The 115,343-nt window shown below is 71.2% G+C and carries 93 protein-coding genes, 1 pseudogene and 2 riboswitches (2 of these 96 running past the window's edge); of the genes and pseudogenes, 30 read left to right on the forward strand and 64 right to left on the reverse strand.

The features are described from left to right. On the reverse strand, window positions 1-2,197 hold the 5' portion of the coding sequence (locus tag DN051_RS11050) for a polynucleotide kinase-phosphatase (RefSeq protein ID WP_053760812.1). The gene continues 347 nt to the left of window position 1, outside the view; the window shows 2,197 of its 2,544 coding nt (coding positions 1-2,197); the start codon lies at window positions 2,195-2,197; the stop codon falls past the left edge of the window. Then, window positions 2,194-3,696 (reverse strand): 3' terminal RNA ribose 2'-O-methyltransferase Hen1, encoded by a 1,503-nt coding sequence (locus DN051_RS11055; protein WP_162624905.1) that lies wholly within the window; start codon window positions 3,694-3,696, stop codon window positions 2,194-2,196. The genes DN051_RS11050 and DN051_RS11055 overlap by 4 nt, the downstream gene beginning before the upstream one ends. A gap of 176 nt (window positions 3,697-3,872) precedes the next feature. Between DN051_RS11055 and DN051_RS11060 the strand changes: the two genes are divergently transcribed. Further along, window positions 3,873-4,787 (forward strand): DUF4232 domain-containing protein, encoded by a 915-nt coding sequence (locus DN051_RS11060; protein WP_112438614.1) that lies wholly within the window; start codon window positions 3,873-3,875, stop codon window positions 4,785-4,787. Window positions 4,788-4,802: 15 nt separating this feature from the next. Then, entirely contained in the window at window positions 4,803-5,282 is a 480-nt protein-coding gene (locus DN051_RS11065) for a hypothetical protein (protein ID WP_053760809.1), read from the forward strand. 33 nt (window positions 5,283-5,315) lie between these two features. On the opposite strand, the gene DN051_RS11070 is transcribed toward DN051_RS11065, so the two are convergent. Next, window positions 5,316-6,239: an LLM class F420-dependent oxidoreductase gene (locus DN051_RS11070; RefSeq protein WP_112442220.1), complete on the reverse strand. Its 924-nt coding sequence runs from the start codon at window positions 6,237-6,239 to the stop codon at window positions 5,316-5,318. Window positions 6,240-6,534: 295 nt separating this feature from the next. Here DN051_RS11070 and DN051_RS11075 point away from each other — a divergent pair, with 295 nt between their 5' ends. Beyond that, complete coding sequence (locus DN051_RS11075; RefSeq protein WP_112438615.1) at window positions 6,535-6,720, forward strand: hypothetical protein; 186 nt, start codon at window positions 6,535-6,537, stop codon at window positions 6,718-6,720. 46 nt (window positions 6,721-6,766) lie between these two features. On the opposite strand, the gene DN051_RS11080 is transcribed toward DN051_RS11075, so the two are convergent. The 5 genes from DN051_RS11080 to DN051_RS11100 form a co-directional block, all read right to left on the reverse strand. Further along, window positions 6,767-7,237 (reverse strand): DUF6099 family protein, encoded by a 471-nt coding sequence (locus DN051_RS11080; RefSeq protein ID WP_112438616.1) that lies wholly within the window; start codon window positions 7,235-7,237, stop codon window positions 6,767-6,769. A gap of 196 nt (window positions 7,238-7,433) precedes the next feature. After that, window positions 7,434-7,769 carry a nucleotide pyrophosphohydrolase gene (locus DN051_RS11085; RefSeq protein ID WP_053760806.1) on the reverse strand — a complete coding sequence of 112 codons (336 nt, stop codon included), beginning with the start codon at window positions 7,767-7,769 and terminating at the stop codon, window positions 7,434-7,436. After that, window positions 7,766-8,938, reverse strand: a complete 1,173-nt coding sequence (locus DN051_RS11090; protein WP_246040996.1) for an AAA family ATPase — start codon at window positions 8,936-8,938, stop codon at window positions 7,766-7,768. Before DN051_RS11090 ends, DN051_RS11085 begins: the two co-directional genes overlap by 4 nt. A 238-nt stretch (window positions 8,939-9,176) precedes the next feature. Beyond that, a complete protein-coding gene (locus tag DN051_RS11095; RefSeq protein WP_053760805.1) occupies window positions 9,177-9,566 on the reverse strand; it encodes a cell division protein SepF in 390 nt (129 codons plus the stop codon). Window positions 9,567-9,745: 179 nt separating this feature from the next. Further along, on the reverse strand, window positions 9,746-10,261 hold the full coding sequence (locus DN051_RS11100) for a YceI family protein (protein WP_112438617.1): 516 nt from the start codon (window positions 10,259-10,261) through the stop codon (window positions 9,746-9,748). A gap of 111 nt (window positions 10,262-10,372) precedes the next feature. Here DN051_RS11100 and DN051_RS11105 point away from each other — a divergent pair, with 111 nt between their 5' ends. After that, entirely contained in the window at window positions 10,373-10,876 is a 504-nt protein-coding gene (locus tag DN051_RS11105) for a MarR family winged helix-turn-helix transcriptional regulator (RefSeq protein ID WP_053760803.1), read from the forward strand. Between the two features lie 376 nt (window positions 10,877-11,252). On the opposite strand, the gene DN051_RS11110 is transcribed toward DN051_RS11105, so the two are convergent. The 4 genes from DN051_RS11110 to DN051_RS11125 all read right to left on the reverse strand — a co-directional run bounded on the left by DN051_RS11110 (window position 11,253) and on the right by DN051_RS11125 (window position 14,646). Next, window positions 11,253-11,744 (reverse strand): MarR family winged helix-turn-helix transcriptional regulator, encoded by a 492-nt coding sequence (locus tag DN051_RS11110; protein WP_162624906.1) that lies wholly within the window; start codon window positions 11,742-11,744, stop codon window positions 11,253-11,255. 148 nt (window positions 11,745-11,892) lie between these two features. Continuing rightward, a complete protein-coding gene (metF, locus tag DN051_RS11115; RefSeq protein WP_112438619.1) occupies window positions 11,893-12,771 on the reverse strand; it encodes a methylenetetrahydrofolate reductase [NAD(P)H] in 879 nt (292 codons plus the stop codon). Between the two features lie 22 nt (window positions 12,772-12,793). Continuing rightward, a complete protein-coding gene (locus tag DN051_RS11120) occupies window positions 12,794-13,774 on the reverse strand; it encodes a carbohydrate kinase family protein (RefSeq protein WP_112438620.1) in 981 nt (326 codons plus the stop codon). Window positions 13,775-14,004: 230 nt separating this feature from the next. Then, entirely contained in the window at window positions 14,005-14,646 is a 642-nt protein-coding gene (locus DN051_RS11125; protein ID WP_234388904.1) for a hypothetical protein, read from the reverse strand. Between the two features lie 193 nt (window positions 14,647-14,839). Between DN051_RS11125 and DN051_RS11130 the strand changes: the two genes are divergently transcribed. The 4 genes from DN051_RS11130 to DN051_RS11145 all read left to right on the forward strand — a co-directional run bounded on the left by DN051_RS11130 (window position 14,840) and on the right by DN051_RS11145 (window position 20,931). After that, window positions 14,840-15,253: a VOC family protein gene (locus DN051_RS11130; protein WP_053760799.1), complete on the forward strand. Its 414-nt coding sequence runs from the start codon at window positions 14,840-14,842 to the stop codon at window positions 15,251-15,253. A gap of 143 nt (window positions 15,254-15,396) precedes the next feature. Then, window positions 15,397-15,628: riboswitch (cobalamin riboswitch) on the forward strand. Between the two features lie 165 nt (window positions 15,629-15,793). Further along, a complete protein-coding gene (gene metE / locus DN051_RS11135; RefSeq protein WP_112438621.1) occupies window positions 15,794-18,112 on the forward strand; it encodes a 5-methyltetrahydropteroyltriglutamate--homocysteine S-methyltransferase in 2,319 nt (772 codons plus the stop codon). A gap of 327 nt (window positions 18,113-18,439) precedes the next feature. Then, a complete protein-coding gene (locus DN051_RS11140; protein ID WP_246040998.1) occupies window positions 18,440-19,774 on the forward strand; it encodes a PP2C family protein-serine/threonine phosphatase in 1,335 nt (444 codons plus the stop codon). A gap of 26 nt (window positions 19,775-19,800) precedes the next feature. Beyond that, entirely contained in the window at window positions 19,801-20,931 is a 1,131-nt protein-coding gene (locus tag DN051_RS11145; protein WP_112438623.1) for an MASE1 domain-containing protein, read from the forward strand. Window positions 20,932-20,979: 48 nt separating this feature from the next. Here DN051_RS11145 and DN051_RS11150 read toward each other — a convergent pair whose 3' ends face one another. Both DN051_RS11150 and DN051_RS11155 read right to left on the reverse strand, forming a co-directional pair. Further along, on the reverse strand, window positions 20,980-22,320 hold the full coding sequence (locus DN051_RS11150; protein WP_112438624.1) for a class I SAM-dependent RNA methyltransferase: 1,341 nt from the start codon (window positions 22,318-22,320) through the stop codon (window positions 20,980-20,982). Window positions 22,321-22,431: 111 nt separating this feature from the next. After that, entirely contained in the window at window positions 22,432-24,480 is a 2,049-nt protein-coding gene (locus tag DN051_RS11155; protein WP_112438625.1) for an APC family permease, read from the reverse strand. Window positions 24,481-24,852: 372 nt separating this feature from the next. Between DN051_RS11155 and DN051_RS11160 the strand changes: the two genes are divergently transcribed. Together DN051_RS11160 and DN051_RS11165 are read left to right on the forward strand one after the other, a co-directional pair. After that, the gene (locus DN051_RS11160) at window positions 24,853-25,524 is read left to right on the forward strand and encodes a potassium channel family protein (protein WP_053760794.1); all 672 of its coding nucleotides are present in this window, start codon (window positions 24,853-24,855) and stop codon (window positions 25,522-25,524) included. After that, the gene (locus tag DN051_RS11165; RefSeq protein ID WP_053760793.1) at window positions 25,524-26,201 is read left to right on the forward strand and encodes a potassium channel family protein; all 678 of its coding nucleotides are present in this window, start codon (window positions 25,524-25,526) and stop codon (window positions 26,199-26,201) included. The genes DN051_RS11160 and DN051_RS11165 overlap by 1 nt, the downstream gene beginning before the upstream one ends. Window positions 26,202-26,522: 321 nt before the next feature. Here DN051_RS11165 and DN051_RS11170 read toward each other — a convergent pair whose 3' ends face one another. From DN051_RS11170 to DN051_RS11205, 8 genes and pseudogenes are all read right to left on the reverse strand, one after another. Continuing rightward, a complete protein-coding gene (locus DN051_RS11170; protein WP_053760792.1) occupies window positions 26,523-27,320 on the reverse strand; it encodes a DUF3159 domain-containing protein in 798 nt (265 codons plus the stop codon). 3 nt (window positions 27,321-27,323) lie between these two features. Beyond that, window positions 27,324-27,722: an OB-fold nucleic acid binding domain-containing protein gene (locus tag DN051_RS11175; RefSeq protein WP_053760791.1), complete on the reverse strand. Its 399-nt coding sequence runs from the start codon at window positions 27,720-27,722 to the stop codon at window positions 27,324-27,326. Window positions 27,723-27,781: 59 nt separating this feature from the next. Then, the gene (locus DN051_RS11180) at window positions 27,782-28,492 is read right to left on the reverse strand and encodes a response regulator (protein ID WP_107094012.1); all 711 of its coding nucleotides are present in this window, start codon (window positions 28,490-28,492) and stop codon (window positions 27,782-27,784) included. Further along, complete coding sequence (locus tag DN051_RS11185; RefSeq protein ID WP_112438626.1) at window positions 28,492-31,056, reverse strand: sensor histidine kinase; 2,565 nt, start codon at window positions 31,054-31,056, stop codon at window positions 28,492-28,494. Before DN051_RS11185 ends, DN051_RS11180 begins: the two co-directional genes overlap by 1 nt. 130 nt (window positions 31,057-31,186) lie before the next feature. Beyond that, the gene (locus tag DN051_RS11190) at window positions 31,187-31,879 is read right to left on the reverse strand and encodes an ABC transporter ATP-binding protein (protein ID WP_053760788.1); all 693 of its coding nucleotides are present in this window, start codon (window positions 31,877-31,879) and stop codon (window positions 31,187-31,189) included. A 113-nt stretch (window positions 31,880-31,992) separates the two neighbouring features. Continuing rightward, window positions 31,993-32,757 (reverse strand): DUF3710 domain-containing protein, encoded by a 765-nt coding sequence (locus DN051_RS11195; RefSeq protein WP_053760787.1) that lies wholly within the window; start codon window positions 32,755-32,757, stop codon window positions 31,993-31,995. Window position 32,758: 1 nt separating this feature from the next. Then, window positions 32,759-33,310, reverse strand: coding sequence for a dUTP diphosphatase (gene dut, locus DN051_RS11200; RefSeq protein ID WP_053760786.1), 552 nt, complete (start codon window positions 33,308-33,310; stop codon window positions 32,759-32,761). Then, window positions 33,307-33,827 (reverse strand): annotated as a pseudogene (locus tag DN051_RS11205) (PaaI family thioesterase). The gene dut and the pseudogene DN051_RS11205 overlap by 4 nt, the downstream one beginning before the upstream one ends. 58 nt (window positions 33,828-33,885) lie before the next feature. Between DN051_RS11205 and DN051_RS11210 the strand changes: the two are divergent. After that, entirely contained in the window at window positions 33,886-34,353 is a 468-nt protein-coding gene (locus DN051_RS11210) for a DUF3093 domain-containing protein (protein ID WP_053760784.1), read from the forward strand. A gap of 27 nt (window positions 34,354-34,380) precedes the next feature. On the opposite strand, the gene DN051_RS11215 is transcribed toward DN051_RS11210, so the two are convergent. From DN051_RS11215 to DN051_RS11230, 4 genes are all read right to left on the reverse strand, one after another. Beyond that, window positions 34,381-35,337 (reverse strand): hypothetical protein, encoded by a 957-nt coding sequence (locus DN051_RS11215; RefSeq protein ID WP_112438627.1) that lies wholly within the window; start codon window positions 35,335-35,337, stop codon window positions 34,381-34,383. Window positions 35,338-35,350: 13 nt separating this feature from the next. After that, complete coding sequence (locus tag DN051_RS11220; RefSeq protein WP_003993510.1) at window positions 35,351-35,647, reverse strand: DUF4193 domain-containing protein; 297 nt, start codon at window positions 35,645-35,647, stop codon at window positions 35,351-35,353. Window positions 35,648-36,041: 394 nt separating this feature from the next. Beyond that, window positions 36,042-37,271 carry a sensor histidine kinase gene (locus DN051_RS11225; RefSeq protein WP_053760782.1) on the reverse strand — a complete coding sequence of 410 codons (1,230 nt, stop codon included), beginning with the start codon at window positions 37,269-37,271 and terminating at the stop codon, window positions 36,042-36,044. A gap of 5 nt (window positions 37,272-37,276) precedes the next feature. Beyond that, a complete protein-coding gene (locus DN051_RS11230; protein ID WP_007385219.1) occupies window positions 37,277-37,930 on the reverse strand; it encodes a response regulator transcription factor in 654 nt (217 codons plus the stop codon). Window positions 37,931-38,433: 503 nt separating this feature from the next. Between DN051_RS11230 and DN051_RS45780 the strand changes: the two genes are divergently transcribed. Beyond that, complete coding sequence (locus DN051_RS45780) at window positions 38,434-38,607, forward strand: hypothetical protein (RefSeq protein WP_199314918.1); 174 nt, start codon at window positions 38,434-38,436, stop codon at window positions 38,605-38,607. Window positions 38,608-38,703: 96 nt separating this feature from the next. Here DN051_RS45780 and DN051_RS11235 read toward each other — a convergent pair whose 3' ends face one another. Beyond that, the gene (locus tag DN051_RS11235; protein WP_053760781.1) at window positions 38,704-39,519 is read right to left on the reverse strand and encodes an inositol monophosphatase family protein; all 816 of its coding nucleotides are present in this window, start codon (window positions 39,517-39,519) and stop codon (window positions 38,704-38,706) included. Between the two features lie 8 nt (window positions 39,520-39,527). After that, a complete protein-coding gene (locus DN051_RS11240; RefSeq protein WP_053760780.1) occupies window positions 39,528-40,655 on the reverse strand; it encodes a ferrochelatase in 1,128 nt (375 codons plus the stop codon). Between the two features lie 174 nt (window positions 40,656-40,829). Here DN051_RS11240 and DN051_RS11245 point away from each other — a divergent pair, with 174 nt between their 5' ends. The 3 genes from DN051_RS11245 to sepH all read left to right on the forward strand — a co-directional run bounded on the left by DN051_RS11245 (window position 40,830) and on the right by sepH (window position 44,846). Then, window positions 40,830-42,068 (forward strand): MFS transporter, encoded by a 1,239-nt coding sequence (locus tag DN051_RS11245; protein ID WP_053760779.1) that lies wholly within the window; start codon window positions 40,830-40,832, stop codon window positions 42,066-42,068. After that, complete coding sequence (locus DN051_RS11250) at window positions 42,028-43,347, forward strand: D-arabinono-1,4-lactone oxidase (protein WP_053760778.1); 1,320 nt, start codon at window positions 42,028-42,030, stop codon at window positions 43,345-43,347. The genes DN051_RS11245 and DN051_RS11250 overlap by 41 nt, the downstream gene beginning before the upstream one ends. Before the next feature lie 464 nt (window positions 43,348-43,811). Then, the gene (gene sepH, locus DN051_RS11255; protein ID WP_053760776.1) at window positions 43,812-44,846 is read left to right on the forward strand and encodes a septation protein SepH; all 1,035 of its coding nucleotides are present in this window, start codon (window positions 43,812-43,814) and stop codon (window positions 44,844-44,846) included. A 302-nt stretch (window positions 44,847-45,148) separates the two neighbouring features. Here sepH and DN051_RS11260 read toward each other — a convergent pair whose 3' ends face one another. Continuing rightward, window positions 45,149-46,000: a sulfurtransferase gene (locus tag DN051_RS11260; RefSeq protein WP_107094011.1), complete on the reverse strand. Its 852-nt coding sequence runs from the start codon at window positions 45,998-46,000 to the stop codon at window positions 45,149-45,151. Between the two features lie 293 nt (window positions 46,001-46,293). Between DN051_RS11260 and DN051_RS11270 the strand changes: the two genes are divergently transcribed. Then, window positions 46,294-47,097: a VOC family protein gene (locus DN051_RS11270; RefSeq protein WP_112438628.1), complete on the forward strand. Its 804-nt coding sequence runs from the start codon at window positions 46,294-46,296 to the stop codon at window positions 47,095-47,097. A 13-nt stretch (window positions 47,098-47,110) separates the two neighbouring features. On the opposite strand, the gene DN051_RS11275 is transcribed toward DN051_RS11270, so the two are convergent. From DN051_RS11275 to DN051_RS11290, 4 genes are all read right to left on the reverse strand, one after another. Continuing rightward, entirely contained in the window at window positions 47,111-47,758 is a 648-nt protein-coding gene (locus DN051_RS11275) for a thymidine kinase (RefSeq protein WP_053760774.1), read from the reverse strand. A gap of 42 nt (window positions 47,759-47,800) precedes the next feature. Further along, window positions 47,801-49,003 (reverse strand): alkaline phosphatase family protein, encoded by a 1,203-nt coding sequence (locus DN051_RS11280; RefSeq protein WP_053760773.1) that lies wholly within the window; start codon window positions 49,001-49,003, stop codon window positions 47,801-47,803. A 1-nt stretch (window position 49,004) separates the two neighbouring features. After that, window positions 49,005-49,601, reverse strand: coding sequence for a DUF5998 family protein (locus tag DN051_RS11285; protein WP_053760772.1), 597 nt, complete (start codon window positions 49,599-49,601; stop codon window positions 49,005-49,007). 63 nt (window positions 49,602-49,664) lie between these two features. After that, window positions 49,665-52,724 carry a bifunctional GNAT family N-acetyltransferase/acetate--CoA ligase family protein gene (locus tag DN051_RS11290; protein WP_112438629.1) on the reverse strand — a complete coding sequence of 1,020 codons (3,060 nt, stop codon included), beginning with the start codon at window positions 52,722-52,724 and terminating at the stop codon, window positions 49,665-49,667. Window positions 52,725-52,909: 185 nt separating this feature from the next. On the opposite strand from DN051_RS11290, the gene DN051_RS11300 reads away from it, so the two are divergent. Further along, window positions 52,910-53,191, forward strand: a complete 282-nt coding sequence (locus tag DN051_RS11300; RefSeq protein WP_053760770.1) for an HPr family phosphocarrier protein — start codon at window positions 52,910-52,912, stop codon at window positions 53,189-53,191. Window positions 53,192-53,474: 283 nt separating this feature from the next. Here the strand turns inward: DN051_RS11300 and DN051_RS11305 are convergent, their stop codons facing one another. The 4 genes from DN051_RS11305 to DN051_RS11320 form a co-directional block, all read right to left on the reverse strand. Continuing rightward, on the reverse strand, window positions 53,475-54,170 hold the full coding sequence (locus tag DN051_RS11305; protein WP_053760769.1) for a GntR family transcriptional regulator: 696 nt from the start codon (window positions 54,168-54,170) through the stop codon (window positions 53,475-53,477). Window positions 54,171-54,359: 189 nt separating this feature from the next. After that, the gene (locus DN051_RS11310) at window positions 54,360-55,124 is read right to left on the reverse strand and encodes a M23 family metallopeptidase (protein WP_112438631.1); all 765 of its coding nucleotides are present in this window, start codon (window positions 55,122-55,124) and stop codon (window positions 54,360-54,362) included. A gap of 13 nt (window positions 55,125-55,137) precedes the next feature. Further along, window positions 55,138-55,302: riboswitch (cyclic di-AMP (ydaO/yuaA leader) on the reverse strand. Window positions 55,303-55,503: 201 nt separating this feature from the next. Beyond that, window positions 55,504-56,892, reverse strand: coding sequence for a M16 family metallopeptidase (locus tag DN051_RS11315; protein WP_112438632.1), 1,389 nt, complete (start codon window positions 56,890-56,892; stop codon window positions 55,504-55,506). After that, window positions 56,889-58,259: a M16 family metallopeptidase gene (locus DN051_RS11320; protein ID WP_053760766.1), complete on the reverse strand. Its 1,371-nt coding sequence runs from the start codon at window positions 58,257-58,259 to the stop codon at window positions 56,889-56,891. The genes DN051_RS11315 and DN051_RS11320 overlap by 4 nt, the downstream gene beginning before the upstream one ends. A 320-nt stretch (window positions 58,260-58,579) precedes the next feature. On the opposite strand from DN051_RS11320, the gene DN051_RS11325 reads away from it, so the two are divergent. Then, window positions 58,580-61,036, forward strand: coding sequence for a DNA gyrase/topoisomerase IV subunit A (locus DN051_RS11325; protein ID WP_053760765.1), 2,457 nt, complete (start codon window positions 58,580-58,582; stop codon window positions 61,034-61,036). Here the strand turns inward: DN051_RS11325 and DN051_RS11330 are convergent. Further along, entirely contained in the window at window positions 61,033-62,148 is a 1,116-nt protein-coding gene (locus tag DN051_RS11330) for a CobW family GTP-binding protein (RefSeq protein WP_246041000.1), read from the reverse strand. The genes DN051_RS11325 and DN051_RS11330 overlap by 4 nt on opposite strands. Before the next feature lie 322 nt (window positions 62,149-62,470). On the opposite strand from DN051_RS11330, the gene DN051_RS11335 reads away from it, so the two are divergent. Both DN051_RS11335 and DN051_RS11340 read left to right on the forward strand, forming a co-directional pair. Then, a complete protein-coding gene (locus DN051_RS11335; RefSeq protein WP_112438634.1) occupies window positions 62,471-63,022 on the forward strand; it encodes a DUF6082 family protein in 552 nt (183 codons plus the stop codon). A gap of 95 nt (window positions 63,023-63,117) precedes the next feature. Continuing rightward, the gene (locus DN051_RS11340) at window positions 63,118-63,354 is read left to right on the forward strand and encodes a hypothetical protein (protein WP_107094009.1); all 237 of its coding nucleotides are present in this window, start codon (window positions 63,118-63,120) and stop codon (window positions 63,352-63,354) included. A 170-nt stretch (window positions 63,355-63,524) separates the two neighbouring features. Here DN051_RS11340 and DN051_RS11345 read toward each other — a convergent pair whose 3' ends face one another. Then, window positions 63,525-64,691, reverse strand: coding sequence for a citrate synthase/methylcitrate synthase (locus DN051_RS11345; RefSeq protein ID WP_112438635.1), 1,167 nt, complete (start codon window positions 64,689-64,691; stop codon window positions 63,525-63,527). Between the two features lie 98 nt (window positions 64,692-64,789). Between DN051_RS11345 and DN051_RS11350 the strand changes: the two genes are divergently transcribed. From DN051_RS11350 to DN051_RS11365, 4 genes are all read left to right on the forward strand, one after another. Next, on the forward strand, window positions 64,790-66,043 hold the full coding sequence (locus DN051_RS11350; RefSeq protein ID WP_112438636.1) for a citrate synthase: 1,254 nt from the start codon (window positions 64,790-64,792) through the stop codon (window positions 66,041-66,043). Between the two features lie 58 nt (window positions 66,044-66,101). Beyond that, window positions 66,102-67,061, forward strand: coding sequence for a ferredoxin family protein (locus DN051_RS11355; RefSeq protein WP_112438637.1), 960 nt, complete (start codon window positions 66,102-66,104; stop codon window positions 67,059-67,061). Between the two features lie 155 nt (window positions 67,062-67,216). Then, a complete protein-coding gene (locus DN051_RS11360; protein ID WP_162624907.1) occupies window positions 67,217-68,911 on the forward strand; it encodes an ATP-binding protein in 1,695 nt (564 codons plus the stop codon). Continuing rightward, the gene (locus DN051_RS11365) at window positions 68,908-69,588 is read left to right on the forward strand and encodes a response regulator (protein WP_053760758.1); all 681 of its coding nucleotides are present in this window, start codon (window positions 68,908-68,910) and stop codon (window positions 69,586-69,588) included. Before DN051_RS11360 ends, DN051_RS11365 begins: the two co-directional genes overlap by 4 nt. 145 nt (window positions 69,589-69,733) lie before the next feature. On the opposite strand, the gene DN051_RS11370 is transcribed toward DN051_RS11365, so the two are convergent. The 3 genes from DN051_RS11370 to DN051_RS11380 all read right to left on the reverse strand — a co-directional run bounded on the left by DN051_RS11370 (window position 69,734) and on the right by DN051_RS11380 (window position 74,222). Further along, entirely contained in the window at window positions 69,734-71,326 is a 1,593-nt protein-coding gene (locus DN051_RS11370) for a solute symporter family protein (RefSeq protein ID WP_112438639.1), read from the reverse strand. Continuing rightward, complete coding sequence (locus DN051_RS11375) at window positions 71,323-71,889, reverse strand: DUF485 domain-containing protein (protein WP_112438640.1); 567 nt, start codon at window positions 71,887-71,889, stop codon at window positions 71,323-71,325. Before DN051_RS11375 ends, DN051_RS11370 begins: the two co-directional genes overlap by 4 nt. A gap of 209 nt (window positions 71,890-72,098) precedes the next feature. Further along, window positions 72,099-74,222, reverse strand: coding sequence for a DNA gyrase/topoisomerase IV subunit B (locus DN051_RS11380; RefSeq protein WP_053760755.1), 2,124 nt, complete (start codon window positions 74,220-74,222; stop codon window positions 72,099-72,101). Between the two features lie 441 nt (window positions 74,223-74,663). Here DN051_RS11380 and DN051_RS11385 point away from each other — a divergent pair, with 441 nt between their 5' ends. Next, window positions 74,664-74,894 (forward strand): DUF7455 domain-containing protein, encoded by a 231-nt coding sequence (locus DN051_RS11385; protein ID WP_053760754.1) that lies wholly within the window; start codon window positions 74,664-74,666, stop codon window positions 74,892-74,894. A gap of 110 nt (window positions 74,895-75,004) precedes the next feature. On the opposite strand, the gene DN051_RS11390 is transcribed toward DN051_RS11385, so the two are convergent. From DN051_RS11390 to DN051_RS11420, 7 genes are all read right to left on the reverse strand, one after another. Continuing rightward, on the reverse strand, window positions 75,005-75,871 hold the full coding sequence (locus tag DN051_RS11390) for a S1 family peptidase (RefSeq protein WP_053760753.1): 867 nt from the start codon (window positions 75,869-75,871) through the stop codon (window positions 75,005-75,007). Window positions 75,872-76,005: 134 nt separating this feature from the next. Next, the gene (locus DN051_RS11395) at window positions 76,006-77,544 is read right to left on the reverse strand and encodes an RNA polymerase sigma factor (RefSeq protein WP_053760824.1); all 1,539 of its coding nucleotides are present in this window, start codon (window positions 77,542-77,544) and stop codon (window positions 76,006-76,008) included. A 1,214-nt stretch (window positions 77,545-78,758) separates the two neighbouring features. Continuing rightward, entirely contained in the window at window positions 78,759-79,646 is an 888-nt protein-coding gene (locus tag DN051_RS11400; protein WP_053760752.1) for a FadR/GntR family transcriptional regulator, read from the reverse strand. A gap of 162 nt (window positions 79,647-79,808) precedes the next feature. Then, a complete protein-coding gene (locus tag DN051_RS11405) occupies window positions 79,809-82,580 on the reverse strand; it encodes an ATP-binding cassette domain-containing protein (protein WP_112438641.1) in 2,772 nt (923 codons plus the stop codon). Window positions 82,581-82,718: 138 nt separating this feature from the next. After that, window positions 82,719-83,477 carry an NUDIX hydrolase gene (locus DN051_RS11410; protein WP_053761406.1) on the reverse strand — a complete coding sequence of 253 codons (759 nt, stop codon included), beginning with the start codon at window positions 83,475-83,477 and terminating at the stop codon, window positions 82,719-82,721. Between the two features lie 295 nt (window positions 83,478-83,772). Further along, window positions 83,773-85,692, reverse strand: a complete 1,920-nt coding sequence (locus tag DN051_RS11415) for a glycogen debranching N-terminal domain-containing protein (protein WP_112438642.1) — start codon at window positions 85,690-85,692, stop codon at window positions 83,773-83,775. Between the two features lie 930 nt (window positions 85,693-86,622). Continuing rightward, window positions 86,623-88,305, reverse strand: coding sequence for a DUF4192 domain-containing protein (locus DN051_RS11420; RefSeq protein ID WP_079001413.1), 1,683 nt, complete (start codon window positions 88,303-88,305; stop codon window positions 86,623-86,625). A gap of 219 nt (window positions 88,306-88,524) precedes the next feature. On the opposite strand from DN051_RS11420, the gene DN051_RS11425 reads away from it, so the two are divergent. Together DN051_RS11425 and DN051_RS11430 are read left to right on the forward strand one after the other, a co-directional pair. After that, window positions 88,525-90,690 (forward strand): RecQ family ATP-dependent DNA helicase, encoded by a 2,166-nt coding sequence (locus DN051_RS11425; protein ID WP_112438643.1) that lies wholly within the window; start codon window positions 88,525-88,527, stop codon window positions 90,688-90,690. A gap of 246 nt (window positions 90,691-90,936) precedes the next feature. Next, the gene (locus tag DN051_RS11430) at window positions 90,937-91,572 is read left to right on the forward strand and encodes a hypothetical protein (RefSeq protein WP_053761397.1); all 636 of its coding nucleotides are present in this window, start codon (window positions 90,937-90,939) and stop codon (window positions 91,570-91,572) included. A 393-nt stretch (window positions 91,573-91,965) separates the two neighbouring features. Here DN051_RS11430 and DN051_RS11435 read toward each other — a convergent pair whose 3' ends face one another. From DN051_RS11435 to DN051_RS11445, 3 genes are all read right to left on the reverse strand, one after another. After that, the gene (locus DN051_RS11435) at window positions 91,966-92,601 is read right to left on the reverse strand and encodes a hypothetical protein (protein WP_079001411.1); all 636 of its coding nucleotides are present in this window, start codon (window positions 92,599-92,601) and stop codon (window positions 91,966-91,968) included. A 68-nt stretch (window positions 92,602-92,669) separates the two neighbouring features. Continuing rightward, window positions 92,670-93,371 (reverse strand): ribonuclease HII, encoded by a 702-nt coding sequence (locus tag DN051_RS11440; RefSeq protein WP_053761395.1) that lies wholly within the window; start codon window positions 93,369-93,371, stop codon window positions 92,670-92,672. Window positions 93,372-93,453: 82 nt separating this feature from the next. Further along, a complete protein-coding gene (locus DN051_RS11445) occupies window positions 93,454-94,077 on the reverse strand; it encodes a TetR/AcrR family transcriptional regulator (RefSeq protein ID WP_053761394.1) in 624 nt (207 codons plus the stop codon). Window positions 94,078-94,264: 187 nt separating this feature from the next. Here DN051_RS11445 and DN051_RS11450 point away from each other — a divergent pair, with 187 nt between their 5' ends. Further along, window positions 94,265-95,812: an MFS transporter gene (locus tag DN051_RS11450; protein ID WP_112438644.1), complete on the forward strand. Its 1,548-nt coding sequence runs from the start codon at window positions 94,265-94,267 to the stop codon at window positions 95,810-95,812. 619 nt (window positions 95,813-96,431) lie between these two features. Here the strand turns inward: DN051_RS11450 and DN051_RS11455 are convergent. The 3 genes from DN051_RS11455 to DN051_RS11465 all read right to left on the reverse strand — a co-directional run bounded on the left by DN051_RS11455 (window position 96,432) and on the right by DN051_RS11465 (window position 98,750). Then, window positions 96,432-97,334, reverse strand: coding sequence for an ADP-ribosylglycohydrolase family protein (locus tag DN051_RS11455; protein ID WP_112438645.1), 903 nt, complete (start codon window positions 97,332-97,334; stop codon window positions 96,432-96,434). Window positions 97,335-97,346: 12 nt separating this feature from the next. After that, window positions 97,347-98,006, reverse strand: coding sequence for a histidine phosphatase family protein (locus DN051_RS11460; RefSeq protein WP_053761391.1), 660 nt, complete (start codon window positions 98,004-98,006; stop codon window positions 97,347-97,349). Between the two features lie 138 nt (window positions 98,007-98,144). Next, window positions 98,145-98,750: a YdbC family protein gene (locus DN051_RS11465; protein WP_053761390.1), complete on the reverse strand. Its 606-nt coding sequence runs from the start codon at window positions 98,748-98,750 to the stop codon at window positions 98,145-98,147. Window positions 98,751-98,900: 150 nt separating this feature from the next. Between DN051_RS11465 and DN051_RS11470 the strand changes: the two genes are divergently transcribed. Then, on the forward strand, window positions 98,901-99,434 hold the full coding sequence (locus tag DN051_RS11470) for a TerD family protein (protein WP_053761389.1): 534 nt from the start codon (window positions 98,901-98,903) through the stop codon (window positions 99,432-99,434). Window positions 99,435-99,687: 253 nt separating this feature from the next. Here DN051_RS11470 and DN051_RS11475 read toward each other — a convergent pair whose 3' ends face one another. Together DN051_RS11475 and nrdR are read right to left on the reverse strand one after the other, a co-directional pair. Beyond that, window positions 99,688-102,582, reverse strand: coding sequence for a vitamin B12-dependent ribonucleotide reductase (locus DN051_RS11475; protein ID WP_053761388.1), 2,895 nt, complete (start codon window positions 102,580-102,582; stop codon window positions 99,688-99,690). Between the two features lie 159 nt (window positions 102,583-102,741). Beyond that, window positions 102,742-103,296 (reverse strand): transcriptional regulator NrdR, encoded by a 555-nt coding sequence (gene nrdR / locus DN051_RS11480; protein WP_053761387.1) that lies wholly within the window; start codon window positions 103,294-103,296, stop codon window positions 102,742-102,744. A gap of 564 nt (window positions 103,297-103,860) precedes the next feature. Between nrdR and lexA the strand changes: the two genes are divergently transcribed. Beyond that, a complete protein-coding gene (gene lexA / locus DN051_RS11485; protein WP_053761386.1) occupies window positions 103,861-104,640 on the forward strand; it encodes a transcriptional repressor LexA in 780 nt (259 codons plus the stop codon). 373 nt (window positions 104,641-105,013) lie between these two features. On the opposite strand, the gene DN051_RS11490 is transcribed toward lexA, so the two are convergent. From DN051_RS11490 to DN051_RS11520, 7 genes are all read right to left on the reverse strand, one after another. Then, on the reverse strand, window positions 105,014-106,990 hold the full coding sequence (locus DN051_RS11490) for an ATP-dependent DNA helicase (RefSeq protein WP_053761385.1): 1,977 nt from the start codon (window positions 106,988-106,990) through the stop codon (window positions 105,014-105,016). A gap of 368 nt (window positions 106,991-107,358) precedes the next feature. After that, entirely contained in the window at window positions 107,359-108,156 is a 798-nt protein-coding gene (locus DN051_RS11495) for a GNAT family N-acetyltransferase (protein WP_112438646.1), read from the reverse strand. 155 nt (window positions 108,157-108,311) lie between these two features. Beyond that, complete coding sequence (locus DN051_RS11500; protein WP_425471752.1) at window positions 108,312-110,501, reverse strand: IucA/IucC family protein; 2,190 nt, start codon at window positions 110,499-110,501, stop codon at window positions 108,312-108,314. Between the two features lie 102 nt (window positions 110,502-110,603). Further along, window positions 110,604-112,049, reverse strand: coding sequence for an aminotransferase class III-fold pyridoxal phosphate-dependent enzyme (locus DN051_RS11505; RefSeq protein WP_112438647.1), 1,446 nt, complete (start codon window positions 112,047-112,049; stop codon window positions 110,604-110,606). A gap of 426 nt (window positions 112,050-112,475) precedes the next feature. After that, entirely contained in the window at window positions 112,476-114,098 is a 1,623-nt protein-coding gene (locus tag DN051_RS11510; protein WP_112438648.1) for a glycoside hydrolase family 13 protein, read from the reverse strand. Window positions 114,099-114,216: 118 nt separating this feature from the next. Continuing rightward, window positions 114,217-115,092 (reverse strand): carbohydrate ABC transporter permease, encoded by an 876-nt coding sequence (locus DN051_RS11515; RefSeq protein ID WP_053761381.1) that lies wholly within the window; start codon window positions 115,090-115,092, stop codon window positions 114,217-114,219. A gap of 15 nt (window positions 115,093-115,107) precedes the next feature. Next, window positions 115,108-115,343: the final stretch of a carbohydrate ABC transporter permease gene (locus DN051_RS11520; RefSeq protein ID WP_112438649.1), read on the reverse strand. 724 nt of this gene lie beyond the right edge of the window; 236 of the gene's 960 nt are visible here — the last part of the coding sequence; its start codon lies beyond the right edge, outside the window — the gene reads right to left on this strand; the stop codon is at window positions 115,108-115,110.

Here is a 115,343-nt window from a genome sequence, read left to right on the forward strand (position 1 = left end):
CACCGGCCCGCACCGACTCCGGGTCGCCGGTGTCGACGTACAGGCGCCGGGTGGTGCGCAGCAGTCCGCTGCCGTCGTGCTCCACCAGCCGGTCGAGCAGCGCGAGCTGCTCGTCGTGGGGCAGGGCGGCCAGGCTGCGGCCCTGGACCGCGAGGATCTGGAACGGCGCCAGGTGGACGCCGTCCAGTCCGTCGGTGGTCCAGCAGTAGCGGCGGTAGGCCTCGGTGAACGCGGTGGCGTCCGCGGCCCGTGCACGCTGCCGGGACAGCAGGCCCGCCACGTCCACACCGCGCGCCGCCGCGCCCTCCAGCGCGCTCAGCGCCCCCGGGAACACCGCCCCGGCGGCGGCGCCGACCGCCGCGTACTGACTGCGCAGCAGGCCCGATGCCTTCAGCGACCACGGCATCAGCTCGGCGTCGAGCAGCAGCCAGTCGGTCTCCAGCTCGGTCCACAGACCGGCCGCGTCGATCGCCGACCGCAGCCGCCCGAGGATCTCCTCGGAGACGGACCCGTCGTCGAAGAAGGGGCGGCCGGTGCGTGTGTACAGGGAGCCGGTGACGCCCTCGACCCCGAAGCGGCGGCGGGCCGCCTCCGCGTCCCGGCACACCAGGGCCACGGCGCGCGAGCCCATGTGCTTCTCCTCGCACACGACGCGCGCGACACCGTCCGCCGCGTACTGCGCGAACGCCTCGGCCGGGTGCTCCAGATAGCCGTCCTCGTGCGAGGTCGCGGTCGGCGCCATGGTCGGCGGCAGGTACGGCAGCAGCCTCGGGTCGACCGCGAAGCGGCTCATGACCTCCAGCGCCGCCGCCGCGTTCTCCTCGCGGACCGCGACCCGGCCGGCGTGCCGGGTCTCCACGGCGCGCCGGCCGTGCACGTCCGCCAGGTCCAGCGGCCGGCCGTCGTGTCCGCCGGGCGCCTCGGACCGCAGCGGCTTCGCCGGCTCGTACCAGACCCGCTGTGCCGGTACGTCGACCAGTTCGCGCTCCGGCCAGCGCAGCGCGGTGAGGTTGCCGCCGAAGACCGCTCCGGTGTCGAGGCAGATGGTGTTGTTCAGCCAGGTGGCCTGCGGGACGGGCGTGTGGCCGTAGACGACGGCCGCGCGGCCCCGGTAGTCCTCCGCCCACGGGTAGCGCACCGGCAGCCCGAACTCGTCGGTCTCACCGGTGGTGTCGCCGTACAGGGCGTGCGAGCGCACCCGCCCGGACGTGCGGCCGTGGTACTTCTCCGGCAGTCCGGCGTGGCAGACCACCAGCCTGCCGCCGTCCAGGACGTAGTGGCTGACCAGGCCGTCGATGAACTCCCGTACCTCCTGCCGGAACTCCTCGCTCTCGCCGTCCATCTGCGCGACGGTCTCGGCCAGTCCGTGGGTGTGCTGGACCTGGCGGCCCTTGAGGTACCGCCCGAACTTGTTCTCGTGGTTGCCGGGCACGCACAGCGCGTCGCCCGACTTCACCATCGCCATCACGCGGCGCAGCACTCCGGGGCTGTCCGGGCCGCGGTCGACGAGGTCGCCCACGAAGACGGCGGTACGGCCGTCGGGGTGCGCTCCGTCGACGTAGCCCAGCTTGCCCAGCAGTGCCTCCAGCTCGGCCGAGCAGCCGTGGATGTCGCCCACGATGTCGAAGGGGCCGGTCAGGTGGGTCAGGTCGTTGAAGCGCTTCTCGGTGACGACGGTGGCGTTCTCGACCTCCTCCACGCCCCGCAGCACATGCACCTTGCGGAAGCCCTCGCGCTCCAGGTGCCGCAGGGAGCGGCGCAGTTCGCGGGTGTGGCGCTGGATGACCCGGCGCGGCATGTCGGCCCGGTCGGCGCGGGCCGCGTTGCGTTCCGCGCAGACCTGCTCGGGCACGTCGAGGACGATGGCGATGGGCAGGACGTCGTACTGCCGGGCCAGCTCGATCAGCTGACGCCGGGAGTCCTGCTGCACGCTGGTGGCGTCGACGACCGTGCGGCGGCCGGCGGCCAGCCGCTTGCCGGCGATGTAGTGCAGGACGTCGAAGGCGTCCCGGGTGGCGCTCTGGTCGTTCTCGTCGTCGGAGACGAGCCCGCGGCAGAAGTCGGACGAGATCACCTCGGTCGGCTTGAAGTGCCGGCGCGCGAAGGTGGACTTGCCCGAGCCGGAGGCGCCGACCAGCACCACCAGCGAGAGATCGGTGACGGGCAGGGTGCGCCCCTCGGTGTCGACGACGGTCATGCGGCCTTCTCCTCCTTCACGGTGTCGGTCCCGGTGCCGGTCCCGGTACTGGTCCCGGCCGTGCTCACGGTGAACACGGCCATCTGCGTGGGCGGCCCCACCTGCGGGTCGTCGGGCCCGACCGGCCGGAAGCCGACCTCGTACCCGTGCCGTTCGGCGACGGCCGCGGCCCACTGCCGGAACTCCTCGCGTGTCCACTCGAAGCGGTGGTCCCGGTGCCGGACGTGCCCGGCCGGCAGGGACTCCCAGCGCACGTTGTACTCGACGTTCGGCGTCGTCACGAGGACCGTCCGGGGGCGGGCGGAGCCGAACACCGCGTACTCCAGGGCGGGCAGCCGGGGCAGGTCCAGGTGCTCGATCACCTCGCTGAGCACGGCGGCGTCGTAGCCCTTGAGCCGGTTGTCGGTGTAGGCGAGCGATCCCTGGAGGAGCGTGACGCGCGAGGCCTGCCGCTCCCCCATGCGGTCCAGCTTCAGCCGCCGGGAGGCGATCGCCAGGGCCCGCACCGACACGTCGAGCCCGACGATCTCGGTGAACCGCGGGTCCTTCAGCAGCGCCTGCACCAACTGGCCCTGACCGCAGCCGAGGTCCAGCACGCGGGCGGCACCGTACTCCCGCAGCGCGGCGAGGATCGCGTCCCGCCGCTGCACGGCGAGCGGTGTCGGCTTCTCCACCTCCTCGGTCTCGGCCCCGACCGCGTTGTCGAGGTCCTCGACCTCGCTGTCGTCGGACTCGGCCAGCCGCACCAGTTCGAGCCGCTCCATCGCCTGCCGGGTCAGCGACCAGCGGCGGGACAGATAGCGGCTGGTGATCAGCTTCTGCTCGGGGTGGCCGGGCAGCCAGCCCTCGCCGGCCCGCAGCAGCTTGTCGACCTCGTCCGGGGCGACCCAGTAGTGCTTGGCGTCGTCGAGCACCGGGAGCAGGACGTACAGATGGCGCAGGGCCGCCGCCAGAGTGAGCGTGCCGGACTCCAGGACGAGGCGCACGTACCGCGAGTCGCCCCACTGCGGGAACTCGGTGTCCAGCGCCACCGGTTCGGCGGTCACGGTCCATCCGAGCGGCTCGAAGAGCCGCCGGACGAGATCGGGGCCGCCGCGGGCGGGCAGCGCCGGTATCTCGATGCGCAGCGGCAGCGGCTGCCGGGCGCGCTCGGGCCGGGCCCCGCACACCCCGCGCATCGCGCTGGAGAACACCGCGCTGAGCGCCACGGCGAGCAGTGAGGACGCCGCGTACGGGCGGTCGTTGACGTACTGCGCGAGGGCCGCGTCGGGTGCGCCGCCCCGGCCCTTGCCCTTGCCGCGCCGGACGAGCGCCACCGCGTCGACCTCCAGCAGCAGGGCCACCGTGCAGCGTTCGGCGTCGGCCTCGGGGTAGAGGACGTGCGCCGTGCCGTAGGAGGTGGAGAACACCTGCGCCTTGTCGGGATGCTTGTGGAGCAGGAAGCCGAGATCGGTCGCGGGGCGTTCCGGGGTACCGGTGGTGGTGATCGTCAGGAACACGGTGGGTAGGCCTCGAATGGGTCTGAAGTGCGGGTATGCACCCGCCTTGGCCATGCCAAACTACCGACAACCCCGCCTCGGGCACCCGGTATTTTCCGCCGCCCTGTGACAGGCCTGTGACCGGAAGGGTGGCCTCCGTCACAGCTCGACGGGTCCGGTCCTGATCGACTCTGCGGATGCGCCCCCGCCACCCCCGCCACCTCCCGAGTCGTTTCCTCGTCCCGGCGTCCGTCCTCGTCCTGCTGCTCTCGGCCTGCGGGACGCAGCAGGCCGCTCCGCACGACGGCGGTTCGAACGGCTGCCCGACCGTCCCGCCCCCGGACCCCTACGGCTCGCAGCCGGACGACGTGCGGATCACCGGCTTCGCCGGAGCCGGGTGCGGCGAGGTCGAGTACGAGGTCACCAACGGCGAGCCCGAACCCTTCACGTACACCGTCACCTTCGACCTCCGTACGGGCTCCGGCGCCGTGCTGTCGAACCTGACGGAGACGGTCCCGGGCGTCGCGGCCGGCCGCACCGTGCGCCGCACCCTGGCCCTCGGCTCCCAGTCCTCCGCGCAGTCGTCCGACGACGTGCGGATCTCCCTGGTCAGGAGCGTCCCGGCGGACGAGGCGCCGGCCGAGCCGGGTCGCTGCCCGTCGTCGGGGGTACGGCTGTACGCCGACCGGGGCGACGCCGCGATGGGGCTGCGGGTGGTGGGTCTGCACCTGGAGAACTGCGGCACCGAGCCGTACCGGCTGCACGGCTACCCGCGGCTCCGGCTGCTCGACGAGGACCACGAGCCCGTCGACGGCGTGCGGATCCTCCGCGGCGGTGACGCCGTCGCCCTCGGGACAGGCGACGGCGGGCCGCCCGAGCCGCTCGTCCTGCGGCTCGGGGAGCGCGCGGCGTCCGGGCTGGTCTGGCGCAACACCGTCGGAGCCGGGGAGCCGGTCGACGCGCCGTACGTGCGGATCTGGGCGAAGCCCGGCGCCGACGCCGTGACCGTGACCCCGGAGCTCGACCTGGGCACCACCGGCAGACTCGGCGTGCACGCGTGGCGCAAGGAGGACGCGGGCCGGCCCGCCTCCGGCGCCCCGGCACAGCCCTGAGGGAGGCAGAGGCCGGTGAACTCCTTCTTTCTGCTTCTGCTGCTGCTGGTGATCGGCGTGGTGACCGCGGTCGGCCTGTGCGGCTACGCCTTCGGCACGATCGCCGGCCACGGCGTCCGGCGGGCGAGCCGCCCCGCGCGGCTGCGGTTCCTCGCCGCGCTCACCGGCGCCGGGGCCGCCGCCCTGTACACCTGGGGGGCGCTCCATGTGCTCGGCGGCGACATCGCGGCGGGGGACGGCGGCGCGGGCTCCGCGCCCATCCGGCCCTGTCTGGAGGCCGGCGGGCCCGAACGCGGCGCCAGGACCCTGAGGACGAGCGTCAGCGTGATCCCGATCCGCCTGGTCTGCCACACGAGCACCGGGGAGCGCTACACCGCCGCCGTCCCCGGCTACGTCAACCCCGCCGTCGCGGTCCTCTCCCTGTCCGGCGCCGTGCTCGCCGTCGGCGCGGGGTACGCCGGCGAGCTGGACGCCCGTAGAAACAAGGCGAGTTGACCGCGGCGGCGGGGCGGGGCGGCCGGCCGGGCTCTAGGACAGCTGCGACTGGACCTCCGAGGAGATCAGCTCCAGGTGGTCGAGGTCGTTCAGGTCGAGGATCTGGAGGTAGACACGGCGGGAGCCGGCCTCGGCGTAGCGGCCGATCTTGTCGACGACCTCGGCCGGGGAGCCGGCCAGGCCGTTGGCCTTCAGCTCGGCCACCTCGCGGCCGATCGCGGCGGCGCGGCGCGCCACCTCCTGTTCGTCCTTGCCGACGCAGGCCACGAGGGCGTTGGAGAAGACGATGTCGCCGTCCTTGCGTCCGGCCTTCTCCGCGGCGGCGCGCACCCGGCCGAACTGGCGCTCGCTGTCCTCGGCGGAGGCGAACGGCATGTTGAACTCGTCGGCGTACTGCGCGGCCAGCCGTGGCGTACGGGTGGCGCCGTGACCGCCGATCAGGACCGGGATCTTCGCCTGGGCCGGCTTGGGCAGCGCGGGCGAGTCCTTGAGCTCGTAGTACGTGCCGTGGAAGTCGAAGGTCCGGCCGACCTCCGTGGCCCACAGCCCGGTGACGATCTCCAGCTGCTCCTCCAGGCGGCCGAACTTCTCCTTCGGGAAGGGGATGCCGTACGCCGCGTGCTCCTCCGCGAACCAGCCCGCGCCCAGGCCGAGTTCGACCCGGCCGCCGGACATCTGGTCGACCTGGGCGACCTGGACGGCGAGGACGCCGGGCAGCCGGAAGGTCCCGGCGGTCATCAGCGTGCCGAGCCGGATGCGGCTGGTCTCGCGGGCCAGCCCGGCCAGGGTGATCCAGGCGTCCGTCGGTCCGGGCAGGCCGTCGACGGAGCCCATCTTCAGGTAGTGGTCGGAACGGAAGAAGGCGTCGAAGCCGAGGTCCTCGGTGGCCTTCGCGACGGTGAGCAGGGTGTCGTAGGTCGCCCCCTGCTGGGGCTCGGTGAAGATTCGAAGATCCATGCCTTCCATCCTGCCCCTTCATGCTCCTCGCAGACGGCATGAGTCCCCGCGGCCGCGCCTCCGCCGCTCGGCGGGTGTGCCGTTCGGTGGCGAAGCGGGCGGCCCCCGGTCCCGTCCCCGGCTCGGGTGAATCTCGTCCGAGGCGGGCGCGGTGCCGGACGGATCCGGTGACCCGCCTCCCGGGTGATCGTTGGCTCGGGCGGAGCCGGAGCCCCGGCGCCCGCGCCGGAGGGACGACCACCGGGGGCGAGACCCACACCGGCCCTGTCCGGGGCCACGGTCCGAGGAGGCCGTCATGTCCGAGGAGAACGTCCCGCTGCAGGGCGGCGGCGCCCAGCCGAAGGGGCTGGTGCAGCAGATGGAGGAGCTGATGGCGGCGCTGAACGCGGACCTGTCCGCCCTGGACGCGGACCTGCGGTCGGCCGGGCGGCGGAAGCGCGCCGCCCGGCCGGCGGCCGAGCAGCCCACCCACCGGCCCTAGTGCCGCGGCCCCAGGTCAGCCCCTGCCCCTTCCGGCCCCGCCCGGCCTAGCCCGCCTCCCGCTCCGGCAGCGCGGGCTCCCGGTCGGCCAGTCTGCGCAGCATCTCCAGGACCCGGTCCCGAGACTCGTCCGCCGCGTCGATGGCCTCCATGCACTGCCAGTACCTGCCCTCGTCGGGCGCGGAGCACGCGATGCCGACGAGGGCGATACCGACCTCGCCGAGCAGGCCGCCCAGGCTCAGCAACGCCTGGCGGGCGTCGCCGAGTTCGGTCAGGCGGGCGGCGCGCAGCTCTTCCGTGTCGAGCTGCGGGGTGTCGAGCACACCGCAGCCCCTGCCTGCCAGCTCGGTCAACCCCAGTGCCTCGCCCCGCAGTTCGGGCGGGCCGAAGACCGCCAGCCGACTGCCGATCGCCTGAGCCAGCGCCTGGGCCTGCCACACCTCCGTCATGATCTGCGGCACGTCACCGCTCGCCGCAAGGGCACGCCTGCTCGTCAGGATGAGTCGCACCGCGTCCATGCGCTGCCCCCGTCTGTCCCGCCGCGCCTCAGCACGTTTGCCCGAACTCCATCGTTCCACTACCCAGAGTGAGGGCGCCTGAGACGAAAAGCCAGAGGAAGGCGGAAATCTGGGGACAACAATTCGGATTCACTTCGGATTTCAGCTGCGGAGAGTGAAAGTGGACGGACCGACTCCTGCCGCCCGGCGCTGCGGGTCAGGGACCGTCCGGTGCCGGAAAGCGCCGTTCGTTGCGGTCGATCTTCGCGTCCAGCGCGGCCAGCGGATCGATGCCGAGCACCTCGCACACCTGGAGCAGATACGCGAGGACGTCGGCGACCTCGTCCGTCACCCGGTGCGCGGTGTCCGGATCGTCCATCACCCGCGCCGACTCCTCCGGCGTCAGCCACTGGAAGATCTCGACGAGTTCGGACGCCTCGACGCTGAGCGCGGCGACGAGGTTCTTGGGCGTGTGGTACGGCTGCCAGTTGCGCGCGGCGGCGAACGCGGCCAGTCTGCGCTGGAGCTTCGCCAGGTCAAGGGGTTCGGTCACGGCTTCAGGTGTACCACCGTGACCCCGTCGGTCCCCGCGGCCCAGGACGCGTCGCTGACCGCCCCGACGGTGCGGATGTGACCGGCCTCGCCCATCCGGGCGGCCAGGCGCAGCAGTTCGGCGCGCTGGCGCGGGTCCAGGGACCGGTCGGGGCCGTCGGTGAGCACGGTGAGCGTCTGGAGGGCGGCGGGCACCTCGGCGGCCGGGTCGACCGCCAGGACCCCGGGCCCGGTCAGCAGGACCAGGAGGAGGGCGATGTAGCGCAACTCGCCGTCGCCCAGCCGCGCGAAGTCGGTGCGGATGCCGTGGCCCCGGTCGAGCAGTGCGCGGACGGTGCCGTCGCCGCGCGGTTCGGCGAGCACGTCGACGAGGGGCCCGGCGCAGCCGGCCCGCACCGCCGCGACGAACCGGGCGTGCCGGCGCGCGCACTCGGACCGCGTGCGCCACAGGACGTCGGCCAGGTTGTCGCAGCCGCCGAGCAGCCGTCCGGTGCCGGACGGGACGGGGTCGCGCATCCGCTCCGGACGGGGGTCGCAGGCGAAGACCGAGCGCAGGGCGACCACCATCTGCTCGGCGGCGGCGAGCACCCGCCGCTGCCCGTCGGTCCGGCCCGCCACGCGCAGCGGCAGCAGGGCGGTGCCGAGCCGGTCGTCGGGCAGCGGCGCACGCGTCACCGGCGTGGAGCCGGCGGTGTGCCAGGCGGCCTGCACGGCACGTCGGCCCGGGTCGCGCAGGGCCGTCTCCAGCAGGACCACGTCCCCGGCCGACAACCGCTCGCCGACGACCCGCAGTTCGGGTTCGGCCTGGACGGCCAGGTCGAGCCGGACGGGCCCCTCGGGTCCGTCGGCCGTGCAGCCGATGCGGAAGCCGCGGCGGTGCTGGGTGTCGGGCCGGGCGCGTTCGGGCACGCAGGCGGCGGGGTCGGGGAACGCCTCGCCGAGTTCGGCGCCGCCGCCGAGCCGGGCGAGCGCGTCGTAGGCCCGCAGGGCGCTCGTCTTGCCGCAGCCGCTGGGCCCGGCGAGCAGGGTGCACGGGCCGAGCGCGAATCCCGTCCGGCGGTGACCGGCGAACGCGGACAGCCGCAGTTCGGTCACGCGCGGCCGGTCGGGTGGTTCCGGTCGCTGCGGGGTGGGGGCTCCGGACGCGGACGTCGTGGGTGACACGGCCATGTCCGGACCGTAGGGCTCGGCACCGGGGCGAACCGTTCCACCTGCCCGACCTTCCTACGATCGGGCGACCGTACCGGAGCGGCGTCACCCGCAGGGGGCCACCGCTCGACGCCGGGGACGAAACCGATGCGGGGTCCGCCCGCACCCGGGCCCCGCTCCACCGGCCACCGACTCGCGCCCTGAAGCGCCGGCACACGGGCACCCACCCCGAAGGACACCGCCCCCGGGGCGACGGCCCTCACGCGCCCGACATCCGCGCGCCCTCCATCAGGTCCTGCACCTCGGTGCCGGGCGGGGTCAGCAGGAACACGTTGCGGTCCACACGGTGCATGCCGCTCGACAGCCCGAAGACGACACCGGTGCTGAAGTCGAGGACGCGCTTGGCGACCTCGCCCTCCGCGCCGGTCAGGTCGAGCAGCACCGGGATGCCCGCCATCAGCGTCTCGGCGACCTCGCGGGCGTCCGCGAACACATTGACCCGGAGCACGACGAAACGGCGGCGCGTCTCGGTCTCCGCGTCCGGCAGGGCGCGGTGCCCGACGGCCGACGGCCAGGCGTCGCGCCCCCGCAGCGGCACGACCTGGGCGAGTCCTGCCCACTGCTCATCGGTGACGTCATGGCTGTTCACCGGCTCCCCCCGTACTGACTCGCACTCATCACCTGCACCAGCCAATTCTTACGGCAAGTCACCCGTTCGGCCGAACAGCGACACGGTTTGCCGTGAATTCAGGGGCACTTCCTCCCGGTTCGCGACGTCTGCGGGCGGTGCTGCGCAGCCGGGCGTCCCGGGAGGCGACGGGCGGTCGGTCAGGCTGCGGCCCGGGTGAAACGGAGCGTGGCCACGACCGCGGTCGTGCCGCCCATCATGCCCAGCCGGTTCCAGGTCATGCCGAACTCGCCCCGGTCCACGGTGAACTCCGACTCCAGCGTGACCTGTTCGGCGCCGGCCTCGACGAGACGGGCGGTGAGGGTCAGCGGCTTGTCGGTGCCGCGCACGGTGAGCCGGCCCACGACGTCGACCCGGTCGCCGTCGCCGAGCCGGGCCTCCTGGGCGGCGAAGGTGATCTCGGGATGACCTGCGGCGTCGAAGAAGTCGGCGGACCGCAGATGCGCGTCGCGCTTGGCGTTCTTGGTGTCCAGGGACGTCACGTCGAGGGTGAGCGTGCCGGTGGCGGAACCGTCGGCGTGGACCTCGCCCCGACCCGCGACAGCCGCGAACACGCCCCTCACGGTGACCATCCCCCACATCGTCCTGTGCCGTACGGCGACGGTGGAGGCGGCGGCGTCGAGCTGCCAGAGGCCCGTTTCCACGGCGGCGTTCATGAGCGCTCCCTGTAGCTGGGTACTTCAAATTTGGACGACCTCACGCTAGCCCAATGTCCAAATCTGAACAACCCACTCATCCAAAATTGGACAACAGGTACACTCGAACCCATGGCCGACTCCGCCGATCACCCCGCTGACCTGCCCCCATGTCCGCCCGCACCGGGCGGCGGGCTGCTGCCCCCGGAGCTGCGGGCCTGGATGCGGCTGCTCGCCGCGACCGGTGCGGTGGAGCAGCGGCTGCGGTCCGTGGTGAAGGAGCGGCTCGACGTCTCCCACGACGAGTTCCTGGTGCTGTGCCTGCTGGCCGAGCAGCCCGAGGGCGGCCTGCGGATGACGCGGATCGCGGAGCTGCTGGGCCGGCCGAAGACCCGGCTCACCTATCAGATCGCCTGCCTCCAGCGCGGCGGTCTGGTCACCCGGCGCACGGTGTGCGGCGACCGGCGGGGCGTCGAGGTCGACCTCACCGCCAAGGCGCGCGGACAGCTCCAGGAGGCGTCCGCGGCGCTCGCCACGGCGGTGACCGAGGCCCTCGCCACCCGGGTCGGCCCGGCGGAGCGGGAGGCGGTGGCCGGGCTGCTGCCGGGGCTCGGCGACAAGGCGCCGGCCGAATGACACCCCGGCGGGGCTGACGTCGCGGCGGGCGCTCCGGTGCCGACACGCACCCCCGCAGGCCGTTTTCCCCCGCCGGTGCTCTCGCCGGCGTACTCCCGCGGGCGTGCGACCGCCCCCTTAACACCCCGGGGAGTACCGCCCGTTTGCCCCTCGTGCGCGACGCGGCGCACGGGTTCACCGCGGGGCGGCCGGCCGCCGCACGTCCGGGGCCGTCCGCCCGTGCGGGACTCCGGGGCCGCCTTTTCGTCGGCTTGACCGCCGCTTCATCCGCCTGCCCCGAGATGGGTGGGGACAGCGCTGACCGGACGCGGCACAGCGAGCCGGGCGAGTGAGGCCAGCGCATGAGCACGGCACCGGCCGATCCGGCCCCCGCGGCTCACTCCGCCGTGACGTTGGCGAGGATCTTCTCCAGCAGCCGGCTCAGCTGCTCGATCTCGCCGTCGCTGATTCCCTCCAGCATCCGCTCATGGCTGCGCAGGGCGATGGACTCGATCTGCGCGTACATCGCGTCGCCCTCCGGGGTGACTTCGACCGTGACCGCCCTGCGGTCGGAACCGCTGCGCGTGCGCAGCACGATCCCCCGGCGCTCCATCGTCTCCAGATGACGGGTGAGCGTGGGCCCCTCGATGCTCAGGTACTGGGCCAGTCTGCGCTGGATCATCGGCCCTTCGAGCTTCAGGGTGGCCAGCACGGTCCAGGTGGCGAAGGTGACGCCGGATCTGCCGAGCTCCTCCTCGAAGAACGCGCGCGACTCCTTCGCGACCAGCCGTAGTTTGGGGGCGACGCCGCTTCGCAGCCGCAGCGGACCGGCGTCCGCCCCCGTCGTCTCGTGCCGCGGCACCCGTGCCTCCGCTCGTCCCTTGCTCACCGTGGGCATCCCCCGCCGTCCGCCCGGCGAGCAAAGCCGGTTGACCATGGAAGTAATTCATTAGGCTACTAACCATTTTTACGGACCGACAACCAGCGGGCGCCCGTGTGAGTGAGTTGCGTATCGAAGCCGCGGAAGACCTGGCGGATCAAGCCATGCCGGACGTACTGGGCACACGCGACGGCCCGGCCGCCGCACGGACGTTGCGGTGGATGTCCAGCGCCGCCGAGGAGCGATTGAGAGTGATGTAGTGCAGCCCCGGAGCGCCCTCGGCGAGCAGCCGCTCGGCCATGGCGGTCCCGTGCTCGACACCGACACGGTGGGCCGTGTCCGGATCGTCGCGGGCCTGTTGCAGCCGGTGGGCCAGGTCCTCGGGGAAGGCGGCGCCGGAGAGTTCGGCGAAGCGGCGGATCTGGCGCACGTCCGTGGCGGGCATGATCTCGGGGATGATCGGGATCGCGCAGCCCGCCGCCGCCACCCGGTCGCGCAGCCGCAGGTAGTCCTCGACGTGGAAGAACATCTGCGTGATCGCGTAGTCGGCGCCCGCCCGGCACTTGGCGACGAAGTGCCGGATGTCGCTCTCCCAGTCGGGCGAACGCGGATGACGTTCGGGGAAGGCGGCCACCCCGATGGTGAAGTCCCCGAGGGACCGCACGAGTTCCACCAGTTCACACGCGTACGTGAATCCGTCCGGGTGAGGCGTCCACGGGCCGCCGGGGTCGCCCGGCGGGTCGCCCCGCAGCACGAGGACGTCCCGTATGCCCGCGTCCGCGTACCGGCCGACCGTGTGGCGCAGTTCGGCGACCGAATGCCCCACCGCGGTGAGATGGGCGACCGGCCGCAGGGTGGTCTCGGCGGCGATGCGCCGGGTGACGGCGACGGTCCGGTCCCGGGACGAGCCGCCCGCGCCGTAGGTGACGGAGACGAAGTCGGGACACAGGGCCTCCACCCGGCGCACCGCCTCCCACAGAGTGCGCTCGCCCGCGTCGGTCCTCGGAGGGAAGAACTCGAAGGAGAAGGTCGTCATCGCCGTACCCCGGCGGCGGTGCTCACCGCGCCGCCAGGCGGCCGGCGAGACCGTCCACCGAGGAGACCCCGTAGGTGTCGCGGATCCGGTCCAGCAGGTCCGCACCGGACAGCGTGTACTGCTGCGTGCCCGTCGACTCCAGGGCCGTGGTGGCCAGCGCGCTGCCCAGCCGTGCGGCGCTCTCGTGGCCGAGCCCCCAGGCGACGGCGGCGAGGAAGCCGGCCCGGAACGCGTCGCCCGCGCCGGTGGGCTCTGTACTGCCGGACGGCGGCACCGACTTCACGACGACCGAGCGGCGCCCGGCCCGCTGCACCACCGCGCCCTCGGCACCCCGCGTGATCACCCAGTTGCCCACCCGGCCTAGGATCTGCTGTTCGGTCCAGCCGGTCCGCTCCTGGATGAGCACACTCTCGTACTCGTTGGTGAAGAGGTACTTCGGCCCCGCCAGCAGCGCGCGGACGTCGTCGCGTGCCATACGGGCCAGTTGCTGCGAGGGATCGGCCACGAAGGGCAGGCCGAGGCGGACCGCGTCGCGGGTGTGGCGCAGCATGGCCTCGGGGTCGTTCGGCGAGACGACGACCAGGTCGAGGGGACCGCTCCGCTCCTGCACGGTCCGCAGGTCGATCAGGCGCGCCTGGCTCATGGCGCCGGCGTGGAAGGAGCCGATCTGGTTGTGGTCCCGGTCCGTGGTGCACACGAACCGCGCCGTGTGCCGCGTCTCGTCGACCCGGACCGATCCGGTGTCGACGCCGTGCCGCTCCAGCCGTGCCCGGTACGGCTCGAAGCCCTGTCCCACGGCGCCCACGAGCAACGGGCGCAGGCCCAGCGACCCGAGGCCGAAGGCGATGTTCGCCGCCACCCCTCCGGCGCGGATCTCCAACTCGTCGACCAGGAACGACAGCGAGACCTTGTCCAGGCTCTCGGCGATGAACTGTTCCGTGAACCTGCCCGGGTAGACCATGAGATGGTCCTCGGCGATCGACCCCGTGACTGCGATTCTCATCCGTTCCCCTACCCCTGTCTCGGGACTGTTCGTGGCCGCGGTCGGACCCGTACGGCCCTTCGCGACGGTCGGTCGCGGCGGTCGGACCCGTACGGCCCCGGACGCCTGCGGCTTACTGCGGCTTACTGCGGTCGGACGCGTACGGACCCGGGTACGGCGGGTCCGTTCCTCGTCCGGGACGCGGCTCAAGTACCGGTCAGGCGGTCGTCAGCCGCCGTACGGGCGTGTCCTCAGTAGCGCTGCGCCTTGGCGATCTTGGCGGTCAGCGCCGGCTCCGGGGGCTTGCGGCTGATGGCGAGCGGCTGCTCCCGCTCCCCCGGTCCCAGGTCCTCCGCGCCGACGAAGCGGGTCTCGACGACCTTGCCGTCGGAGTCGCGGAAGTCGACCTGGACCGCGTACGAGGCGGTGGCGGCCGTGCTGTTGGTGATGTTCACGACCACCGCGAGCAGCCCGCCCGTCTGGGCCCGCGGCTTTCCGGTCAGCGAGACGTCGGCCATCGCGTTGCCCTGGCCCTTCACGTCCTTCAGCTCCCGCTCGGCGGCCGCACTGGCCCGCGCCACCTCGGCCGAGACGGACGCCTCGAACTCCGAGGCCCGCGCGGAGGCGGACGACGCCGCGGCCGACGCCGAGGCACGCGCGGAGGCCACGGCGGACTCGGCCGCGGACGCGAGGGCGGAGGGCGGACTGCCCGTGAAGGACCCGACGACGGGCGGCGACGGCCTGGGGCTGGTCGCCGTACCGCCGTCGCCGCCCCCGCCGTCGCACGCGGCGAGCGCGACCGTGCAGGCCCCGGCCACGACGAGGGAGGTGAGGGTGCCCGGGGCTCGGTGCCGCCGGGCCGGTCGGTTCTGCTCCTGCGCGTCCGCGCTCATGGCATGGGGTCCTTTCCCGGCCGACGACAGCATGACCGATTCATCCACGTATGGTCGGATCACATGCTGCCTGCACCGGCGATACCCGGCCACCGCACCCCGAGCGGCCGGAGCGGTCGTCCCGACGGGCCGTTGTCAGTGGCCCGCGCTACGGTGCGCAGCAGATGACGGTCCGCCGGTCCGGGAGGTTTCCATGGCTTCGCGTCTCAACCCTTATCTCAGCTTCGACGGTGACGCCCGGCAGGCGCTGGAGTTCTACCAGGAGGTCTTCGGCGGCACCCTGACGCTGAACACCTACGGCGACTTCGGCCAACCGGGCTCCTCCGACTCCGGCAAGATCATGCACGGCATGCTGGAGACGCCGGGCGGCTTCACCCTGATGGGCGCGGACAACCCGCCCGGCACCGAGCACATCCCGGGCAGCAACTTCTCGGTCTGCCTGAACGGCGACGACGCCGCCGAGCTGCGCGGCCACTGGGAGAAGCTGTCCGCCGGCGCCTCGGTGTCCGTCCCGCTGGAGAAGCAGATGTGGGGCGACGAGTTCGGTATGTGCACGGACCGGTTCGGCGTCCCCTGGATGGTGAACATCAGCCCGCGGCAGAGCTGACCCGGGCCGCCGCCCGCCCCGCCGCGGACGCCGGGCCCGCCCCGGCCGTCAAGGACGCGGCACGGACCGGGACATGGTCCGGCGTGGCCCACCTCACCATCCGAATGCCGAACGGGTACGGGCATGCCCCCGGACGGCGCCGTAAGGTGACCCGTGCAGCTGGTTCGCCCCGTCCGCCAGACGGGATGCGTCGCAAGAGGGAACCCGGTGGGAATCCGGGACTGCCCCGCAGCGGTGAGCGGGAACGACCGCCGTCATACGCACTGGGCCCGACGAACAGGGCCTGGGAAGCGACGGCCATTAGGTGTCTCGTACGACGTCGTACGACGAGACGGGCCCGCGAGTCCGAAGACCTGCCAACTGCCCGTGCGCGAAGCACTCGCGCGCGGACATCCCGGTGACCTCGAGGGCGGGTCGGCGTACACACCAGGCGGACGAACGCGCCGTGCCGCGCGTTTCGGCTCCGCCGGGTCCGTCACCCCTTCGCGCTCTCGTCCCGTCCCCGGGATCTCAGGGATTCATCTCGCGAAGGAGATCTCCGTGACCACCGAGTCCGCGGCCGCGGCGACACGGGCCACCGTGTACGGATACCCCCGCCAGGGCCAGAACCGGGAACTGAAGAAGGCGATCGAGGGCTACTGGAAGGGCCGCGTCACCGCCGGCACCCTGCGCGCCACCGCCGCCGACCTGCGCCGCAGGAACTGGCGGCAGCTCTCCGAGGCGGGCATCCACGAAGTGCCCACCGGTGACTTCTCCTACTACGACCACGTGCTGGACACCACCGTCATGGTCGGCGCCGTCCCCGCCCGCCACCGGGCCGCCGTCGAGGCGGACGCCCTGGACGGCTACTTCGCCATGGCGCGCGGCACCCAGGACGTGGCGCCGCTGGAGATGACCAAGTGGTTCGACACCAACTACCACTACCTGGTGCCGGAGTTGGGTCCGGACACGGTGTTCACCGCCGACCCGGCCAAGCAGGTCGGGGAGTTGACGGAAGCCCTCGCCCTGGGCCTGACCGCCCGCCCCGTGCTGGTCGGCCCGGTCACCTACCTCCTCCTCGCCAAGGCCGCCCCCGGCGTGGCCCCGGGCTTCGACCCGCTCACCCTCCTGGACCGGCTGCTGCCCGTGTACGCCGAGGTCCTCGCCGACCTGCGCGCGGCGGGCGCCGCATGGGTGCAGCTCGACGAACCCGCGCTCGTCCAGGACCGCACCCGGGCCGAACTGAACGCCGCGGACCGCGCCTACCGCGCCCTCGGTGCCCTCACCGACCGGCCGAAACTGCTGGTCGCCTCGTACTTCGACCGGCTGGGGGACGCGCTGCCCGTGCTCGCGGGGACCCCCGTCGACGGGCTCGCCCTGGACTTCACGGCGGCCGCCGCCGCCAATCTGGGCGACCTGGCCGCCGCCGGCGGACTGCCGGGCAGGCGGCTGGTGGCCGGTGTGGTCGACGGCCGCAACATCTGGGGCAACGACCTGGAGAAGTCCCTGTCCACGCTCGGGACGCTGCTGGGACTGGCGGAGCGGGTCGATGTCGCGGCCTCCTGCTCCCTGCTGCACGTGCCCCTGGACGCCGCCGTGGAACGGGACATCGAGCCGCAGATCCTGCGCTGGCTGGCCTTCGCCCGGCAGAAGACGGGCGAGATCGTCACCCTCGCCAAGGCCCTCGCGCAGGGCACCGGCGCCATCAGCGCCGAACTCGCCGCCAACCGGGCCGACCTGGCCTCCCGACGGGGCTCGCCGATCAGCCACGACACCGCCGTGCGGGACCGCGCCACCGCCGTCACCGAGGCCGACACCCACCGCGCGCAGCCGTACGCAGAACGCGCCGCCGCCCAACGGGCGCACCTCGGCCTGCCGCTGCTGCCGACCACCACCATCGGGTCCTTCCCGCAGACCGACGAACTGCGCGCCGCGCGGGCCGGACTGCGGGCCGGACGGATCGACACCGCCGGCTACGAGGAGCGCGTCAGGGCCGAGATCCAGGAGGTGATCGCCGTCCAGGAGAAGACCGGGCTGGACGTCCTGGTGCACGGCGAGCCCGAACGCAACGACATGGTCCAGTACTTCGCCGAGCAGCTCACCGGCTACCTCGCCACACGGCACGGCTGGGTCCAGTCCTACGGCACCCGCTACGTCCGCCCGCCGATCCTGGCCGGCGACATCTCCCGCCCCGAGCCCATGACGGTGCGCTGGACGACGTACGCCCAGTCCCTCACCGACCGCCCGGTCAAGGGCATGCTCACCGGTCCCGTCACCATGCTCGCCTGGTCCTTCGTCCGCGACGACCAGCCCCTCGCCGACACCGCGCGCCAGGTCGCCCTCGCCCTGCGCGACGAGGTCCGCGACCTGGAGGCGGCGGGCACGTCCGTCATCCAGGTCGACGAACCCGCCCTGCGCGAGACGCTGCCGCTGCGGGCCGCCGACCGCACGGCCTATCTGGCGTGGGCCACCGAGGCGTTCCGGCTCAGCACCGGCGGGGTGCGCCCGGACACCCAGATCCACACCCATATGTGCTACGCCGAGTTCGGCGACATCGTGCGGGCCATCGACGACCTCGACGCCGACGTCATCAGCCTGGAGGCCGCCCGCTCCCACATGCAGGTCGCCCGTGAACTGGCCGCCCACGGCTATCCGCGCGAGGCCGGGCCGGGCGTCTACGACATCCACTCCCCGCGCGTGCCGGGCACCGAGGAGATCGCCGACCTGCTGCGCACCGGCCTGCGGGCGATCCCCGCCGGACGGCTGTGGGTCAACCCGGACTGCGGGCTGAAGACCCGCGGTGTGCCCGAGACACGGGCCTCGCTGGAGAACCTGGTCGCCGCGGCCCGCGCGGTCCGCGCGGAGCTGTCCGCGTTCTGAGACCCGCCGGACGGACCGCTCCGCCTCCGGGTCCGGAGCCGGAGAGCGGTCCGCCGGGGAGGGAGCCCGCCCTTTCCCTCCCCGGCACCCGGTGCAGGACGGCGGCGGACCGCCGCTTTCAGTCCCTCCCCGGCACCCGGTGCGGGACGGCGGGGGACCGCCGCTTTCCGCGGCGCCGTGGCCGTCTGCCCTGTTCGGCGGTGTCCCGCTGTGGCGTCGAGCCGCGGGCGGCCGAGACTGGGAGGAGGGCCACCGGCCGCTCGTGACGGCAGGAGACGGGGCGTGATGGCAGGAGACCGGGAAGGAAGGCGACGCAGGCTGCCGCACATGCCCGACCTGCACCTACGTCTGCGGGCCGAGCTGGGCCGGATCGACGAGGAGCTGCGGGCGCTGCTCGCGGCGATGGACCGGCTGCAAGGGCTGCTGGACGCCGTGGTGGCCATCAGCCGGGAGGTGGAGCTGCCCGCGGTGCTGCGCCGCATCGTGACCACCGCCATGGACCTGGTCGGCGCCAAGTACGGAGCGCTCGGCGTACTGAACGAGTCGGGGGAACGCCTGGAGCGGTTCATCGCCGTCGGCCTGTCCGAGCAGGAACAGGCCGACCTGGCCGGCACCGACCTGCCCCACGGCCACGGTGTCCTCGGGCACCTGATCCGGCACCCCGAGCCTCTGCGGGTCGACGACATCTCCGGCCATCCGTCCTCCGCCGGGTTCCCGCCCGGCCACCCGCGGCTGCGCAGCCTGCTGGGCGTCGCGATCAGCGTCCGGGGCGAGATCTACGGCGACCTGTACCTCTCCGAGCGCCTCGACGGGCAGTCCTTCGACGTCCACGACGAGAACGTCCTGATCGCCCTGGCCAGCGCCGCCGGTATCGCGATCGAGAACGTCCGGCTCTTCGAACGGGTCCGGGTCGGAGCCGAGCAGTTCCAGCGGCTGCTGCTGCCCACCCTGCCCGACCTGTGGCCCTTCTCCGCCGCCGCCATCTACCAGCCGGCCGCGGAGCCCAGCCAGCTCGGCGGTGACTGGTACGACGCCGTCCTGCTGCCCGACAACGTCGTGGCCGTCGTCATCGGCGACGTGGTCGGCCACGACCTGCAGGCCGCGGCCAACATGGCCTCCACCCGCAACATGCTGCGCGCACTGCTGTTCGACCGGGTCAACCCGCCCGGCGCGGTCCTCACCCAGCTCGACCGCACCCTCCAGGCCATCACGGCCAACCCCATCACCACGACCACCCTGGCACGCATCGAACCGGAGGCGACCGGCTGGCGACTGCGCTGGAGCACCGCGGGCCATGTCCCGCCCCTGCTGATCACTCCCGAGCGCCGCGCGGAGTACCTGTACGCCGAGCCCGGCCTGCCGCTCGGGGTCGATCCCGAGCAGCCGCGTCCGGACCACGAGCGGTTCCTGCCCCCGGACACCACCGTGGTCTTCTTCACCGACGGGCTGGTCGAGCACCCCGACCGCCCCATCGACCGGAGTCTGAACGAGCTCGCGGCACTGGCCACCCTGTACTCCACCCTGCCCCTCCAGGAATTCGTCCAGGCCCTGGCCGACCACCATCCCAGCGACGGTCACGACGACATGGCCGTCCTGGCCCTGCGCACCCCGCCGGGGCATGCCGTGGAGGATCCGGCGGATCCATCGGATGATGGTCGGTGAGGTGGTGCTGAAGCGGAGGCCGCCCGATGACTGTCGTACGGCGTGAAGGGCTCCGGCGCGGCGGCATGGCCGCCCTGGAGATCCTCGCGGTCGCCGTCCTGTACTACGGCTCGGCGAGGCTGGGACTGCTCCAGCAGCTGGTGCGCGGCCAGGTCACCCCGTTGTGGCCGCCGACCGGTATCGCGCTGGCCGGGCTGCTGCTGCGCGGCCCGCGGGTGTGGCCCGGCATCGCGCTCGGCGCGTTCGGCGTCAATGTGACGCTCGGGCCGTCGATCGCCGCCGTGCTGGCGATCGCGGCGGGCAACACCGTCGCGCCGGTCGTCTCCTACCTGCTGCTGCGCCGGGTCGGCTTCCGCAACGAGATCGAGCGCCTGCGGGACGCCCTCGCGCTGATCTTCCTCGGCGCGTTCACCGGGATGCTGATCAGCGCCACGGCCGGCAGCGCCACACTCGTCCTCGCCGGCGTGGTCGGCGCCGGCGAGTTCTGGCCGACGTGGTCGGTGTGGTGGACCGGCGACGCGATGGGCGTCCTGCTGGTGGCGCCCGTCCTGCTCGTACTCTGTACGGCCCACCGGCCCAGGAAGGCCTCACCGGCCCGCTGGATCGAGGCACTGCTGCTGGTGGCGGCCACCGTCTGCGTCGGTTTCCTGGAGGTCAGCCACACTCCGCTGCTGTTCCTCGGCTTCCCGCTGCTGATCTGGGCCGCGTTCCGCTTCCAGCTGGCCGGGACCGCGCCCTGCGCGCTGGCCGTGTCGACCTTCGCGATCATCGCGGCGGCCCAGGGGGTGGGCCCGTTCGCCGGACACGACCTGGTCACCGACATGATCACCCTCCAGGCCTTCAACGGCTCCGCGTCACTGACCGCCCTGCTGCTCGGCGCCGCGGTCAGCGAGCGCAACGAGACCCAGTCGGAGATCGCCCGCACCTGCGCCCACCTCTCGGACCTGGTCACCAGAATCAGCACCGGCAGCCACCACCCGGCACTCGCGGAGGGCGACGGCCGCCCGGAGAACGAGTCCGCCGACGAGGGTGGGAGACCGAGCGGGGACGGCAGCCCGGCCGGAGATCGGCGACCGACCGGGGACGGCAGACCCGGGGATCAAAGACCCACCGGTGACGGCAGACCCACCGGGGATCAGCGACCGACCGGGGGCTGACTCACCGAGGGCCGGGCGACAGTTCCCCGCTCACCGCGGAACGCCGGGTCAGGCGCCCTTCCCCACCGGCTCCAGAATCGCCACGCACTCCACGTGATGCGTCATCGGAAACAGATCGAACGCCCGCAGCGTCCGCACGCGGTACCCCCCGTCCCGGAAGTACCCGAGGTCGCGGGCCAGTGCCGCCGGATCGCAGGCGACGTAGGCGATGCGGCGGGCGCCCAGTGACGACAGGTGCTCGACCGTGTTGCGGCCCGCTCCCGCGCGGGGCGGGTCCAGGACGATCAGGTCGACCTCGGTGATGCCGGTGCGCGGCAGGACCGACTCGACCTTGCCCTGCTCGATGCGGACCCGGTCGAACGAGGCGAGGTTGTGCCGGGCGTCCTCGACGGCCCGCTTGCCCGACTCGATGCCGAGGACCGCGCCCTGGTCCCCGACCCGGTCGGCGAGCGCGCCCGCGAACAGGCCGACGCCGCAGTACAGGTCGAGCGCCATGTCGCCCTTGCGCGGGAGGAGGCCCTGCATGACCGCCGTCACCAGGGTGTCCGCGGCCTTGGGGTGGACCTGCCAGAAGCCGCCGCTGCCGACGCGGTGGGTGCGTCCGTCCGCGCGCTCACGTACGAAGGGGCGGCCGTGGACGCGGTGAATCCCGCCGTCCTTCTCCTCCACCCGCATCACGGACACCGGCCGGTCCAGCTCCACGATCGGCAGACGCGCTCCGGGCCGCGGCGTGAGGATCACCTGGCGGTCCTGCGATCCCGTCGCCGCGATCGCCTCGACGGACTCCATACCGGTCCAGTCGCGCTTCTCGACGCCCAGTTCGCTGACACCTTCGGCGGCGATCATGCAGTGGTCGATGTGCTCCACCTCGTGCGAGCGGTGCCGGCGCAGTCCGGCCCGGCCGTCGGCGTCCACCGCGTACTGGACCCGGGTCCGCCACTGCGGCACCTGCCCGGCCGGCAGTTTGTCGCCCTCGGCCGGCATCACCGTGCCGTCCCAGCCGGCCTCCTCGGGCGTCAGGCCCGCGAGCCGCCGCAGCTGCTCGACGATCACCTCGCCCTTGAGCCGTCGCTGCGCACCCGGCTTCGCGTGCTGCCAGTCGCAGCCGCCGCAGCGGCCGGGACCGGCGTAGGGGCAGGGCGCCTCGACGCGGTCCTTGGAGGCCGAGAGCACCTCGACGGCGTCGGCGCGCAGATAGCGGGCGCCTTCTTCGCCCTCGGTCACCCGGGCCACGACCCGCTCACCGGGCAGCGCGTGCCGGACGAAGAGGACCTGGCCGGACTCGGTGCGGGCGATGCAGTGGCCGCCGTGGGCGACCGGGCCGATCTCGACCTCGTACTCCTGCCCGACCAGGGAGTCCGCCTGCGACTTCTTCGGTTCTGCCTGCATGGCGGGGTGACTCCAGTGATGAGAAGGACTACGGCCGGTACGGGGAAGGACCACGGCCGGACAACAGCCCACCAGTCTACGTGCTCCCCGTCCACGCGATCCCCGCTCGCGTCAGTCCTTGGCGCTGGGCTCCTTGGGCCGCACCTGGGCGGGCCCGCGGCGCACGGCGCCCGGCGCGTTCCAGTCCTGCCGCTTTCCGGCGCGCTTCTTCGCCGCCTCGGACGAGACCAGCTGGTAGGGCACGGAGGTCACCATGACACCGGGCGTGAACAGCAGCCGGCCCTTCAGCCGCAGCGCGCTCTGGTTGTGCAGCAGGTGCTCGTACCAGTGGCCGACGACGTACTCGGGGATGATCACGGAGACCACGTCGCGCGGCGACTCCCGCCGCAGGTTCTTGACGTACTCGATGACCGGCCGGGTGACCTCACGGTACGGGGAGTCCAGCACCTTCAGCGGCACGTCTATGCCGCGCCGTTCCCACTCCTCGCGCAGCGCCTTGGTCTCGGAGGGGTCGACGTTGACGCTGAGCGCCTCCAGGGTGTCCGAGCGCAGCAGCTTCGCGTAGGCCAGAGCTCGCAGCGTGGGGCGGTGGATCTTGGAGATGAGGACCACCGAGTGGATCCGCGACGGGCGGACGCTGTCCTCGCTCGTGTCCTCGGGGGCGGCGAGTTCCTGGGAGACGTGGTCGTAGTGGCGGCGGATCGCGGTCATCGTGACGTAGAAGATCACCATGCCGAGCAGCGCGACCCAGGCGCCGTGGGTGAACTTGGTGATCAGGACGACGACCAGGACCAGGCCCGTGAAGAAGGCGCCGAAGGTGTTGATCGCGCGGGAGCGGACCATGTGGCGGCGCTTGGCCGGGTCCTGCTCGACGGCCAGGAGGCGGTTCCAGTGCCGGACCATGCCGGTCTGGCTGAGCGTGAAGGACACGAAGACGCCGACGATGTACAGCTGGATCAGGCGCGTGGAGTCCGCGCCGTAGAGCCAGACGAGGAGGGCCGCGGCCCCCGCGAGCAGGACGATGCCGTTCGAGAACGCCAGGCGGTCGCCGCGGGTGTGCAGCTGGCGCGGGAGGTAGCGGTCCTGGGCGAGGATCGAGCCGAGCACCGGGAAGCCGTTGTAAGCGGTGTTCGCCGCGAGGAACAGCACCAGTGCGGTGGCCGCGGCCAGGATCAGGAAGAGGAAGCTGCCGCTGCCGAAGACGGCCTCGGCGACCTGCGAGATGACCGGGTTCTGGACGTAGTCCGAACCGACGGGGACGCCGTTCTCGAGCAGATCGTGCGCGGGGTTCTCGGCCATGCGCACGTTCGACGCCATGGCCAGGCCGATGATCCCGCAGAACATCGTCACGGCGAGGAAGCCCATCAGCGCCAATGTGGTCGCCGCGTTCCTCGACTTCGGCTTGCGGAAGGCGGGCACACCGTTGGAGATCGCCTCGACGCCGGTGAGCGCGGCACAGCCGGAGGAGAAGGCCCGCAGCATCAGGAAGACCAGGGCGAAGCCCGCGAGGCCCTGGTGCTCGGCCTTGATCTCGAAGCCGGCCGTCGGCGCCCGCATGGTGTCGTCCAGCACCAGTCCGCGGAACGCGCCCCAGACGATCATGATGAAGACGCCGACGACGAAGACGTACGTCGGAATGGCGAAGAGCTTGCCCGACTCCTTCACTCCGCGCAGGTTCATCAGCGTCAGCAGCACGATCACGGCCATCGCGCACAGGACCTTGTGCTCGACGACGAAGGGGATCGCGGAGCCGAGGTTCTCGATGCCGGAGGAGATGGAGACGGCGACGGTCAGGACGTAGTCGACGAGCAGGGCGCTCGCGACGGTGAGCCCGGCCCTCGGGCCGAGGTTGGTCGTCGCCACCTCGTAGTCGCCGCCGCCGCTGGGGTAGGCGTGCACGTTCTGCCGGTAGGAGGCGACCACCGTGAACATCAGCAGGACGACCGCGGCGGCGATCCAGGGGCTGAACTGGTAGGCCGACACGCCCGCGATGGACAGCACCAGCAGTACCTCGCCGGGCGCGTACGCCACGGAGGACAGCGGGTCGGATGCGAAGACGGGGAGTGCGACGCGCTTCGGCAGGAGCGTTTCGCCCAGCCGGTCACTGCGCAGCGCGCGCCCGATCAGAATCCGTTTGGGCACGTCGGTCAGTTTGGACACAACAGAGGATCGTAAGGGTTCGAACAGGGTGTCGCCCACCTGCCTCCCGGCATCTGCCCCCCGAGTGAAATACCGGGCCCGTCGGTCCACAGGTCCAGCCCACCCGTGGACCCGCATGTCTATATGACAAAACCCTTCTCGTCCTGCCATTCGGAGGTCTCATGCCCGCGACCGCAGAGCTGATCGGTGCCGCCGCCGCACTCGTCGGCCTCGGCATCCTCACGGTTCTCAGCCTCTGGCGCATCGGCCGCCGCTGATCAGGGCAAAGCTGCACGGGGGGTGCCCGCTGCGGACCGTGCGTGTGTAGCTTGGTCGGCGGTCTGAGACCCTAATCAAGCCAAGTCAGCAACACCTGACCTCGGAAGGACGGTCGTGCACATCGTCATCATGGGCTGCGGCAGAGTGGGTTCCGCTCTCGCGCAGACCTTGGAGCAACAGGGGCACACGGTCGCCGTGATCGACCAGGACCCCACCGCCTTCCGTCGCCTTGGCTCCTCGTTCGGCGGCCGCCGGGTCACCGGCGTCGGCTTCGACCAGGACACTCTCCGCGAGGCAGGTATCGAGGAGGCGGGCGCGTTCGCCGCCGTCTCCAGCGGGGACAACTCCAACATCATCGCCGCGCGGGTGGCCCGCGAGATGTTCGGCGTCGAGAACGTCGCGGCCCGGATCTACGACCCGCGCCGTGCCGAGGTCTACCAGCGGCTGGGCATTCCCACCGTCGCCACGGTCCGCTGGACCGCCGACCAGATGCTGCGCCGGCTGCTGCCCTCCGGCTCCGAGCCGCTGTGGCGCGACCCCACCGGCGGTGTGCAGCTGGCCGAGGTGCACGCCTCGGCCAGCTGGGTCGGTCACAAGATCAGCAAGCTGCAGGAGGAGACGGGCGTCCGCGTGGCGTTCCTCACCCGCCTCGGCGAGGCCATACTGCCCACCTCGCAGACGGTGCTCCAGGAAGGCGACCTGGTGCACGTGATGATGCGCGCGGACGACGTCGAGACGGTCGAGGCGGCGTTCGCCGAGGGCCCTGAGAAGGAGGGCGGTCACTGATGCGGGTCGCCATTGCCGGTGCCGGCGCGGTCGGCCGGTCGATCGCCGGTGAACTGCTGGAGAACGGCCACGAGGTCCTCCTGATCGACAAGGCGCCGACCGCCATCTCGGTCGAGCGCGTCCCGCAGGCCGAGTGGCTGCTGGCCGACGCCTGCGAGATCACCTCCCTGGACGAGGCGGCGCTCCAGCGCTGCAACGTCGTGATCGCCGCCACCGGCGACGACAAGGTGAACCTGGTCGTATCGCTGCTGGCCAAGACGGAGTACGGCGTTCCGCGCGTCGTCGCCCGGGTCAACAACCCCAAGAACGAGTGGCTGTTCAACGAGTCCTGGGGCGTCGACGTCGCCGTCTCCACCCCGCGTCTGATGTCGGCCCTGGTCGAGGAGGCGGTGAGCGTCGGCGACCTGGTCCGGCTGCTGCGCTTCAGCCACGGCGACGCGAACCTGGTCGAGCTGACCCTGCCCGAGGAGTCGGCCCTGGCCGGCACGCAGGTCGGCGACGTCGAGTGGCCCGAGGACACCTCCCTGGTCACGATCATCCGCGGCACGCGCGTGCTCACCCCCACCCGGGAGGACTCCCTGGAGGCGGGTGACGAACTGCTGTTCGTGGCCGCGCAGGCCAGGGAGGAGCAGCTGGAGGACCTGCTGTCGGTACGCCGCGAGGACGCGACGAGCTGACACCGGCGGTCGTACGGCGACGGGGGCGCCCCTGGATCAGGGGCGCCCCCGTCGTCGTGTCGAGAGCCGGCAGCGGCCGCAGGTGCTTTCTTCCGGCTGCGCCGGCGGCAGTCGGCCACGCCGGTGCCGGTGGGGGTCGATCGTGCCGGTGCCGGTGCCGGTGCCCGTGCCGGTCGATCGTGCCCGTTGGCGGTCAGTCGTGCCCGTGGCGATCAGTCGCGCGGGTAGCGGTCGTGCCCGTGGCGGTCCGTAGCGTCCATGCCGGTCGGTCGCGCCGGTGCCGGTCGGTCACACCGGTGGCAGTCGCCGAGCCCGTGGGCGTCAGTCGCGCCGGTGGCGAGCGCCGGACTGAGTCTCGCCGTGGGCGCCGTGCGCGTCCCCGCCGGACCCGTCGCGCTCCGCGGCGGCCGCCTCCTTGCGTTCGCGCTCCGCGCGCTCCTCCGCCTCCATCTCCGCGAACACGTCGATGGGCGGCGGCGCCTTCGCCAGGAAGACCCAGGTCAGCCAGACGGCGAGCAGGAACGGCGGGATCTTCAGCGTGACCAGTACCCAGCCGAGCTGCGTGGTGTCGGCCCACCAGTACAGCGGGAAGAGGATCGCGCACTTGGCGAGAAGGATCAGGCCCCACGCCCAGCTGGCCTTGGCGTACGCCTTCTTGCGGCCCGGGTTGCGGGTGCGCCAGGAGAGGTTCTCCTTGAAGACCGGGCCGAGCATCAGACCGATCAGCGGCACTCCGGCCAGCGTCGTGATGATGTACGCCAGCGCCAGGCCCAGCGTGTACAGCATGCCGGGCAGATAGAAGTCCTTGGCGTTGCCGGTCATCATCGCGAAGACGACACCGAAGGCCACGCCGAAGACGCCGCTGAAGGCGTGCTTGACGGTGTCCTTCATCACCAGGCGGACCACCACGAGCAGCAGGGAGACACCGAGCGCGGCGATCGCCGACAGGTGCAGATCCTTGTTGATCGTGTAGATGGTCACGAAGAGGAGGCCCGGCAGCACCGTCTCGATCATGCCGCGGACGCCGCCGAACGCCTCGAACAGCGCTGCCTCCGTCACCGCGCGGGCGTCCTGCTCAGCGTCTTCGGTGTGCTCAGTCGGCTTGTCGAGCGACGTCACCGGCTACTCCCGTCCGAGGGGTCTCAGTTCGTACTTCGGATTGAACAGCACGCGGCGGCCTCGGCTCATCGAGATCCGGCCCGATGCGATCAGCTTGCGCCCCGGTTCTATTCCGATGATGGAGCGCCTGCCGAGCCACACCACGTCCAGCGCGGCGGAGCCGTCGAACAGCTCGGCCTCCAGGGCCGGGACTCCCGCCCGCGGCCGCAGCGTGACCGTGCGCAAGGTACCAGTAACCGTGACGATCTGGCGGTCGTGGCAGTCACCGATGCGCGTACAACCCGCGGTCTCGGCGTCCTCCCGCAGCTCCTCCGACTCCAGGTCCTCCTGCGAGGTGGAGAGCCGGTCGAGCATGCGCCGGAATCGGCCCACCGGCTTTTCGGATCGAGGAACAGCACTCATGTCTGAAGCCTACCGGGGTCACCGACAGTCACGTACCCCGTGTGCTCCCGGTCGAAAGCTCACTTCTCGAAGCGATATCCCATTCCGGGCTCGGTGATGAAGTGCTTGGGGTGCGAGGGGTCCGCCTCCAGCTTCCTGCGCAACTGCGCCATGTAGACGCGCAGGTAGTTGGTCTCCGTCCCGTACGACGGTCCCCACACCTCCTGGAGCAGCTGCTTCTGGCTGACCAGCCGGCCGGAGTTGCGCACCAGCACCTCCAGCAGATGCCACTCCGTGGGGGTGAGCCGTACATCCCTGCCGCCGCGGTTGACCTTCTTGGCGACCAGGTCGACGGTGAACTCCTCGGTCTCCACCAGCACCTCGTCGTCGCCGCCCCCGGTGGGCTGGGCGCGGCGCACGGCCGCCCGCAGCCGGGCCAGCAGCTCGTCCATGCCGAAGGGCTTGGTGACGTAGTCGTCGGCGCCCGCGTCGAGCGCCTCGACCTTCTCGTCGGAGGAGTGCCGGGCCGACAGCACGATGATCGGGACACGGGTCCAGCCGCGCAGGCCCCTGATCACCTCGACGCCGTCCATGTCCGGCAGACCCAGGTCGAGGACGACGACGTCGGGGTGGCGGGCCGCGGCGAGCTGGAGGGCGCCGGCGCCGTCGTGGGCGGCGTCGACGTCGTACTTGCGTGCCTTGAGGTTGATCACGAGGGCGCGCACGATCTGCGGCTCGTCGTCGACCACGAGCACTCTGGGGGTCTGGGGTACACCCCCAGGAGAACTCATCATGAAGTCTGCCTTTCGGAGTGTGCGGACGGTTCCGCGGAGACGGACGCGGGGGCGAGGGTCGCGGGGCGGGCCGCCGCGCGCAGGGTGAGGACCATGGTGAGGCCGCCACCGGGCGTGTCCTCGGCGTCGAGGGTGCCGCCCATGGCCTCGGTGAAGCCCCGGGCGACCGCGAGACCGAGCCCGACGCCGGTACCGCGCGGAGCGTCGCCGTGGCGCTGGAAGGGCTCGAAGATCCGCTCCTTGGCGTCGTCGGGGACGCCCGGCCCGCGGTCCACGACCCGGACCTCGACACGGTCGGCGATGGCGCTCGCCGCGACCTTCACGGACGTGCCCGGCGGGCTGTACTTGACCGCGTTCTCGACGACGTTCGCCACGGCGCGCTCCAGGAGCCCCGGGTCGACCCGCACCATCGGCAGGGACTCCGGCACGTCCAGCTCGACGCTGTCCTCCGGGACCCCGCCGAGCGCCATCGGCACCACCTCGTCGAGGTCGGCCTCGCGGATGATCGGCGCCACGGTGCCGGTCTGCAGGCGGGACATGTCGAGGAGGTTGCCGACCAGGTGGTCGAGGCGGTCGGCGCCCTTCTCGATGCCCTCCAGCAGCTCGGCCCGGTCCTCCTCCGACCACTCCACGTCGTCGGAGCGCAGGCTGGTCACGGCCGCCTTGATGCCGGCCAGGGGGGTGCGCAGGTCGTGGCTGACGGCGGCGAGCAGCGCCGTGCGGATGCGGTTGCCCTCGGCCAGTTCCTTGGCCTGGTCGGCTTCCTCCTGAAGCCGGCGGCGGTCGAGGACGATCACGGCCTGCGCGGCGAACGCGGCCAGCACCCGGCGGTCCTCGGCGGGCAGCACCCGCCCGGTCAGCGCGAGCGCCATGTGGTCGCCGACCGGGATGTCGACGTCCGCGTCCTCCGGCCGTGCCACGGTGCCGTCGCGGCCGGCCCGGCCCACGCACACCCACGGCTCGACGTCGCCGGCCCGCTCCAGCAGGGCGGCGGACTCCATGCCGAAGGTCTCGCGCACCCGCTCCAGCAGCTCCTCCACGCTGGTCTCACCGCGCAGCACGTTGCCGGCCAGGAAGGACAGGATCCCCGACTCCGCGCGCAGCCGGGCGGCCTGATGCGTGCGCCGGGCCGCGAGGTCCACCACCGACGCCACCGACACCGCGACGCCTATGAAGATCACGAGGGCGACGATGTTCTTGGGGTCGGCGATGGTGAACCGGTGCAGCGGCGGTGTGTAGAAGAAGTTGATCAGGAACGATCCGAAGGCCGCGGACACGAGCGCCGGGTAGAGCCCGCCGAGCAGCGCGGCGGCCACCGTCAGCGTCAGGAACAGCAGCATGTCGTTGGCGAGGCCGAGGTCGACGCTGTTCAGCAGGACCGCCAGGGCCGCCGGCCCGGCCAGGCCGACGATCCACCCCCAGATGATGCGGCCCCGCCCGAGCCGGGCGCCGCGGGCCACCGGCAGGCCCCGGCCCTTGGCGGCCTCCTCGTGCGTGACGATGTGCACGTCCAGGTCGGGGCCGGACTCGCGGGCGACGGTCGCCCCCACGCCGGGTCCGAAGACGTACTGCCAGCTCTTGCGCCGGGACGAGCCCAGTACGACCTGGGTGGCGTTCACCCCGCGCGCGAAGTCCAGCAGCGCCGCCGGTATGTCGTCGCCGACGACGTGGTGGAAGGTGCCTCCGAGGTCCTCCACGAGCGTGCGCTGGACGGCGAGCTCCTTGGGCGAGGCCGCCGTGAGTCCGTCGCTGCGCGCTATGTAGACCGCCAGCACCTCGCCGCCGGCGCCCTTCTCCGCCAGCCGGGCGGCCCGGCGGATCAGGGTCCGCCCCTCGGGACCACCGGTCAGCCCGACCACGATCCGCTCGCGCGAACCCCAGATCTTGGACACCCGGTGATCCCTGCGGTACTGCTTCAGGTACTCGTCGACCCGGTCCGCGACCCACAGCAGCGCCAGTTCGCGCAGCGCGGTGAGGTTGCCCGGCCGGAAGTAGTTCGACAGCGCGGCGTCGACCTTGTCCGGCTGGTAGACGTTGCCGTGCGCCATCCGCCGGCGCAGGGCCTGCGGCGACATGTCGACCAGTTCGATCTGGTCGGCCCGGCGCACCACCTCGTCGGGGACGGTCTCCTGCTGGCGTACGCCGGTGATCGACTCCACCACGTCACCGAGCGACTCCAGATGCTGGATGTTCACGGTGGAGATCACGTCGATGCCCGCCGCGATCAGTTCCTCGACGTCCTGCCAGCGCTTGGCGTTGCGCGAACCGGGGACGTTGGTGTGCGCCAGTTCGTCCACCAGGGCCACCCGCGGCCGCCGGGCGAGCACCGCGTCGACGTCCATCTCGGTGAAGACGGCGCCGCGGTACTCCAGCTCCCGGCGCGGGACCTGCTCCAGACCGTGCAGCATCACCTCGGTCCGCGGCCGCTCGTGGTGCTCCACGAAGGCCACCACGCAGTCCGTGCCGCGCTCCACCCGTCGATGTGCCTCGGACAGCATCGCGTACGTCTTGCCCACGCCCGGTGCCGCACCGAGGTAGATCCGAAGCTTGCCGCGTGCCATGGCCTCATTGTCCGTCTTCTGCAAAATGCTGCGTACGCGGCGTCGACCTTACGGCCACCGTTTCGGACAAATGGGACGAGAGACGGCTCAGGGGGCGTCCTTGACGGAACTCTGACGCACGCACGCGGCGCTAGCGTTCGGCGACCGACCCGTCACTCAGTTCCAGGACCCGGTCGGCGAGGTCGAGCAGGGTCGTGTCGTGGGTGGCGACCAGCGCCGTGACGTTCTCGCTGCGTACGACGGCCCGCAGCAGTTCCATCACGGCGTGCCCGGTCTCCGCGTCCAGCTGCGCGGTCGGCTCGTCGGCGATGAGGACGGAGGGGCTGTTGGCGAGGGCGCGGGCGATGGCCACCCGCTGCTGCTGGCCGCCGGACAGCTCGCCGGGCCGCTGCGCGGCATGGTCGGCGAGACCCACCAGGGACAGCAGCAGCTCGACGCGCTCCTCGCGCTCACGCGGGTGGGCCCGGCGCAGCCGCATCGGTACGCCGACGTTCTCGGCGGCCGTGAGGATCGGGATCAGCCCGAAGGACTGGAAGACGAAGCCGATGCGGTCCCGTCGCAGTTCCAGCAGCCCCTTCTCGCCGAGCTCCGACAGGTCGAGCCCGTCGAGCACGACCCGCCCGCGGTCCGGTTCGTCCAGTCCGCCGACGATGTTGAGCAGCGTCGTCTTCCCGGAACCGGAGCGCCCCTTGAGGGCGACCAGTTCCCCGCGCGGCACGTCGAAGGAGACACCGCGCAGCGCGTGCACCGCGGCGGCTCCGTCCCCGTAGGACTTGTGGACGTCCTCGACGCGCACCATGGTCTCGGTGACGACTCGGTTCATGACCCCTCCCCCGTGGACCGGGCGCCAGTATCACGACCGGCGCCCGGCCGATCAACAACCGGTGCGTAAAAGGGCCGCACCCCCTGCGGGATGCGGCCCGATCTGCGACAGGGTCAGCGGACCTCGGTGATCTCCGGTCCCCGCTGGAGCTGGCCCATGCCGCCGGAGAAGCGGGAGCCGCCCTGCTCGTCCTGCTGAACGCCCTCGGGGACCATCTGAGCGTCGTTCGGCAGCTTCAGGACGATCGGGTCGCGGGGCGCCATCGGCCCTTCGCCGCGGACCACGACCGTGTCCCGGAAGATGTTCTCCAGCAGTCCGGCCGCCTGCGGCTGCACCGCGCCCTGGCCCGAGATCACACCGCGCAGGAACCAACGGGGCCCGTCCACACCGACGAACCGGACCACCTGGAAGCCGCCCGTGCCGTCCGGCAGCTGCACCGGCACCTGGGCCCGCAGCTCCCAGCCGAGCGGTCCCTCGACCTCGTCGACGATGCCACCCTGCTGGGTGATGCCGGTGCCGATCTCCTCGCGCACCTCGCCCCAGATGCCCTCGCGCTTGGGAGCGGCGAAAGCCTGCAACTGGACGGCGCTGTCACGCAGTACGACGGTGGCCGCGACGATCGCGTCGCCCGCCACCTCGACCCGCAGCTCCATGCCGTCGACACCGGGCACGAACAGACCGCCCAGGTCGACGCGGCCCTCGGCCGGGTCACGGACCTCGGTGCTGTCCCAGGGCCCGTCGGGGCGCGGTTCGGGTTCGAGCCGCACCCGCTCGCGCTCTACCTCTTCGTCCGCCTCAGTGTCGACGCTGTCGACGACCTGCTCGGCCTCGCCGGCCGCGCCCTCGGCGGCACCCTTCTTGTTGCGACGTCCGAACACGTCACTGTCCTTCCCGGTCGGATACGACCGAAGCGTATCGATTCCCACCCGTGCTGCCGCCGACGGCGGCCTGACCGTTTGTGCCGCGCCCGCCGTCCACGGCGGCATGACCACCGGTGGACCCGAAGCCCCCCTCGGCCCGTACCGATGCGGGAAGTTCCGCCACCTCCTGGAAGCGGACTCTCTCGACCGGCTGGACGACCAGTTGGGCAATCCGGTCGAAGCGCTCGAACCGCACAGCCTCGCGCGGGTCGAGATTCACCACGATCACCTTGATCTCCCCACGGTACCCGGCATCAACCGTCCCTGGGGCATTCACCAGGGCGACACCGCAGCGGGCGGCGAGTCCGGATCGCGGGTGCACGAATGCCGCGTACCCCTCGGGCAGCGCCACAGACACCCCGGTGGGCAGTACGGCCCGCTCCCCGGGCTTCAGCTCGCAGCTCTCGGTGGTGCGCAGATCGGCTCCCGCGTCACCGGGGTGCTCGTACGTCGGAAGCGGTACGTCCGCATCGACGCGCCGGATCAACACGTTCAGGGGGTCGCGGCTCACGGGTTCACCTCGAAGGCGCGGGCGCGCCTGATCTGGTCGGGGTCGTTCATGGCGGCCTGGATCTCCTCCGCGCGGCCGTTGTCGATGAAGTGATCGACCTTGACCTCGATGAAGAGGGCGTCGGCGCGGACCACCACGGGCCCGTCGGGGCCCCCGATGCGCCCGGTGGCCGTGGAGTAGATCTTCCGTCCGGCCACCGCGGTCACCTCGGCCGCCAGGTGGAGCGTGGTGCCCACCGGCACGGGCCGAGCGTCTCGTCCAGCGCGGTCGCGAGCACACCGCCGTGCGCGAGGCCCGGCGCGCCCTGGTGCTCGGGCCGCACCGTGAACTCGGCGGTGATCGTCACTCCCGCTCCCGCGCGCGCCGCCAGGTGCAGCCCGTGGGGCTGCTCGCTGCCGCAGCCGAAGCACTCGCCGTAGTGCGAGCCGAGCAGCTCACCGGGCGCGGGCGCGTCGGGGTGCCGCACCGGCTTCGTCGCGTCGGCGGGAGGCGTCAGACCTGGGGAAGTACCACTCACAGCCGCAGACCTTACCCGCGCGTCGGCACCGAACGGGCACCGTGCCAAGCTTGCTTCCATGCAGCCTTCCGCCACCCCCTACGAAGAACGCCTCACCGCACCCCTCTCCTGGTGGCTGATCAGCTTCCTGGTGGGGCTCTCGATGGCCCTGATCATGCTGCCCTTCGGCACCCTCGCACTGCTGGGCGGCCTGGTCGGCGGCACCGCGGTGGCGGCGGTCGCCGCGAGTTCCTACGGCGCGATCCGCATCCGCGTGGTGAACGGGTCCCTGATCGCGGGCGAGGCGAAGATCCCGGTGACGGCGCTGGGCGAGGCCGAGGTGCTGGACCGCGAGGAGGCGCGCGCCTGGCGCACCCACAAGGCCGACACCCGTGCCTTCCTCCTGCTGCGCGCCTACATCCCCACGGCGCTGCGCGTGGAGGTCGTCGACCCGGCCGACCCGACGCCGTACCTGTACCTGTCCACGCGCGAGCCGGAGCGGCTGGCGGAGGCCCTCAGGGCGGCGAAGGCGGCCTGCGCGGCCTAGAGGCCGAGGACGGCTCCGCCCGGCCCGCTAGCGGGGCGGTGCGGCGTCCGCACCGCCGAGTGGCTTCAGCGGGTCCACGAGCCCCACGGCGTCCGCGGGGCGCTCCAGCGGCGGCAGCTCGGTCAGCCGGTCCCAGGGCACCTGCGTCTTGCGCAGGTCCGCCCTGATCCGGGCGGCGAGCTTCCTGGTGTCCCGCCGGTTCATCGCCGCTCCCACGGCGGCACCCACCATGAACGGCATGAGGTTCGGCAGATTGCGCACCATGCGCTTCATGATCTGCTGCCGCAGTTCCCGCTTCATCTGCCCGCCGAGCGCGGCGTTGATCGAGGTCGGCTTCAGGGGGTCGATGCCCCGCTCCTCCGACCAGGCACTCAGATACGCGGTGCTGCGGTCCTTCAGGTTGCCGGCCGGGCGGCAGCCGTAGACCTCGTGGAGCTCGGCGATCAGTTTCAGCTCGATCGCGGCGACCCCGGTCACCTCCGCGGCCAGTTCCGTGGGCATCGCGGGAGGCACGGGAAGCATCGCCGCCGCGCCGACGCCCGCACCGACCGTCGCGGACGCCTTGGCGGCGCCGGCCACCAGCTTGTCCGCGATCTCCTCGGGCCCGAGGCCCGGGAAGTGTCTGCGCAGCGTCGCGAGGTCCCGTACAGGGATTCGAGGGGCGATGTCGATGATCCGGTCTGCCAGATGCGCAAGTCCGGCCCTGGCGCGGTCTCCGCTCTTGCGGACGCCGCCCCGGGCCAGGTCCTTGGCCCTGTCCCGGATCGCCACCACCCGGCGCTTGGCGACGGGGTGGGGCGATGGGGCCGGCACCGGGAGGTCAGCCCCGTCACCGGCCGGTTCGAGCGAGGCCGACTCCGCGGGGACCGATCCCCGATCGGAGGAGCCTCGCTCGTCGTCACGCACGCCGTGGGGGCCGTCGGACGGCCCCGAGTCCGCTCCCCGCTGGAAGCGGCGCTTCCGAGGTGGGGTCGAGCCAGTCACGGCCGACCCCTCCTCAGTCGCAGTCGCGGCAGATCGGCTGACCGTTCTTCTCCCTGGCCAGCTGGCTGCGGTGATGGACCAGGAAGCAGCTCATGCAGGTGAACTCGTCCTGCTGCTTCGGCAATACACGGACGGCCAGCTCCTCGTTCGAGAGGTCGGCGCCCGGGAGTTCCAGGCCTTCTGCGGCCTCGAACTCGTCGACGTCGACGGCCGAGGCGGACTTGTCGTTCCGCCGGGCCTTCAGTTCTTCCAAGCTGTCCGAGTCGACGTCGTCGTCGGTCTTGCGTGGGGTGTCGTAATCGGTTGCCATGTCGCTCTCCCCCTCCGGGTGTCTGCGGTGTCTCCAGCGCACGTAACGCGTGAGAGGCCGGACTTGTGCCCGACCCGAGGCGGAGATTTTGCCTCACATCAAGGTCTGTTACTCAATCGACACCCAACCGGACTCCTCATGAGTGATCGGCTTGGATGGCGATCGGGACCGTACACGGTCCGAATGTCGCACTTCAAAGGCGCCTCACCGTGTACTTCCCGTGATCAAGCCCCTGGAAAACCCGGAGTTTCCGGGCTTTCGACGGGCAATATTGATCACGGAGAGTGGATGGCCAGAAAATCGCCCTTGTGATCGATCACACACGGAGCGGCCGGTCGGGTGCCCCGAAAATTCCGCGCAAAGCGAACATCCTCGGGTGTGTCGGCCCATGCTCTCAGATGGGGAAGGTGACGCGCATCACGAGACCTCCTCCCTCGCGGGGCTGAGCGACGATGTGCCCGCCGTGCGCACGGGCCACGGACCGGACGATGGACAGGCCGAGGCCCACGCCCTTGTCGCTCCCCGTCCGCTCGGTGCGCAGCCGCCGGAACGGCTCGAAGAGGTTGTCGATCTCGTACGCCGGCACCACGGGGCCGGTGTTCGCGACGACCAGGACGGCGTGGCCGTGCTGGAGTTCGGTGGTGACCTCGACCCAGCCGCCCTCGGGCACGTTGTACCGCACGGCGTTCTGCACGAGGTTCAGGGCGATCCGCTCCAGCAGGACCCCGTTGCCCTGGACCACCGCCGGCTCGCGCTTGCCGCGGATCTCCACGCCCTTGGCCTGCGCCTCGGCGTGCACCTGGTCGACGGCCTGCGAGGCCACCTCGGCGAGGTCCACGGGCTTGCGCTCGACGATCTGGTTGTCGCTGCGGGCGAGCAGCAGCAGCCCCTCCACGAGCTGCTCGCTGCGCTCGTTGGTGGCCAGCAGCGTCTTGCCGAGCTGCTGGAGCTCCACGGGCGCCCCCGGGTCGGACAGGTGCACCTCGAGGAGCGTGCGGTTGATCGCCAGCGGGGTGCGCAGTTCGTGCGAGGCGTTGCCGACGAAGCGCTGCTGGGCGGTGAAGGCCCGCTGCAACCGCTCCAGCATGTCGTCGAAGGTGTCGGCCAGTTCCTTCAGCTCGTCGTCCGGCCCGTCCAGCTCGATCCGGCGGGACAGGTCGGAGCCGGCCACCGCGCGCGCGGTGCGGGTGATCCGGCCCAGCGGCGACAGGACGCGGCCGGCCATGGCGTAGCCGAAGGCGAAGGCGATCACGGCCAGGCCGAGCAGGGCCAGCAGCGAGCGGCTGAGCAGGTTGTCCAGGGCGTGCTGGCGCTGCTCGTTGACGCACTCGTTCATCGCGTGGTTGAGCTCGGTGGCGGTCGGCTGCGACGGGAAGTTGCAGGTCTCGCTCGCCACCTGGCCGGAAAGGATCTTGAAGGGTAGGTCGCTGCCCACGTTGAGCGCGTTCGCCGCCAGCAGGTAGATGATCGACAGCAGCAGGATGCCGGCGATCAGGAACATGCCGCCGTACAGCAGCGTGAGCCGTATCCGGATGGTCGGGCGCAGCAGCGGAAACGGGTCGGGCTTCCTCGGGTCCCAGGTCGGTTTCGGGGGCGCCTGGGCGGGCGTGGGGTTCGCGGCCACCGTGGTCAGATCCGGTAGCCGGAGCCGGGGACGGTGACGATGACGGGCGGCTCACCCAGCTTGCGACGCAAGGTCATGACGGTCACACGCACCACGTTCGTGAACGGGTCGGTGTTCTCGTCCCAGGCCTTCTCCAGCAGCTGCTCGGCGGAGACGACGGCGCCCTCGCTGCGCATCAGGACCTCCAGGACGGCGAACTCCTTGGGCGCGAGCTGCACCTCCTTGCCGTCCCGGAAGACCTCGCGGCGGTTCGGGTCGAGCTTGATCCCGGCGCGCTCCAGGACGGGCGGCAGCGGAACGCTGGTGCGCCGGCCCAGGGCACGCACGCGCGCGGTGAGCTCGCTGAAGGCGAACGGCTTCGGCAGGTAGTCGTCGGCGCCGATCTCCAGGCCCTCGACCCGGTCGCTCACGTCGCCGGAAGCCGTGAGCATCAGGACGCGGGTGGGCATGCCGAGTTCGACGATCTTGCGGCAGACGTCGTCGCCGTGGACCAGCGGGAGGTCGCGGTCGAGCACGACCACGTCGTAGTCGTTGACGCCGATGCGCTCCAGGGCGGCCGCACCGTCGTACACGACGTCGACGGCCATGGCCTCCCGGCGCAGTCCGGTGGCCACCGCATCGGCGAGCAGCTGCTCGTCCTCGACGACGAGTACGCGCACGTCGCTTGTCCTTCCTGTGTCCACCCGCGCGGCTCCGGGGCGCACGCGAGCAGGGGTCTTCGGGGATGGTGTCGGCCTCCATCCTGCCCTTTTCGGTCATAAGTCGGCGGTAAGTCGCCGGAGCGGGCGGAAGGCGGACGGAGGGCGGTCCCCCGCCGCGGGTCCGGGCACGTGCTGTCGACGTATGCGCACAGCGCGTGCCGCGGGATCGGTGAGGGACCCCGGGTGACTCCGGAGACTGATCCGGGAATGCGAGATTTTCTCTTCCGGTTGAGGTTTCCGGTGAAGGGAGCGGGGGGAGGACGGAATACACCCCGCGATCACGCTCTGCTTGTGCCGCAGCACCATGCGGTACGCCGCTGTCCGCTTCGCAGAGTGGGCGTGGGTGTCCGGCACCGTCGCCGCCCGGCAGGGCAGCGCTGGGCACTCATGGACGTGATCGCCCCTTCCGAACGGCACACCCCCGTGCCACAGACCCACGACCCAGGACGAGGGGGCGCAGCATGGACGCTTTCACCGCAGGACTTCTGCAGCGCATAAGGACGACCGAGTCCGACCTGACGCGGGCTCGTGACGAGGGCGACGACTTCCTCGTCGACGTCGAGCAGGGCGAGCTCGACGACCTGCGCCGCCTCGCGGCCGAACACGGCGTCGAAGTAGGCGCGACCGGTATCTGACCGGCTCATACGTACGAAGCGGGGCCCCGGCGAACCCATCGCCGAGGCCCCGCTTCGTCGTGATCGCACGGCACCGGACCGCCGTGGCGGCACCCGTCAGTCGTGCCAGGCGCCGAAATCCTCCAGGAGCCGCTGGAGCGGCTCGAAGACGCCCGGGGTACCCGCGACCGTCAGATCACGTGACGGGCGCTCTCCGGGGCGTCCACCGGTCAGGGCGCCCGCCTCACGGGCGATGAGGTCACCCGCCGCGAAGTCCCACGCGTTGAGTCCGCGCTCGTAGTAGCCGTCGAGGCGGCCGGCGGCCACGTCGCACAGGTCGACGGCGGCCGAGCCGCTGCGCCGGATGTCCCGCAGCTTCGGAATCAGCCTCGCGGCGACCTCGGCCTGGTGGCTGCGGACCTCGGTCACGTAGTTGAACCCGGTGGAGACCAGCGCCTGGTCCATGGGCGGCGCCGGTCGGCAGGCCAGGACGCGCTCGCGGCCCCGGGCGTCGGCCGCCCAGGCTCCGCCGCCCCGGACCGCGCCGTACGTCTCGCCGCGCATCGGGGCCGCCACGACCCCGACGACCGTCTCGCCGTGCAGCTCGGCGGCGATCGAGACGGCCCAGGTCGGCAGGCCGTACAGGTAGTTGACCGTGCCGTCGAGCGGGTCGATCACCCAGCGGATGCCGCTCGTGCCCTCGCTGGAGGCGCCCTCCTCGCCGAGGAAGCCGTCGTCGGGGCGGTGACCGGAGATCAGATCGGTGATCAGCTTCTCCGCCGCGAGATCCATCTCCGTCACCACGTCGATCGGGCTCGACTTGGTGGCGGCGACGGCGAGGTCGGCCGGACGCCCGTCCCGCAGCAGCTCGCCGGCCCGGTGGGCGGCCTCCCGGGCGAGCCGGAGCAGGTCGGTGTGCAGCGTGTCGGTCACGGCGCTCCTCACGCGTAGGGGCTGTCGGCGCCCGCGGCGGCGGGGCGGGGGGCACGGGCCGGGCAGCAGCCCACGGGGCAGACGTCGTGGCTCGCGCCGAGCGTGCCGAGGGCACAGGGCGTGACCTCCCGGCCCCGCTCGACGGCGGCGCGCTCCAGGACGAGGTCGCGGATCGCGGCGGCGAACCGCGGGTCGGCGCCGACGGTGGCCGAGCGGCGCACCGGCAGGCCGAGCTCCCCGGCCTTGGCCGTGGCCTCCGTGTCGAGGTCGTACAGCACCTCCATGTGGTCGGAGACGAAGCCGATGGGAGCCATGACGACCGCCGGGACACCGGCCGCGTGCCGCTCCTCCAGGTGATCGCAGATGTCGGGCTCCAGCCACGGGATGTGCGGGGCGCCGGAGCGCGACTGGTAGACCAGCTGCCAGGGGTGGTCGACGCCGGTGCGCTCCCGGACGGCGTCGGCGATCAGGCGGGCGACGTCCAGGTGCTGCGCGACGTACGCGCCGCCGTCGCCGTGGTCCTCGACGGGGCCGGAGGTGTCCGCCGCGGAGGTCGGGACGGAGTGGGTCGTGAACGCGATGTGCGCTCCGTCCCGTACGTCGGCGGGCAGGTCGGCCAGGGATCCGAGCACGCCGTCGATCATGGGCTCCAGGAACCCGGGGTGGTTGAAGTAGTGCCGCAGCTTGTCGACCCTCGGCGGTTCGATGCCCTCGGACTCCAGCGCGGCCAGCGAGTCGGCGAGGTTCTCGCGGTACTGCCGGCAGCCCGAGTACGAGGCGTAGGCGCTGGTGGCCAGGACCAGGACGCGGCGGCGGCCGTCGGCGGCCATCTCGCGCAGGGTGTCGGTCAGGTACGGCGCCCAGTTGCGGTTGCCCCAGTAGACCGGCAGGTCCAGACCGTGTCCCGCGAAGTCCTTGCGGAGGGCGTCCAGAAGGGCGCGGTTCTGGTCGTTGATCGGGCTGACCCCGCCGAACTGGAAGTAGTGCCGGCCGACCTCCTTGAGGCGCTCCTTGGGGATGCCGCGCCCACGTGTCACGTTCTCCAGGAACGGCACCACGTCGTCCGGCCCCTCGGGGCCGCCGAACGAGAGCAGGAGCAGGGCGTCGTAGGGGGTGGCATCGCGTGCGTCTCGCATGCGTCGATCCTGCCACCCTGCGCCGACAGCGCGGAAACGGTGGGGTGCCGCCGTGTTCGTCCCCCACCCCCGGGCTTCTCAGGGCAGCCCCACTCGTAAGCTGTACGGACCACCATTACGCCTTACACAGGCCGTATGGGCCCCTGAACGCCGTACCGAGCCGCCGGAGATCCAGTGCCCAGCCCCTATCGCGCCCTCTTCGCCGCCCCAGGCTCCAAGGGTTTCTCCGCAGCCGGCTTCCTCGGCCGGATGCCGCTGTCGATGATGGGGATCGGCGTCGTCACGATGGTCTCGCAGCTCACCGGCCGGTACGGCCTGGCGGGTGCGCTGTCGGCGACGATCGCGCTGGCCGCCGCGGTGGCGGGCCCGCAGGTCTCACGGCTGGTGGACCAGTACGGGCAGCGCCGCGTGCTGCGCCCGGCCACCCTGATCGCGCTGGCGGCGGCGGCCCTGCTGCTGTTCGCCGCGCACTACGAATGGCCGGACTGGGTGCTGTTCGTGGCGTGCGCGGGCATCGGCTGCGTGCCGAGCATCGGCGCGATGATCCGGGCGCGCTGGGCGGCCCTGTACCGGGGCACTCCGCAACTGCACACCGCGTACTCGTTCGAGTCCGTGGTGGACGAGATCTGCTTCATCTTCGGGCCGATCATCTCCATCGGCCTGTCCACGGCGTGGTTCCCGGAGGCGGGTCCGCTGCTGGCGGCGTGCTTCCTGGCGGCCGGCGTCTTCTGGCTGACCGCGCAGCGGGCCACCGAGCCGGCACCCCACCCGCGGGAGCGGCACGGCGGCGGCTCGGCGCTGCGCTCCACCGGCCTCCAGGTCCTGGTGAGCACGTTCGTGGCGACCGGCGCGATCTTCGGCGCGGTCGACGTGGTCACCGTGGCCTTCGCCGACGAGCAGGGCCACAAGGGCGCGGCGAGCGTCGTCCTCGCGGTCTACGCGGCGGGCTCCTGCGTCGCGGGGGCGGTTTTCGGGCTGATGCACTTCAAGGGGGCGCCCGAACGTCGGTGGCTGCTGGGCGTCTGTGCGATGGCCGTGAGTATGATCCCCCTCCTACTGGTCGGGAACCTGCCGTTTCTGGCCGTGGCGCTCTTCGTCGCGGGCCTGTCCATCGCTCCCACGATGATCACGACGATGTCCCTGATCGAAGAGCACGTACCACGCGCGCAACTGACCGAGGGCATGACCTGGGTGAGCACCGGGCTCGCGGTGGGGGTCGCGCTCGGCTCCTCCGCGGCCGGCTGGGTGATCGACGCCGCCGGTGCGCGTGCCGGGTACGGGGTTCCGGCGGTGTCCGGTGCCGTCGCGGTCGCGGTCGGTTTCCTCGGGTACCGCCGGCTCAAGAGGCCGGCGCCGGGACGGGGAGGCACCGTTGAGCAGCACAGCGAGCGGGAAGAGCGGCACGTGGCGTAACTGGGGCGGCACGGTCTCCGTCCGGCCGGTACGGGAGGTCGTGCCCGCTTCCGTGGAGGAGCTGTCCGCGGCTGTGCGGCAGGCCGCTGAGGACGGCCTGAAGGTGAAGGCCGTCGGTACGGGGCACTCGTTCACCTCCATCGCGGCGACCGACGGTGTATTGATCCGCCCTCAACTGTTGACCGGTATACGCGACATCGACCGGGAGGCCGGCACCGTCACGGTCGAAGCCGGTACGCCCCTCAAGAGACTCAACCTCGCCCTGGCCCGCGAGGGCCTGTCGCTGACGAACATGGGCGACATCATGGAGCAGACCGTCTCCGGGGCCACCAGCACCGGCACCCACGGCACGGGCCGCGACTCCGCCTCCATAGCCGCCCAGATCAAGCGCCTCGAACTGGTCACGGCCGACGGTTCGGTGCTCACCTGCTCCGACAAGGAGAACCCGGAAGTCTTCGCGGCCGCCCGCGTCGGACTCGGCGCGCTCGGCGTCGTCACCGCGATCACGTTCGCCGTGGAGCCGGTCTTCCTGCTCACCGCCCGCGAGGAGCCGATGAGCTTCGACCGGGTCACCGGGGCGTTCGACGAACTCTGGGCGGAGAACGAGCACTTCGAGTTCTACTGGTTCCCGCACACCGGCAACACCAACACCAAGCGCAACAACCGCAGCGCGGGCCCGGAACGTCCGGTGGGGCAGCTGAAGGGCTGGTTCGAGGACGAGTTCCTCTCCAACGGCGTCTTCCAGATGGCCAACTGGGTCGGCCGCGCGGTGCCCGCCGCGATCCCGCCGATCGCCCAGGTGTCCAGCAAGGCCCTGTCCGCACGCACGTACACCGACCTGCCCTACAAGGTCTTCACCTCGCCGCGCCGGGTGCGCTTCGTGGAGATGGAGTACGCGCTCCCGCGCGAGGCGGTCGTCGAGGCGCTGCGCGAGCTGAGGGGGATGGTGGACCGCTCCCGGCTGCGGATCAGCTTCCCCGTCGAGGTGCGCACCGCCCCGGCCGACGACATCACGCTGTCCACGGCATCGGGCCGGGACACCGCGTACATCGCCGTCCACATGTTCAGGGGCACCCCCTATCAGGCGTACTTCACCGCCGCCGAGCGGATCTTCACCGCCCACCAGGGCCGGCCGCACTGGGGCAAGGTGCACACCAGGGACGCCGAGTACTTCGCGGAGGTCTATCCGCGCTTCGGCGAGTTCACGGCACTGCGGGACCGGCTCGATCCGGACCGGCGCTTCCAGAACGACTACCTGCGGAGGGTGTTGGGGCCGTAGCCGGCCGCGAGCGCCACGGACAGGGCAGTGACGGCCACTTGAGGCAGGTTCAGATCGTTCTGCCCCGGCTGTTCCGCATCCGGTGATTCCGTGAAGTACGCCACGCTTGTGATCGAGAAATCGGCCCCGCGGGCCCATGTACCGCTGCCCGGAAGAAGTTCCGCGGCGCGGCAATCCACGCACGTGGTCCAAATGGAGTACTGTTGCGAGCCCTGGGTCCGGTCTCCCGCCAGGCTGTCCGGGGCCTTCAAGGACCGCCTGGAGGGGGCTTGTTGCACAGGGTGACGGAGTTGGTCACTTAGCGTTGCGAAAAGGTAACCGTGCCATAACGGCGATCCAGGGCCAGTGCCCGACACGCCGGGCAACTCGGCAAGGTTGTGGCAGGCTGCACCCGGGCAGGCCACACTCGACTAGCGGAAGCAGCGACGCACGTGACGTCGGCAGGCACCACCCGGGAGGTCCCCATGCCCGAACTGCGTGTCGTGGCCGTCTCGAATGACGGCACACGGCTGGTGCTGAAGGCTGCGGACAGCACGGAGTACACGCTTCCGATTGACGAGCGGCTCCGCGCCGCCGTGCGCGGCGACCGTCCCCGCCTCGGCCAGATCGAGATCGAGGTGGAGAGCCATCTCCGCCCCCGTGACATCCAGGCCCGGATACGTGCCGGCGCGACCGCCGAGGAAGTCGCGCAGATGGCAGGCATCCCCGTCGATCGCGTACGGCGTTTCGAGGGCCCCGTGCTGGCCGAACGCGCCTTCATGGCCGAGCGCGCACGCAAGACCCCGGTCCGCCGCCCCGGTGAGAACTCCGGCCCGCTGCTCGGCGAGGCCGTGCAGGAGCGACTCGTCCTGCGCGGGGCCGAGAAGGACACCGTGCAGTGGGACTCGTGGCGCCGCGACGACGGCACCTGGGAGGTCCTGCTGGTCTACCGCGTCGCCGGCGAGCCGCACTCGGCGAGTTGGACGTACGACCCGCCCCGGCGGCTCGTCCAGGCCGTCGACGACGAGGCGCGCTCGCTGATCGGCGAGTCCGACGACCTCGGCGCGGCCGAGCCCAGCTTCCCGTTCGTGCCCCGCATCGCCCGGCTGCCGCGGGACCGCACGATGGAACGCGCTCCGGACCGGGAGCGGCCGATGCTGCCGTCGCCGTCGCCCGAACCGCTCGAGGAGAGCACCGCCGAACGGGACTCGCTGACCAGCCTGCTGGAGGCGGTGCCGAGCTTCCGCGGTGACCTCGTCGTACCGGAACGGCAGGTGCCGGAACCGGCGGAGGAGCCTGTCGAACCGGCCGCGGAGGAGGAGCCCCCGGCTCCCGCGGCCTCGGCGGGGTCCGCCTACGCGGACGTCCTCATGCCCCGTTCGGTCGGCAGTCACCGCGACCGCCTCGTCGGCGCCACCGACCGCCAGGCCGAGGCGGACGGGGTGCGCCCCGGTCGGCGGGCCGCGGTCCCGAGCTGGGACGAGATCGTCTTCGGGACGCGCCGCAAGAAGCAGGAGTGACCCGCGGCGCGGTACGACGCCGCTCGTACCACGCCGCCGCACGACGACAAGGGCCCGCGCCGGAACATCGGCGCGGGCCTCGTCGTGAGCGGCAACGTGCAGGGGCGGCACGGTGTACGGGCGGCACAGCACGACGTCGGCGCAGCACAACCGGCGGCCCGGCACCGGCACGGCACGATGGTGGGGCGGCGCGACGGTGGGGTGGCCCTCCGCACGGAGCGCGACCGCGGGCCGGGGCGCCCTGTGCACCGGACGCCCGACCCTCCCCCGGCACGAAACCGGCAGTACGCGCGTGTGCTTCGCTACTGCGGATCCGGGCCCACCGCGACCGGACGCCGCGGGTCCGACGACCACTCCGACCACGAACCCACGTACAGCGCCGCCGGGATGCCCGCCACGGCCAGGGCCAGTACCTCGTGGGCACCGGAGACGCCCGAGCCGCAGTACACGCCGGCCTCCGTGCCCTCGACGGCGCCGAGGGACTTGAAGCGGGCGGCCAGTTCCTCGGCGGGGAGGAAGCGGCCGTCGGGTGCCACGTTCTCGTTCGTCGGCGCGGACACCGCGCCGGGGATGTGGCCGCCGACCCGGTCGATCGGCTCCACGTCCCCGCGGTAGCGCTCCGCCGCCCGCGCGTCGAGCAGCACACCGGAGCGGGCCAGCGCCGCCGCCCCGTCCGCGTCGAGCATCTCGACCGCTCCGGGAACCGGCTGGAAATCGCCGTCCGCCGGAGTCGGCGCCCCGGTCGAGAGCTGCCCGTCCCAGACCGGCAGCCCGCCGTCCAGCACTCGTACGTCGGGATGACCCGTCCAGCGCAACAGCCACCAGGCTCTGGCCGCCGCCCACCCCTGGCCGCCGTCGTACACGACGACCCGCCGCGCCGACGACACCCCCGCACGGCGCATGGCGGCACCGAACTCGGTGACGTCGGGCAGCGGATGCCGGCCGCGCTCGCCCGCGGACCCGGCCAGCTCCCGGTCGAGGTCGACGAAGACCGCGCCGGGGATGTGCCCGGCCTCGTACTCGGCGCGGCCGTCGAACGGCGGCTCACCGGCCGCTCTGGCCACGCTCAACTGCCAGCGCACATCGAGCAGGACCGGCGGGTTCGCGCCCGCCAGGTCTTCGGCGAGTTCGGATGCGGAGATGATGACGTTCATGGCTCCCATCCTCGCGCACGGGGTGGCCGCGCCGTCCATGTCCGGCTACTCTGCTCGGCCGGACGGGCTCGATCACAAGGCGTACCGTGACGGGCACAAGCTGTACAGCCGATCGACACCCCGGAGCAGTCGCCCGGACGGTGCACGCGACCGCGGAGCGGGGACCCTCCGGGCAGGGGCTGGACGGGTCGCGCCCGGAGCGCGCGACACCGAGGGTGGTGCGAGCATCGGCACCGGGGGTTCCGGAGAGCGAAAACGACGCGGCCACCACGCGGGCCGGGGAGAGAGCGACGATGACCGATGCACGGGGGTCGACCGACCGGAACGGTGAAGCGCACGCACGGTACGCGCCCGGCACACCCTGCTGGGTGAGTCTGATGGTGCACGGGACGGCCGCGACCCAGGAGTTCTACGGAGCGCTGTTCGGCTGGGAGTTCCGTCCCGGACCCCGGCAGCTCGGTCCCTATGTGCGGGCGCTGCTCGACGGCCGCGAGGTCGCGGGCATCGGACAGCTGCCGCCGGACCGGCACCTGCCGATCGCCTGGACCCCCTACATCGCCTCCGAGGACATCGACCGGACGGCCCACTCGGTGCGGCTGTGCGGCGGTACCGTCGCCGTCGGCCCGCTCGACGCGGAGGACGCCGGGCGCCTGGCCATCTGCTCAGACCCGGCGGGCGCCGTCTTCGGGCTGTGGCAGGCGGCCGCGCACCGCGGCACGGCCGTCGCCGGCGTGCCGGGCACACCGACCTGGCACGAACTGCTCACCTTCGAGTCCGAGGGCGTGGCCAAGTTCTACGAGACGGTGTTCGGTTACGAGAGGGAGCCGGTCGTCTCCGCCGACTGCGACTACCTCACCCTGAAACTCGACGGCCGCCCGGTCGCCGGTATCCAGGGCGTGGGCGGCGCCGTGCCACGCGACCGGGGGTCGCACTGGCTGACGTACTTCGAGGTCGACGACCCTGACTCCGCCGTCGCGCGGCTCGTGGACCTCGGCGGACATGTCCTCAGACCGGCGCACGACAGCGCCTACGGGCGCGTGGCGACGGTGACCGACCCCGAGGGCGCCAGGTTCACGCTGGTCCGGACCGCTCGCTGAGGCCTGCGGCGGCTCAGGCCGACGACATGGGCAGCACGTCGGGCGACAGCGGGGCCGCGTGCGCCGACGCGGCCGTCATCCGCCGCCGGTGATGGCGCCTGCACAGCACCTCGTACCCGACCGCGTCCGCCTGGTTGACGTCCCCGACGACCACCTGGGCGCCCTCCACCACCATCTCGCCGCCGATCGTGCGGGCGTTGTGGGTGGCCCGGGCACCGCACCAGCACAGGGCCTCGACCTGGAGCACCTCCACCCGGTCGGCGAGCTCCACCAGCCGCTGGGAGCCGGGAAAGAGCTTCGTACGGAAGTCGGTCGTGATGCCGAAGGCGTATACGTCCAGGCCCAGGTCGTCGACCAGGCGTGCGAGTTGGTCTATCTGTTCCGGGGCCAGGAACTGTGCCTCGTCCGCGATCACGTAGTCCGCGCGCCCGCCGTGCGACAGATGGTCGACGAGGTACCCGTACAGGTCCATGCCGTCGGCGACCTCGACCGCGTCCGTCACCAGGCCGAGCCGCGAGGACAGCTTGCCCTCGCCGGCCCGGTCGTCACGGGTGAAGATCATGCCCTGGAGCCCGCGCGTGGAGCGGTTGTGCTCGATCTGGAGAGCCAGTGTCGACTTCCCGCAGTCCATCGTTCCGGAGAAGAAGACCAGCTCGGGCATGGGAGGTTGAGCACCTTTCGGCGAGATGTAGGGGCAAGGGGTTCAGGAGCGTACTTCGAGCAGGGGGACCAACTGCTCGGCCGGGGTCATGGAGCCGTGGTTGCCGACCATGGCCGACTCCTTGGGCTCCCGCTCCGAGGCGATGATCAGCACGTCGTCACGGGCGGCGGCGATCACATCGCCGAGGCGCCCGTACACACGGTCCTCGCACGCTCCGGGCGGTCCGAACCAGCCCGCCGCGATCGCCTCGTCCCGCGAGGCGACCCAGAACTGCTCGCCGAGCACCTCGCGCCAGCAGGTCAGTACGTCGTTCTCGGCGCCCGGCACCGCGTAGACGTGCCGGGCGCGGCCCTCGCCGCCCAGCAGGGCCACGCCGGCGCGCAGCTCCCAGTCCTCGTCGAAGTCGATGCGGTGCTGCTCGTCGAAGGGCACGTCGACCATGCCGTGGTCGGCGGTGACATAGAGCGCGGTGTTCGGCGGGAGCTGCTCGGCGAGCCGCTGGACGAGCCGGTCGACGTGCATGAGCTGGCCGCGCCAGGTGTCGGAGTCGACACCGAAGCGGTGGCCGGCACCGTCGAGTTCGGCGTAGTACGTGTAGACCAGGCTGCGGTCGCCGGCCGCCAGTTGCTCGGCGGCGAGGTCCATGCGCTCCTCGCCGGACAGCCGGCCGTGGAACGAGCCGCCGCTCAGCGCGACCTTGGTCAGCGGTGTGTTCGCGAAGGTGGGCGAGGAGACCTGGGCGGCGTGCACGCCGGCCTGCTGGGCCAGCTGGAAGACCGTGGGGTGGGGCTGCCAGGTCTTGGGGTCGCTCCAGGGCTGCCAGCGCAGCTGGTTCATCAGCTCCCCGGTGGCCGGGTTGCGCACCGTGTAGCCGGGCAGGCCGTGGGCGGCGGGCGGGAGGCCGGTGCCGACGGAGGCGAGGGAGGTCGCCGTGGTGGCGGGGTAGCCGGTGGTGAGGGGGCGGCCCGTGCCGCCGCGGGACCGCGGGAGCAGCGAGGTCATGAAGGGCGCCTCGTCCGGGTGTGCCCTCAGCTGCTCCCAGCCGAGTCCGTCGATCAGGAACACGCAGTTCCGGTCGGCGGGGGTCAGCTCGGTGATGGCCGGGGTCGTCCCGGGCACTCCCATGCCGGCGGCCAGCGTGGGGAGCAGGTCGGCGAGCGATCCGCTGCCGTACTCGGGCCGGGGCGCGGAGTCGACGGCGAGCGGTTCGGGATGGTCCTCCCAGGCGGTGGTGGACTGGGCCATGTCAGCGGTCGGTGTCCGCGGTCGCCTCGGAGACGGCCTGCGCGAAGGCGAGCGCCTGGCGCACCGTCTCCGGTCCGTCCCCCGCCTCGCTGACGCGCAGGCTGAGGTCGTCGGCCGTCGAGTTGCCCGTGTAGCCGTGGTCGGCCTCGCAGTTGGGGTCGCCGCAGGCGGCGGGCTCCAGGTCGATGCGGGAGACCGCGCCCCAACCGATGGTCAGCACGACCTCGCGCGGCAGCGTGCCCGGCTGGTACTGCTCCGGGTTGCCGACCACGCGGCTGACCACGACCGACGAGATACGGCCCAGCTTCACGGACTCCGTCGACGTCGTGGCGTAGGGCGTCGGCGAGGTGCTGTCGGCGGCCTGCTCGTCGGTGTGGCTGACGATGAACCGGGTGCCGGTGAGGACCAGCACGGTCACGTGCCGCCGCACCTCGTTCTGGTCGAACGTCGTCTCCTGGTGGACCAGGTACGACTGAATGGGGTCGCCGCCCACGGCGGCCTCCACCGCCTCGGCCACGAGGGCCGGGTAGTAGCCGCTGCGTTCGATCGCCGCACGCAGCCCCTGGGTCGTCGTACTGGTCTTGGCCATGACGTCCATCCTACGGGGGCGCACTGACTGCGAGGCACCGCTCACGGCGCTGTCCCCCGCGCGCGTGGCGGGTCAGTAGGCCGGGAGCGTGCGCGGGCCGAGGTCGTCGCGGGCGGGAGGCCGGTCCAGGCGCACGGAGGCGCCGAGCACGCTCAGACCGTGCGGGGCGACGACCACCGGCTCCAGTGTGATCGCGACCACTTCCGGGTGGTCGTCGACCAGCCGGGAGACACGCAGGAGCAACTCCTCCAGGGCGGGGGTGTCGACGGGCGCCGAACCGCGCCAGCCGAACAGCAGCGGCGCCGTCCGGATCGATCGGATCAGCGAGGTCGCCTCACGGTCGGTGACCGGGATCAACCGGTGTGCGGTGTCGTCCAGCAATTGGGAGGCGGCCCCGGCGAGCCCGAAGGAGAGCACCGCCCCGGCCGCCGGGTCGATCACGGCGCGTACGACGGTGTCCACTCCCCGCGGGGCCATCGTCTGCACGACCGGGCGCAGCTCCTCGGGCTTGCCGAACAGCTCGGTCAATTCGGCGTACGCACGGCGCAGTTGCTCCTCGTCGGCCAGGTCCAGGCGGACGCCGCCCAGGTCGGCCCGGTGGCGCAGGTGGGGGGCGGTGGCCTTGAGTGCCACCGGGTAGCCGAGGGCACGGGCGGCGGCCGCGGCGTCGTCGGGGGTGGGGGCGGGCAGGGCGCGGTGCACGTCGACGCCGTACTTGCCGAGCAGCTCGTACGTCTCCGTCGCGCCGAGGGTGAGGCCCTGTCCGCGGGTGAGCAACCCGTCGATCAGCGCGGCGGCGCCCGGCTCGTCGATGTCCTCGTACGCGGGCACCTTGCCCGGATCGGCGGCGTCCCGTCGCCACTGCGCGTACCGGACGGCTTCGGCGAGGGCGCGCACGGCGCGCTCGGCGGCGGGGTACGCCGGGATGAGCCGGGAGTCGGGTTCCGTTTCCGGTTCTGTTTCCTCCCCTTCTTTCGCTGCCGCCGGCTCCTCGGTCGGCGGGTGCGGGGCGGTCGTACCGGTGGGTGGGCTGTCCGCCCAGGTGGGTGGGCGGTCGGCCGCGGTGGGTGGGTGATCGGCCGCGGTGGGCGGGCGGACCGCCGAGGTGGGTGGGCGGTCGGCTTCGGTGGGCGGGTGGTCGGCGGGATGGAGCACGCGGGTGCCGGTCGCGGGGGCGGGAGTGCCGGCGGCAGAGGTGCCGGCGGTGGTGGTCCCGTTGGCCGAGGTTCCGGCGGCCGCGGTTCCGGTTGCGGGCTGCGGTGCCGTGCTGGCCGCGGCCGACAGCGCCTCGGCGAGTCCCCCCAGCTCCACGTGCACCACGAGCACCGGCTTCGTCGGGAACGCCAGGGCCGCCGACCGCAGCGCCTGCGCCAGCGCCGCGTCCGCGACGGAGGCCTCCCCGATCGCCGGTATGGCGGTGACCACGACGGAGTCGCACGTGTCGTCCGCCAGCGCCCGCGACAGCGCCGACCGGAAGTCCTCCGCCGAGGCCTGTGTGGTCAGGTCCAGCGGAGGCAGCGGCCGCAGCCCCTCGGAGAGGCACGCGTCGTAGGTCAGCAGCCCGAGGGACTCGGAGTTCCCCAGGATCGCGACCCTCGGTCCCCTCGGCAGCGGTTGCCGCGCCAGCAGCAGACCGGCGTCGACCAGCTCCGTGATGGTGTCCACCCGGATCACCCCGGCCTGGCGCAGCAGCTCGGACACGGTGGTGTGCGGCAGCCGTGTCGCCCGGACGGCGTGCCCCTGCGGGGCCGCGCCGCCGTGGCGCGCTCCCTGCACGACGACCAGTGGCTTGGCCGCGGCGGTCCGCCGCGCGAGCCGGGTGAACTTGCGCGGGTTGCCGATCGACTCCAGGTACATCAGGGCGACGTCGGTGTCCGGGTCGTCGTACCAGTACTGCAGGACGTCGTTGCCGGAGACGTCCGCCCTGTTGCCGGACGAGACGAAGGTGGACACGCCGGTGACGCCGGTGACGCCGCCGCCGCGCCGGTGCAGCCGGGACAGCAGTGCGATCCCGATGGCGCCGGACTGGGCGAAGAGTCCGATCCGGCCGGGGCGCGGCATCTCGGGCGCCAGGGAGGCGTTGAGGCGGACGTCCGGCGCGGTGTTGATGATCCCGAAGGCGTTCGGCCCGATGATCCGCATGCCGTACGCACGCGCGTGCCGCACGAGCGCGCGCTGGCGCTCCCGCCCGTCAGGACCGCTCTCGGCATAACCGGCGGAGATCACCACCAGTCCCTGCACGCCGTGTTCGCCGCACTCGGTGACCACCTCGGGCACGTACTCGGCCGGGACGGCCACGACGGCCAGGTCGACGGGCTCGTCGATGTCGCGCACCGAGGCAAACGCCGGCACGCCGTCGAGGTCGGTCCGCCCGGGGGGCAGGGCGCTGTTCACCGCGTACAGCCGGCCGGTGAAGCCCGCCTCCCGGATGTTGCCGAGGAGGCCGCGGCCCACCCCGCCGGGGGTGCGGCCCGCGCCGACGACGGCGATGGAACCGGGCGAAAGCAGCCGCCGTACCGACCGGGCCTCGGCGCGCTGTTCACGCGCGCGTTGCACCGCGAGCGAGCGGTCGGTGGGTTCGAGGCCGAACTCCAGGCGTACGACGCCGTCCTCGAAGCTGCGCTTCTGGGTGTACCCGGCGTCCGTGAACACCTTGATCATCTTGCTGTTGGCGGGCAGCACCTCGGCGGCGAAGCGGCGGATGCCGCGCTCACGGGCGACGGCGGCGATGTGTTCGAGGAGGGCCGAGGCGACACCGCGTCCCTGGTGGGCGTCCTGCACCAGGAAGGCGACCTCGGCCTCGTCGGCGGGCGCGGAGGCGGGGAGGCCGTCGGCGCCGATGCGGTCGTAGCGCACGGTCGCGATGAACTCGCCGCCGATCGTGGCCGCGAGTCCCACCCTGTCCACGAAGTCGTGGTGCGTGAAGCGGTGGACGTCCTTGGCGGACAGACGCGGGTAGGGCGCGAAGAAGCGGTAGTACTTCGATTCGTCGGAGACCTGCTCGTAGAAGCTGACCAGGCGCTCGGCGTCATCAACGGTGATGGGGCGGACGCGCGCCGTGCCGCCGTCGCGCAGCACCACGTCGGCTTCCCAGTGGGCGGGGTACTCGCTCCGTTCCGACGAGCTCTGCATGCGCCCCAGAGTACGGCTCGCGTCCGACAACGGCGCGAGGCAGTCTGTGGTCTGTGGAAGCACGAGCGTCGGGCCGAGGCCGCGGTCCGGCACTGCCCGGGGCCGACCACGGGGCGGCACCGGGCACACTTCACGATATGGGAAACTGGTCTAGACAACCCTGAACACCTGAAGGGCAGCATCACATGGCTGAGCGCCGCGTCAACATCGGCTGGGCCGAGGGCCTCCACGCCCGCCCCGCCGCCATCTTCGTCCGAGCCGCCACGGCCGCAGGCGTCCCGGTGACGATCGCCAAGGCCGGGGGCAACCCCGTCAACGCGGCCTCCATGCTCGCCGTCCTGGGCCTGGGCGCCCAGGGTGGCGAGGAGATCGTCCTGGCCTCCGACGCCGAGGGCGCCGAGGTCGCGCTCGACCGCCTGGCCAAGCTGGTCGCCGAGGGCCTCGAGGAACTGCCCGAGACCGTCTGACCGCCTCGCGCGGCGGTCACCGAAGCCGCGTCGCCCGTCCCGGGCGGCGCGGCTTCACCTTTTCCGGCGGCGCGGCTTCGCCCTTCCCGTCGCGGCGCGACTTCACGCTCCCGGCGGCGCGGCTTCGCCCTTCCCTGACGGTCCGGGAAATTTTCCGTGACGGGCACACCCATTCCGCACGGGCACGCCTTTGAGGCGCGCACGTGAATTCCCGCCGCACCCGGAAAAGGGCAGGGCTAATACGCTGCCACCGAATATCTCCTCTTTGTATACGGTGCATGTGTTAATTCCGCAGGCCCGACATGTTTACGGGATGTTGCGAAGTCCTCACACGGTCGGAGCGGGCCTGGCCGCCGGGAAACCGGAGCCGGTGCGCGGTGGTGGCGCGCTCCGTGTGCAGGGCTGTCAGTGCCCGCGCCCGCTCGCCGTCGCCGCGCGAAACGGCGTCCACGATCGCGCCGTGCTCGGTCCAGGACTCCACGGGCGCGGCCGGAGCGTCCACGGTGTACATCCAGGCGATCTTGTGTCGAAGCTGGGTCAGCATCGCGATCAGAGCCGGGCTGCCGGAGGCCTGCGCCAGCGTCTCGTGGAACCAGCCGCCCAGGGAGCGCAGATCGTCGCTGTTGCCCCTCCTGGCCCGCTCCTGGCCCAGCCGGACGAGACCGCGCAGAACCTTCATGTGGGCCTCGGTGCGCCGCTGCGCGGCCCGCGCGGCGCCCAGCGGCTCCAGCAGCATGCGCATCTCCAGCAGGTCGGCGGCCTCCAGTTCGGTGGGTTCCGCGACGCACGCGCCCGCGTGCCGCCGGGTCACCACGAACCCCTCGGCCTCCAGGGTGCGCAGTGCCTCCCGGACGGGGACGCGCGAGACGCCGTAGCGGCGCGCGAGGAGTTCCTCGGTGAGCCGGCTGCCGCGCTCGTGGACACCGGCAACGATGTCGTCCCGGATCGCCGTGCACACCGAGTGCGCCGGAATACGCATGACCGACCTCCGCCTTAATCCCCGTGAAACGTCGACGAGTGACGCGTGTTCGTGACTCTATTCCAATGAGCTGGAATCTCCGACGGCGGGCCGGAATCCATAGATATTTTTTGGACAAACAGGCACCGGAAACACCGAAAGCCCCGGTTCGGTGAACCGGGGCTTTCGGGTGGCGCGGGGGGTCCGTCGTCAGAGGCTCACGCCGTGCGAACGGAGGTAGGCCACGGGATCGACGTCCGAGCCGTACTCGGCGCTCGTGCGGGCCTCGAAGTGGAGGTGCGGTCCGGTGACGTTGCCGGTGGCGCCGGACAGGGCGATCTGCTCGCCCGGGGTGACCGTCCGGCCGACGGAGACCGCGATGGACGAGAGATGGCTGTACTGGGTGTACGAGCCGTCGTTCATCCGGATGACGACCTGGTTGCCGTACGCCCCGTCCCAGCCCGCCTCGACGACGGTGCCGGAACCGACCGCGTGCACGGGCGTGCCGCTCGCGGCGTGGAAGTCGATGCCGGTGTGGCTGCCGGAGGACCACAGGGAACCGCCGGCCTGGTAGCCGGTCGAGATGTAGGAGCCGCCGATCGGCGGGACGTAGGTGTTGAGGCGCTTGCGCTCGGCCTCGCGGGCGGCGCGCTCCTTGGCCTCGCGCGCCTCCTCGGCCCGCTGCTCCGCGAGCTTCTTCGCCGCGGCCTCCGCGCGCCGCTCGGCGGCGGCCTCCTCGGCCGCCTGCTGCTGCGCGACCGCCTGGGCGTCGATCTGCTCGGCGACCGAGTCGCCCAGGGTGATGACCGGCATCAGCCCGGTCTGCTCGGCGGCCGGTTCGGCGGCCGACGCGGAGACGGCCAGGGTGCCGATGACGCCGGTGGTGGTGAGCGCTGCGACGCCCGCCGCACGGGCGGTGGTGCGCTGCATCCGGCCGGGACGACGATGCTTCCCGGTGGCGCGGGTGAACGCCATGTAGTGGCTTGTCCTTTCCTTCCTTCTCGCCTACCGGGTTAGCTGACGGGTTCGGAGCAGGAAGGTCTCCTACGGACACCCTCGCTGGGCGCGGGCGTCCGATTCACCCCAGGGACTGCATCATTGGGTCCCCGGCTCCCCTGGCTCGCGCCGTACGGGGACTCGGCGATGGCTGTCCGGTGCCGCGGACGCGGCGCACTGCGTGACGGACAGCCCGGATGACGCTAAACGGGGCATCTTTCAATCCCCAAACGGAACACCGCTTTTGTAGCGCATGCCACAGGCCAGACAGGCAACCTCTCCCCCAATCCGGACATAAGGGAGCCCTGGTGACTCTTCCTTCACCAGGGCTCCCGCGCGCGTGCCGCCGTCCGGATCCCTACTCGGCCGGAACGACGGTCACTTCGCCGATGCCCAGAGCCTCGACGGGCTCCTTGATCTGCGCCGCGTCACCGACGAGAACCGCCACCAGGCGGTCCACCGGGAAGGCGTTGACGACGGCCGCGGTCGCCTCGACGGTGCCGGTCGCGGCGAGCTGCTGGTACAGCGTCGCCTGGTAGTCGTCGGGGAGGTGCTGCTCGACCTGGTCGGCCAGCGTGCCCGCGACGGCCGCCGCGGTCTCGTACTTCAGCGGCGCCACCCCGACGAGGTTCTGCACGGCGATGTCCCGCTCGGCGTCGGTCAGACCGTCGGCGGCGAGCGTCCTGAGCACCGTCCAGAGGTCCTCGAGCGCCGGGCCGGTGTTCGGCGTGTCGACCGCGCCGCTGATGGCGAGCATCGCGGCACCGCTGCCGTCGGGCGCGGAGCGCAGCACCTGGCTGAACGCGCGCACGCCGTACGTGTAGCCCTTCTCCTCGCGCAGGACGCGGTCCAGACGGGAGGTGAGGGTGCCGCCCAGGCAGTACGTGCCGAGGACCTGGGCGGCCCACACGCGGTCGTGGCGGTCGGATCCGACACGACCGATCAGCAGCTGCGTCTGTACGGCGCCGGGCCGGTCCACGACGACGATCCTGCCGCGGTCGTCGGCGGTCACCGGCGGCACGGGCCGCGACCGGGCCGCGGAACCGGTCCAGGCGCCCAGCGTGTCGCCGAGCAGCGCGTCGAGGTCGACGCCGGTGAGGTCGCCGACCACCACGGCGGTCGCCGTCGCGGGGCGAACGTGCTTCTCGTAGAAGGCGCGGACCGCCGCGGAGTCGATGCCGGCCACCGTCTCCTCGGTGCCCTGGCGCGGCCGGGACATGCGCGAGGTCGCGGGGAACAGCTCCTTGGAGAGTTCCTTGGCCGCGCGGCGGGCGGGGTTGGCCAGCTCGTGCGGGATCTCGTCCAACCGGTTGCGGACGAGCCGCTCGACCTCGCTGTCGGCGAACGCGGGCGCCCTGAGGGCGTCGGCGAGCAGGCCGAGGCCCTTGGCCAGGCGGGACGCCGGAACCTCCAGGCTCAGGCGGACACCGGAATGGTCGGCGTGCGCGTCGAGGGTGGCGCCGCAGCGCTCCAGCTCGGCGGCGAACTCCTCGGCGGAGTGCTTGTCGGTGCCCTCGGAGAAGGCCCGCGCCATGATCGTGGCGACTCCGTCGAGGCCGTCCGGCTCGGCCTCCAGGGGCGCGTCCAGCAGCACCTCCACGGCGATGACCTGCTGGCCGGGGCGGTGGCAGCGCAGGACGGTCAGGTCATTGTCGAGGCTGCCTCGGACAGGGGCCGGGAAGGCCCAGGGGCGGGCCTCGCCCGCCTGCGGCTGCGGGTGGAATTCCATCGCGGCGAGCTCGGTCACTTGGCCGCCTCCTCGTCCTCGTCGGTGGCGGCGGCTTCCGCGCCCTCGGTGTCATCGGCTTCGCCGGACGTCGGCTCGTAGACGAGCACCGCCCGGTTGTCGGGCCGCAGGCGGGCCTTGGCGACCTCCCGGACCTCCTCCGCCGTGACGGTCAGCAGGCGCTGGACGGCGGTCAGGGCCAGCTTGGGGTCGCCGAACAGCACGGCGTACCGGCACAGTTCGTCGGCGCGGCTGGCGACCGTACCGAGACGGTCCAGCCACTCGCGCTCCAACAGGGCCTGGGCGCGCTCCATCTCCTCCTCGGTGGGGCCCTCCTCGGCGAACCGGCGCAGCTCGTCGTCGACGGCGGCCTCGATGACCGGTACCTCGACGTCTCCGGACGCCTTCACGTCCAGCCAGCCAAGGGAGGGCGCTCCGGCCAGCCGCAGCACGCCGAAGCCGGCCGCGACGGCCGTACGGTCCCGCCGGACCAGACGGTTGTACAGGCGGGAGGACTCGCCGCCGCCGAGGATCGTCAGCGCCACGTCCGCCGCGTCGCACGCGCGCGTGCCGTCGTGCGGGAGCCGGTAGGCGGCCATCAGCGCGCGCGAGGGGACGTCCTCCTCGACGACCTCGCGCAGCTGCTCGCCGATGACGTCGGGCAGCGAGCCGTCGCGCGGGGACCGCTTGCCGTCGTGCGCGGGGATGGAGCCGAAGTACTTCTCGATCCAGACGAGCGTCTGCTCCTGGTCGATGTCGCCGACGACCGCCAGTACCGCGTTGTTGGGCGCGTAGTACGTGCGGAAGAACTCGCGCGCCTCCTCCAGCGTCGCCGCGTCCAGGTCGGCCATCGAGCCGATCGGCGTGTGGTGGTAAGGATGCCCGTCCGGGTAGGCGAGGGCGGTCAGCTTCTCGAACGCCGTGCCGTAGGGGACGTTGTCGTAGCGCTGCCGGCGCTCGTTCTTGACGACGCTGCGCTGGTTCTCCAGCGACTCCTCGTCCAGCGCGGCGAGCAGCGAGCCCATGCGGTCCGCCTCCAGCCAGAGGGCGAGCTCCAGCTGGTGGGCGGGCATGGTCTCGAAATAGTTGGTGCGCTCGAAACTGGTGGTGCCGTTCGGCGAGCCGCCCGCGCCCTGCACCAGCTCGAAGTGCCCGTTGTCCTTGACCTGGGCGGAACCCTGGAACATCAGGTGCTCGAAAAGGTGAGCCAGACCGGTACGCCCCTTGACTTCGTGGCGCGAGCCGACGTCGTACCAGAGGCACACCGCCGCGACCGGGGTCAGGTGGTCCTCGGAGAGCACCACGCGCAGCCCGTTCGCCAGGCGGTGCTCGGTCGCTGTCAGGCCGCCGGAGCCTGCCTCGGCTGTGGCCGTGTGACCCATGGGCATGTACGTCCCTTCGATCGCGACGCGGTCGTGGAAACCGCGGTTTTACTACCGGTCCTGCCACTGTATGCAAGCTCGACGACCAGGTGGGAAGTTCCCGGAGCTCGTACGCCGAGAGCGAGAACGGAGTCACTCGCCGCGAGGGCGTAGCCTGCGGTCAGCGCGGGGCGGGCCGGCCGAGGCCGGGTGCCGCGTCCGCGTTGTCAGTACCGCGGTCCACAATGGTCGCGTCAGAAACGTCGAACACTTCAGCACGAGTGAGCTCGACAGCGGCGTCAGCGCCGCGTGGGCGAGCGATCAGGAAACAGGAGGAGCCGGCAGCGATGGCCCGCCGCAGCACGAAGACCCCGCCGCCCGACGACTCGTACGAGGAGCGGATCCTCGACATCGACGTCGTGGACGAAATGCAGGGCTCCTTCCTCGAGTACGCGTACTCGGTCATCTACTCCCGAGCCCTGCCCGACGCCCGTGACGGCCTCAAGCCCGTCCACCGCCGCATCGTCTACCAGATGAACGAGATGGGCGTGCGCCCCGACCGGGGGTACGTGAAGTGCGCCCGCGTCGTCGGCGAGGTCATGGGCAAGCTCCACCCGCACGGCGACGCGTCGATCTACGACGCCCTGGTGCGCCTGGCCCAGCCCTTCTCCATGCGCGTGCCGCTGGTGGACGGCCACGGCAACTTCGGCTCACTGGGCAACGACGACCCGCCGGCCGCGATGCGTTACACCGAGTGCCGGATGGCCGAGGCCACCAGCCTGATGACGGAGTCGATCGACGAGGACACCGTCGACTTCGCACCGAACTACGACGGCCAGGAGCAGGAGCCCGTCGCCCTGCCCGCCGCCTTCCCGAACCTGCTGGTCAACGGCTCGTCGGGCATCGCGGTCGGCATGGCCACCAACATGCCCCCGCACAACCTGCGGGAGGTCATCGCGGCGGCCCGCCACCTGATCAAGCACCCGAACGCCGATCTGGACGCCCTGATGCGGCACGTCCCCGGCCCGGACCTGCCCACCGGCGGCCGGATCGTCGGGCTGTCCGGGATCCGGGACGCCTACGAGTCGGGCCGCGGCACGTTCAAGATCCGCGCGACGGTGACCGTGGAGGACGTGACGGCGCGCCGCAAGGGCCTGATCGTCACCGAGCTGCCCTTCGCCGTCGGCCCGGAGAAGGTGATCGCGAAGATCAAGGACCTGGTCGGGTCGAAGAAGCTCCAGGGCATCGCCGACGTCAAGGACCTCACCGACCGTGAGCACGGGCTGCGCCTGGTCATCGAGATCAAGAACGGCTTCGTGCCGGAGGCGGTCCTGGAGCAGCTCTACAAGCTGACGCCGATGGAGGAGTCCTTCGGCATCAACAACGTCGCGCTGGTGGACGGCCAGCCCCTCACGCTCGGCCTCAAGGAGCTCCTGGAGGTCTACCTCGACCACCGCTTCGAAGTCGTGCGCCGCCGCTCGGAGTTCCGCCGGGGCAAGAGGCGCGACCGGCTGCACCTGGTCGAGGGTCTGCTCACGGCGCTGGTGGACATCGACGAGGTGATCCGCCTGATCCGCTCCAGCGAGAACTCCGCGCAGGCGAAGGAACGCCTGATGGAGCGCTTCGGGCTGAGCGACGTCCAGACCCAGTACATCCTGGACACGCCGCTGCGCCGCCTCACCAAGTACGACCGGATCGAGCTGGAGGCGGAGAAGGACCGGCTCACCGCCGAGATCGCCGAGCTGACCCGGATCCTCGAATCGGACGCGGAGCTGCGCAAGCTGGTCTCCACCGAACTGGCCGCCGTGGCCAAGAAGTTCGGCAGCGAGCGCCGTACGGTCCTGCTGGAGTCCGCCGGCGCCCCGGCGACCACCGTGTCGCTCCAGGTGGCGGACGACCCGTGCCGGGTGCTCCTGTCCTCGACGGGCCTGCTGGCCCGCACGGCGAACGGCGAGCCGTTCCCGGAGGACGCCGAGGGCCGGCGCGCCAAGCACGACGTGATCGTCTCCGCGGTCCCGGCCACGGCGCGCGGCGAGGTGGGCGCGGTCACGTCGTCCGGCCGGCTGCTCCGGATCGATGTCGTCGACCTGCCGCGGCTCCCGGACACGGCGGCGGCCCCGAACCTCTCCGGGGGCGCTCCGCTGGCCGAGTTCGTCTCCCTCGAGGACGACGAGACGATCGTCTGCCTGACCACGCTCGACGAGTCCTCGCCCGGCCTGGCGCTCGGCACGGAACAGGGTGTCGTCAAGCGCGTGGTGCCCGACTACCCGGCGAACAAGGACGAGCTGGAGGTCATCACCCTCAAGGACGGCGACCGGATCGTCGGCGCGGTCGAACTGCGCACCGGCGAGGAGGACCTGGTCTTCATCACCGACGACGCGCAGCTGCTGCGCTTCCAGGCCTCGCAGGTCCGTCCCCAGGGCCGCCCCGCGGGCGGTATGGCGGGCATCAAGCCGACCACCGGCGCCAAGGTCATCTCGTTCACCGCGGTGGACCCGGCCGCGGACGCGGTCGTCTTCACCGTCGCGGGCTCGCGCGGCACACTGGACGACTCCGTCCAGACCACCGCCAAGCTCACCCCGTTCGACCAGTACCCGCGCAAGGGCCGTGCCACCGGCGGTGTGCGCTGCCAGCGCTTCCTGAAGGGCGAGGACTGCCTGTCCTTCGCCTGGGCGGGTGTGACTCCGGCGCTGGCCGCGCAGAAGAACGGCTCGCCGACCGAGCTCCCCGAGGTCGACCCGCGCCGCGACGGCTCGGGCGTGTCACTGGCCAAGCCGGTGGCCGCGGTGGCGGGACCGGTCTAGGCCGTCGGACCGTCGGGGGCGGCCTCCTCGAAGGCCGCCCCCTGATGGGCCGACTCCTGAAGGGCCTCCGCCTCGGAGTGCCGCGCGTAGCGCAGGACGCCCCACATGCCGTGCTCGTCGGCGTGTGGGGCGTCGCTCTCGCAGGCCCCCAGTTCCTTGCCGAGGGCCGTGGTGTCGATGCCCGAGCCGATCAGGACGAGCTGGGTCAGGCGGCTCTCGCCGGCGGGCCAGGGCCCGGGGTAGAAGCGGAGGAACCGTCCGACGGCGTGCACGAGATAGCGGTTGCGGGTGTCGTGCGCACCGAAGTGGACGTACCCCTTGATCCGGTACAGCCCCTCGGGCCGGCTGTCGAGGAACTCCATCAACCGGCGCGGGTCCAGCGGCACTTCGGAGACGAACGACAGGCTGTCGTAGCCCGTGTGCAGATGACCGCCGTGGTCGTGACCGGTGTCGGCACCGTGCTCGTGCAGGTCGTCGAACGACAGCTGCCCGATCCGCTCCCGCGACGGCCGGCAGTCGAACAGGAACTCGGGATCGACACGGCCGTGCACGGCGGGGACGACGGCGGCCCGGTCGGCGAGGGAGCGGACGAGACCGAGGACCGGCTCGGGGTCGGGCACCCGGTCGACCTTGTTGACCACGACGAGGTCGGCCAGTGCGAGGTGCCGTTCGATCTCGGGGTGCCGGGCGCGGGTGTCGTCGAACTCGGCGGCGTCCACGACCTCGATCAGCCCGCCGTAGACCACCCGGGGATTCTCGCCGGCCAGCACCATGCGCACCAGTTCCTCGGGCTCGGCCAGTCCGCTGGCCTCGATGACGACGACGTCGATGCCGAGGTCCGGCCGGGTCAGCCGCTCCAGGTAGCCGTCCAGCTCGCTGGCGTCCACGGCACAGCACAGACACCCGTTGCCGAGGGAGACGGTGGAGTCGCCGAGGGCGCCCGCCACCGCCATCGCGTCGATCTCGATGGCGCCGAAGTCGTTCACGACGGCGCCGATACGGCTGCCGCCGCTGCGGTGGAGGAGATGGTTGAGCAGTGTGGTCTTGCCGGAGCCCAGGAATCCGGCGAGCACGACGACCGGGATCTGCTGCGGGCTCGGGCTCTGCCCCACCGTGCGACCTCTCTCACGCCTACGCGTGCACCGGTTCACGGCCCGGTGCACCTTCGGGATCTCGAATGCTTCCCCAGGATACGAGCCCACGGAATCGCCACGAAGTGAACGATTGTTAGCAGCACTTGCGGGGCAGACGTTGGACATGGCGCCGGTTTGTGCGACCCTCGCTTCCTTCCGTGCGCCTCCTCTCCGCCTCCCCGCCGATCAGAGCCGCTCGGCATTCTGGGAGACGGCAAGCGCCGCCCACCGCTCGCCGGTCCCCTCCCGTCGACCCGCACACCCGACGACCGGCGGACGGCCGCCTGACTCGGGGGTTGACATGGCCACACGGAACAATGCAGCGGGGAGGCTGGCCTCCGCCGCGGCCGGACTGATGCTCGCGACCGCGGCGGTGACGCTGATCGCACGTCAGCGGCGTCTTGAGGAAGCACGCCTGCAGGTGAAGCGACTCGAACTGGAGGAGCTGGCGTCCCGGCGCACGGCGATAGCGCACCAGCAGCGCATGCACTGGGAGCTGCTGGCCAAGGCGATCGACGATCCGTCGCTGGCCGCGGTGATCGACACCTACGACAAGAGCATCCCGGCGGAGAAGCGGCGGCAGTACTTCTTCGCCAACGCTTGGTACGTCAACCTGTACCACCTTCACCGTGCGGGCATCGTGGACCAGGAGGAGTTGTACGGACACTTGCGGGAGCTGTTCCAGAGCCCCCTCCTACGGGAGTACTGGGAGGCGTCCAAGGGCCAGCGCGCGACGTTGAAGCACACCTCCGACGAGGCCCGGATCGGGCGGATGGTGGACGGCCTCATCAGAGACCTCGACGAAGCCGACACGGACGAGTGGTGGGTCGTGGGCAACCCGCCTTCCAACTGATCGCACAAGGCTCAGCGATTCGGCCGCCTCTCGGCAGTCACACCTGTCACAATGCAGCGCGAAAGTGCCCCACATTGTGTAAGGACCGGTACCCCTTGAAGATCGTGCGCCGTATCGGTGTGCCTCCGAGTGCCCGTGGCAGTGCTTCGGGAGCCAACTGCCCCGACCTGTTCGAACTGAGTGACGGCAACTTCGCCGTCATCGGTACGGAGGCCACCGAGGTGCTGGAGAAGGAACTGCCCGCCGACGCCTCCCGCGCGGACTACGAACGCATCGTCATCGTCAGCCGGGAGACCCTCATCCGCGCCAAGGCAGACATCCCCGACGCCTGAACGCAGCGCACGAGCTCACCTCCATCCCCGACTCGTCGCGTCCACCGCCCCGGCCGCAGGCGACCGCCCGCGAACCGGAGCCCGTCCGGCGGGCAGACCGGCATCCCGTACCTGCTCGATCCCCACCGATGAGGCCTGGCGCCAGAACGGCACCAGGCCGCACGCATGTCTCAGGCCGCCTCCGGTACCTTGACCGGCGCCCCCGGCCCCACATACCGCGCCGCCGGCCGGATGATCTTCGAGTCCTGTGCCTGTTCCAGGATGTTGGCGCTCCAGCCCACGACACGAGCCGCCGCGAAGGTGGGCGTGAACATCTCGCGCGGCAGGCCGCACAGCTCCATGACTACGCCCGCGTAGAACTCCACGTTGGTGTGCAGCTCCCGCCCCGGTTTGAGTTCGGCGAGGATCGCCTCCACCCGGCGCTCGACCTCCACCGCGAAGTCCACCAGCGGCCCGCCGAACTCCTGGGCGATGCCGCGCAGCATGCGCGAGCGAGGGTCCTCGGTGCGGTATACGGGGTGGCCGAAGCCCATGATGCGGTCCCCGGCGACGACGCGTTCCCGGATCCAGGAGTCGATCCGGTCCACCGTGCCGATCGCGTCCAGCGTGTCCAGCGCCCGGCTGGGAGCACCCCCGTGCAGGGGACCGGACAGCGCGCCGACCGCGCCCACCAGACAGGCCGCCACGTCGGCTCCCGTGGACGCGACGACCCTCGCGGTGAACGTTGACGCATTGAACCCGTGATCAATGGTTGAGATCAGATACTGCTCGACCGCCCGCGCCTGCCGTGGTTCCGGCTCCGAACCCGTCAACATGTACAGGTAGTTCGCCGCGTACGACAGATCCTCGCGCGGCGGCACGGGGTCGAGCCCGCGGCCCAGCCGGTACAACGCCGTCAGCATGGTCGGTACGGCGGCGGCCACCGCGACCGTGTCCGCCCGGCGCCGGTCCGTTTCGATGTCGTACACGGGCCGGAGGCCTTTGGCCGCGCCCAGCAGGGACAGGGCCGTGCGCAGCCCGGCCAGCGGTCCGGAGCGGCCCCCTGCGGCGGCGATGACGGGAAGCGCCGCGGACACCTCGTCGGGCAGCCTCCGCAGCGCCGCCGTCTCGGCGGCGAAGGCCGCGCCGCGGTCGCCGTCGGGCAGTTCACCGTGCACGAGAAGGTGCCAGACGTCCTCGAAGCCGCGGGTCTGCGCGAGTTCGACGGCGGAGTACTGCCGGTAGTGGTAGAAGCCCTCGAGACCGCGGACGTCGCCGATCTCGGTGTCGGTCACGACGACACCGGCGAGTCCCCGCGGTACATCGACGGAGGTGACTGCGGACCTGTTGACGGACATGAATTCCTCCCTGAACTTGATTCGACTGTCTATGCTTGACTCATCACTGTCAATATTGACGCGATCAACATTCAGTCCAGGCCGATACGGTGACCCCCATGCGTGATCAAGCACCGGACCCCGTCCGGCCGCAGCGACGGCTGAGCACCAAGGAGGCCGCCGAACTGCTCGGCGTGAAGCCCGAGACCGTCTACGCGTATGTGAGCCGCGGGCAGCTCAGCAGCCGGCGCGCGCCCGGCGCCCGGGGCAGCACGTTCGACGCCGCGGAGGTGGAGGCACTGGCTCGGCGGAACAGACGTGAGACCGGCGGGACTCCGTCCTCAGGCGGCGACCTGGCGGTCCGTACCCGCATCACGCTCATCGACCGGGACCGGTACTACTTCCGCGGCGTCGACGCCACCGAGCTGGCCGCCCGGCACTCCTACGAGGAGATCGCGGAGTGGCTGTGGACCGGGCACCTGCGGCCCGGCGTCACGTTCGACGCTCCCGAGGCGGCCGTCAGCGTGGCCCGGCGCGCCGTGGACGCCCTGCCGGACCACGCCGGCCCCGCCGACCGGCTTCGCGTCGCCGTGATCGCCGCCGCGACCGCCGACCCCCTGCGCTTCGACCTCTCCGAGGAGGCCGTGCTGGGCACGGCACGCGCCCTGATCCCCACGATGGTCGCCGCCCTGCCACCCGTGCGGCGCGCGCGCCGCGGCGAGGGGTCACTGGCTCGCAGCCTCTGGGCGCGGCTCAGTGGGCGCGACCCCGACGAGGCGTCGCTGCGGGCGCTGGACACGGCGCTCGGACTGCTCGTCGACCACGACCTGGCGGCGTCCACCCTCGCGGTGCGTGTCGCCGCGTCGGCCCACGCGCACGCGTACGCCGCCGTCTCCGCCGGGCTCGGCGTGATCGAGGGCCCGCTGCACGGGGCGGCCGGCGGCCTCGCCCACCGGATGCTGCTCGACGTACTCGACCAGGGCGACGCTGCGCCCGTGGTGGCGGAGGAACTCCGGGCCGGCCGCCGCATCCCGGGGCTCGGGCACCCGCTGTACACGGCCGAGGACCCCCGCGCGGTGGCCCTCTTCCGGCTCCTCAAGGACATCCCCCACGCCGCGCCCGCCCTCGCTGCGGCCCGGGACGTGGAGGCGACGGCCGCCCGGCACACGCCGCTGCACGCCAATGTGGACCTCGCGCTCGCCGTGCTCACCGCGTCCTGCGCGATGCCGGCCACGGCCGGAGAGACGATCTTCGCCGTCGCCCGGACGGCGGGCTGGATCGCACATGCCCTGGAGGAGTACCGGGAACGCCCGCTGCGGATGCGCCCGAGCGGCCGCTACGTCGGTCCTGAACCACCACAACCCCTCCCGTAACAGGAACACCAGCACGCCCGGAAGTCACGCCGAACCAAGTCAGGTTAGGCTCACCTCTGTGAGTACGTGTGCCACCGTCTCGCGGGACCTCGGCGAGCCCATTTCCGGAACCGCGGCGACCGCCAGGACCTGGCTCCTGCTGGAGCAACCCGGTCCGTGGGGCGCCCGGGCGCTCACCCAGAGCCACCTCGACCCCGCTCTGGGCCGCGCTCTGGAGGCGGCCGCCGAGAACACGGGCGTGCGCATCGCCCTGATCCGCCGCGCCGGGCGCCACGCCGACAGCGGCACGCCCTCCCTGCGCCAGGTGTACGCGGCCCACACCGCGCCCGGCAACACGTGGCTGCGCTCCGCCACCACGACCGACCCGGAGCGTCTGCTCGACCTCGACTTCACCGCGCTCGGCGCCGGTGACCACCGCACGTTCGACGCGGCGCTGCGGGGCCACCCGCACACCGGCGACCCGCTCGCGCTGGTGTGCACCAACGGCAAGCGGGACCGGTGCTGCGCGCTCCTCGGCCGCCCTCTCGCGGCCGAGCTCGCCGCCTCCGGCGTGGGCGGCATCTGGGAGGTCACTCATCTGGGCGGTCATCGCTTCTCCCCGACCGTGCTCGTCCTGCCGTACGGCTACGCCTACGGCCGCGTCGAGGCCCGCACCGTCAAGGAGATCCTGCACGGGGTCACGGAGGGACGGATCGTCGTGGAGGGCTGCCGCGGGTCCTCGGCCTGGGAAAGGCCCGGACAAGCGGCCGAACTGGCCGTCCGGGCGGCGGCCGGCGAGCTCGCGGCGGACGCGCTGAGCGTCGTACGGACCGAGAACGCGGTGCGGACGGACGGTGCCGCCGCCCGCTGGGAGGTGACCGTCGCCCACATCGACGGACGCCACTGGCGGGTCGTGGTGGCCCAGGGCGCCTCCCTGCCGCCCCGCCCGGAGACCTGCGGCACATCGGTGCTGGGCGCGCCGGCGCGGATGGACGTGGTGGCGGTACGCGAACTGACCGTGGCGGCACTCGCAAGCTGAACCGCGGCACCACCGACCCGTACATCCCCCCACCCCCACCCGGCACACGGAGTCCGGCGTCCGGCGTCCGGCGTCCGGCCAGGCAGTCGGCCGGTCCGTTCGCCGCCCCGGGACCCCCTACGGCAATGTCGGTCCCCCCACGTACCGTCGTGGGTATGAGCCGCACTCCCCCCACGACGCGCCGCCTGCGCCTCGGCCTGCCGCGCCGGGTGTTCTCGCAGGTGCTGCTGATGCAGGTGGCGATCGCCGCCGGGGTCGCGGTCCTCGCGACCGGGCTGTTCCTCGCCCCGCTCGGCGACCAGCTGGACGACCAGGCCATGCGGCGGGCGCTCGCGATCGCGCAGACCACCGCGGCGCAGCCGCAGCTCGCCGAGGACCTGCGCGGTACGTCCGCGACGGTCGACGGGCCGGTCCAGCGGGAGGCGGAACGGATCCGGAAGGCCACCCGCGCCGAGTACGTGGTGGTGATGGACCGGCAGGGCGTGCGCTGGTCGCACACCGAGCCGGCGGAGATCGGCCGGCACGTCTCGACGGACCCCAGCGACGCGCTGGCCGGCCAGGAGGTCATGGAGATCGACGAGGGCACCCTCGGCCGCTCCGCGCGCGGGAAGGTGCCGCTGCGCGACCGTGACGGCGACATCGTGGGCGCCGTCTCGGTCGGCATCGCGTACGACAGCGTCCGGGCCCGCCTCATCCACTCGATCCCCGAGCTGCTGGCGTACGCCGGCGGTGCCCTGGCCGTCGGCACGCTGGCCGCCTGGCTCGTCTCCCGGCGGGTGCAGCGGCAGACGAGGGACCTGGCCTTCTCGGACATCGCGGGCCTGCTCGCCGAGCGCGAGGCCATGCTGCACGGCATCAGGGAGGGCGTCGTGGCGCTCGACCGCGCGGGCCGCATCCGGCTGCTGAACGACGAGGCCCAGCGCCTGCTGGGCGTCGGGAACCAGGTCGTCGGCAGCACTCCCGACGAGGCCTTCGGCAAGGGACGTACGGCCGAGGTGCTGGCCGGCCGGGCCGCCGGCACCGACCTGCTCACCGTGCGCGGCACGCGCGTGCTGGTGGCGAACCGCATGCCCACCGGCGACGGCGGCTCCGTGGCCACCCTGCGCGACCGCACCGAACTGGAGGAGCTCGGCCGGGAGCTGGACTCCACGCGCGGCCTGATCGACGCCCTGCGCGCCCAGGACCACGAGTACGCCAACCGAATGCACACGCTGCTGGGGCTGCTGGAGCTGGAGATGTACGACGAGGCCGTGGAGTTCGCCGGTGAGGTCATCGGCACCCACCGGGACACTGCCGAGGAGGTCACCGAGAAGATCAAGGATCCGCTGCTCGCCGCGCTGCTGGTCGGCAAGGCGACGGTGGCGGCCGAGCGGGGCGTGGCGCTGCGGATATCGGGCCGCACCCGGCTCCCGGACCGTGTGATCGACGCCAGGGGGCTGGTCACGATCGTCGGCAACCTGGTGGACAACGCGCTGGACGCCGTGGCGGGCACCGCGCACGCGCGCGTGGAGGCCGAGTTGAACGCCGAGGGCCGTACGGCCGTGCTCATCGTCCGGGACACGGGGCCCGGAATCCCGGCGGAGCTACGAGAGTTGATCTTCACCGAGGGGTGGTCCACGAAGAAGCCTCCGGCGCACCGGGAGCGGGGTATCGGCCTGGCCATGGTGCGCAGGCTGGCGGAGCGGCAGGGAGGTTCGGCGACGGTGGACGACGCGGCTGGCGGTGGCGCGGAGTTCACCGTGGTGCTGCCTGAAGCCCTGACCGATCCGGAGGCGGAACCCGCCCTCACCGCTCCGTCGGCCCGCGATGCCGTCGAGGCCGTCGAGGCCGTCGAGGAGGAGGCGCGATGATCGAGGTCCTGGTCGTGGACGACGACACGGCGGTGGCCCGGGTGAACGCGGCGTACGTCGAGAAGGTGCAGGGCTTCCGGGTCGCCGGGCAGGCGCACAGCGCGGCCGAGGCACTACGGCAGATGGAGGCGCTGCCGCAGGTCGATCTGGTCCTCATGGATCACTACCTGCCCGACGAGACGGGCCTGGCGGTGGTGCAGGAGATGCGCCGGCGTGGCCACCAGACCGACGTGATCATGGTGACCGCGGCGCGGGACATCTCCACGGTGCAGTCGGCGATGCGGCAGGGCGCGCTCCAGTACCTCGTCAAGCCGTTCGCCTTCGCGGGCCTGCGCGCCAAGCTGGAGGCGTACGCGCAACTGCGCCGGACCCTGGACGGCGGCGGCGAAGCCGAGCAGGCGGAGGTGGACCGCATCTTCGGTGCCCTGTCCGCACCGTCGGAGCCGAACCTGCCCAAGGGGCACTCCCCGACGACCGCGGAGCTCGTCAGACAGTCCCTGAAGAACGCCGAGGGCCCCTTGTCCGCCCAGGAGATCGCCGAACGCACCGGGGTGAGCCGGCAGACCGCACAGCGCTATCTGAAGCTCCTGGAACGCACGGGACGGGCGACGCTGACCCTGAAGTACGGCGACGCGGGCCGTCCCGAACACCGTTACGTGTGGGCGACCCGCGTCTGAGGCCACGGTCACGGGAGCGCACGGGTGCCCGTCGTCGCCCGTGGACGGCCCCCTGGCCGCCCGCGCGCCGGTCCTGGGCCGCCGGGGCCGGTAAGGCCTTTCCCGTCGGTCCTGGGGGCGACTGTGCGCGTTGCCTGCCACGGCACTAGGCCGCACCAGCCCCGGTGAGCGATCGCACCTGGGTCTCCGCGTGCTTGGCCTCGTCCGGTGGTTCCGCCGAGGTGACCGTGCCCAGCCAGCCGGCGACGAAGCCCAGCGGGATGGAGACGAGGCCCGGGTTCTGCAGCGGGAAGTACTGGAAGTCGACGCCCGGGAACAGCGATTCGGGGCTGCCCGACACGACCGGTGACAGCACGACGAGGGCGACGGCCGGGATCAGACCGCCGTAGACCGCCCAGACCGCCCCGCGGGTGGTGAAGCCGCGCCAGAACAGCGAGTAGAGCAGCACCGGCAGGTTCGCGGAGGCGGCGACGGCGAAGGCGAGGCCGACCAGGAATGCGACGTTGAGGTCGCGGGCGAGGAGTCCCAGAGCGATCGCCAGCACGCCGATACCGACCGAGGCCGCGCGGGCGACGCTCACCTCGCTGCGCGGCCGGGCCCCGCGGCGGCGCAGGGACGCGTACAGGTCGTGCGCCACGGACGCCGAGGAGGCGAGCGTGATCCCGGCGACGACGGCGAGGATGGTCGCGAAGGCGACAGCCGCGACGACCGCGAAGAGGACCGTTCCCCCCGTGGAGCCCGCGCCGCCGCCCAGGTCGAGTGCGAGCAGCGGTACGGCGGTGTTGCCGGCCGTGTTCGAGTCGCGCACCTCGTCGGGTCCCACGATCGCCGCCGCGCCGAAACCGAGGACGATCGTCATCAGGTAGAAGCTGCCGATGAGTCCGATCGCCCACACCACGGACCGCCGCGCCGCCCGTGCGGTGGGCACGGTGTAGAACCGGGACAGGATGTGCGGCAGTCCGGCCGTCCCGAGCACCAGGGCGAGGCCGAGGCTGATGAAGTCGAGGCGCGCCGTCCAGTCCTCGCCGTACTTCAGCCCGGGCGCGAGGAACGCGTCGCCGTGACCGCTGCGCTCCGCCGCCGAGCGCAGCAGTTGGTCGAAGTCTCCGTGGAAGCGCACCAGGACGAGCACGGTGAGCGTGATGGCGCCGCCCATCAGCAGGACCGCCTTCACGATCTGGATCCATGTGGTGGCCCGCATCCCGCCCAGCGACACATAGATGACCATGAGCGCCCCGACCCCGATGACGGTCCAGGACTGCGCCGCCCCGCTCGTCCCGCCCAGCAGCAGGGCGACCAGGCTGCCCGCACCCACCATCTGCGCCACCAGATAGAGAACGGACACGGTGACCGAGGAGGTTCCCGCGGCGATCCGCACCGGACGCTCGCGCATCCGCGCGGCGACGACGTCGGCGAGGGTGAACCTGCCGCAGTTGCGCACCAGTTCGGCGACCAGGAACAGCACCACGAGCCAGGCCACCAGGAAGCCCACGGAGTACAGCAGCCCGTCGTAGCCGAACAGCGCGATGAGCCCGGAGATGCCCAGGAACGAGGCGGCCGACATGTAGTCGCCGGCAATGGCAAAACCATTCTCTATCGGCGAGAAGAGACGCCCTCCGGCGTAGAACTCCTCCGCCGAGCCGTGCCGGTTGCGGCTCACCCAGGTCGTGATCCCCAGCGTGACGGCGATGAACACGCTGAACAGCAGCAGGGCCAGCGACTGATGGTTGTCCGTCACAGGGCACCGCCGCGCGCGCCGCGGGTCAGTTCCTGAGTGTCCCAGCGCAGTTCGAGCGCGGCGCGATCCCTGCGCAGCCGCGCGTGCCGCGCGTAGGCCCAGGTGAGCAGGAAGGTGCTGAGGAACTGTCCGAGCCCGGCCAGCATCGCCACGTTCACCGCGCCCACCACGGGACGGGCCATGAACCCCGGCGCCGTCGTGGCGGTGACCACGTACGCCACGTACCAGGCGAAGAAGCCGACCCCCGCCGGCACGACGAACCTCAGATAGCGGCCGCGCACCTCCTGGAAGGCCGCGCTGCGCTGCACTTCGAGGTACACCTCCGCCGCCGCGGGGGATTTCACGGGGTCGGGGACCTCGGGGCGGGGCGTCGGGACGAAGGACGACGCGGCGGCGCTGCCGCCCGATTCACCCCAGCCGGAGGCCAGTGCGTCGTACCAGGGGTCGTCGTACTTCACGGTTCCTGACGCCGCGGCGACACCGGGGTGGCGATCCTCGCGGTTCTCGAACGAATCCTCGGGGTCGCTCCCGCCCCCGCGGGCGCGACCGTTGCTTGAGTGCATGCTCAAGCATGGACAGAACGGGAAGATCCCCGACTCTTCTTCCCCGCGCTGTTCACCCCATCAGGTGACTCGACCCGCTGGTGACGGCGCCGGGACCACTCAGGGCCCGGCGCGCAGCGCGATCACGCACACCGGCCCGGTCCGGGCGCCTCGTGCGAAGGCGCCCGGGCCGAGCCGGCGGGAGTGCGTCGGAGCGGAGCGGACAGCCCCTACGCGTCGATGCGGGAGCGGTCCAGCGTGGCGGCCGAGTTGGAGATGAACTCCTTGCGCGGCGCGACGTCGTTGCCCATCAGCAGGTCGAAGACCTGCTCGGCGGCCTCCAGGTCGGCCAGGTTGATCCGGCGCAGGGTGCGGTGCCGCGGGTCCATGGTGGTCTCGGCCAACTGGTCGGCGTCCATCTCACCGAGGCCCTTGTAGCGCTGGATCGAGTCCTTGTAGCGGACGCCCTTGCTCTGGAACTCCATGAGCTTGTCGCGCAGCTCGCGGTCCGAGTACGTGTAGACGTACTTGTCCTGGCCCTTCTTGGGCTGGACGATCTCGATGCGGTGCAGCGGCGGCACCGCGGCGAAGACCCGGCCGGCCTCGACCATGGGCCGCATGTAGCGCTGGAACAGCGTCAGCAGCAGGCAGCGGATGTGGGAGCCGTCCACATCGGCGTCGGTCATCATGATGATCTTGCCGTAGCGAGCCGCGTCGATGTCGAAGGTACGGCCCGAGCCCGCTCCTATGACCTGGATGATCGCGCCGCACTCGGCGTTCTTCAGCATGTCGGTCACGGACGACTTCTGGACGTTGAGGATCTTGCCCCGGATCGGCAGCAGCGCCTGGAACTCGGAGTTCCGCGCCAGCTTGGCGGTGCCGAGCGCGGAGTCTCCCTCGACGATGAACAGCTCGCTGCGGTCCACGTCGTCGCTACGGCAGTCGGCGAGCTTGGCGGGCAGCGAGGACGACTCCAGCGCCGTCTTGCGACGCTGCGCGTCCTTGTGCTGACGGGCTGCGATACGCGTACGGGCGGCGGCCACCGCCTTCTCCATGACGACCCGGGCCTGCGCGGCGGCGTCCCGCTTCGCGGACGTCAGGAACGCCTTGAGCTCCTTGGAGATCACAGTGCTCACGATGCGCCGGGCCGCCGAGGTGCCGAGGACCTCCTTGGTCTGCCCCTCGAACTGCGGCTCGGCGAGACGGACGGTCACCACCGCCGTCAGGCCCTCGAGGGCGTCGTCCTTGACGATGTCGTCCTCGGCGACCCGCAGCATCTTCTTGGTGCGCAGCACCTCGTTGAGCGTGCTCGTCACGGCCTGCTCGAAGCCCGCGACGTGGGTACCGCCCTTGGGGGTGGCGATGATGTTCACGAACGACTTGAGGGTCGTGTCGTACCCCGTGCCCCAGCGCATCGCGACATCGACGTCGAGTTCACGGGTGACCTGGGTCGGGGTCATCTGACCGTGCTCGTCCAGGACGGGGACGGTCTCCTTGAAGGTGCCCTGGCCGGACAGCCTCAGGACGTCGCAGACCGGCTTGTCGGTGGCCAGGAACTCGCAGAACTCGCTGATGCCGCCGTCGAAGCGGAAGGACTCCTCGCCCTTGCTGCCGCCCTCGCCGAGCCCGTACTCGTCGCGGACGACGATGGTCAGGCCGGGGACGAGGAACGCGGTCTGGCGGGCGCGCTGGTGCAGGTTCTCCAGGGAGAGCTTGGCGTCCTTGAGGAAGATCTGGCGGTCGGCCCAGTACCGCACGCGTGTGCCGGTGCGGGTCTTGGGGATCTTCTTGGTCTTGCGCAGGCCACTGCCGGCGTCGAACTTCGCGTCGGGGCCCACCGTGGCGAAGGCACCGGGCACACCGCGGCGGAAGCTGATGGAGTGGGTGTTGCCGCCGCGGTCGACCTCGACGTCGAGCCGGGCGGACAGGGCGTTCACCACGGAGGCGCCCACGCCGTGCAGACCACCGGAGGCGGCGTACGAGCCGCCGCCGAACTTGCCGCCCGCGTGCAGCTTGGTCATCACGACCTCGACGCCGGACAGACCGGTCTTCGGCTCGACGTCGACCGGGATGCCGCGGCCGTTGTCGCGCACCTCGACCGAGCCGTCGTCGTGCAGGATCACGTCGATGTGGTCGCAGTACCCGCCGAGGGCCTCGTCCACGGAGTTGTCGATGATCTCCCACAGGCAGTGCATCAGACCGCGGCTGTCGGTGGACCCGATGTACATGCCGGGTCGCTTGCGGACGGCTTCGAGCCCCTCCAGGACGAGCAGGTGCCGCGCGGTGTAGTTGGAACCGTCCCGGTCTGCTCCTGCCAGCAGAGCTGTGGACGGCACGGACGTGTCGGCGGTCACGCGGTTCGCTCCTCGCTGAATTTCAAGTGGGGCCCGTCTGGGTACGGGCGCGGCTAGGGTCGCCGCTCAGAGGGTACCGAGGCCTGGTAGAGCCGTTGTAACGCCACCCTCGGTCCGAACTCAGACTAGTCCAAGGTCGCATGCATGTTCGATCCCTCGATGGGGTGAAGTACATATCACGTTCCCTTCGGCGCATGAACCATTTAGGCTCCGGGCACGTCCTCTTGAACAAACCGGCAAGCCAGCCGGGAGGACGGACACTGACAAACTGCGCGAACCCGTAAGAGACTTTGATACGTATTACGGCACATTCGCCGCCAACCGGCAGCAGACAGCCACCTCGAAAGATTTTTTCGAGGAAAAGCCCCGAGCGGGAACGTTTTCGGGCTGGTTGGATGTTGACCCTGGTACGACAGCTCGTCGAGCTAGAGAAGAGGCGACGTGACTACTGTTCTGACCCCCGCGAGCCCGCTGACGGCCGCTGACCGCTGCGACCGCTGCGGCGCCCAGGCGTACGTACGCGTCGTCCTGCTCAGCGGCGGCGAACTGCTCTTCTGCGCCCACCACGGGCGCAAGTTCGAGCCGGAACTCAAGAAGATCGCCGCTGAGATACAGGACGAGACGGAGCGGCTCACGACCGTTCCGAGCTCCGCTTCCGAAGAAGAGCGCTGACACCTCGCGTCCACGACGAGCCAGCACGGCACCATGCCGAGGACGGGCGGCCGACCCCGTGTCCCACAGGGTCGGCCGCCCGTCCGTGTCCGGCAGTCGCGCCGGTCCCGTCAGGCGCCGTGCCGCGACGAGCGCGCGGCGGTGTCCCAGTTCAGCTTGCGGATGATGTCGGAGACGCGCGTGTAGACGCCCGGACTGCCCGCCTTACCGCAGCCGCTCCCCCATGAGACCAGGCCTATCAGCCTCCCCTTGGCGACCAGCGGACCTCCGCTGTCGCCCTGACAGGAGTCCCGGCCGCCGACGGTCTCTCCCGCACACACCATGGCGTCGGCCCGATACGCGCCGTCGCGGCTCCCCGGATAGGCCGGATACGCGCCCTCGCAGAGGGCGTCGGCCAGGACGTGCACGCGCGCGGCCCGGAGTTCCTCGGCGTAGTCCCCTGCCCCGGTGACATCGCCCCAGCCGTAGACGGTCGCGCCGGTGCCCGCCGCGTACGCCGTGTCCCCCTTGGCCGCCATGCCTATGACCGCGCTCTGCGGCAGGGCTTCTGCGAGCGTCAGCACGGCGAAGTCCCCCACGTTGCTGTCGCTGTCGTAGTGGGGATTCACCCAGGCTTCCTTCACGGGAACCTCGCGCCCCTCGGCCGACCGCAGATCCGTGCGCCCCGTGATGACCTTGAGGTCGCGCACCTTCTCCACGGGCACCCCCAGCGCCTCACGCGAGAGGCAGTGGGCCGCGGTCAGGACGGTCGTCCGACCGACCGCCACGGCACCGCAGAACTGACCCGACCGCGTACCTCCGAACCGGTCACGGCTGGACAGGGCCACCGTCCACGGGCTCTCCGAGACGTCCACCGGAAAACCGCCGACGACTATGCCGTCGGCGGCCGCCGGAGCGGTGGTGGACAGCGGTATCGCGGCCATGGCAGCCGCGAGGACCAGCGGCCGGGCCAGTGCGCGGACAAAAGGTCGGCACATATGCGCTCCTCACTCTGGGGTGCCCATGAGAAACCCAGAGTCATTCAGGAGGCGGCATGCCGCACCCGCGCCGCGTACGCACGAAGGCCCGGCTCCCCGAGGGGAACCGGGCCTTCGCGGCGTACGACGGCGACCTAGTCGAGGTAGTCGCGCAGCACCTGCGAACGCGACGGGTGGCGCAGCTTCGACATGGTCTTGGACTCGATCTGGCGGATGCGCTCACGCGTGACGCCGTACACCTTGCCGATCTCGTCGAGGGTCTTCGGCTGACCGTCGGTGAGACCGAAGCGCATCGAGACGACGCCCGCCTCGCGCTCCGACAGGGTGTCGAGCACCGAGTGCAGCTGCTCCTGGAGGAGCGTGAAGCTGACCGCGTCGGCCGGGACGACGGCCTCGGAGTCCTCGATGAGGTCACCGAACTCGCTGTCGCCGTCCTCGCCCAGCGGGGTGTGCAGGGAGATGGGCTCGCGGCCGTACTTCTGGACCTCGATGACCTTTTCGGGGGTCATGTCGAGTTCCTTGGCCAGCTCCTCCGGGGTGGGCTCGCGGCCCAGGTCCTGGAGCATCTGGCGCTGCACGCGCGCGAGCTTGTTGATGACCTCGACCATGTGCACCGGGATACGGATGGTGCGGGCCTGGTCGGCCATCGCGCGGGTGATCGCCTGACGGATCCACCAGGTGGCATACGTGGAGAACTTGTAGCCCTTGGTGTAGTCGAACTTCTCGACCGCGCGGATCAGACCCAGGTTGCCTTCCTGGATCAGGTCCAGGAAGAGCATGCCGCGGCCGGTGTAGCGCTTGGCCAGCGAGACCACCAGGCGGAGGTTGGCCTCCAGCAGGTGGTTCTTGGCCCGGCGGCCGTCCTCGGCGATGATCTCCAGCTCGCGCTTGAGCTTGGGCGCGAGCTTGTCGGAGTTGGCGAGCTTGTCCTCGGCGAACAGACCCGCCTCGATGCGCTTGGCCAGTTCGACCTCCTGCTCCGCGTTGAGCAGGGGAACCTTGCCGATCTGCTTGAGGTAGTCCTTGACCGGGTCGGCGGTGGCACCGGCGGCGGCGACCTGCTGCGCGGGCGCGTCGTCCTCGTCCTCGTCGGAGAGCACGAAGCCGGCACTCTCGGCGCCCTCGGGCTCCTCCGTGCCGCCCTTGGCCTCCTCGAGCACCTCCTCCTCGATCAGCTCGGCGTCGTCCTTCTTCCCGCCGGACTTCTTGGCGGGTGCGGCCTTCTTGGCGACGGCCTTCTTCGCTGTCGCCTTCTTGGCGGTCGCCTTCTTGGCAGCGGCCTTCTTCTCAGGCGCGGTGTCCTCGGCCGGATCGTCGACGTCGTGGGCTGCCGGTGCGGCCGTCGAGGAGGTGGCCTTCCTCGCCGCCACCGTCTTCGCTGCGACCGTCTTGGTGGCGGTGCGCTTGGCCGGACTCTTCGCTGCGACGCTCTTGCGGGTGCGCTTGGGTTCTGCGGCACTGACCATCAGCGTCACACCCTCTTCCTCGAGGATCTGGTTGAGGCTGCGCAGTACGTTCTTCCACTGAGTGGCCGGAATCTGGTCAGCTTCGAAGGCCCGACGCACGTCATCGCCGGCGATCTGCCCCTCAGCCTTTCCCCGCTCAATGAGCGCCATGACAGAGACGGACTCGGCGATCTCCGGCGGGAGCGTACGGGATGTGCTGGCCGACACGAACAACCTCTCGGAATGTTGGAAAACGACTTCCGGCCCCGTCCACAGCGGACAGGAGCCGACCGCCGACTGGGGATTGGCCGACGGCGCGGGCGGGGGCCGGGAAGACGTACAGCGCCGTGAACGGCGTCCGTATTCCCTCCTCGGCTGTCACCTCTTAGGTCATCGCGCAGTTCCCGGGAGTGTTACGCCCAATCTGCGTGGCCCGGGTCACACCGCGTAAGCGCTCAAAAACGGTCAGATACGGGCAGAGGTGGTTATGGGTTGTTCCGATCAGCGGAGCTGCTCCGGGCCGTTCCCAACTGTTCCGGGCCGTTCCGGGCCGTTCCGATCAGTGTCGCCCCATCCCGAGCCCCTGGCCGTGCCGCTGGCCGTGCCGCTGCGCTGTCGGGTCTCGCCGCATCGAGGTGATGCAGCAAGACCCGACGGCACCGCTTCCCTGGCCTGAGGATGCCGGGGAAGAGGCATGCTCCGGGCCGCCTGGAGGCCGCAAAGCCCGGAGCCACACGGCGGGGAGCCGCGGGGTGACCTCGGGCACGCGGTTCGACAGAAGCGTCCGGGGCCGGCTCGGCCTGCTGGAGCACCGTGGGCTACCGGTGGCGTCCGCGCTTTCGCACCCGAGGCGTCGTGGCAGCCCTTTGGGTCCGAGGCGTCGTAGAAGCCCCTCGGGCTCGCGCTATCGCGGCAGCGCCTCGTCGCGGCGCCCTCGGCGCCCGGGAGACCCCGGGCGCCGAGGGCGCCGCGGAGGCACCGCACGGAGCACCTCCAGGTCGCGACGACCGCGGCACGCGGGGCACCGCCGGGCGGGAACGCCCGCTGGGCACCTTCGAGCCACGAGATCCGTGGCGTCGGGCCACGAGATCCGTAGCGTGTCGGCGCACCGCTGGGCGCGACGCCCGAGGGGACGCCTGCCGACCACTGAGTCCGCGGTGTGCCGCGATGCCGCCCAGGACGCCTCCCGACCGACCACGAACGTCCGCGTCCGCGGCGAACCGTCACACCCGAGGGGACACCTCCCGACCGTGACGCCTGCGGCGCGCGGTCAGTGCTCGCGGCTGGTGTCCGCCCGGGAGCCCGGCCACGAGTGGCGCGAGGGGCGTCGCCGTCCGGAGGCATTGCCGTACGCAGGCATCGCGGTCCGGGGGACTGCCCTCCGGGGGAACTGTCCATCGGGAAACCGCCCACCCGGGGAGGAGGACGGCCGACCCAGGTGGTCAGTGCTCGCGGGGGGCGGGAACCACCCGCTCCACCTCGGGGTGGACCGTCAGCAACTGACGCATGGCGGATTCGGCCGCCGCGCCGTCACCGGTCGCCAGGGCGTCGACGATCCGGCCATGGTGGGCCAGGGACGTCTCGTTCGGCCGGTCACAGCCCGTGACGGGGCCGCCCGAGACCTGGAGGGCGGCGGAGACGATGCCGGAGAGGTGCTCCAGCATGCGGTTGCCCGCGACCTGGATGAGCAGGGAGTGGAACTCGGCGTCGGCTCGGGAGAAGGTGAGCGCGTCGCCCTGCCCGAGTGCGTGGCCCATGATCTCGACCATGTCGGCCAGTCGCTGCTGGAGGTCCTCGCGCCCGTGCCCGGCGGCCAGCCGCGCGGCGAGCGGTTCGATCGTCCAGCGCAGCTCGTTCAGTTCCCGGCGCTGGTCTTCACGCTGCGGCCCGAAGGCGCGCCATTCGATGATGTCCGGGTCGAGCAGGTTCCAGTCACTGACGGGACGCACGCGCGTACCGACGTTGGGGCGGGCGCTGACCAGGCCCTTTGCCTCCAGGACGCGGAGCGACTCACGGACGACGGTGCGGGAGACCTCAAATCGCTGGCCGATCTCCTCGGGCACCAGCGGACGGTCCGCGCCCAGGTCGCCCGAGACAATCATCTGACCAAGCTGCTGAACGAGTTGGCCGTGCAGTCCGCGTCCGCGGCTTCCAGCGGCGCGTCGGCCCACACGGTTCATCTCCGGGTCCGCGCCCTCCCAGGCAGGGGCGCCGACCCGGTCGGGCACATGTGCCTCGGCGTACGGGTAACGGTCGAGTTCGCCCGGGCCGGGGAGACCGGAGTCTGCAGAGCGGGCGGGGGTCATCATGGTGTGCGCAAGGGTACTCACGGATCCTTTGTCGGCGCCGTTTCCAACTCCCTTGAGGTCTTTGGTGAAAAGCACACGAAAGGGTGATCGCTCACCCCGTCGCAATTGACGCCTTATCAGAAAGAAATGGACTTCCCCTGGCGAGGGGCGCGCAGCCGGGGACCGGAAGCGTGCCGGGAGCAGTCATCTCGCCCTGCTTCGAAGGGTCGTGACCGCGTATGCGCAGAGCAGCGCGGTCAGGGACAACGTCAGGGCGCCGCCGACGGGTTGGGAGATCACCCGTGCCACGGCGGAGAGATAACGCTCGCCCCCGAAGGGCCACTGCAGGAGGAACATCTCCCGCATTCGCATGGGAAAGCCGGCCGCGGTCCGCACGGAAGGCCCCTCAACGAGCCTCTGCACCAGGGGTACGACGAGGATCGGTACGGAAACAACGGCGGCGAGCCCGCCGGCGGTCGACCGGAAGACGCCGGCGGCCAGCACACCGGCCCAGGCGCACCCGACGGTGAGGCCCAGCCAACTGGCACTCAAAGAGAGCCAGTCCGCCGGAACCCGCGCGAGTTCCCTTCCGTATACGAGGTAGAGCACCTCGGCGTTGCAGCCCACCGTGAGGACGGCCAGGGCCAGCGCGGTCGCCCCGGAGACGGCGAGCTTGGCTGCCAGCAGCCCCAGCCGACGGGGCACGGTCCCGCGGTCGACCGCCAGCGCGGGGTGGCGGAACTCGTCCCCGAAGGCCAGCGCCCCGAGCAGCCCCGCGCCGATCGCCGCCGGCGGCAGCGGCACCTCGCTCGGCCAGGCGGCGAGCAGACGCTCGTGCGGAGTGTGCCCCAGACGGGCGAGAAGTACGGCGGTCAGCGCGGACACGACGAGCACGGTGGCGGCGGTGACGAACCCGGTACTGACCCCGGCCGCCCGCCGCAGCTCGTACCGCAGCGGCCGCAACGGACTGGGCGCGGCACGGACAGCGATGGGGGGCGGAAGCGAGGGCAGGGATTCGAGCTCACGGGACGTGACGGGGGCGGCGGGGCGAGCGGGGGGTGCGGCGCTCGTGCGGGTTGCAGCGCTTGCGGGGGTCGCCGGTGCGGTCGGGCGAGAAGGCCTGGCGAGACCGGCGGGGTGAGCGGGGGTCTTTGTGGGGCGGTGGGGCGCGATCGCGGGGGCCGTGGAGGGCTCCGCGGGCCCGAGGGAGGGTCTGACGGGGTCAAGGAAGTGCTTGGCGTGGCCGTTGGGGGGCTTGCTGGCGCCGTTGGCTTGGGTGGCGGCGGGCGAGGGGGTGGCGCGTCCGGCTGCGGGGGTGGACTGCGTGGTGGATCGAGCAGGGGTGGCGGGTGCTTTGGCGGGCTGTGACGTCGGGGCTGCCGTGGGCTCCGCGGGGTGCGGCTTCGGGGCTGCACCAGGGGCGGCGGGCGGGGAGGCGTTCGGCGCCGCGGCTGAATGCGGGCTCCCGTTCGTGGTCGGGGCCGGGTGCGGGGTCCCGTTCACCGTCGGGGCCGGGTGCGCGGTCCCGTTCGCCGCCGAGGTCGGGTGCGGCGCACCGTTCGTCGCCGGGTCGGGATGCGCGGGGCGGCCCGATGACGATTCCGGGTGGGGAGCCCGGATCGCCGACGATTCCGGGAGCGGCGCGCGGTTCGTGGCAGGGTCGGAGTGCGGCGAACGCTTCGCCGTCACGTCCGAGTGCGGCGCGCGGCTCGCCGCCGGGGACGCGGTGGGATGCGGTGCGGGAGCCGCGCCGTCCTTCGCCACGGCGTCCGGCCGCGCACCCGAGGCCGAGTCGGCGTCGGCATACGTGTCGGCGTAGATGTCCGCCGGTGGAGTGCGACGGGCCGGCGGAACCATGGTGGCGTGCGGGGTCTCGGACGTCGCCGCGACGACGTCGGCGGGCGCTTTGTCGACAGTCACCGCGTGCGTGTCGGAGCCGCTGGGTGAGGCGTCGGCGAGATCCTCGGAAGCGACGGCCGATACGCGTGCGTCCGACTCGGCCGAACCTGCCGCGGCGGCCTCCTGCTCCTGCACCCTCGCCTCGGGCTCTTCCTGATCCTGAGGTACGGCTACGTCGGCGCCCGCACCGGTGCCGGCGCCAGGCCCCATGTCCCCGATCTCATCAGCGAGTTGGAGTACGAGGATGCCGTGACGGAACGCCGTTTCACCGACATCGGCGCAGGTACTGCCGTAGACGGAGAGGCGATTGCCGCGCTCCTGCACCACCTCGACGGAGCGCCTGGCGGTACGGGCCTCCTTGGCGAGCGCGGCGGCCAGCCGGGTGGACTGCGGGCTGCGGACCGCGACCCGGGGTCGCAGCCGCGTACGGGCGAACTCGGCGGCCTCCTGGTCGGCGACGAGCCTGCCCCGCTCCAGCGTGACGACACGGTCGGCGGTGCGCGCCGCCTCTTTGGGGTCGGCCGTGGTGACCAGGACGGTGCCGCCTTGGTCGGCATGCGCGCGCAGCATCCCGAACAGCCACCGGCTCTCACGTGCGGAGAGCCCGTCCGCGGGGTCGTCCAGAACGAGGGTGTGCGGATCGGACAGCAGGGCGCAGGCCAGACCGAGGCGTCGGTCCATGCCGCGGGAGAGGGTGCCCAGTCGTTCCTCACGCAGACTGACGAGGCCGACGACTTCCAGGACTTCGTCGGCCCGCCGGACCGAGACTCCGGCAGCGGCGCAGAGCATCCGCAGGTGACCGTGGACCGTGCGCCCCGGGTGTCCGGGCACCTCGCCGAGCAGTACGCCCACTTCACGCGTCGGATGGGCGATGCGGTGCAGCGGGCGTCCCCTGAAGTAGGTGAGTCCACGGCCCTGTTGCAGTTCGAGCATCAGTCGGAGCGCGGTGGTCTTGCCCGCGCGAGCGTCTCCGAGCAGCGCGGTGACGCGGCCGGCGCGCGCTTCGAAGGAGACGTCGTCGACGGCAGGCGGAAGGCCCTTGCGGGGATTGCTGGTCAGTCCGAACGCCTGGATCACCTGTAGTAAGATACCGGGCCATTTCGGGTTTTTCGGGCATCGAACTGCTCGATTCACAAGCCGGATCGGACACCTCGGACCCGTGTTCGCCTGTCGAGTCCGCACTCGAATCCTGGCGTGGTGGGCGGAAGCCCTCTGTCAGACCTCGGGCCGCAGCATCGGAGGGTTGAGCAGCGTGGCACCGCCGGCGCGGAACAGCTGGGCCGGACGCCCGCCCTGACGGGTCGTCGTACCGCCGGTCGGGACGAGGAAGCCGGGCGTCCCCGTCACCTTGCGATGGAAATTGCGCGGGTCGAGTGCCACGCCCCACACCGCCTCGTAAACCCGACGCAGCTCGCCGACGGTGAACTCCGACGGACAGAATGCCGTGGCCAGCGACGAGTACTCGATCTTGGAACGGGCGCGCTCTACCCCGTCCGCCAGGATCTGCGCGTGGTCGAAGGCGAGCGGGGCCAGGGGCTCACCGTCCCGGCCGTAGCCGCCCTGCTCAAGCAGTTCCTCGACCGGGGCCCAGCGCGCGTTGCTCGCGTCGCCGCCCGCACGCGGTGCGGGCAGGTCGGGAGCCAGCGCGAGGTGCGCGACGCTGACCACGCGCATCCGCGGGTCCCGCTTGGGGTCCCCGTACGTCGCGAGCTGTTCCAGATGGGCACCGTTGTCCTGGGCGGGCACGGACGGATCATGGACGCACAGCCCGGTCTCCTCGGCCAGCTCGCGTGCGGCCGCCTGCGACAGATCCTCGTCGGCCCGCACGAAGCCGCCGGGGAGGGCCCAGCGCCCCTGGAAGGGCGGCTCACCCCTGCGCACCGCCAGCGCACACAGGGAGTGGCGGCGCACGGTCAGCACGACCAGGTCCACGGTCACGGCAAAGGGCGGAAACGCTGACGGGTCGTAGGGCATGTCCGCGATCATAGTCGTCTGCCTGACGATAAACACTCCCTTCTCCAGCCGCTTCGACGGCTGGTCCGGATCCTCGTGGCAGGAGTCCCCTGCACCGGTTCAGGCCCTCGGCGCCGAGGCATCCTCCGAGGTCACCGTCCGAACCGACATACAGGAGGCGCCCGGCGCCAGGACCGGATGCGGGGGCACGGTTCGGCCTTCCGACGTGCGCCGGGTGACGACCGCTCGCACCAGAAACTGCCTGGCAGCAAGATCACCAGTGTGAGGGCGTCCAAGGGCCGATGTCAGTACGACGTCACACCCCCAACTGAAGCCCACCGGCCGCTTCCTCGACCATGGCGAGGCCGAGGCGGCTGACTCTCGCGGAGAACGGCGCGCCCGCCACCCGGAGTCCCGTCAGCCCGACCTCACCGAGGGGCGCGCTGCGCACGGGCCGCAGGGTGACCGTGCCCGCCGGGACGTCCGGTCGGATGCCGACGAGAGTGGTGAGCAGCAGAACACCCGCGGCCGCGGCCGTGGCGGCCGGACGGGAGGCGGCAGGGTGCGGAAGTGGCGCGCTCCCGTCGGTCCGCTGCTCCCCGGCGTACATCTCGGGCAGTCGATACCCGAAAGCCTCGGCCGCCGCGAGAATGCCGCGCAGCAGCGAGCCGGCCTCCCTCTCGTACCCGGCGGCAGCCAGTCCCGCGACGGCGACGGCGGTCTCCTGGACCCTCACGGCACCCCCGCGGTGGGCGAAGGGGTTGTAACCCGCTTCCTTGAGTCCCAGTCCGCGCAGCCCCCAGCCCGAATCCATCGCCGGGCTGCCGAGGAGCCGGGCCACTTGTTCCGTCCGTACCCGGTCGAGGAGCCCCTGCGCATGCTCTCCCCCGCCCAGCAGGCCGGTGTCGAGGAGGTGAGCGGCGGCCGACCCGATGTACGGCACGGGGCGGCCGTCCGTCGTGAGGGCTGCCGCGGGTCTGCCGCCGCCGGGATCGTCGAGCCAGAAGTCCTCCCGGAAGGCCGCTCGCAGCGCTCGCGCCCAATCCCGGAGCTCGCCGCCGCCGGGCCTGCCGTAGGCGTCGAGCAGGTCCGCGCCGAGCAGCGCCGCACGGTGTGCGTGGGCCTGTGTCTCGCAGCGGACGGGACCACCGGGCTGCGGGTCGCACAGGTACGGGCCGTCGCCGACGACGATGCGCAGCCAGGTGAGGCAGCACTCGGCCGTGGGCAACAGTTCCTCTGTTTCCCGCTCCGGCAGTCCCCACCGTCGGGCCTCCGCGAGCAGCGTGGGGAAGAACAGGGTGGCCTCGGTGCCGGTGCACCCCGGTGGCAGGTGTCCACCGGCGTCCCGGCGCGGCCCGGGAATCATGCCGCGCTGCTTGTCGGAGGTCGTCCGTTGCGCACGGGCGAGCGTGCGCAACGTACCCATGGCAAGGCGGGTGCCGAGTGGCAGCGCCATTCGGGCCGCGGCAAGGGCCTCGGCGGGGGCAAGACCACAGCGCCACGGCGCTCCGGCCGCGAGATGCGTATCGGTCGGATGCGCGGGATCTCGCAACAGCAGACCCTGAAGGTCGTCGATGCTGGTCCGCAGGAGCGCCTCGACCCCGGGGTCGTCGCCCGTTGCGCGGGCCACGGCGAGCGGGCTCGTGGCCGCGCGGCCCACCGCCCGAACGGGGCCCGCCCCGTCCAGGCGCACCCGGAGTTCCACGCTCGCGGCACCCCCCGGGGGCAGGTCCAGCTCCCAGCGCAGAAGCCCCGCGGAGGCGAGTGCGTCGGCGGGCGGTGGGTCAGCCGTCACGTACGAGGTCCCGGCAGGAGACGACCAGCGCAGGCCGCAGTCATGGACGCTGGCGGAAACCTCCGGTCCGGTGACGCCCGAGGCGATCACACCTAGCGGCGCCAGGTCCGTGCCCAGGGCGACCTCGACCGGCACGCGCAGGGGCCGGGACGTCGCGTTGTTCAGCGTGATCCGTTCCGTTCCGTCCGCGTGCCGGGTGCGCTCGACGATGACGTCCGGGTCCGGCCCGGGGCTGGGAGAGATGCGCAGGGTCCCCACGAATCGGGCCCGGTCGGCGCCGTGCATTCGCGCCTGGACGGCGAGCGGTTCACGTGAGGCCACACGGACCTGGCAGCGCGAGAGCAGTCGGCGGCCGGCGCGGTAGAAGCCTTCCAGCCCCTGGCCGGTCAACTGCCCATGTTTCGACGAGACGACAAGGCCGGGAAGCGCCACGCAGATCATGACTTCGTGGGTGGCCGGCAACTCTCCCGGGCGCTGTGGTGACGGTGTGGCCGGGAAGTGCCGGGTCGACGGTGGGGCGGCCGGGAAGGGATCGGAGGGCCTTCGGCGTGGCCGACTCGCGGACAACAGTTGCTGCGGGCGCTGGCCAGAGGGGTGCGGGGCCGGCGCACCAGGGGATGTCGTCCAAAGCGGTGTGGCGGCGGGTGCCTGGGGCGACGCGGGGCCGCGCGCTGTGGAGCGGTGCGGCACTCCACTCGCGACCTTGAGCTGGGTCGAAGCCCCGGTCTCGGCCTTCAGCCAGGGTGGTGCCCCACCGTCCGCGTTCAGTCGGGGCGATGCCGAGTCGTGCACCGTCGTCTCACGGTGCCCGATCCCGTCGGTGCGTGGTGGCGGGCCGCTGCCCGGTCCGGGACGTGTGGCGGATCGGCCGCTGACGGAGCGGTCGTCGGCGGAGGGCGGAGTCGGCTGGTACATAGGGCGACTTCCTCTGCGCTCGGTGCGCCTCGGGCGTGGTCGGGGACAACGGCGGGGCGGCGAAAGGGCACGGCGGTACTCCGGTGCAGGCGGTTCGGACGTTCCGCCAGTCAGGTGAACGGCACCGGGCTCCTCCGGGTCACGCCCTTGCCCCGGCAGCACTGCCGGCCCTTCGCCGAATCGGGAGCATTCAGTGTCGTCACGGGTGGTCCGTTCGACCACGGCCCGTGACCGCAAAGCGCCCCTGCGAGCCAGCCGGGCGATCGCAGCTCTCACCCCCCAGAGCACCCCGACGAGCCAGCCCGGCCACCACAACCACCGATCCCAGAGCTCCCCACGAGCCACCCCCACAACCACCGACCTCCAACCCCCGTGGACCGGGCAATCCATCGACCGGTCACCCGGCCGACCGACACCCCGGCAACCCGACGACACCCAGCAGCCCCCAGCCAGCGCTCACATGTCCCCCGGCGCAGCACTGCCGCCGGGCGCCACGCCCCCGCGGTGGGCGCCGCGACGCCGCAACGCGGCCTTCCCGCTCGTACGCGGGCGCGTACCACCGCTCCTTCCGACGCCGGGACCCGTATTGCGCCTCCGCCTCGTGCGCGGCAGCGCGGGCGACGTCCCGTCCCCTGCTGCCTCAGGTGCCGCGGCCTCGGGCGAACCGGAATCGGTATGGGCCGCATCAGCTGACGCGCGGGCCGGGCGATTTTGCCGCGGCGGCATCACCGCTGCCTGTGTTCGCATCGGCTCGCCCCCGTCGACACCACGCGACTCCGTGGAACAGCTGTCCTGCACGCCATCGGTTTGCTCCACTCCGGGGCGCCAGTGGCCGCTGTTCTCGCGTTCCGTACGCAGGCAACGACGGATCGACTCCGGATCCAGTCCTTCGTTGATGGCCTGGTGCAGGAGGCGGGCGAACAGATAGTCGGGGTCGGCGCCCAAAGCCATGGCGAGTGCCTCGCGTGCCTCCAAGTCGTCCCCGGTCGACCACGCGACCCAACCCGCGAGGGTGAGTGGCGCCGCCGCGTGTTCGCCGTAAGGGCCGACGCAGCGGCGGGCCAGGGCACGCCAGAGCCGCAGTGCGGGACCGGCCTCGTCGCCCTCCATCCACTCGGCCGCCCGATCACGAGTGGTGCGGTCCTGAAGTCCGAGGATCAGCCTCGCGGCCTCGTCGTTCCCGATCAGTTCGTCATCGCGCAGGTCTGCCATGAGCGCGCCGGACACGGGAGCGGCGGCGGCGAGACGGAGCATGGCCTCTTCAGACCCTCGCAGGGTCTCCTCACCAACGGCCGGGCGACTGGATTCGTCCAGCATCCTGGGGACGAGAGCCACACTGCCGGCGTCCAGGGCCGACTCCTGTTCCAGGACCGCCGCCGTTTCCCACGGCAGGAGCCTGGCGCGCAGCTCACGCAGGGTGCCGCGGACCTGAATACCCGCGTAAGTCGCCGCGGCGGCCAGCACGGACGTACCGGGCAGGCCCATCGGCAGGCCCTCGGCCGGGCAGCAGCGCTCATTCCCGCAGCAGTACGACCAGAAGCGACCGTCCGAGATGCACAAAGCCTCGATCACCGGCACGTCGAGAAGGCCGCATTCCACGCGCAGGTTCTGAGCCAGCGGGCGGAGCCGCTCCATGACCTGCCGTCCGGTTTCACCCTTGCCCGGCTCCTGGCAGAGGTAGGCCACCATCTGTTCGGGCTTGTTTCCCCGGCGTGCGCTACCCGTCACCAGGCCGTGCGCCAGTTGTGCGGCCACGGGCAGCCAGTCGTCCGGGTTCCTGGGAATACCGAGCCGCGCCCGACCGCCGAACCTGCCGCGCCCGCCGCGGTCGTGCAGCGTGACGAGCACGATGCTGTCCTCGGGACGGTATCCGAGCAGGTAAGGCAGGGCGTCGGCCAGCTCGGCCGGCGTGCGGAGGGTGACGTTGTGCGCGCCGTCCGCTCCGTCGAACGGAATGCGGTCGCCGCTGCTGATACGCCGCGCACACGTTGCGTCGTCGTCACGCCTTTCACCTGCACCGTGACTCTCCTGTCCTTCGCCTCCTCCGTACCGCTCATGCCCCCTGGGCCTGTGTCCTCCCTCCGACCGCCTGACGTCGTCGTCCTCGAAGGGTCCAGTCGTTTCGCCGTGGTTCGTCATGCGCCGACGATCTCGCGGATGTTGAAGTTCCGCTTGGGCCTGTGGATAAGTCCGATCAGGGACACGTCACGATGCGTAACGGCACCACCCACGCCGGGATACGACTCGCCTTGGGACACGTCACCTAGCCGACAACAGATCCAGCCCTCCCACGCAGACACCCTCCCGATGTCTGGACGGACCCGCCCGATGTCAGTGCCGTCCTGTTGTATGGAACGCATGGAGCACACGAGCAACGCGGATCTCCGGGCGGAGGCCGATACGGTCCTCGCCCGGCTCGTCGGGGACCCCACGGGCACTGCCAGGCTGCGCGAGGACCAGTGGCGGGCGATCGAGGCGCTCGTGGCCGAGCGGCGCCGGGCCCTGGTGGTGCAGCGCACGGGGTGGGGCAAGTCCGCGGTCTACTTCGTGGCGACCTCATTGCTGCGCGCCCGCGGCAGCGGCCCCACAGTGATCGTCTCGCCGCTTCTCGCGCTGATGCGCAACCAGGTCGACGCCGCCGCCCGAGCCGGTATCCACGCGCGGACCATCAATTCCTCCAACACCGAGGAATGGGATGCCGTTCAGGCGGAGATCACCGCCGGTGAGGTCGACGTCCTGCTCGTCAGCCCTGAACGGCTCAACAACCCGGACTTCCGGGACCAGGTCCTGCCCGAACTCGCCGCCGCGACCGGCCTCCTCGTCGTGGACGAGGCGCACTGCATCTCCGACTGGGGTCACGACTTCCGCCCCGACTACCGCCGGCTGCGGACCATGCTGACCGACCTGCCGCAAGGTGTGCCGGTGCTCGCCACCACGGCCACCGCCAACGCGCGCGTGACGGCGGACGTCGCCGAGCAACTCGGCACGGGCGGCACGTCGGACGCGCTGGTGCTGCGCGGCCCGTTGGACCGCGACAGTCTGAGCCTGGGCGTGCTGCAGCTGCCGGACGCGGCACACCGTATGGCCTGGCTCGCCGATCACCTCGACGAGCTGCCGGGCTCGGGAATCATCTACACGCTCACCGTGGCCGCCGCCGAGGAGGTCACCGCGTTCCTGCGCCACCGCGGGCACACCGTCTCCTCGTACACCGGGAAGACGGAGAACGCCGACCGCCAGCAGGCCGAGGACGACCTGCTCGGCAACAAGGTGAAGGCGCTGGTCGCGACCTCCGCCCTCGGAATGGGCTTCGACAAACCCGATCTCGGCTTCGTGGTGCACCTCGGCTCGCCGTCCTCCCCGATCGCCTACTACCAGCAGGTGGGCCGCGCGGGCCGCGGCGTGGAGCACGCGGAGGTCCTTCTCCTGCCCGGCAAGGAGGACGAGGCGATCTGGGAGTACTTCGCCTCCCTCGCGTTCCCGTCCGAAGAACTGGTGCGCCGCACCCTGGACGTGCTCACGCGCGCGGACCGGCCGGTGTCGCTGCCCGCCCTGGAGCCTCTCGTCGAACTGCGCCGCTCCCGGCTGGAGACCATGCTCAAGGTGCTCGACGTGGACGGAGCGGTACGGCGCGTCAAGGGCGGCTGGGTCGCCACGGGTCAGCCGTGGACGTACGAGGCGGAGCGCTACGACTGGGTGGCCCGGCAGCGCAGGACCGAGCAGCAGGCGATGCGCGAGTACGCGGCGACATCGGGCTGCCGCATGGAGTTCCTGCAACGCCAGCTCGACGACGAGGGGGCCAAGCCCTGCGGACGCTGTGACAACTGCGCGGGGGCTCGGTTCGCGGTGGACACGTCGACGGTGGCGCTGGACGCCGCGCGGGTCGACCTGGCACGGGCGGGCGTCGAGGTGGAACCCCGCCGCATGTGGCCGACCGGCCTGCCGGCCATCGGCATCGACCTCAAGGGACGTATCCCGGCCGGTGAGCAGGCCACGTCAGGGCGTGCGCTGGGGCGGCTTTCGGACATCGGATGGGGCAACCGGCTGCGGCCGATGCTCGCCTCGCAGGCACCCGACGGCCCTGTGCCGGACGAGGTGGCGAACGCCGTGGTGGGTGTACTGGCCGACTGGGCCAAGGGGCCCGGCGGCTGGGCGTCAGGGGCGGCGGACGCCCCCGCGCGTCCCGTCGGCGTGGTCACCGTCGCCTCACGCACTCGCCCGGCACTGATCGCGTCTCTGGGCGCCCGCATCGCGGAGATCGGCCGGCTGCCACTGCTGGGCTCGGTGGACTACGCGGTCGACTCGCCGCCGGTTCCGCGAAGCAACAGCGCCCAACGCCTCAAGGCACTCGACGGGGCGCTGACCGTTCCGCCCGCGCTCGCCGCGGCGCTGGCCGAGGCCGGGGGTCCCGTGCTGCTCGTGGACGACTTCACGGAGACCGGCTGGACCCTCGCTGTGGTGGCCCGCATGCTGCGTCGCGCCGGGGCGGAGGAGGTGCTTCCACTGGTTCTGGGCATCCAGGGTTGACCAGGAGTACGTGCCCAGTACACCCAGGCTTCACTCAAGGCCCCGCCGGGTACGGATATAAGCCACAGACCGTTCATTAAGGGTCGGCGGCCCCAATTGCTCGTTGCCGCATCCCAGTTCGACAGGAAGAATTGAGTTCCGCTCCCGCACGGCTCATTCGTGTCCCGGTTGGGCTCTGCTGTGGTGCGCGCTCCCCCGAACCCGACACCCCGCCCTCCGTGTGGGCGCGTAGCCGAAGGGAGGATCGTGACCTTCGGATTCGCTCCGTCCTCCGCGGCATCCACGTCGACGTCCACCAACCTGTCCGCCGCATCCTCCAACCCCGCGACACGTCTGCTCGAACCCGCGGAGTGGGCGGCCGCCGGCATCCCGCTGCTGCGCAATCCCCGCGAGGTCGTGAGCGGCCTGCACGCGCGACACCGCCCCGGGCCCGAGACCGCGATCGTGGCCGTGCTCGATCCCGACGAACGACTCCGGGCCAGCGCCTCCTTCAGCAGGCGCGCGGCCGCCGCCGACGGCTGGATGTTCCGCAACATCCTGCTCGCCCAACTGCGTCGAGTCATCCCGCACGATCTGCGTCGACGCACTCCCGTGCGCACCGCGGTGCTTCTCTACTGCCGTGAGGGCGATGCCCGTTGGACGGAGGAGGACGGAGCATGGATGTGGGGCCTGCGTGACGCCTGCACGCTCCACGGACTGCGCTGTGGCGCGTACGTCACACTCACGCGTGACGGCTGGCAGGTCCTCGGCGAAGGCCGTGGCGGGCGCCGCCCCAGCTCCGTCTCGGCCCCCGAACCCTTCGCCACGTCCGAGGCGCCGCCACCGCCTCCGCGTACCGGCGGCGCCGCTTCCGAGGTCCTGCGTCGCGCCGCGGCCCGCTGAACTCACGGTCCCGGCCATCGCAGTCGCCGGACGACGGCGCGTGACGCAGGCCGAGGCAACCTGCGACGCAGACAGATGTGAACCGCTGCAACGCCGCACACCCGAGCAAGACGAACCAAGCCGCCCCGGCCACGAGTCGTGCTTGAGCAATCGCGCGCGGCTACGACCCTCCCGGCACCGCCCGGGGCGGCGGCGCCAGCCGACGACTCACATCCCCGTCCCGGTGAGGTGGCGCCGACCGATGACTCAGGCCCCGTCCGGCGTCACAGCGCGCCCAGACCGTCGGGTCGAACCCGCACGCCCGGACATCGGGACATGCCGAAGTGTCCGCTGTGCGGATCCCGTCGGGAGGCTGCTCGCCGACCCGCGGTCCCGGGACCTACCGGGACCGGCTCAGACGCCCGCGCCGAGCACCGAGTTGATCTGCTGCGGGTCGCCGCAGACGATCAGCAGGGTGCCGGTCCGGCTCAGGGCCAGCGACAGGACGGTGGACACGGCTTCGGCACCGCCGTTGACGGCGACGACGACCACGGGACGCGACGCGGCACGCTCGACCACGGCGGCGTCCGCGTAGAAGACGTCGTCGCGAGCGTCGTGCTGCGCCCAGTAGGACGCCTCACCGAAGGACAGCTCATGGGCGGCCCACGGGTGCGGTTCACCCGTGGTGATCACCAGCACGTCGCTGGGGGCGCGGCCGGACTCCAGGAGCAGGTCCACGGCCTCCTCGGCGGCGTCGAGCGCCCCCTCGGCCGAAGCCGGGATCAGCTGGATCTGCGGGGTCGCCGAACTCGAGGCGGGCGTGGTGTGGACGGCCGGACCCGCGGGTCCGGGCTTGGTCGCGCCCCCGTGAGGCGTACGTTGCCCCGGCGACGCGGGCCGGAGAGGGCCGGGACGACCAGGACGCGACGGAGCCGCGGGGCGGGGGCCGGGTACGGGACGAGGGGTCGGCGCGGTACGGCCACTGGCCGGCGTGGCGCGGGGACCCTGGGCACTCTCGTGAATCTGAGGCTCCTCGGGGATGAGAGGCATGAGTTGATATCTATCAAACGTAGGTACGGCTCGCGCCGGTGGGTGGCACATACGTGCGATCGGGACCGTCAGAAATCGAAGCCGAGCTGACCGTCGATCTCCGGAACGCTCCCGTCCGCCCAGGTGCGGGCCTTCTTGAGATGCCGCCACTGGGGCAGCGCATCAAGATACGCCCACGTCATCCGGTGGTAAGGGGTGGGGCCCCGCTCCGCCAGTGCGGCCTTGTGCACGGGTGACGGATACCCGGCGTTGTCCGCAAAACCGAAGTCTGCATGTTCGATACCCAGTTCGGCCATCATTTTGTCGCGCTGAACCTTGGCGATCACCGAGGCCGCGGCGACGGCCACACACGACTGATCGCCCTTGATCACCGTGCGGACCTGCCACGGCGCTCCGAGGTAGTCGTGCTTGCCGTCGAGGATCACCGCGTCGGGCTGAACCGGCAGCCCTTCCAAGGCACGCACTGCCGCGAGCCGCAGCGCCGCCGTCATCCCGAAATCGTCGATCTCCTCCGGGGAGGCGTGCCCGAGGGCGTACGACGTCACCCAGCCCCGCAGTTCCTCTGCGAGTCGCGTGCGTCGCTTGACCGTGAGCAGTTTGGAGTCGGTGAGGCCCACGGGCGGGCGGCGCAGTCCGGTGACCGCGGCGCAGACCGTGACGGGACCGGCCCAAGCGCCGCGCCCCACCTCGTCGACACCGGCAATTGTCTTCGCTCCGGTCGTGGCGCGAAGGGAGCGCTCGACGGTGTGAGTAGGCGGTTCGTACGGCATGGCGCCCTTAGATTACGCCGCCCTCAACCGCACGCGACACCCCGGTTCTCCTGAAACGCGCCGGCAGCCGAACTGCGCCGTTTCAGTCGCGGGTCGGCCGGAGCAGCGGAACCATGAAGCGGTCGACCATCTCATCGATCTCCGCATCGCTCCATTCGCTCCCGCACACCTTTGTGCGGTACATCATCATCGCCGGCATGGCGTCGCAGACGTAGCCGTTCGCCGCGTCGGATCGAACCTCTCCCCGCTCGATTCCGCGGTCTATCACTTCGCGGAGCAACCTGATCGTCGGCTCCACGACACCGCCGATGATCACGTCATGCAAGCGCTCGGCTTGAATGCTGTCGCATTCGTGAATGACTGAACGCAAGGCCGAGCCCGGTCTTGAAAACATGGCGTCACGGGCCTGACGGCACAGTGCCACCAGATCCTCGCGCACGCTTCCCAGGTCGGGAGCGGTCTCCATACGCGGCAGTCCGGCCTGGAGGGCGTCCACGACCAGATCCTCCTTGGACGGCCAGCGGCGGTAGACCGCGGCCTTGCCGGTCTGGGCACCGGCGGCCACGCCCTCCATCGTGAGGCCGTTCCATCCGACCGTACCGAGCTGCTCCAGCGCGGCGTCCAGAATCGCGCGTTCGAGCACAGCGCCGCGCCGACGGGGAGCGGCCGCCCGAGCGGAGGCGGCCGTCCAGCGCGAAGTAACCATCCGAGTTCTCCAGCGAACAGGTAAGCGGGGATGCGGGATATGGGGACGAGCGACGCCGCATCGACGGGAAGCGACACGACGCTACTGACGACTTAAGTGAACGCTTGCGTTCACTAGCGGGGACTCACTACCGTTGGGCGTCACAGTGAACGCTAGCGTTCACTAAGCCTTTCGTGGGGGACCCATAGTGACGACCTCTCCATTGCTCAAAGACCGGAAACCGGGTGCCGCCCGCCGACAAGGGCATCCCGGCATCGCTCTCACCGTCATCGCGGCCTGCCAGCTCATGGTGGTCCTCGACGCGACGATTGTGAACATCGCCCTCCCGCACATTCAGAACACGCTCGCGTTCAGCACGACGGACCTCACCTGGGTGGTCAGCGCCTACACCCTGACCTTCGGCGGTCTGCTGCTGCTCGGTGCCCGGGCCGGTGACATCCTCGGACGCCGCCGGGTGTTCATGGCCGGCATCCTGGTGTTCACCTTCGCCTCTCTCCTGGGCGGAATAGCCCAGGAGCCCTGGCAGTTGCTGGCCGCGCGAGCCCTTCAGGGTGTGGGCGGCGCGATCGCCTCGCCGACCTCGCTGGCCCTGATCACGACCACGTTCGCCGAGGGGCCGGAGCGCAATCGCGCCTTCGGTGTCTTCGCCGCCGTGTCCGCCGGCGGCGGCGCCATCGGCCTGCTCGCCGGCGGCATGCTCACGGAGTGGCTCGACTGGCGCTGGGTGCTCTTCGTCAACGTGCCGATCGGCGTACTGATCGCCGTGCTCACCCCGCTGTACATCAGCGAGTCCGAACGGCACCCCGGGCGCTTCGACATAGCCGGCGCACTGACCTCGACCGTCGGCATGGCATCTCTGGTGTACGGCTTCATCCGCGCGGCGGAGGAAGGCTGGCGGGACGGCCTGGCCCTGGCATCCTTCGGCACCGCACTGGTGCTGCTGGTGGCCTTCGTCCTCATCGAGATGCGGGCGAAGGAACCGATAACCCCGCTGAGGATGTTCGCCGAACGGAACCGCTGGGGCACGTACGTGATCATGCTGAGCCTGGCGGCGGCGATGTTCGGCATGTTCTTCTACATCGTCCTGTTCGTGCAGAACGTGTTGGGCTACAGCCCGATCAAGGCCGGCCTTGCCTTCCTTCCCGTCACCGTCGCGATCGTCGTCGGCGCCGGTCTGTCGCAGCGCTTCCTGCCCGTGCTCGGACCCAAGCCGTTCATGGTCGTGGGGTCCATCGCCGTGGTGATCGGGCTCGGCTGGCAGACCTTCATCAGCCCCGACAGCTCCTACCTGGGTGGAGTGCTCGGACCGATGCTGATCTTCGGCTTCGGCATGGGCCTGAACTTCGTGACTGCGACGGTGACCGCGGTCTCCGGTGTCGCCCAGCACGAGGCGGGTGCGGCCTCCGGCCTCCTGAATGCCACCCAGCAGGTGGGCGGTTCGCTGGGTCTGTCCATCCTCACCACCGTGTTCGGCACGGCCAGCGCGAACGAGGCGGAGAACCAGATGCCGCACTTCCTCGCCGAGGCGTCGGCCGAACAGAAGGCGGAGTTCGCGCAGACGCACCAGCTGCCCGCCCCATGGGGGCACGAAGTTCTCTCCCACGGCATATCGACGGCCTTCATACCGGCCGCCGCCATGGCCGTGCTCGCCGTGGCCACGGCGTGGTGGGTCATCCGGGTCCGCAAGAGCGATCTGGAGTCGCTGGCCGGCACGGCGGGCCCCGTGGGCGGCTGAGCGGAGAGGACCGTCACGGGCCGGATCCGGCGGGTGGTCGACGGGCGCCACGGGGGTGCATCCGCGACCGCCGGTCCGGCCCACCGAGCGCAGGGCCCGGCTCACCGCCGGCCACCCGTCGCTCGTACCCGACTCCGAGGGCAGCACCACCCGCGCATCACCCCACGGCCTCGACACCGAGCCGCCGCCATTCACCCGGAACGGCAGCTGGAGACGCCGAGCAGCCGCGAGCGCGGCCCCCAGCAGGAGCACCGGCGCCGACGCCAGAGACAGCATCAGCCACAGCGACACGACCACCACGCCCTCCGCTGCACATGTGTCCCGCCGTGCACTCCGCGCACAGCAACTGCCGGAACAACGGCGGGCAATCACTGAGAGTTCCCCGCGTGCACGGAGAGTTTCGAATCTCTTCCCCGGGGCCGGCCCCGTCCGCACCACGGGCACCATGGACAGAACCCTGCCCGCGACCCCGGGTGCATGACCGGCTAGCAACCCGCAGCACCCAGCCTGGCGCGAGAGGCCGACCGCGCGGCCTACCCGCGACCGCCGACGTACCGGGCCGGCCAGCGCCCTGGAGCACCCGTCCTGCTGAGGGCCCCGAGGACTCGGGCCGACCGCGTCAGGATGCGGGCGTGACCCAGTCGGGCAGGGACTCCGTGCGCCCCACCCACTCCGCGGGAGGCGCTCCCGCCTTCCCCGCGGCGATCACGCCGCCGACGATGGCGCAGTTCGTGTCCACATCACCGCCGACCTGTGCGGTCGTCCAGAACGCCGTCTCGTAGTCACCGAGGGAGCGCGCCGCCGACCAGAGGGCGAACGGCACGGTGTCATGGGCGGACGTACGCCGTCCGCAGCCCAGGACGGCGGCAACGGTGGCCGCGTCGCCGTAGTCCAGCATGTCCCGGGCACGCCGTAGACCCGCGCCGACGGCACTCTTCGGGATGAGGGCGACGACGTCGTCCAGCAGTGACTCGGCACTGGGCGGGCCGCCCGGAGCGGCGGCCCGCGCCGCGGCGGCCGCGACGGCCATGGCACCCACCACGGCCTCCCGGTGCTGATGCGTCGGGTAGGCGGAGATCTCGGCCTGGTGTGTGGCCTGCTCCGGGTCGTCGGCGTACCAGGCGCCGAGCGGGGCGATGCGCATCGCGGCACCGTTGCCCCAGGACCCCTGCCCTTTGAACAACTCGGCGGCCAGTTCGCGCCAGTCGCCGCCCTCGCGTACGAGGCGCAGAAGCCGGTTGACCGCGGGACCGTACCCCCGGTCGAAGTCGTGGTGCTCCGCGAAGGAGCGGGCCAGAGCGTCCTGGTCGATACGCCGATGAGCGGCAAGCACGGCAACCACGGAGCAGGCCATTTCCGTGTCGTCCGTCCACTGCCAGGAACCGGACGGCAGCTCGCGACGCATGAGGAGGGGGTAGTTCACCGGTACGAAGAACTGGGAGCCCAGCGCGTCCCCCACGGTAAGTCCGCGCAAGCTGCCCAGGGCGCGGTCGAGGCGCCCGTCGGGAGAGGAGTCAGTCATCGCCCTGCCACTCTATCCGGTGATCCCGTACGGCTCCGGATCTCGCCAGCGCTCGAACGGCCGGTCCAGCACGTACTTTCCGTCGTCCCCCAGAACGAGCATCCGCATCTCGCCGTTCCCGGGATTGGACAGTGACTCGAAGTCCGCGACGGTCCAGTGGAACCAGCGCATGCAGAACAGCCGCATGGCCAGGCCGTGCGTCACCAGCAGTACGTTCGGAGGGTGGTCGGGCGCCTCGAAGCTGCGGAAGAGGCTCTCCAGGAAGCCGCCCACCCGGTCGTAGACGTCGGCGCCGCTCTCGCCCTGCGCGAAACGGTAGAAGAAGTGCCCGTACGTGTCGCGGTAGGCCTTCTGAAGCCGTACGTCGTCGCAGTCCTGCCAGTTGCCCCAGTCCTGTTCGCGCAGCCTGGGCTCCTCCCGTACCCGTATGAGATCGGGGTCGAGGTGGAAGGCCTGGAGGGTCTCGTGGGTGCGCCGGTAGGGGGAGACGTAGACGCTGACGCGTTCCCGCCCGAAGATCTCCCGTACCTGTTTGCCGGTGTTCTCCGCCTGCCGCCAGCCCCGCTCGGTCAGGGCCAGCGCGTGGTCGGGTTCACGCTCGTACACGGAGTCGTCGACATTGCCGGTTGACTCGCCGTGCCGGACAAGGACGATGCGCCGTGGTCGTGCCATGCCGAAACCCTAGATCGGGTGGCGGCGTATCGAGCACTCGTACGGGCCCTGTACGGCGTAGGTCACACAGTTTTCGCACCGTGAGCCACATGCAGCGCACGATTCCTGGGATCGGAAATCAAACAGGCATTCGGAAAGTCATACCGTCCAAGTGGACTCGAGCTCGACGATGGCGCCGGTGAGCGCCGCGACGTCGGCCTCCGTCTGGGCACGCAGAGCGAGGCGTTCCACGCGCTCGGTGCGGTACTTGCCGTGTTCGGCGGCGGAGCGCCACATCGACAGGACCATGTACTCGTGCCCGGGTGCCTCGGCGAACAGTCCGCGGATCATTCCGGGCGAGCCGGCCATCGCGGGGTTCCAGACCTTCTCCTGCATCAAGGTGAAGTTGTCGACACGTTCCTCGTGGACCCGACATAGCGCCACACGGATCAGGTCGGCGTCCGTGAAGCGCGGCTCGAAACCGGTCTTCACGTCGAAGCGGTAGTCGAACAGCCGGACCTGCGCGTCCTTGAACGTGCCGGACTGGGCCACCGCGAGCCGGTCGTGGGAGCGGGCCATGAACGAGTCGTAGAAGGCACGGCTTTCCCAGAACGAGAAAATGTGGGCCACGGAAGGTCGCCCCCGGCTCCAGCCCCCGCCCTGTCCCCTGAACCCCGGCTCCCCCAGAAGCCCCGCCCACTTTCGCTGCCCGCGCTCGAAGCCGCGGCGGTCCACCACGGTGCAGCGAATCCACTTGACCAGCACCGCGCCATCGTAAGGCCACGGAGCGTGGCGCCGGTCACTGTCTGGCGGAGAGGACGCTCCTGCGTGGCCCCACGCGCGTGGCAGGATGGACAACCGGCTTTGCCCACCCGCCAGTTCGGGCAGCGGGCACTCGGGGAAGGGGGACGACTGATGAACGGAATCAGCAAAGGCATCCGCAAGGTCGAGATCGCGCTGAAGTGGGATCCGAGTCCAGCGGGTCAGCCTCCCAGCGACATGGACATAGTCGCCGCCACCTACCTGGCGAGCGATCCGCACGGCCGGCCCGACTACGTCGTGCACTTCGACAGCCGCTCCCCCGACGGCACCATCTATCTGAACCGCGACAGCAAGGACGGCAAGGGCTTCGGCTGGGACGAGGTCCTCACGCTCGAGCTGACGCGGCTCAACGCGCGGTACGCGCGCGTGGTGGTCGGCGTCGTCATCCAGCAGCGCCCGGAGCAGCGGACCTTCGTCAGCGTGATCAACCCGGTCCTGCGGATCCGCGAGGGCTACACCGACCTGGCCACGGACGACTTCGGCGAGCACCTCGGGTCCACCGCCGCGACGGTAGGCGAGTTCGTGCGCGACGGGTCGGGCGCGTGGGAATTCCACCCCGGGGTGCACGGCTTCGAGGACGACCCCGCCACGTTCACTCGGACGATGGGCGCGCCCCGCAAGCCCTGACCCTCTTCATCCGCCCGTGCGAAGGCGGGGGACGCCGGGCACAGACCCGGTGCCCTCGCCGGGATCGCACGCGAGGACACGTATCTGTCGATCCCCGCGCAGGATGCAGGAACGTCACGCCGAAGCATGAGAGCCGGCGGCCGCGAACGCGGTGGAGGGGACCAACCATGGGCTGGTCCCCTCCACCGGAAGCCGGTCAGCGGCGTACCGGCGACACGTCAGGTGCCGCGATGACGCCGACCGTGTTCAGCGATCAGCTGCAGCCGCTCGTCGAACCGCAACCCTCGCAGATGTAGCAGGAGCCGGCCCGCTGCATCTTCGTACCGCAGGAGAAGCACAGGGGGGCGTCGGCCTGGATGCCCAGCTGCATCTCCACCAGTTCGGCGCTGGTGTGGGCCTCCCTCGGGGCCGGCGCCGGCTTGGCCACCTCGACCTCGGCCTTCGGCGTGGCGACCGCCTTGAGCTCCTGGGTGCGCGGCGCCGACTGGGCCAGGCCCTCGACGTCGACGTCCTCGTCCAGCGGCTCGTACGAACCGGTCTCGAGATGACGCTGGCGCTCCTCGGCGGAGTGGATGCCGAGCGCCGAGCGGGTCTCGAAGGGCAGGAAGTCCAGCGCCAGCCGGCGGAAGATGTAGTCGACGATCGACTGCGCCATCCGCACGTCCGGGTCGTCCGTCATGCCGGCCGGCTCGAAGCGCATGTTCGTGAACTTCGAGACGTACGTCTCCAGCGGCACGCCGTACTGGAGGCCCACCGAGACGGCGATGGAGAAGGCGTCCATCATGCCGGCGAGCGTCGAGCCCTGCTTCGACATCTTCAGGAAGACCTCACCGAGCCCGTCGTCCGGGTAGGAATTGGCGGTCATGTAGCCCTCGGCGCCGCCGACGGTGAAGGACGTCGTGATGCCGGGACGGCCCTTGGGAAGGCGCTTGCGGACGGGGCGGTACTCGACCACCTTCTCGACCTTGGCCTCCGCGGCGGTCTGCGTAACAGCCTTCTCCGCCGGCTCCTTCTTCTTCGCGGAGAGCGGCTGGCCGACCTTGCAGTTGTCGCGGTAGATGGCGAGGGCCTTGATGCCCATCTTCCAGGCCTCGAAGTAGATCTCCTCGACCTCTTCGACGGTCGCCGACTCCGGCATGTTGACCGTCTTGGACAAGGCGCCGGAGATCCACGGCTGGATCGCGGCCATCATGCGGACGTGGCCCATCGGGGAGATGGCCCGCTCGCCCATCGCGCAGTCGAACACCTCGTAGTGCTCGTGCTTGAGACCGGGGGCGTCGATCACATTGCCGTGGTCGGCGATGTGGGCGACGATCGCCTCGATCTGCTCCTCCTGGTAGCCCAGGCGGCGCAGGGCCTGCGGGACGGTGCCGTTGACGATCTGCATCGAGCCGCCGCCGACCAGCTTCTTGAACTTGACCAGCGCGAGGTCCGGCTCCAGGCCGGTCGTGTCGCAGGACATGGCCAGGCCGATGGTGCCGGTCGGGGCGATGACGGACGCCTGCGCGTTACGGAAACCGTTCTTCTCGCCGAGGCGCAGCACGTCCTGCCAGGCCTCCGTGGCGGCGGCCCAGATCGGCGTGTCCAGGTCGTCCATGCGGACGGCCAGGCCGTTGGCGTCGGAGTGCTGCTTCATGACGCGGTTGTGGGCGTCCGCGTTGCGGGCGTAGCCGTCGTACGCGCCGACGACCGCGGCCAGTTCGGCGGAGCGGCGGTAGGCCGTGCCGGTCATCAGCGAGGTGACGGCACCGGCCAGGGCACGGCCGCCGTCGGAGTCGTACGCGTGGCCGGTCGCCATCAGCAGGGCGCCGAGGTTGGCGTAGCCGATGCCGAGCTGGCGGTACGCGCGCGTGTTCTCGCCGATCTTCTGGGTCGGGAAGTCCGCGAAGCAGATGGAGATGTCCATCGCGGTGATGACGAGCTCGACGACCTTGGCGAAGCGGTCGGCCTCGAAGGACTGGTTGCCCTTGCCGTCGTCCTTCAGGAACTTCATCAGGTTCAGCGAGGCGAGGTTGCAGGACGTGTTGTCCAGGTGCATGTACTCGCTGCACGGGTTCGAGCCGTTGATACGGCCGGACTCCGGGCACGTGTGCCAGTGGTTGATCGTGTCGTCGTACTGGATTCCCGGGTCGGCGCAGGCCCAGGCGGCCTCGGCCATCTTCCGGAACAGGGCCTTGGCGTCGACATCCTCGATGACCTCGCCGGTCATCCGCGCGCGGAGGCCGAACTTGCCGCCCTGCTCGACGGCCTTCATGAACTCGTCGTTCACGCGGACCGAGTTGTTGGCGTTCTGGTACTGGACGGACGTGATGTCGTCGCCGCCCAGGTCCATGTCGAAGCCCGCGTCGCGCAGGGCGCGGATCTTCTCCTCTTCCTTGACCTTGGTCTCGATGAAATCCTCGATGTCGGGGTGGTCGACGTCGAGGATGACCATCTTGGCCGCGCGGCGGGTGGCGCCACCGGACTTGATCGTTCCCGCGGAGGCGTCGGCGCCGCGCATGAAGGAGACGGGACCGGAGGCGTTGCCGCCGGAGGACAGCAGTTCCTTGGAGGAGCGGATGCGGGAGAGGTTCAGGCCGGCACCGGAGCCGCCCTTGAAGATCATTCCCTCTTCCTTGTACCAGTCGAGGATCGACTCCATGGAGTCGTCGACGGACAGGATGAAGCAGGCGGAGACCTGCTGCGGCTGAGGCGTGCCGACGTTGAACCAGACAGGGCTGTTGAAGCTGAAGATCTGGTGCAGGAGGGCATACGCGAGCTCGTGCTCGAAAATCTCGGCGTCGGCGGGCGAGGTGAAGTACTTGTAGTCCTCGCCGGCTTTCCGGTACGTCTTCACGATGCGGTCGATCAGCTGCTTGAGGCCGGTCTCGCGCTGCGGGGTACCGACGGCGCCCCGGAAGTACTTGCTGGTGACGATGTTGACCGCGTTCACCGACCAGAAGTCGGGGAACTCGACGCCACGCTGCTCGAAATTGACCGAGCCGTCGCGCCAGTTGGTCATGACGACGTCACGGCGCTCCCAGTTCACCTCGTCGTACGGGTGTACGCCGGGGGTGGTGTGGATGCGCTCGATACGCAGGCCCTTGGTGGTGGCCTTGGCGCCCTTGGCTCGGGAACCTCGTGCCGGACCGCTCGCCGTCTCTGTCATGCCGCCTCCCTCTACGGGCTAAAACGCCCTGAAGTGCCCCGATGTTCCGAGACACGGTGTTCTGTCTTGTGTCGCGGGGCATCTCGATGCCACCCGCGACAGGTCTTGGATCGCCGTCGACCGACGCCGGATCCGGACGCGCGTCCGGTGCCGGCCCGCCTATCGGTCGGCGGCGCCTGCGGGCTCGGGGACCTGAGAGGTCCCCCCGCACCCGCGTACGTCCTCCTGGCTCCCCCGGCCGCCGTCTTCGTCGTCCGCGGCGGGGCTTCCCGGCTGCTGCCTGAGTTCCGCGATCGCCGCCTCGAAGTCCTCCAGCGACTCAAACGCCCGGTAGACGGACGCGAATCGCAGATAGGCGACGAGGTCGAGCTCCTGCAACGGGCCGAGTATGGCCAGCCCCACGTCATGGGTGGTCAGCTCGGCGCTCCCGGTGGCACGCACCGCCTCCTCGACCCGCTGGCCGAGCACGGCGAGTGCGTCCTCGGTGACAGGCCGTCCCTGGCATGCCTTGCGCACACCGTTGATGACCTTGGTACGACTGAAAGGCTCGGTGACTCCGGACCGCTTGACCACCATGAGCGAACACGTCTCCACGGTCGTGAAACGACGGGAGCAGTCCGGACACTGGCGGCGCCTGCGGATCGACGTGCCGTCGTCCGTCGTACGACTGTCGACGACGCGGCTGTCGGGGTGCCTGCAGAAGGGGCAGTGCATGATTCCCAACCCTCCTCACAGCAGACTCAATAGCCTCAACAGACCCGTGGGCCCCTCGAAGCGACCACAAGCATAGGCGATCGCCGGAGGCCCGAAGACCGGGGGGACCACAACTTCTGGGCCGTTGATGCCATCCAACCACTAGATGTGGGGATTGGCTCGCACATCGACCACCATCTCGCGTGTCGACAGGGGAAACGCTCGCGGGCACGCGCACGCGGCGCCACGCGCGACACGAAGCCCCACAGGCGTGTCGCAGCAGCACCTGGGGAGATACGGTGAGCGCCGCAGGGAGAAGCCGTGGGACTCCCGGGCAGACAGGGGTCAGCACCTGGTCGGCAGGACGCCGAATGGCAGACTGGGCGGCACTCCGAAGGGGCCGGCTCCCCGGCGGTGAACAGTACAACAAGGGACGCTTTCGCCTGACGGGCAACGCGTCGGCAATACACCCAGACACGTGATCGCGTCCGGTGATTCACGCTTTTTCACTCGAACGTGTGTTTGGCGCAACCTTTCGAAAGCAACTACCGTTGTCCAGCAGGGAGACCATCGAGAGGGGCCGACGTGACCACCACCGCAGACAGTGCCATCATCACTGCCCAGGACCGCTCCCAGGGCCGACTCGAGCCGGTGCATGCGATGAACGAAGCCACGAATCCCGAGGGGCACAAGCGCTCCCTACCGGGCCGACCTCCAGGCATCCGGGCGGACAGCTCCGGGCTGACCGATCGGCAGCGCCGGGTGATCGAGGTCATCAGGGACTCCGTGCAGCGGCGCGGTTACCCGCCGTCCATGCGGGAGATCGGCCAGGCCGTCGGGCTGTCCAGCACGTCTTCGGTCGCACACCAGCTGATGGCACTTGAACGCAAGGGCTTCCTGCGCCGTGACCCGCACCGCCCGCGTGCGTACGAGGTCCGCGGCTCCGACCAGGCCGCGTCCGTGCAGCCCACGGACACCGCCGGCAAGCCGGCCGCGTCGTACGTTCCGCTGGTCGGCCGTATCGCCGCCGGTGGACCCATCCTCGCCGAGGAGTCGGTCGAAGACGTCTTCCCCCTCCCCCGGCAGCTGGTCGGCGACGGCGAGCTGTTCGTGCTGAAGGTGGTCGGCGATTCCATGATCGAGGCGGCGATCTGTGACGGCGACTGGGTGACGGTGCGCCGCCAGCCGGTGGCCGAGAACGGCGACATCGTGGCCGCGATGCTCGACGGAGAAGCCACCGTCAAGCGTTTCAAGCGCGAGGACGGCCATGTCTGGCTGCTCCCGCACAACTCCGCCTACGAGCCGATCCCCGGCGACGACGCAACCATCCTCGGCAAGGTGGTCGCGGTACTGCGGCGGGTGTGACGCCCGTCGTGGGTGGCCGTGACACGGCCACCCACCTCTGACCGGGCCCCGGGACCCCTGCGCCGGTTCCGGGGTCCTGTGCTGTGCCGGTGGGGGGGAGGGCCCGAGGTCGCTGCGCCGGCACCGGGCAGCCCCGGGGGCTGGCGGGTGCATCGGGCCTACGCGTCGGCAGAGCGTCGGTCGGTCGATCGGGACGCTCGGCCCGCCGCAGTGTGGGGCAGGCCGGCCCCGTTGCTGCCCCGGTGTCCGCATTCTCGGGCGTCCGTTTTACGTCTCCGCCGGAGCACCTCTCCGGCGTCTGTCGCACCTTGCTGCAGGCCGCATGTCCGGCAACCGTTTCACTTCGCTGCCGGCCGCTTCCGCAGCGTCTGCTTCACTTCTCCCCCGCCTGGTTCGCCGCCGCGTCGATCGCGGCCAGCGACTTCCGGACCTGGTTACGGTCCGTGGTGTACCAGAAGTCGGGCAGCGAGGCCTTGAGATAGCTTCCGTAGCGGGCCGTGGCCAGACGCTGATCGAGTACGGCGACCACGCCGCGGTCCCCCGACGCCCTTACGAGCCGACCGGCGCCCTGGGCCATCAGCAGGGCCGCGTGCGTGGCGGCCACCGCCATGAAGCCGTTGCCCCCGTTGTCGTCGACGGCCTTCTGGCGAGCACTCATCAGCGGATCGTCCGGCCGAGGGAACGGGATCTTGTCCATGACGACCAGCTGACAGCTGGCACCTGGGACGTCCACGCCCTGCCAGAGGGACAGGGTGCCGAAGAGGCAGGTCTTCGGGTCCTTGGCGAAATTCTTGATCAATTCGCCCAGGGTCTCCTCGCCCTGGAGGAGGATCGGGTATTCCGGAATGCGGGAACGCAGGTCCTCCGCGGCCAGCTGAGCCGCCCGCATGGATGAGAACAGACCCAGGGTGCGGCCGCCGGCCGCCTGGATCAGCTCCGTCAGCTCATCGAGCATGTCCGCCCGGTCGCCGTCCCGTGCCGGACGCGACAGGTGCTTGGCGACGTAGAGGATGCCTTGCCTGGGGTAGTCGAAGGGGGAGCCGACGTCCACTCCCTTCCACTGGGGCAGATCGTCACCCCCGGTGCCCTCGGGGGCGAGCCCCAGGGAGGCTCCTACGCCGTTGAAGTCGCCGCCCAGCTTCAGCGTCGCCGACGTCAGCACCACCGAGCGGTCCGCGAACAGCTTCTCCCGCAGGAGACCCGAGACGGACATAGGGGCGACTCTCAGCGAAGCGCCGAAGCGGTCGTGGCGCTCGTACCAGACGACGTCATATTCCGAGCCGTGCGTGATGCGCTCGGCGACATCGTGTACCGACTCGACGGACGCCAGTGCCTGCTTGCGCACCGCGTCCTCGTCCTGCACGGACTTGTCGCGGGTCGCGCCGATGGCGGAAATGACCGTCCGGCACGCGTCGCGCAGCGCCGTCAGCGCGTATCCGAGATCCTCCGGGATCTCCTCCAGACGGCCGGGCAGGGCCAGCTCCATCAGCCGCTCGAAGCCCTCGGAAGCGGTCTGGAGCTGGTCGGCGGCCTTCTCGTTGACGAGTTTGGCGGCACGGCGGACCGCCCGGTTGACCTGGCCGGGCGTGAGCTCGCCGGTGGCGACCCCGGTGACCCGGGAGACCAGCTCGTGCGCCTCGTCCACGATCAGCACCTCGTGCTGCGGGAGAACCGGTGCGCCCTCGATGGCATCGATCGCGAGCAGGGCGTGGTTGGTGACCACGACCTCGGCGAGCTTGGCTCGTTCCCGCGCCAGCTCCGCGAAGCACTCCGCGCCGTACGCACACTTCGACGCGCCGAGGCACTCCCGCGACGAGACCGACACCTGCGCCCAGGCCCGGTCGGAGACGCCGGGGGTGAGGTCGTCACGGTCCCCGTTCTCCGTCTCGTCCGCCCATTCGCGCAGCCGCAGCAGGTCCTGGCCCAGCTTGCTGGTGGGCGCAGCCGCCTCGAACTGATCGAAAAGGCCCTCTTCCTCGTCCTGCGGGACACCCTCATGGAGGCGGTGCAGACAGAGGTAGTTCGACCGGCCCTTCAACATGGCGAACTCCGGACGGCGGCGCAGCAGCGGATGCAGGGACTCCACCGTGCGCGGCAGGTCCCGCTCCACGAGCTGGCGTTGCAGTGCGAGGGTCGCCGTCGCCACGACGACTCGCTCTCCGTGCGCGAGGGCCGGCACGAGATATCCCAGCGATTTACCGGTGCCGGTGCCGGCCTGCACCAGGAGGTGGGATCCGTCGTCGATCGCCTCCGCGACGGCTTCGGCCATGGTCACCTGGCCGGGGCGCTCCGAGCCGCCGACGGCTGTGACGGCTGCATGCAGGAGTTCGGGGAGTGAGGGCTTCGTCATAGCTCGACCACCCTACGGCCCGGCACTGACAAACGGGTGATCGTCGAGGAGGTGAGGGGTGGGATCAAGGCAGGGTTCCAGGGTGGTGCTCGTGCGGAGTTTCAGGGTGCGACCTGCCCGGGGTGCGGGGGTGCGTGTTCGGGGTGTCGGGGTGCGACTTGTTCGGTGTCTTAGAAGCGGATGTGGGGTCGGTTCGGGATCGATTCCGGTCGATCGGAGTCCGTCGGGCCCGATTGGAATCGGTGAGGCTCGATCCGAACCCGTGGGGCCGGGTCGGATTCCGTGGGGCTCCGACGGATTCGGTGTCGCCAGTGGGAACCGAATCGCGGCGAGCGGTGTACCAAATGTGATGACGTCATGGCACAGCGCTACAGCAGATCACGCAGGGACCGCTCCCGGACCATGAGGGCGGCCCGCTTGGCAGGCAGGTCGACCTCGACGGCGAACCGGAAACCGCCGCTGAGGAAGGCCGCGACGGAGGGAGAGTTGCGAATGTCGGGTTCGGCGACGACGCGTGCGCAGGCGAACCGTTTGACGAGCACCAGGTCGGCCACGGCTCTCAGAAGCGTGCCGGCCAGGCCCCGGCCTCGGTCTGCGGGATCACCGATCAAGAGGTGGATACCGGTGTCGTGGGGCCGGGCCGGGTAATAGCGGGCCAGCGAGTCGAGGTCGGCACGATAGATCTCCCAGTAGCTCATCGGAGTGCCGTCCAGTACGCCCAGGCAGGGGACGCAGCGACCGTCGCCGGCCAACCGGTCACGCAGGTACTCCTCGGTCACCTTCTGAGACCCGGCGAGCTCCCAGTACTCCGCCACGGCCGGGTCGTTCATCCACCGGCCGAGGAGTCGTAGATCCCGTTCGATCCGCACGGGAACCAATTGGAAGACCCCGACGGGCGTGTCGGTCGGCCCCCAGTCACCGACGTGGTCGAGGAGGTCGTCGCGCGCTTGGGGGAACGCCATGGGCCGTGCGGCACTCTCCGCCCGGCGTGCGTCCGCGCCGGTCGCCTCCTTGGCGAGCAGTTCGATGAGCCCTGCGGGAAGGCTCAGGTCCAACGTGTCGTCGCCCTCCGCGTCCGCAGGCTTGTCGGTGCTCTCGCCGGTACCGGTGTTCCTGTCGGTGACGGGTGCGGTACCAGCGTCGGGGCTCGCGTCGGTCGGAGGCACGGGCGGCTCCTCTCAGGAGGCGGGTGTGGCGTCTTCCTCGTGGATGAAGGGAGTGGGTGGGCAACGACGAATAGGGGTGGTCAGGGACGGACAGGAGGGTCGGTAGGGGGCGGACAGGAGGGTCTGTCAGGGACGGCCGGGCATTGGAGGAGTGGTCACGGACGGAGGGGGTTGGCGATCGTGACGTAGACGGACTGGGTGTCCACCGGGCCGATCAACTCGTCGAGGCCGTGCAGCCTGGTCAGCAGGTTGGCCTTGCACCGTAGGACCGGTGCGTCGAGGAGGCGGGTGAGGAGCGGACTGCGCAGCGCTTCGGGGCCCGACGCTGCGCTTTCGAGGAAGCGCCGGAAGGCGGCGAGAAGCAGTGTTTCGTCGGCGAGCCGCTGTGAGCCGAACGCGCCGATCAGGCCGAACACATTGTTGATCGCCAGGTAGTAGGCGAAGCGTTCGTCGGTGACCTCATCGGACACGAAGGTGTCGCTGCGCTCACCGATACCGGGGAGCCGCGCATCGAGTTCGGCACGCCGGGACTCGCGGAAGTAGTAGCCCTGATTGTCGCGGTAACGGCCGCCCGCCGGCCAACCGTCGGCGTCCAGCACCAAGAGGGTGTTCTGCTGGTGGGCCTCCAGCGCGATCCCCGCCTCACCGTCCAGCCACAGGACGGGACGGACGACATGTTCGAGGTAGCGGAGGAACCACTCGGCTGCGACAGCTCCTCCCGGGCGGCCGGTCCGCGCGGCGAGCCGCATGACGAGGTCCGCCAACCGGGACCGCATGGTCGCCGTCCTGCGCGGGGGACGGCCGGGTGCACCCGGCCGGGTATCGGGACGGGGCGGGCGAGGTCGGGGCCCGACGAGTCCGGCGACGCAGGAGATGTCGTCGGACGGCTTGACGGGGTTGTGCCGGATCATCACGTCGAGGCCGGCTACGGGTGCGCCGTCGGAGCCGTCGACGCCGAGCCAGGCCGGGTCGCGGACGATGTCGAAGTGGGGGTACGCGGCCTGCCACTGCTGGGACAGCCCACTGCGCAACAGTCGGTGGACCTCGACTCCGCGGTGGAGTTCCTTGCGGAGGTTCTGACGGAGGGAGTTGGTGATGTGCAGTCCTACGGACAGCTTGAGCATGGCTGGTGCGTGGGACCGGTAGACGGTTCGGAGTGACGAGGTGGGGTGCCAAGGGGAGCCATGAGTCCCGAGGTCCCGGATCAGTCCCTTGTCGAGCAATGCCGCGACATCGGTGCGGTGCCGGATCTCGCGGCTCTGCCAGGGGTGCAGCGGCAGCGCGGTACAGCCGTCTGGCAGCGGCAGATCGACTCCGGCAAGTTGGGCCATGAGCTGGGGAGCAGGGATCACCCGACCACGCTCGGTCCACGCCGAGTCGCCGGCCAGGAGGGAAGGAGCGACGGCGATCCAGTGCAGAGGGAAGGCACCGCGCAGTTCCGGCGAGTAGAGCTGAGCTTCGGACTCCGTCACGCCTTGGCGACTCTTCGGCGTCGGATGCAGCGGGTGACCGAGCAGAAGTGACTGCTCGGCTGAGAGGAATCGGTCGAGGATGTCGGCGGGCTCCAGCCGACGCTCACTGATGAAGGAGGCGGTACGGCGGACGGAGTCGGCGACGCGTGCGACGAGGTCGGTGCTGTCGCCGGGGGTGGGGACTACGGGAGGGGCGGGTGTCACGGAAGGAGTGGATGCCGCGGCGGAGGCGGGAGTCACAGGAGGAGTGGGTGCTGCGGCAGGTGCAGACGGTGCGGGGGCAGTCGTCTCGGCGCTGAACGAGGCGCCGACGGACGCGGCGGTTGGGGCAGGCGGGGCGGGGGTGCCAGGCAGGGTTCCCGCAGGCGCACGCTGTGGGGGTACCCCTCCGAGCGACTCTCTGGCAAGCAGGGCCGCGACGGTGACCGCGTCGAGAGGCGGACAAGGCTGGTGGGCGTCCGCAAGATACGGGAGGCCGAAACGGTGCCAGCCCGTGGGCGACCAGTAGTGCACAGGTACTAGAAGGAGGGCGCCACTGGCAGGGAGAGGGACACGGAGAGTGCCGTCGTCGGGAGCCGCGGCGCCGGTCTCCCTGGCCCAGCAGCGCAGCAGACTCTCCAGGGTGGCCGCTTGCGCCACGGTGTGGGCGTCCGGGTGCTCCATGAGGTCGGCCCTGATGCCGCACGGGCGGGTGGTGTCTGGCCGGAATTCGACGTCCTGCCGGAGTTCGTCGTCCTCCCTCGGCTGGGCGCCGGATGCTTCGCTCTGCTGGGCGGGGTCCGTCGGGCTGGTCGGCGGGGGTGGGGTCTGCGCATCGGAGGAGCGCTGTGTGGGGGTGCGGAGGCGACCGTCTGGTGTGGGGGCGGTGGTCACGTGGGTCCTCGTGGAGCTCGTTCTGGTTCAGGTGGGGGGAATCGAGCGGAACTGGGGTGGGGCAGGCGCCGTTTCCGGGGCTTGGCTGCGTCGGCGCACCCGTTACGGTGCCCGCTCGGTGTGACGGGCGCGGGCGTGTTGCCGTGGGGTTCCGCGCGCCGCCGGGTTGCAAACGGTGTGATGGTGGCTGTTGCTTGTCGCAGCCACGAGTGCGTCGGACAAGCGGTCGAGTACTGCGGACGCCTGTTCGTCGCTGATGGTCAGAGGTGGGAGCAGTCGTACGACGTTCATGTGGCGGCCGCCCAGGCCGACGATCAGACCTCGGCGGAGGCACTCCCGCTGGACGGCGGCGGCCAGTTCTGGAGCAGGTGAGTGCGGAGTCGGGGTGTGGTCCGGGGTCGACGAGTCCGGGGTGTGCGCCGGTGCGGGGGTCACCAGTTCGACGCCGAGCATCAGGCCTCGTCCGCGTACGTCGCCTACGCGGGGGGACTGCCGGGCCAGTTCGCGCAGTTGGGACAGCATGCGGGTGCCGAGTGCGGCTGCTCGTTCGGCGAGCTGGTGCTCACGGACATGGGCGAGGGTCGCGGCGCCCGCTGCCATGGCGAGCTGGTTCCCGCGCAGAGGAACGGAGGGAACGGAGGGTCGGTCGGTCGCGAAGTCGTCGCGGTGGACCACCAGGGCCAGTGGCAGGCTGCCGCCGATGGCCTCGGAGAGGACCATCACGTCGGGCGTCACCCCGCTGTGTTCCACGGCCCAGAAGGCCCCCGTTCTGCCGACGCCGGTCCGGGTCTCGTCGACGATCAGGGGGATGGAGCGGGTGGCGGTGCTGCGTCGAACGGCTCGTACCCAGGTGTCGGGCGCGGGGAGCACCCCGCCCTCGTCCTGGACGGTTTGCAGGATCACGCCTGCCGGTGCGGATGTGCCCGGGGGCTGGGAGTCGAGGAGGTCCTCGGTCCAGCGGGCGGCGAGTTCCGCGCCGCGGGTGGCATCGGCTTCGGAAGGACGGCGGTAGTCATGGGGATAGGGCAGAGGGCGGCCTCGTACGGCGAAGGCGTCGTTCCGGCCTTCGGAGGTTTCGGGGGCGCTTGCGGAGGGAGGGACGTCAGATGTCCTTCCATGCTCGGCGCCCACCAAGGCGAGGACATCGGTCCGTCCCGTTGCCGCCCTGACCAGTGCGTATGCCGCTTCTACCGCGTCCGTGGAGGTGGGGCCACAGAACTGGACGCGCGCGTGATCCGCGAGTCCTGGTGGAAGGGTGCGCAGCAGCTCGGTGACGAAGGCGTCCTCGACGGGGGTGGCGAGATCGGGGACGTTGAGTGGTGCACCCGAGTCCAGGACCGTACGGATGGCCTCCAGGACGACCGGATGGTTGTGGCCGAGGGGGAGGGTGCCGGCGCCCGAGAGGCAGTCCAGGTAGCGGCGCCCGTCGGCGCCCTCGACGGTCAGGCCACGTGCCCGGACCGGCACGATCGGCAGGGCGCGCGGATAGGTCCGCGCCGCCGGTTCGCGCACCGGCTGGCGGCGCGAAATCCCCTCGGTCACGGTCACCGCTCCCCGTCCTGCCGCTGACGGGCGACAAGTCCGCCTCTCGCTCTCCTCATCCGGCCCCGAACACCCCTTCCCTGCTCCTGGACCGCGCTCGCCTCGGTCGGCGGGCGGCGTGCGGCGGCGGGCCGTCGAGCGGAGGGGTCGCGTTCGGGGCGTGTACCAGCCCCACCGCCGATCCAGCCCGCTCGCTGCTTCGGGGCGGCCGTGACCTCGGGCCCCGGTGGGTTCGGCCCGAGGCCGTCCTCACCATCTGGGCACCACTGACCGGCCCCGCTGCTCGCCCACACCGCTACCAACCGCGATGGGGCTATGGGGTTACGGGCCTTTTCAAGATCATTACGGGGTGGAACCGCCGGGGTCCCCGTATGACGAACCGCCCGGGCCGGATGCCGGTGGCACCGCGGAGCCCGGGCGGCGGGTCGCTGATCAGGCTTGAGCCGGGGCCGGGTCGCGCAGCCAGACGGCGGTGTCCTGGGGCAGGCGGCCCTGCTCGTCGAGGGGGCCGCTGCTGAGCAGGACGGTGCTGTGTGCGGGGAGTTCCACGGCCGTCCCGGACAGGTTGACCAGGCACTTCAGGCCGTCGCTGCGCTCGAAGGCGAGGACACCGGCGGGGGCGGGCAGCCAGGCCAGCGGGCCGTCGCCGAATCCTGGTGCGGTGCGGCGCAGCCGAAGCGCCTCGCGGTAGAGCGCGTACATCGAGGTGGGGTCGGTGGCCTGGCGGTCGGCCGCGTAGGAGGCCCAGTCCTCGGGCTGCGGCAGCCACGGTTCCGTCTCGGATCCGAAGCCGCAGTAGGGCGCGTCGGCGATCCAGGGCATCGGTACGCGGCAGCCGTCGCGGCCCGGATCGATGCCGCCGGAGCGGAAGTGCATGGGGTCCTGGATGCGGTCGAGGGGGATGTCGGCCTCGGGCAGGCCTAGTTCCTCGCCCTGGTACAGGTAGACCGATCCGGGCAGTGCCAGCGTGAGCAGGGCGGCGGCACGGGCCCGGCGGGTGCCGAGGGTGAGGTCGGTCGGGGTTCCGAAGGTCTTCGCGGCGAAGTCGAAGCCGGTGTCGCGGCGGCCGTACCGGGTGACGGTGCGCGTCACGTCGTGGTTGCACAGGACCCAGGTCGCCGGGGCGCCGACAGGGGCGTGCTCGGCGAGCGTGTCGTCGACGGCGCGGCGCAGCCGGTCCGGGTCCCAGGGGCACGTCATGAAGCTGAAGTTGAACGCGGTGTGGAGTTCGTCGGGCCGCAGGTAGCGGGCGAAGCGTTCGGCGTCGGGCAGCCAGACCTCGCCGACGAAGACGGCGCCGTAGGTGTCGGCGATCGACCGCCACGAGCGGTAGATGTCGTGCAGTTCGTCCTGGTCGATGAAGGGGTTGGGGTCGGCGCCCTCCTCGAAGTCGGGGAGGGCGGGGTCCTTGGCGAGCAGGGCCGCGGAGTCGATGCGTACGCCGGCGACGCCGCGTTCGAACCAGAAGCGCAGGACGTCCTCGTGTTCCCGGCGGACGGCGGGGTGGGCCCAGTTGAGGTCGGGCTGTTCGGGCGTGAAGAGGTGGAGGTACCACTCGCCGTCGGGCACTCGGGTCCAGGTCGGGCCGGAGAACTGGGACGGCCAGTCGTTGGGGGGCAGTTCGCCGTTCTCGCCGCGGCCGGGGCGGAAGTGGAAGAGGCCGCGCTCCGGGCTGCCGGGCCCGGCGGCGAGGGCCGACTGGAACCAGGCGTGCTGGTCGGAGACGTGGTTGGGCACGATGTCGACGATGGTGCGGATCCCGAGGTCGCGGGCCTCGGCGATCAGCTTCTCGGCGTCGGCGAGGGTGCCGAAGGCGGGGTCGATGGTGCGGTAGTCGGCCACGTCGTAGCCGCCGTCGACCAGTGGCGAGAGGTACCACGGGGTGAACCAGATGGCGTCTACGCCCAGTTCGGCGAGGTACGGCAGTCGTGCCCGGACGCCCGCGAGGTCCCCGGTGCCGTCGCCGTCGGCGTCGGCGAAACTGCGTGGGTACACCTGGTAGATGACGGCGTCGCGCCACCAGTCGTCGGTGCGGTGCGGGATGGGGGCTGCCACGTGACGGTCCTTTCGGGCAGAGTGGATCTTCGCCGCCGGCCGGACAGCGGGGCGTCGGACGTGCCGACGGCGAAGGCTGGGGATGGAGCGGAGCGGGAGGAGGCGGGACCCGGGGCGCTCAGCCCTTGAGTCCGCCCGCGGTAAGGCCGCTCATGATGTTGCGCTGGAAGATCAGGAAGATCAGCAGCGTCGGCAGCGACGCGATGGTGAGGGCGGCGATCAGCACGTTGACGGGCACTCCGTTGGAGAGCGAGTAGATGCCGACGTTGAGGGTCTGCTTGGCCGGGTCGGGCAGGGTGAGCATCGGCCAGAGGAAGTCCTTCCAGACGCCGACGATCGCGAAGATCGACACCACGCCGAGGATCGGCCGGGAGATCGGCAGCACGATCGACCACAGCGTGCGCAGCGGGCTCGCGCCGTCCATCGCCGCGGCGTCCAGGAGTTCCTTGGGAATCGAGTCGAAGAAGCGCTTCAGCAGGAAGATGTTGAAGGCGTTCGTGACCGACGGGAGCCAGATCGCCCAGGGTGTGTTCAGCAGGTTGCGTTCGAAGATCGGCACGTCGAGCACGGTCAGGTACTGCGGCACGACGAGCACGGTCGCGGGGATCATCAAGGTCGCCAGCATCATGCCGAGGATGGCCTTGCCGAGGACCGGGCGGAGCCTGGAGAGGGAGTAGGCGGCCGCCACGTCGAGGACGAGTTGGAAGGCCAGGGCTCCGAAGGCGTAGTACAGGGTGTTGAAGAGGAGTCCGGACAGGTCCATGACGTCCCAGGCCCTGGTGTAGTTGGCCGGTTCGAACGATCCGGGGACCAGGGTCGGCGGGGTCTGGATGACCTCCTGGGCGTCCTTGAAGCCGCTGGAGATCATCCAGTAGAGCGGGCCGAGGAAGACGAGGGTGAATCCGCCGACGACGACGGCGAACGTCACCCAGTAGACGGCCTTGCCGCGGGGCCTGGCGAGCTGGGCCGGCGATATGAGCGTGCGTGTGGACATGCTGGTCTCCCGGTCCTACTCGTTCTCGGCGCGGCTGAGTTTGACGTACACCGCCGAGAATCCGGCGAGGATCACGAGCAGGAGCAGGCCGAGGGCCGCCGCGGCACCGTAGTTGTTGAAGTTGAAGGCGTATTGGTAGATCAGGTACACGACGGTCGTGGTGGAGCCTTCGGGTCCGGCGCCGCCCGTCAGCAGGAACGGTTCGACGAAGACCTGCATGGTGGCGATGATCTGCATCAGCAGCATCAGCG

Source organism: Streptomyces cadmiisoli (assembly GCF_003261055.1).
GTDB classification, from domain to species: Bacteria; Actinomycetota; Actinomycetes; order Streptomycetales; family Streptomycetaceae; genus Streptomyces; species Streptomyces cadmiisoli.

What these genes read in the sequence shown, in the direction of transcription:
- DN051_RS11060 (WP_112438614.1), top strand. Translation starts at nt 3,873, where the DNA reads ATGCGCCCCCGCCACCCCCGCCACCTCCCGAGTCGTTTCCTCGTCCCG.
- DN051_RS11070 (WP_112442220.1), bottom strand. Translation starts at nt 6,239, where the DNA reads ATGGATCTTCGAATCTTCACCGAGCCCCAGCAGGGGGCGACCTACGAC.
- DN051_RS11075 (WP_112438615.1), top strand. Translation starts at nt 6,535, where the DNA reads ATGTCCGAGGAGAACGTCCCGCTGCAGGGCGGCGGCGCCCAGCCGAAG.
- DN051_RS11080 (WP_112438616.1), bottom strand. Translation starts at nt 7,237, where the DNA reads ATGGACGCGGTGCGACTCATCCTGACGAGCAGGCGTGCCCTTGCGGCG.
- DN051_RS11090 (WP_246040996.1), bottom strand. Translation starts at nt 8,938, where the DNA reads ATGGCCGTGTCACCCACGACGTCCGCGTCCGGAGCCCCCACCCCGCAG.
- DN051_RS11100 (WP_112438617.1), bottom strand. Translation starts at nt 10,261, where the DNA reads ATGAACGCCGCCGTGGAAACGGGCCTCTGGCAGCTCGACGCCGCCGCC.
- DN051_RS11105 (WP_053760803.1), top strand. Translation starts at nt 10,373, where the DNA reads ATGGCCGACTCCGCCGATCACCCCGCTGACCTGCCCCCATGTCCGCCC.
- metF (WP_112438619.1), bottom strand. Translation starts at nt 12,771, where the DNA reads ATGACGACCTTCTCCTTCGAGTTCTTCCCTCCGAGGACCGACGCGGGC.
- DN051_RS11120 (WP_112438620.1), bottom strand. Translation starts at nt 13,774, where the DNA reads ATGAGAATCGCAGTCACGGGGTCGATCGCCGAGGACCATCTCATGGTC.
- DN051_RS11125 (WP_234388904.1), bottom strand. Translation starts at nt 14,646, where the DNA reads ATGAGCGCGGACGCGCAGGAGCAGAACCGACCGGCCCGGCGGCACCGA.
- DN051_RS11130 (WP_053760799.1), top strand. Translation starts at nt 14,840, where the DNA reads ATGGCTTCGCGTCTCAACCCTTATCTCAGCTTCGACGGTGACGCCCGG.
- DN051_RS11140 (WP_246040998.1), top strand. Translation starts at nt 18,440, where the DNA reads ATGCCCGACCTGCACCTACGTCTGCGGGCCGAGCTGGGCCGGATCGAC.
- DN051_RS11145 (WP_112438623.1), top strand. Translation starts at nt 19,801, where the DNA reads ATGACTGTCGTACGGCGTGAAGGGCTCCGGCGCGGCGGCATGGCCGCC.
- DN051_RS11150 (WP_112438624.1), bottom strand. Translation starts at nt 22,320, where the DNA reads ATGCAGGCAGAACCGAAGAAGTCGCAGGCGGACTCCCTGGTCGGGCAG.
- DN051_RS11165 (WP_053760793.1), top strand. Translation starts at nt 25,524, where the DNA reads ATGCGGGTCGCCATTGCCGGTGCCGGCGCGGTCGGCCGGTCGATCGCC.
- DN051_RS11175 (WP_053760791.1), bottom strand. Translation starts at nt 27,722, where the DNA reads ATGAGTGCTGTTCCTCGATCCGAAAAGCCGGTGGGCCGATTCCGGCGC.
- DN051_RS11180 (WP_107094012.1), bottom strand. Translation starts at nt 28,492, where the DNA reads ATGAGTTCTCCTGGGGGTGTACCCCAGACCCCCAGAGTGCTCGTGGTC.
- DN051_RS11185 (WP_112438626.1), bottom strand. Translation starts at nt 31,056, where the DNA reads ATGGCACGCGGCAAGCTTCGGATCTACCTCGGTGCGGCACCGGGCGTG.
- DN051_RS11190 (WP_053760788.1), bottom strand. Translation starts at nt 31,879, where the DNA reads ATGAACCGAGTCGTCACCGAGACCATGGTGCGCGTCGAGGACGTCCAC.
- DN051_RS11210 (WP_053760784.1), top strand. Translation starts at nt 33,886, where the DNA reads ATGCAGCCTTCCGCCACCCCCTACGAAGAACGCCTCACCGCACCCCTC.
- DN051_RS11220 (WP_003993510.1), bottom strand. Translation starts at nt 35,647, where the DNA reads ATGGCAACCGATTACGACACCCCACGCAAGACCGACGACGACGTCGAC.
- DN051_RS45780 (WP_199314918.1), top strand. Translation starts at nt 38,434, where the DNA reads ATGGACGCTTTCACCGCAGGACTTCTGCAGCGCATAAGGACGACCGAG.
- DN051_RS11240 (WP_053760780.1), bottom strand. Translation starts at nt 40,655, where the DNA reads ATGCGAGACGCACGCGATGCCACCCCCTACGACGCCCTGCTCCTGCTC.
- sepH (WP_053760776.1), top strand. Translation starts at nt 43,812, where the DNA reads ATGCCCGAACTGCGTGTCGTGGCCGTCTCGAATGACGGCACACGGCTG.
- DN051_RS11260 (WP_107094011.1), bottom strand. Translation starts at nt 46,000, where the DNA reads ATGAACGTCATCATCTCCGCATCCGAACTCGCCGAAGACCTGGCGGGC.
- DN051_RS11270 (WP_112438628.1), top strand. Translation starts at nt 46,294, where the DNA reads ATGACCGATGCACGGGGGTCGACCGACCGGAACGGTGAAGCGCACGCA.
- DN051_RS11275 (WP_053760774.1), bottom strand. Translation starts at nt 47,758, where the DNA reads ATGCCCGAGCTGGTCTTCTTCTCCGGAACGATGGACTGCGGGAAGTCG.
- DN051_RS11280 (WP_053760773.1), bottom strand. Translation starts at nt 49,003, where the DNA reads ATGGCCCAGTCCACCACCGCCTGGGAGGACCATCCCGAACCGCTCGCC.
- DN051_RS11285 (WP_053760772.1), bottom strand. Translation starts at nt 49,601, where the DNA reads ATGGACGTCATGGCCAAGACCAGTACGACGACCCAGGGGCTGCGTGCG.
- DN051_RS11290 (WP_112438629.1), bottom strand. Translation starts at nt 52,724, where the DNA reads ATGCAGAGCTCGTCGGAACGGAGCGAGTACCCCGCCCACTGGGAAGCC.
- DN051_RS11300 (WP_053760770.1), top strand. Translation starts at nt 52,910, where the DNA reads ATGGCTGAGCGCCGCGTCAACATCGGCTGGGCCGAGGGCCTCCACGCC.
- DN051_RS11305 (WP_053760769.1), bottom strand. Translation starts at nt 54,170, where the DNA reads ATGCGTATTCCGGCGCACTCGGTGTGCACGGCGATCCGGGACGACATC.
- DN051_RS11310 (WP_112438631.1), bottom strand. Translation starts at nt 55,124, where the DNA reads ATGGCGTTCACCCGCGCCACCGGGAAGCATCGTCGTCCCGGCCGGATG.
- DN051_RS11320 (WP_053760766.1), bottom strand. Translation starts at nt 58,259, where the DNA reads ATGCCCATGGGTCACACGGCCACAGCCGAGGCAGGCTCCGGCGGCCTG.
- DN051_RS11325 (WP_053760765.1), top strand. Translation starts at nt 58,580, where the DNA reads ATGGCCCGCCGCAGCACGAAGACCCCGCCGCCCGACGACTCGTACGAG.
- DN051_RS11335 (WP_112438634.1), top strand. Translation starts at nt 62,471, where the DNA reads ATGGCCACACGGAACAATGCAGCGGGGAGGCTGGCCTCCGCCGCGGCC.
- DN051_RS11345 (WP_112438635.1), bottom strand. Translation starts at nt 64,691, where the DNA reads ATGTCCGTCAACAGGTCCGCAGTCACCTCCGTCGATGTACCGCGGGGA.
- DN051_RS11350 (WP_112438636.1), top strand. Translation starts at nt 64,790, where the DNA reads ATGCGTGATCAAGCACCGGACCCCGTCCGGCCGCAGCGACGGCTGAGC.
- DN051_RS11360 (WP_162624907.1), top strand. Translation starts at nt 67,217, where the DNA reads ATGAGCCGCACTCCCCCCACGACGCGCCGCCTGCGCCTCGGCCTGCCG.
- DN051_RS11365 (WP_053760758.1), top strand. Translation starts at nt 68,908, where the DNA reads ATGATCGAGGTCCTGGTCGTGGACGACGACACGGCGGTGGCCCGGGTG.
- DN051_RS11375 (WP_112438640.1), bottom strand. Translation starts at nt 71,889, where the DNA reads ATGCACTCAAGCAACGGTCGCGCCCGCGGGGGCGGGAGCGACCCCGAG.
- DN051_RS11390 (WP_053760753.1), bottom strand. Translation starts at nt 75,871, where the DNA reads ATGTGCCGACCTTTTGTCCGCGCACTGGCCCGGCCGCTGGTCCTCGCG.
- DN051_RS11410 (WP_053761406.1), bottom strand. Translation starts at nt 83,477, where the DNA reads ATGCCCTACGACCCGTCAGCGTTTCCGCCCTTTGCCGTGACCGTGGAC.
- DN051_RS11415 (WP_112438642.1), bottom strand. Translation starts at nt 85,692, where the DNA reads ATGATCTGCGTGGCGCTTCCCGGCCTTGTCGTCTCGTCGAAACATGGG.
- DN051_RS11420 (WP_079001413.1), bottom strand. Translation starts at nt 88,305, where the DNA reads ATGACGAACCACGGCGAAACGACTGGACCCTTCGAGGACGACGACGTC.
- DN051_RS11425 (WP_112438643.1), top strand. Translation starts at nt 88,525, where the DNA reads ATGGAGCACACGAGCAACGCGGATCTCCGGGCGGAGGCCGATACGGTC.
- DN051_RS11435 (WP_079001411.1), bottom strand. Translation starts at nt 92,601, where the DNA reads ATGCCTCTCATCCCCGAGGAGCCTCAGATTCACGAGAGTGCCCAGGGT.
- DN051_RS11440 (WP_053761395.1), bottom strand. Translation starts at nt 93,371, where the DNA reads ATGCCGTACGAACCGCCTACTCACACCGTCGAGCGCTCCCTTCGCGCC.
- DN051_RS11445 (WP_053761394.1), bottom strand. Translation starts at nt 94,077, where the DNA reads ATGGTTACTTCGCGCTGGACGGCCGCCTCCGCTCGGGCGGCCGCTCCC.
- DN051_RS11455 (WP_112438645.1), bottom strand. Translation starts at nt 97,334, where the DNA reads ATGACTGACTCCTCTCCCGACGGGCGCCTCGACCGCGCCCTGGGCAGC.
- DN051_RS11460 (WP_053761391.1), bottom strand. Translation starts at nt 98,006, where the DNA reads ATGGCACGACCACGGCGCATCGTCCTTGTCCGGCACGGCGAGTCAACC.
- DN051_RS11470 (WP_053761389.1), top strand. Translation starts at nt 98,901, where the DNA reads ATGAACGGAATCAGCAAAGGCATCCGCAAGGTCGAGATCGCGCTGAAG.
- DN051_RS11475 (WP_053761388.1), bottom strand. Translation starts at nt 102,582, where the DNA reads ATGACAGAGACGGCGAGCGGTCCGGCACGAGGTTCCCGAGCCAAGGGC.
- nrdR (WP_053761387.1), bottom strand. Translation starts at nt 103,296, where the DNA reads ATGCACTGCCCCTTCTGCAGGCACCCCGACAGCCGCGTCGTCGACAGT.
- DN051_RS11490 (WP_053761385.1), bottom strand. Translation starts at nt 106,990, where the DNA reads ATGACGAAGCCCTCACTCCCCGAACTCCTGCATGCAGCCGTCACAGCC.
- DN051_RS11515 (WP_053761381.1), bottom strand. Translation starts at nt 115,092, where the DNA reads ATGTCCACACGCACGCTCATATCGCCGGCCCAGCTCGCCAGGCCCCGC.